We start from the raw sequence: 82,963 nt of genomic DNA on the forward strand, positions 1-82,963 counted from the left end.
TCTGGAGGAAGTTTAGGGTCTCAGGTCACCGCCGGCAGGCGCAACCGGCCTTCTGGTGGATACCAGCACAGTTACGCGGCGGCCGTTAACACAGCCTCAATCCGATCATTAAAATTGTCTGCTTCGGGCCCGATGAGGCGTCTGCCTAACTGCCTTGAAAAGAGCCCAGGATAGGGTCCTGTCACTGCGGCGAGGTGTTGGCGCGTCGTGCGCGGACATCGGCTCGACGTGGCTTGATCAGGCCGGAAGCGGACCGAAACGGATCCGGAAGCGGCGGTTTTCCTTGCCCTTCTTCTCGATCTTGCCGATGTGGATCTCGCCGACCTCGGCGGTTTCGCCGACATGGGTGCCGCCACAGGGCTGGCTGTCGATCGCGGAGTCTTCGCCGATACAGACCAGCCGGATCTGGCCCTGACCGCGCGGCGGGCGGACATTTTTCGATTTGATCAGGCCCGGATTGATCATCAGTTCCTCTTCCGAAATCCACTGATTGAAGATCGGGTGATTGGCCTTTACCAACTGCATCAGCCCGGCCGTGACCTCGGCCTTGTCGATGGTGTCGCTCATGTCGAAATCGACGCGGCTGTCGGTCTCGCTGACGGAAGCGCCGGTGATCGGATAGGGACAGACGACCGACAGAAGATGACAGGCGGTGTGCATCCGCATCAGTTTGTAACGGCGGTCCCAGTCGATGTGCAGCACCAGTTTTTCGCCGATTTCGGGTGCGGCCTGATCCGGCGCGGGAATGTGAATGATCTCCGCCTTGCTGTCGCCGGTGACGGTGCCTGCAATCGCGATTCTGGCGCCATCGCCGCGCTCGAAAAAGCCGGTGTCACCGGGCTGGCCGCCGGACGTGGCATAAAAACAGGTCTGATCGAGCAGAATGCCTCCGTCTTCGCGCAGACCCGCGACATGCGCTTCGACGGTGGAGAGATAGGCGTCTTTTAGAAACAGAGATGTCATTGATACTCTTTTGAAAGTTTAATGAATTCGTTGGCTTCGTCTGCGTTATCAGCATAGCAAATCACGCCGTTTCTCGCAGCCAGCGAACTCTCAGCCACTGGGAGCAACTGAATCGTGCCGTCATTTTTTACAGCTTGAGAGACGCATCCGCTGGCTATCATCGCTTCGGCGGTTGTGAAACCCATTCTTGTGCTGGCCATTAATTTATCAAAGTCAACCTGCCCAGATTCCAAATCCGCGGCCCATTCCCAATTTGGAGATGCCGCAAATGTGTAAAAAAACACATCATTATCTGCTTCGGGAAACGCAATCTTGAACTTATCTGCCCAGGAGTTGAGGCTGGGGCTGCTTTCAACAATTTCATTGAGATCCCGAAAATTTGCTCGCAAAGCAACCGTCATTTCCTTTCCTGTTGAATCTCGAATGACTGGCTCCAGAATGGATGCCTTTTTGATGTCCCCTCGTGTCACATTGAACTGTTGATCAATATTGCTCTTTATGGAATCGAGACGATCCTTCAAGTTTATCTCTGACAATTCAATTCTGTTCAGTAAATTTGCTTCCAGGCTGCTTATTCGTTGATTGGTAACTTGAATTGAAGACTCCAGTCCGCGCAACGACAAATCCACGACAAACCAGACCCCACCGATCGCTAGCAGCGCGGAGATCAATGAACCTGTTAAAAACTTTCCGAAGTGCATACCGATATCCACCGCTGAAGCTCCACAACAAGAGGTAGCAAAGATAGTCTATTCAAATGGTATGGCAATATTTGGATCGCTTGTAAGCCATTCAGGCACCGGCAAATCCTTTGAGGCGAGGAAGTCGGCGTTGAACAATTTCGACTGGTAGCGATTTCCATAGTCACACAGCACGGTGACGATGGTGTGGCCCGGGCCCATCTCGCGGGCCATGCGGATGGCGCCGGCGACATTGATACCGGATGAGCCGCCCAGGCAGAAGCCTTCCTGTTCGAGCAGGTCGAACACCAGCGGAATGGCTTCCGAATCGGGGATGTTGAACGACATGTCGGGGCGAAACCCCTCCAGATTGGCGGTGATCCGGCCCTGGCCGATGCCTTCGGTGATCGAGCCGCCCGAGGATTGCAACTCGCCGGTGGTGTAATAACTGTGCAGCGCCGCGCCATCGGGATCGGCAAGGCCGATCTTGACCGTGTTGGAGTAGCCGCGAAGTCCTTCGGCCACGCCGGCCAGGGTTCCGCCGGAGCCCACGGCGCAGATGAAACCGTCGACCTTGCCATCCGTGTCGCGCCAGATTTCCGGCGCGGTGGTTTTCAGATGCGCCTGACGGTTGGCGACATTGTCAAACTGGTTGGCCCAGACCGCGCCATTGGGATCGGATTTCGCGATCTGCTCCGCCAACCGCCCAGACAGCCGGACATAATTGTTCGGATTGCGGTAGGGTACGGCGGGCACCTCGACCAGTTCGGCACCAAGCAGGCGCAACGCATCCTTCTTTTCCTGGGACTGGGTTTCGGGAATGACGATGACGGTCTTGTAGCCCAGCGCCTTGGCGACCATCGCCAGTCCGATGCCGGTGTTGCCCGCGGTTCCCTCGACAATCGTGCCACCGGGACGCAGCAGACCTCTGGCCTCGGCGTCGCGGATGATTTCCAGCGCTGCGCGGTCCTTGACCGACTGGCCGGGATTGAGAAACTCCGCCTTGCCCAGAATGGTGCAGCCGGTGGCTTCCGAAGCCGCCTTGAGGCGAATGAGCGGCGTGTTGCCGATTGCGTCGAGAATGGAGTTGAGGGCTGGCATGGCATTTCCTGATTCTTGCTGTGGTCGCACAGGCCACTGGAGAGTAGGCAGCCAGTTCTGGCTTCTCAAGGGGTATGTTGCAAGAAAACAACTCCCCGCCAGGACCTGTTGTCAGGGAAAATTTGCCTTGAACCGGCAAAAATGGGAAATCGGAGGTTCGGGTGATCCGGATTGCGCTGGCGGTCGTAAAAAGCGACAACCGAACCTATTGATCTCGGTATCGTGCCAGCGGCACAATGCAGAGCCTGGATGATGGAAAGCTGGATACGCATGGTGCGTGAACATATCGATACGATCGACTCGCTGCTTGCGCGCTATGTTGCGGGAACTCTGCCTACCCCGGCGCGGGTGCTGGTCGAAGCGCATTTGGAACTCAAGCCCAAAAACCTGATCAGGGTTCGCAATCTGGAAGCAATGGCCGGGTTGGAGCTGATGGATATCGATCCGGCGCCGCTCACCGACCGGGACGCAATGCTGGCTGCGGTGTTTGACTCCAGCGCGCCCGAGAGCGTGGCCAAGAGCGTGGCCGCCGCGCCGGATGATCACGGCAGGGTGTTTCCCAAGGCGCTTTACGATTTTGTCGGCTTTGACGCGGCCGACGTGCCGTGGCGCACACGGATGCCGGGTTTCAAGGAATATGAGCTTGGCGATATCGAGGGCTGTCACGTCAATCTTTTCTGGATCAAGCCGGGCCGCACGGTTCCGGCACACACGCATGAGGGCAGTGAGCTGTCGCTGGTGCTTGACGGCGCGTTCAGCGATTCGCGCGGTCACTACGGCCGGGGCGACATTTCTGTGGCCGATGATTCGGTCGATCACCGGCCTGTGGCCGACAAGGGGCAGCCCTGCATCGGTTTTGCGGTGATGGATGCGCCGCTGAAGCTGACCGGCTCCTTGCGCCAACTGATTGGCGATATCATCGGCTGAGTGCTGAGTGCTGACTGCTGACTGCCTGCGCGGCCTACTGAACCGGAAGGCCGTCCGGACCGTAAGAGGTTCCGGACGGCTTTTTTTGATGGGAAACGCACATGATGAGCTACACTGCCACGCCTTCAGACGGATCGGCCTGGGTGACCGGAGCTTCGAGCGGAATCGGCAGGGCGCTGGCGCTGGACCTGGCGCGCGCGGGTTTTGCGGTTTATGCCACGGCCCGCAGCAAGGATGCGCTGGCCGACCTTGAAGGTCTTTCGGATGGTCTTGAAGGCCGGATCATTGCTGCTCCTGGCGATGTCACCGAGACAGAATCGATGGCGGAGATTGCCGCGCACATCGATGCCGAGGGGGGTGGGCTGGCGCTTGCGGTGTTCAACGCCGGAGTCTATCTGCCGGTGCATGGCGAGACGCTGAAGGTCGCCGATTTTGATGCGAGATTTGCAGTCAATCTGTCGGGTGTGGTCAACGGGCTTGTTCCGACAATCGACAGGATGAAGGCGCGCGGCCGCGGGCAGATTGCCATTGTATCCTCGGTCACCGGCTATGGCGGCATGCCGACAAGTGCGGCCTATGGCGCGACCAAGGCAGCCCTGATCAACATGGCCGAAAGCCTGAAATTCGATCTCGACAAGATCGGGATCCGCATCCAGGTGATCAATCCGGGCTTCGTCGACACGCCGGCCACCCAAGACAATGCTTTTGCAATGCCGGCCTTGCTGCAACCCGAAGACGCGTCCAGACGCATTGCCAAGGGGCTGAAGTCCGCATCTTTCGAAGTCACCTTTCCGCGCCGTTTCACCTATGTGCTCAAGCTGTTGCAGTGTCTGCCTTACCCGGCCTATTTCGCGCTGATGAATGCGGCGACGGGGTGGAAGCGCCGACCTCTGGAGACCGGTGGTGATCAGCCGGAATGAGCGGCTTCGATGCGGGCTCTGAGCGATCTCTGGGCGGTTTCGTCGAGCGGGAAATTCCACATGATCGCGATGCTCGCAAGTTTGGCCGCGATCGGAACCCAGGCATAGGCCACCGCCAGGGCGGTCAGTCCGGCGCCTGAGGCTGGGCTTGTGACCGGATCGAAGCCAAAAGCTGCCAGAGAAGGGAAAACCAGGCCGACGCCGCTGGCAAGTGAGAGCTTGGTGGCCAGACTCCAGGCGGCGAAGTAGGTTCCCGAGCGTTGCTCCCCCGAGGCTTCTGTATCGACATCGATGACATCGGCCTGAATCGCTGGCGGCAGCGCCAGATCGAAGCCAAGCAGCAGGCCGGTGGCGGCGCAAATCAGGCCGAAGCCGATCAGGCTGCCTTGCGGCAGAAGTGGCGCCGGGGCGAAGGCCGCGCAGGCCGCAAACATGCCATAGCACCAGGCCCGGTGCTTGCCGACACGCCGTGCAGCCCAGGTTGCCAGCGGCACGCCGGTGATGGCGCAGAGAAAATAGAGAAACAGCAAGGGCCCGCGGGCGTCGGGCAGGCCGAGCCGGGCGGAGACAAAATACAGAAACAACGTTGCCGGGATGCCGTTGGCCAGACCATTGAGAAAAATGCCGCGATCAACCGGACAAAGGGCCGGTTGCGGACCAGATGCGCAAGGCCTGATTTGAGATCGAGCCGATTGCGGGAATGTTCGACCGGTTCCGGGGTGAAGAGGATTGTCACGGCACCAAACAGGGGCAGCGCAACCAGCACCACCACGCCCAGCACCGCCAGACCATGAATGTTGCCGCCTGGACGCTCGAAGCCGATGGCGAAGGGCAGGGCGATGGCAATCAGCGTTCCGATCAGTGTCAGCGCTTCGCGCCAGCCGGTGATGCGGGACCGGCCGTGGTAATCGCCCGCCAGTTCCGCGCCCCAGGCCGAGAACGGGATCAGGGCGCAGGTGTAGCCGAGCGACAGCAGCAGCCCCCAGATGGTCAGCCACGATGTTGTCGCATCCGGTGGCGGCCAGAACAGCATGAAGGCGGAGAGGGCCGTCAGCGGCAGGCTGATGGCAAACAATGTGCGTCTGCGCCCGAACGCCGGCCGGAACCGGTCTGCCGCCCAGCCGATCAACGGATCGTTGAGGGCGTCGAACAACCGCACCAGCAGCAGAGCCAGCCCCACCGAGGCGAGCGAAAGCCCCAGCGTCTCGGTGTAAAAGGTCGGAACCAGAACGTAAAGTGGCAGGGTCAGCGCGGCGAGCGGGATGGCGGGAAGCGCATAGGCCAGGATGCGGGGCAGCGCCAGAGGCACCTCCGGATCAGTCCGGCGGGCAGCAGTGTCGGAAGTGGCGGCCAAAGCGATGTCCAATGGATTGGGCCGGTCGTTGTGACGGACCGGTGCCGGATCAGGTGTGGCCGTGTTTACGTGCCAGACAGCGATCCGGTTCACCGCCACCCTAATCTTGCTGTAGCCGCGGTGATCCGATGGCCGGTTCGGTCAGCTGTAAACCACCTGCCGGACATTGATATGGCCGGAGCGGAAGCCGGCTTCGCAGTAATACATGTAGAATTCCCACAGCCGCTTGAAGCGCAGATCAAACCCCATCGGCTGGACCTCGTGCCAGACATTCCGGAACCGCTGCCGCCACTCGGCCAGGGTGCGGCCATAATCAGGGCCGAAAGCACGGTGGCCGACAAGCTCAAGACCCGCGGCTTCCCCCAGTGATTTCAAGTGGTTCTCGGTGGGCAGCATGCCGCCTGGAAACACATAACGCTGAATGAAATCCGGATTGGCCCGATAGGCCTCATAGGCTTCGGGCTTGATGGTGATGATCTGCAAGCCGGCGCGGCCACCGGGCTTGAGACACTGCCGCACCTTGGAGAAATAGGCCGGCCAGTATTTCTCCCCGACCGCCTCGAACATCTCGATCGAGACAACGCCGTCATACCGGCCGGTTTCATCGCGGTAATCCTGAAAACGCAAATCGACCTTGTCGGAGAGCCCGGCTGCTTCGATGCGGCGCCGGGCAAATGCCAGTTGCTCGTTGGAGATGGTCAGCCCGGTGACGCGGCAGCCGATTTCGCCTGCGGCAAATTCGGCAAAACCACCCCAGCCGCAACCGATTTCGAGCACATGGTCACCCCGCTTCAGACCCGCGGCCTGCGCCAGCGCCCGGTACTTGGCAGTTTGCGCCCCTGCGAGATCATTGGCGCCGTCGCTGTAAAGTGCTGACGAGTAGGTCATCGTCTCGTCGAGCCACTTCGAATAGAACGCGTTGCCGAGGTCGTAATGGGCGGAGATGTTCTTTTTCGCCTGGGTGCGCGAGTTTGACCGCAACCAGTGGCGGATCTGCTCGATGAGACGTGCAACACCGCGGGCGCCGCCGGCCAGCGTGTTGCCGACTTCGACATTGACCAGAAACAATTCAAGAAAAGCGGTGACGTCGGGGCTTTCCCAGTCGCCGTCCATGTAGGATTCGGCGACACCGATGGTCCCGGCGGTCAGCGCCTGATGGGTAAGATTCCAGTTGTGCAGGATCAGCACAGCATCCGGGCCTTCGGACCGGCCTTCGATCAGCACCGTGCGTCCGTCCGGCATACGGATCGACAAGCGTCCGTGTGCCATATGCAACAGCCCGCGCAGCGCCATCTTGGCCTTGGCCGGCAGTCCGCGCAGATAGCCCGACAAATTGTCAGTCGACAGCTTTTCCGGCCGTTGATGTCCCGTCCAGGTGGCTTCGGTCTTCACGAGAGCAGCCTCCCTTGTCTCGCCAATGGTCGAAGCGTCACGGCTTTTCCACCTGACGGGCGAGCTTTCCCTGATCGCGAAAGCTCGCACTGGGAGGCGGTGCCGGACGCGGCACATAACGCACTCCCTTGAGCCACAATTTGAGCGCCTCGTAGTGAATGCCACCGACGATTTTCCACGGCAAGAACGGAATCTGCAAGAGGCACGCCGAAATTGATTTGCTTGAGAGGGGTTTGCGAGCGCCGTTATAAGTTGCCGCAAGCAGCGGACCCGACGCATCGGTTTGCAGAATCCGCCATTTGATCTGCTTGCCGGGAACGCTCATGCGAAACCTGTAACGGGTTTCCATTTCGACAAAGGGAGAGACGTAAAACAGCTTGGAACGGCTCTGCCTGATGCCAGCCGGGCTGATGTCGCCGGGCTCGACCTTGCAGACATAGGTGTGGTGCTCACCGAATGTGTTGCGCACGGCATAGACCAGCGCCACGAGGTGTCCGCTCGCCGCATAGGCGTAGAAGACCGACAGCGGATTGAAGACCTGGCCGAAGATCCGCGGATAGCAGGCGAGCGCGATGCGGGCGGCAGGCTGTTCAAGGCCGCCGTCACGCAGCAATGTGTCAATGTGGCGCCGCAACGAGGTTTCAGCCGTACCGCGCAAATGGTCGGCTTCGTAAAACGACATCAGATTCGCGCCGTTGACGGAAAACAGGGGCGAGAGGCGGTCGGCATCGTCGAGTCGGTCGAGATCGATCAGCAGCGAATAGACCTTGTAGCGGAACCTGTGACCGACCGGCTTCATACGCTGGTGCATGACATCGCCGACATAAAGACATGCGGACGCTTGCGCGGGCGTGCTTGCTTCGAGCCAGGGTCTTGCAGCCTGGTCCATCATCAGACCGCCGTTGCTGCCGGATGAGCGGCCATGCTGCGCCAGGGCAGGACCGCGCCGAGTGCTTCGGCGGCCTCGATACCGGACCGCAGCCCGTCTTCGTGAAAGCCGTAGCCGGTCCAGGCACCGGCAAAATAGGTGTTGTTGTCACCCTGGATCTGCTTGAGCCGGGCCTGGACCTGCATGGCATCGGTGCCGAACTGGGGGTGATCGTAACTGTACTCGCCAAACACCAGCTCCGGCCGCGGTTCGCGATCGGGATTCAGCGTCACGAACAAGGGCTTTTCCGAATCAATGCCTTGCAGCCGGTTCATCCAGTAGGACACGGCAACGTTTGCATCGTTCTTCTGGTCGGAAGAGCGCAGATAGTTCCAGGAAGCCCAGACCTTCCTGCGTGTCGGCATCAGATTCGCGTCGCGGTGCAGGACAACCCGGTTGGGGCTGTAGGGGATGGCGGTGAGGATCTGGTGTTCCTGCGGTGTCGGCCGGTCGAGACTGCGCAACGCCTGATCCGTATGGCAGGCGAGGATGACCCGGTCATAAAACCGGGTGCGGCCCAATGTGTCGAGGATGTCGACACCGTGGCTGCTGCGGCGCACAGAGACGACGCCTGCGCCGAGATTGACGCGCTCGCCGAGCGGTGCCAGCAGCTTGTCGAGATAGGTGCGGCTGCCGCCGGTGACCGTGCGCCAGACCGGCCGCTCGATATTGATCAGGCGGTGATTTTCGAAGAAATTGACGAAATGCGTCGCAGGAAACTTCAGCATCTGCTTGGCCGGGGTTGACCAGATCGCGGCGGCCATTGGCACCAGATAATTGTTCATGAACCCCGGCGAAAAGCCGCGCCAGTTGAGGTAATCGCCAATCGAGCGGGCCGCCAGATGCCCGGCAGCCCGGTCCTGCAGGCAGATCCGGTTGAACCGCAGGATTTCGCGCAGCATCATCAGGAACGACGGCCGCAGCAGATTGCGTTTCTGAGCAAACAGGGTCCACAGGCTGTCGCCGCCCCATTCCAGCTTGCCGTGATCCAGCGACAAGGCAAAGCTCATGTCGCTCTCGTGGGTGTTGACGCCCAGATGGGCGAACAAGGCCGTCAGATTGGGGTAATTGAGCTCGTTGTAGACGATGAAGCCGGTGTCGACGGAGATCGGCGTGCCATCGTAGTCGATGTCGACCGTGGCGGTGTGGCCGCCGGGGCGTTTTTCTGCCTCATAAAGGGTGACGTCATGCAGATCCCTGAGCGCCCAGGCAGCCGACGCACCGGAAATGCCGGAACCGACAATGGCAACTTTCAAACGTCGGGGGGTGGTGGAGACGGTATAGGGCTTGAGATGAACGTTCATGCGGCATCCTTGATCTGCCTGTAGGCAGCCAGCGCGCGGTCACGCGCCAGTTTGTGATCGACAATCGGGTGGGGGTAGGTTTCGCCCAGGCGAACGCCAGCAGAGATCAGCACGCTGTCGGGTGCGCGCCACGGCTTGTGGATGAATTTCGTCGGCATTTCGGCCAGTTCGGGCACATAGCTGCGGACATAGTCGCCGTCCGGATCGAATTTCTCGCCCTGCAGCACCGGATTGAAGATCCGGAAAAAGGGCGCGGCATCGGCGCCCGAGCCGGCCACCCATTGCCAGCTTGCGGCATTGGAAGCCGGGTCCGCGTCGACCAGCGTGTCCCAGAACCAGGCCTCGCCCTGGCGCCAATCGATCATCAGATGCTTGGTCAGGAACGAGGCCACGATCATGCGCACGCGGTTGTGCATCCAGCCGGTCTGCCAGAGCTGGCGCATGCCTGCATCGACAAGGGGGTAACCGGTCTGGCCGTTTTGCCAGGCCGTCAACGATCCTTGGTTGTCTAGCCAGGCAAAGTCATCGAATTTCCGATTGTGATTGGCTTGGGGCAGGGCAGGGTTGTTGGCCAGCAGATGCCAGGCAAATTCGCGCCAGCCGAGTTCCTTGCGGAATTTGCCGCGATCGTCCGGCGCGGCATCATTGTCGGTGGTCTTCAACGCTTCGACAATCTGAGCCGGGGTGATTTCACCGGCGGCAAGATGCGGAGACAGGCCGGAGGTGGCGGCAATGCCGGGCATGTCACGACGCTCTGCGTAGCCACGCATGCGGTTTTCCAGGAAATCCGACAACCGCGCCAGGGCGCCGTCTTCGCCGGGCGTCCAGGTTTTGGCCAGTCCCGCTGACCAGTCAGGGCCGGTGGGCAGCAGGCCCCAGCTGTCAAGCGTTTGCGCGGGCAGCTCAGACAGGCCGGCAACGGGTGTCAGCGCGGTGGGCGCGGCAATGATAGCGGACGGCCGGTCTTCGACATCGCTTTCCAGCGCGCGCCAGAACGGGCTGTAGACTTTGTAAGAGCCGCCGGAGCCGGTGCGACAACGCGAGGGCTCATGCAGCAAGTGTCCCGCGAAACTTTCGGCCGTGTAACCATCCGACAGCAGGACAGTTTTCAAAGCCGAATCAGCGGCTTGAAAAGCCGGATCGTAGCGCCTGTTCCAGTAGATCGCAGACGCGCCGGTTTGCCTCAGCAGCTCGGGGATCAGCTCGGCCGGATCGCCGCTGAGCAGAATCAGCGGGGCGCCGAGATGCGCGAGCCTCTCCGACAGGCGCGACAAGGACTGATGCAGCCACCAGCTGCGCGCCGCCCCCAGCGGCCGGGCAGGGCTGGCGGTCTCCCGGATATAAACAGGAATCAGTGCGCAATGCCGGCTCGCCGCATCCAGCGCGGCATTGTTGCCGATCCGCAAGTCATTGCGGAACCAGACAATCGCGCTGCCTTTTGACGTTGGGATGGCGTTGATCATTCGACGCAAAGATTCCGTTTGGGCGAAAGTCGCCGGGCCTTTTGCTGTCTCATACGGCGCTACGGAAAAGTCGGATCAGAATTTTCTTGGGAAAATATGCTGGTTTTCCACCAAGTTGCGGCAGTGGCTGGGCAAAATAAAAAAAGACCGCACCCTGATCGGGGGTGCAGTCTTTTGGAATTTGGCTCCCCGGGCCGGATTCGAACCAGCGACCGATCGATTAACAGTCGATTGCTCTACCACTGAGCTACCGGGGATCACTGCCTTAGCAGCGAGGGGGCTATACCAAATGCCTCTCCGATTTGCCAAGCTGTTTTTAAAGAAATGTGTTGATCTTGCCAAGACAGGTGGAAAAGCCCATCTGTTTGCAGTGAAATCGGGGTTTCCGCGGCCCGGAACTACCGCAGACCGCAAGACCGGATACAATGTCACGCAAACGTTTTTTCGATTTTCACGCTGGCCTTGGCGAAATCCGGCTCGGTTCCAGGCGTTTCCGGATGCCCCAGAGTGCACCGGTGCGAATCGCCCTGGGCTCAGGCCTGGTTGTCGGCGGAATTCTGGGGTTCTTGCCAATTCTCGGATTCTGGATGTTTCCGCTTGGCTTGCTGGTGCTGTCGCAGGATGTGCCTGTCGTGCGCCGGTGGCGGCGGATTTTTGTGGTCAGGATGCGGCGCAGGGCCGGGACGAAGCCGGGCGCCGGCCCGCGCACCGGCGCGAAGCAGAGCCAATGCCCACCAGCGGCTGACACAACAGACGAGTGAGACAAACAAACTGGTGCGGGGAATGGAGGCCTCGCCCGGAATCGAACCGGGGTGCAAGGATTTGCAGTCCTCTGCGTAACCACTCCGCCACGAGGCCTCATGCCGGACACTGACCGGATGGCTGGCAAATAGCCGGAGAATCACCCCTGCGCAAGGGGCATGTTGGGAAGTAAGGCTGCTTTCTCCGTCAGATGTCCGGTTGAAAACCGTGAAATTGACCGGATCGTCGGTGGCTTGGCTTGAAACTCGGGGTTCACCGCTTTAATGAAGCGCAAGACCAGTTGCATCGGAGAGACCGGATGGGCACCGACTATCAAGAAGCGCGCCAGAAAATGGTGGACCACCAGATCCGCACCACGGACGTCACATCACATTCGGTGTTGAAGGCGTTCCTGACGGTGGCGCGGGAGGATTTTGTTCCCACGCCGCTCAAGCCGCTGGCCTATATCGACAGCGACATTCAAATCTCCGCTGGCGGCGAGAACGGCATCGGCCGCTACATCATGGAACCTTCGCCGCTGGCGAAGCTCTTGGAGCTGGCCGAGGTCAACCGCAATCAGGTGGTGCTGGAAATCGGCTGCGGGTCTGGCTATTCCGCCGCGCTGCTGTCGTTGCTGGCCGGATCGGTTGTCGCCGTTGAAAGCGATGCCGCCCTAGCCGAAGCGGCGAGCGAACGGCTCAGGGAGACCGGCTATGATAACGTGGCCGTGGTGACCGGCGATCTGGAAAAGGGTTACCCGGCAGAAGGCCCTTACGATCTGATTTTCTTCAATGGTTCGGTGGACGAAGTGCCTGGCGCATTGTTCGATCAGTTGCACGATGGCGGCAGGCTGGTCGTGGTGATCGGACAAGGACTGGCGGCAAAGGCACATTTGTACGTCAAGGAAGGCGGCGTTGTCTCCGGCCGGCCGGCGTTCAACCTGTCGGTCAAGCCCTTGCCGGGTTTCCGCTTGGCTGCGGAATTCGTGTTTTAGTCCCTGCAATAGCAGCCGAACACGGGGTGCTGCCGATTGTCGCGCTGTTGCGCGTTGGCAACTTGATGGGGATTAGTGGCCGAGCCATTGGCTTGTTTGATTGCGTCTGGCGGCACAAACCATCATATGTTGATGCAACACCATGATAGTGTCCTGCGCTTGCCCGGGGCGCCCCGAAGTTTGCGCTTGCTGGAGTATGTACTCGTGTCGTTTGTCAAGAATTTCCTCGCTTGCGTCGCCTTGGTCCCGGTGTTGGCGCTCACGCCTCAATCGGTTTCGGCGGAGACGTTGTATCAGGCGATGGCGAAGGCGTATGAGAACAACCCCGATCTCAATGCGGCCCGTGCGGGTCTGCGGGCGACCGATGAAGGGGTGGCTCTGGCAAAATCTGGATACCGCCCGTTCATTGGAGCGGAAGCGGTCGCCACCTCCACCAACACCGAAGGCCGCGTGACCAATTCCGCCAGTATCGGCGTGTCGATCACCCAGACCCTGTTTGACGGATTTCAGACCCGCAACAATGTCCGTGCTGCCGAGGCCCAGGTCTTTGCCGGACGCGAAAATTTGCGCGGCACCGAAATCGATATACTGCTCGCCACGGTTCAGGCCTATGCCAATGTCAACCGTGACAACCAGATTGTCGTCTACCGCAAGCAGAACATTGCCTTCCTGCAGGAGCAGTTTTCTGCGGCGCGGGCACGCTTTGATGTGGGCGAAAGCACGCGCACAGATGTGAGCCTGGCTGAAGCCGAGCTGGCGGGGGCCAAGGCCAGCCTGACGGCGGCCGTTGCCCAGGCCAAGTCCAGCGCGGCGGTCTATGCACAGATCGTCGGCTCGGTGCCCAAGTCACTCAAGGCGGTGGCACTGCCGCGCAAGCTGCTTCCGCGCAGTCTTGATATCGCGGTTGCCCAGGGCACGACCGATCATCCGGTGGTTCTGGCCGCCTTGCATGGTGTCGATGCCGCCGGTTTTGCCGTTAAATCCGAGGAGGGAACGTTTCTTCCAGGGGTCAAGGTCGTCGGCTCGGTTGCCGAGGCCGATGGCGGCATCACCACAGGTCAGGTTCAGGCCAAGGTGACCATCCCGCTCTACCAAGGCGGTGCAGCGTCAGCGAGTGTCCGCCAGGCCAAGGAAAAGCTGGGTCAACAGCGGATTCTGGTTGATTCGGCGCGCCGCTCTATCGAGCAGTCGGTGGTGTCGTCCTGGACGCAAATGGAGGCCGCAATCGCGACCATTGAAGCCAACAAGGCTCAGCTGTCAGCCGCCAATCTTGCCTTGAACGGTGTGGTCGAGGAGCGCCGTGTCGGTCAACGTACTACGCTGGATGTGCTCAATGCCCAGCAAACCGTGCTCACAGCCAAGGAAGCGATTTCCCAGTCGGAGCGCAATGCGATCGTTGCAAGTTTCTCGGTGCTTGCATCCACCGGCAAACTGACCATCGACCGGCTCGGCTTGCACGTCGCCAACTATCAGCCGGAAGTGCATTACGAGGCCACCAAGGACCGCTGGTATGGTCTTCGCACGGTTGACGGCCGCTGACCGACCCTGACTGACCCTGACTGACCCTGATTGACCCAAGCGTCGGGCCCGTAAGCGGCGGTCGTGTGCGAGGCATCCGCGTGAATTCCTGTGCATGAACCCGCAAGCGGTGAAAGCTGCGATTCTCAAGTCGGGGTCAATGCCCTAAACTGGGGAAGTGATTCGCCGGTTTGTCCGAACCTGGCGACGGGAGTAACGGAGCGTAATTATGGGACAGGCCGGCGCACAGCGCGAACCTTCAATGGAAGAAATTCTGGCTTCCATTCGCAGGATCATCGAGAACAACGAGCCTGGACAGGATGGCAATCCGGCTGAGTCCGAGAGCCACGCCAGCTACAGCGGCGCGGAGGATGACACTGCGGCCGAAGTCGTGGCGGATCAGGAAGCCGGCGTCAACGGATCAGTTTCCGCTTATCGTGAAACTGCTGCACAGCCGGTTTCTCTGGCTGACGTGGCCGCGCGGGCCCGCGCAACGCCTCAACCGTTTTCGGCCGAAGTGCACTCGCTGGAAGTCAGCCTCGATATTCCGGCTCCGGGCGATGAACCTGCGCTGGTTTCCGACACCGATGTCGGGTCGGAAGCCGATGACGCCGCCGCCGACGAACTGCGCGAAGCGTTGCTGTCGGACGAACCAGTCGTAGCGGCTGTCGACGATATTTCGGCCGCAGCCGAGCCGGTTGCCGACACCGGTGCGGGCTCTCAGGCCCAGTCCGAGAGCGAGAGCGAGAGCGAAGCCGAAGCCGCACCTGCAGAGACGCCGGAGGATGCTGCAACGGTGCCGCAACAGGGCGGCAGTCAGTTGATTTCGTTGCAGACCGGAGAAAAGGTTGCCGCTGCCTTCGGCGAGCTTGATGCGGCCATACTGCAAGGCCAGAGGCGCTCATTTGACGAGATTGCCGAAGAAATGCTGCGTCCGATGCTGACGCAGTGGCTTGATGACAATTTGCCGACCCTGGTGGAACGGCTTGTCCGGGAAGAAATCGAACGGGTGGCTCGCGGCAATCGCCGCTGACTTCTCGACCTCCATTGCTGCTCAACGGGTCTGTCCCACGGCAAGGCCGCTTGTCCGGCCGGTCGGGGCAGGGGGCGGGATCCCAGGTCCGAAGCGGCAGGGCTTGCCTTGGTGTCGCACCGGGTGCCGCGCCGGCATGCGCTCGAGACTGCGCCCTGACCGGCGTGAGGGGTTTGCTGCTTGAATGGAACTGCTGCTATGAGCACGCATAGTTGATCTGAAACGATGATATGGTGTCGACCTGGTCCAGCATGTGACACGCGGTCAATGCGCTGTTCTGCGCCGGCAGGCTGATCGGCTTGCGCCGGGGTCGTGTTGACTCCACCATGTCGTTCCGGTTTATGCCCATCCTGTCCCTTTAGATGCGAATGGTCCCGATAATGCTCGAAAAATCCTATGACGCCGCGGCCGTAGAGCCGAAAATTGCGACCCGCTGGGCTGAGGCGAACGCGTTCGCCGCCGGCGCCGGCGCCGAGCCTGGCGCGGACCCGTATTGCATCGTCATTCCGCCGCCAAACGTGACCGGGTCGCTGCATATGGGGCATGCGCTCAACAACACCTTGCAGGACATTCTTGTGCGGTTTCAGCGCATGCGCGGCCGCGATGTGCTGTGGCAGCCGGGCATGGACCATGCCGGCATCGCAACCCAGATGGTGGTCGAGCGCCAGCTTGCCGAGCGCAAGGAGCCGTCGCGCCATGACATGGGCCGCGACCAGTTCGTCGAGCGGATCTGGAACTGGAAGGACGAATCGGGCGGCATCATCTTCAACCAGCTCAAGCGGCTGGGCGCATCCTGTGACTGGTCGCGTGAACGCTTCACCATGGACGAGGGCCTGTCGCAGGCGGTTCTGGAAGTGTTTGTCAGCCTCTACAAGGACGGCTTGATCTACAAGGACAAGCGGCTGGTCAACTGGGATCCCAAACTGTTGACTGCGATTTCCGACCTCGAGGTCGAGACGGTCGAGATCAAGGGGAGCCTCTGGCATTTCCGCTATCCGCTGGCCGACGGCGTGACCTACGAACACCCGGTGTCCTTCAATGAAGACACCGAGAGCTACAGCTACGAAACCCGCGACTACATCATTGTCGCCACCACCCGGCCCGAGACCATGCTCGGTGACACCGCGATTGCGGTCAATCCGGAAGATGAGCGGTACAAGGACCTGATCGGCAAATCGGTGATTTTGCCGCTGGTCGGGCGGCGTATCAAAATCGTTGGCGATGACTATGCCGACGAGACGGCGGGCTCGGGTGCGGTGAAGATTACACCTGCCCATGATTTCAACGACTTCGAGGTCGGCAAGCGGCATCATCTTCGGGCGATCAATATCCTGACCGCCGATGCCCGGGTGACGTTGAAAGACAATGAGGACTTTCTCGAAGGCCTCAAGGTCGAAGGCAAGCTGATCGAGGTGATGGAAGAACTCGACGGCATGGACCGTTTTGCCGCCCGCGCCGAGATCGTGGCCAAGATGGAGGAGGTTGGTCTTCTCGATCAGGTCGAGGCGCACACCCATATGGTGCCGCATGGCGACCGCGGCGGCGTGCCGATCGAACCGTTTCTCACCGATCAATGGTATGTGAATGCCGCAGAAATGGCCAAACCCGCAATCGCGAGCGTGCGCGAGGGCCGCACCAATTTTGTGCCGAAGAACTGGGAAAAGACCTATTTCGACTGGATGGAGAACATCCAGCCCTGGTGCATTTCCCGGCAATTGTGGTGGGGGCATCAGATCCCGGCCTGGTACGGACCGGACGGCCAGGTCTTCGTCGAAAAGGACGAGGAAACTGCGCTCGATGCAGCGATCCAGCATTACATCGCCCATGAAGGGCCGTGGAAAGCCTGGGTCGAGGAAAAGCTGGAGAATTTCGAGCCGGGCGCGATCCTGACCCGTGACGAGGATGTGCTCGACACCTGGTTTTCGTCAGCCCTGTGGCCGTTCTCGACGCTGGGATGGCCCGACAAGACGCCTGAGCTTTCGCGCTACTATCAGACCGATGTTCTGGTGACCGGTTTCGACATCATTTTCTTCTGGGTTGCGCGGATGATGATGATGGGGCTGCACTTCATGAAGGAAGAGCCGTTTCACACCGTCTATGTCCATGCTCTGGTCCGTGACAAGTCCGGCGCCAAGATGTCCAAATCCAAGGGCAATGTCATCGACCCGCTGGATCTGATTGATGAATATGGCGCCGATGCGCTGCGGTTCACGCTGGCGATCATGGCGGCACAGGGCCGCGACGTGAAACTCGATCCCTCGCGCATTGCCGGATACCGCAATTTCGGCACCAAACTGTGGAACGCGGTGCGGTTTGCCGACATGAACGGCGCTGTGCTCGATCCGGCGTTTGACCCCGCAGCCGCGAAGCTGACGATCAACCGCTGGATCCTGACCGAACTGACGCGGACCTCAAATGAGGTGAAGGCGGCGATCGAGACCTACAAGTTCAACGAGGCCTCAAGTGCTTTGTACCGGTTCATCTGGAACCAGGTGTGCGACTGGTATCTGGAATTGCTCAAGCCGGTGTTCAACGGCGAAGATGAATCAGCCAAAACCGAAGCGCGCGCCTGTGCCGCGCATGTGCTGGCCGAATCGGTCAAGTTGTTGCATCCGTTCATGCCGTTTATGACCGAGGAGCTGTGGGAGCACCTGGCTGGAAGCGGTGCCGGGCTCGCCTGCCATGCGAGCTGGCCCGAGCCTTCTTTTGAAGACGCAGACGCCGCCTCGGAGATCAACTGGCTGGTTGATCTGGTCTCAGGCCTGCGCTCGGTCCGGGCCGAGATGAATGTGCCGCCTTCCGCCAAAGCGGCCCTGGTCATGGTCGGAACCAATGCCAAGACTGCCGAAAGACTGGATCGCCATGATCCGGCGATCAAGCAACTGGCGCGGGTGACTGAAATCGTGCTCGAGACTGCGGCGCCAGCCGGCTCGGCGCAGATCGTGGTCGGCGAGGCGACGGCGTGTCTTCCGCTCGGCGAGCTGATTGATCTGGTCGCCGAAAAGGCGCGGCTGGAAAAGGCCTTGTCGAAGGTTCAAGGCGATATCGACAAAATCGAGAGCAAGCTTGGCAACGAGAAATTCGTTGCCAATGCAAAGCCGGAAATTGTCGCAGCCGAACGGGAAAAGCTTGTGGATCTGCAGGGGCAGAAAGACAAGCTGGCCGAGGCGATTACCCGGATAAGCCAGGCCGGCTGACCCAGACCCGGAAACACGTGTGCTACGCAGGCGGCCCGGCGATCCCGGCCGTCTGCCCGGATTCGGCTGGTCTGATGCGGAAGCAGGCATCAATCTGGACGGTTCCAGCAAAATCGTTCTAAATGTGACCGAATTGCAACAAAAGCGTGCCTGCGCTCTCAATTGCTTGGATTTTGGGCCTATTTCCATCTCGTTGCGGCCCGTCTTGCAGCTTTTTGTGCAAAAAGCCGCGCCGCGCTGCGCTTTTGAGAGTGCTGATGCTGGAACCGGCCTCCTGCCATTGTTTTGCCCTGTTTACAAACCGCTCAATTAGATTACCTAATTGGGGCAATCGTAAGCTTTTTAGTCCTGGAGGGGATTCATGATTCACGGTAATTTGAAATCGCTCGTTGCTGTGATGGCCACCAGCGTGGCACTCGCTTCGGCGGCTCATGCAGGCGGATACAGTCGCGGCTCAGCTAATCTTGATCCGTTGATGGAAGACGGCACACAGGTCTCGTCATCCTTCACCGTCATTGCGCCAAACCGCGGCATGTCTACGGTTCAGCCCGCAGGCGCACCAGCTGCCATTCCTGCCAGCGCTATAACACCGACTCCGGCCCTTGCGGCTGCTGGCGCAACCGGCAACGCAGGAGCGAAGTTTACGGAAGCCTACACTGTGTTTGGAGCAACGGCGGCAATGGATGTGGTGGGGCCGACCCGTTGTGCCGGAACCTTTTCGCAGCCTTATGGCGCAAATGTTGACTACGGCTGGACACGGATAATGTCGGGCGTGAGCACGACGACATCCTCAGAAATGAGCTCAATGGAATTCGGCCTAACCTGTTCGTACAGAGCAGAGGTCGGCAAAGGCAACATGTACGTTATTGGCGGTGTTTTCCACCAAACGATTGATTACACTGAAGCCCGTGGTTTTGGTTTCGGTTCGGTCCTCGGCGGTGGTGATATCGCTATGGATGACGGAAGTGTCGGCTACCGTGTGGGCCTTGGCTACACCATCCCGGAAATCGCCCTAAAGGCATCCTTGATATACCGTTCTGCGGTTGATGTCGGACTGAAGGGTGTTGTTCGCAATCCTGCATTCCCTGGCGGCAGTGTCACGGCGTTTGCCAACGCGACAACGCCGCAAAGCGTCAAACTGGCCGTCCAATCAGGTGTTGCTCCGGGCTGGCTGGTGTTCGGCTCGGTGGAATGGACTGACTGGAGCGTCTTGCAACAGGTCCAGGTCTTCGCCGATCCGGGTCAGCTTGCCGTGGGTGCCGCTCCGATTGCAGGTGTGACCGTGGACGCTTTCTTCCGTGATGGCTGGACGGTATCTGGCGGTGTAGCCCATAAGTTCAATGACAAGTTTTCCGGACTGGCGAGCCTGACATGGGACCGCGGAACATCCACCGGCCGTTCAAGCTACAGTGATACACTGACGGTTTCTACAGGCGGCTCTTACACGGTCAATGAGAATGTCTCGATCCGCGGCGGCTTGGCTTACTCGTTCCTGGACTCGCTCACTGAAGTCAACACCGCCGGCCACACCATCGGATACGACAAAGACTATTCGATCGGTGGCGGTCTGTCGCTGAACATCAAGTTCTGATCTGAACCAAACCGACGTCGAATCGAACCCCGCCCTGGTGGCGGGGTTTTTCGTTGCGGGCACCTCGTTGCAGGCAAATTGTCCGACACCCATTGATTTTTCATCAAATTTAAGTGTCTCTGTGGCGGAGATCACGGAATGTGACGATTCCGCAACACACTTTTGCGAAAGCATCTGCTATCAATCGCCTGGGCGCGATGTGCCCATTTCCCGCCACAAACGGGGCGCAGGTCAGGTCATCAACTTACCCCCTGCGCTCGGTCGAAGAGACAAGACGCGCCTGAGGACCACATGACCGCCACACCAATTGACAAGTCCAGGCTTCCAAGCCGCCATACGACCGTCGGTCCGACGCGAGCGCCGCACCGGTCGTATCTCTACGCCATGGGGCTTTCGGCTGAAGAGATCGCGCAGCCCCTGGTCGGCGTCGCCTCGTGCTGGAACGAAGCCGCGCCGTGCAATATTTCGCTGATGCGCCAGGCGCAGGTTGTCAAAAAGGGTGTTGCTGCGGCAAAGGGCACGCCGCGCGAATTCTGCACGATCACGGTGACGGACGGGATCGCCATGGGCCATCAGGGCATGAAGTCGTCGCTCGCCAGCCGCGACCTGATCGCTGATTCGGTTGAGCTGACGATGCGTGGCCATTGCTATGACGCCATTGTCGGGCTTGCCGGCTGCGACAAATCCCTGCCGGGCATGATGATGTCGATGGTTCGCCTCAACGTGCCTTCAATCTTCATCTATGGCGGATCGATCCTTCCCGGCAGTTTCCGTGGACGCCAGATTACCGTGCAGGATGTGTTCGAGGCGGTCGGCCAGCATTCGGTCGGCGACCTGTCGGATGAGGACTTGCTCGAAATCGAGCAGGCGGCTTGCCCGTCAGCGGGTTCCTGCGGGGCCCAGTTTACGGCCAACACCATGGCAACCGTCGCCGAGGCAATCGGCTTGGCTTTGCCTTATTCCTGCGGCGCGCCCGCGCCTTACGAGATGCGCGACAAGTTCTGCTATGCGGCCGGCGAGAAGGTGATGGAACTGATCGCCAAGCAGATTCGCCCGCGCGACATCGTCACCCGCAAGGCATTGGAGAATGCGGCCGCTGTGGTGTCAGCCACCGGCGGGTCGACCAACGCGGCCCTGCATCTGCCGGCGCTTGCACATGAATGCGGCATAGAGTTTGATCTGTTTGATGTTGCCGAGATTTTCGAACGCACCCCCTACATCGCCAATCTGAAGCCGGGCGGCAAATACGTCGCCAAGGACATGTTCGAGGCTGGCGGAATCCCGCTGCTGATGAAGACCATGCTGGAACACGGCTATCTTCATGGTGATTGCATGACCGTGACCGGCCGCACTTTGGCCGAAAACATGGAGCATGTTTCCTGGAACGATCAGCAGGATGTCGTGCATCCGGCCAACAAGCCGATCACTGCCAGCGGCGGTGTGGTTGGCCTGAAGGGCAATCTGGCTTCCGATGGCGCGATCGTGAAGGTGGCAGGCATGTCGCAGTTGAAGTTCACCGGCCCGGCCCGGTGTTTCGATTCGGAAGAAGAATGTTTCGAAGCTGTTTCAAAGCGCGGCTACAAGGAAGGTGAGGTTCTTGTGATCCGCTATGAGGGACCCAAGGGCGGCCCCGGCATGCGCGAGATGTTGTCGACCACTGCGGCGCTTTACGGCCAGGGCATGGGCGACAAGGTGGCTTTGATCACCGATGGCCGGTTCTCCGGCGCAACCCGCGGTTTCTGCATTGGCCATGTGGGCCCGGAAGCTGCGGAAGGCGGGCCGATCGGCCTGCTGCAGGATGGCGACATCATCGAGATCGATGCGGTCGCAGGAACTTTGAATGTGCAGCTTTCCGATGCGGACCTGGCTGCGCGCAGGGAAAAATGGACAGCGCGGGACACCGATTACACATCGGGCGCGCTGTGGAAATACGCCCAGACGGTGGGGTCGGCGCGCTATGGCGCAGTCACCCATCCGGGCGGAGCGAAAGAAAAGCAGTGCTATGCTGACATTTAGTCATACCCGGACCGGTCTTTGTTGTGCTGTGCTTGCTGCCGCGATCGGCTTTGGCTCTCCGGCGCAGGCGCTTGATCCCAATGCGGGGGTAACCCGCGAGTCCGGTCCTTTCGATCTGTTCCGGTTCGGCTTCTCGGCCTACAAGAAAGGCCGCAAGGACGAAGCCGTCGAGGCTTACAAATATGCCGCTGAAAAAGGCCATCCGGGCGCGCGATGGGCGCTTGCCAACATGTATGCCTATGGCGACGGTGTGGTTGAGAACGACTATGAGGCCTTCAAGTTTTACGACGATATCGCCCGCCAGGGCGTCGAGCCGGGATCGCAGGACACCGGCTATTTCGTCAATGCGCTGGTTTCGCTGGCCAATTACTACCAGATTGGCATTCCCGGAAGCCCGGTGAAAGCCAATCTCGGGGCCGCGCGGCAGCTCTATTTCCAGGCGGCCTCGGCGTTCGGCGTGCCTGAAGCACAATACCGGCTCGGCCGCATGATCCTTGAAGGCCAGGGCGGCGCTAACGACATCCAGCAGGCCAAGAAATGGCTCAACCGGGCTCGGGCTAGCGGTCACCCCGCAGCGTCTGCGATTCTGGGCAATGTGGTGTTTGAGGAAGGCCAGACCGTGCGCGGGCTTGCCTTCATGACCACCGCACTGGAGCGCTCATCGGCATCCGACAAGGCCTGGATCCAGGCCTTGCAAGAACGGGCGTTTTCGCTGGCCGATGAAGCGGACCGCCGCACAGCGGTGGCGCTGGCTCAGGATATGCTGGCCAAGGGCCTCAACTGACAGGCGTCTGTGCTATAGGCAATGTCCAGGCTCAGACTGAGGGCAGCGGCGCGGTCCGCGGAGAAATGTCCGCCACCGGGCAGCCATCGGAGAGCTTCTTCCAGCTGGTGTTGTTGAGATTGCGTTCGCATCGCGCCAGATAGCGGGTGGATGAGCCGATCTGAAGACAGATCACACTGCCTTCCTTGATCCTCTTGCCATTTCCCAGACACTCGCAATCCTGTCCCGCGCTTGCCGGGTAGGCGGACATGCCGACCCCCGCCATAACACCGATGGCCAAGGCAGATTGCCATGATCGTGTGTGTTCCATTGCGCCATGATGCGCCTGAAACTTTGCTGAGGCAAGCATGGCATTGCCACACCGGCGTGTCCGGGTTGGCGTTATGGCTCGATATGAAGCGAAATCGCCACAGGAACATGGTCGGAGGGACGTTCCCAGCCGCGGACATGTTTTTCCACCGTTGCTGACTTGAGCAGGCCTGCGGCTTCCGGCGAGAGCATCAAATGGTCAATGCGGATGCCGTTGTTCTTCGGCCAGGCTCCAGCCTGATAATCCCAGAAGGTGTAGGTTTCCGGCGCATCATTGACGGCGCGCAAGGCATCGGTGAAGCCCAAATTTTCAAGCCGCCTGAAAGCGGTGCGGGATTCCGGCCTGAACAGCGCGTCGCCTTCCCAGACCTTCGGATCGTGGCAATCCACCGGTTCGGGAATGACGTTGTAATCGCCGGCCAGCACCAACGGCTCTTCAAGCGCCAGACGGCTTGCGGCAAAGGTTTCGAGCCGCGCCATCCACGAGAGTTTATAGGGGAACTTGGGGGTGTCGACCGGGTTGCCGTTGGGAAGGTACAATGAGACGACACGCAACACGCCGCCGGCCACAGAAAAGACCGCTTCGATGAACCGCGCCTGCTCGTCTGCGTCGTCACCAGGAAGCCCGCGGGTGACCTCATCGGGGCTCATCTTCGACAGGATGGCGACCCCGTTGAATCCCTTTTGGCCATGAGTTTCAACATGGTAGCCGAGATTCTCTATTTCCAGGCGGGGAAAGTTCTCGTCAACGGACTTGATCTCCTGCAGGCAGGCGATGTCGGGGTCGCTCTCCTTCAACCAGGTCAGAAGATTGTCAATCCGCGCCTTGATGCCGTTGATGTTCCAGGTGACAATTTTCAAGGTGTTTTCCTTAGACAGGCATCGCGCGTCAGACACGTGATCAGGGGGTGGTGTGGCTAGACGGAGAAGCTGGTGCCGCAGCCGCAGGAGGCCACCGCATTGGGATTCTTGATCTGGAATGCCTGCCCCATCAGATTGTCGACAAAATCGATCTCGGACCCGGCCATGTAGATCAGCGACACCTGATCGATCAGCACACGGGCATCGTTCCGCTCGAGCACCACGTCATCATCGTCGGGTTGGTCGGCGAGGTCAAATTTGTAGGAGAACCCGGAGCAGCCGCCACCTTCGACGGACACGCGAAGCGCTGACTTGCCGGTCTCGGCGGAAACGATTTCCTTGATTCTGCGCGCAGCCGATTCCGACAGCGTCACTGAAATGGGTTGTGTCATGCTACCTCCTTGCCGGGTCAAGAACCGGAAGAGACGTGTTTCAAATCACTTGACCTATAGGTATGAAGGCGCAGGCTCCGCGTCAATGCTTGGGCGGGTTGAGTCGAGGCCGATGCCTGTCACGATCGGGTGTTCTTCCCTCGGTGAATGTGACATGCATCACATTAAATGGACACCTAGGGCATGGTGCCGGGATTGGCGCGGGGCACTGATCAGTGCCGCCTGTTGACGGGATAGCATGGAATTTGACATCAAACAGCTTGGATTCGGGACAGACGCGCGCGCGCCCTGGGCCGCTGATCCCTGGAGCAGCCGGGGCCGGCTCGTCGCCGAGCCGGCCAGTCCGACGCGATCGGAGTTCCAGCGTGATCGCGACCGGATCATTCACACGACAGCGTTCCGGCGGCTCAAGCACAAGACGCAGGTGTTCGTTGCCCATGAGGGCGATCATTACCGCACCCGCCTGACCCACACCATCGAAGTGGCGCAAATTGCCCGGGCGCTGGCGCGGGCGCTCAAGCTGGATGAGGATCTGGCCGAAGGCGTGGCGCTGGTGCATGATTTCGGCCATACCCCGTTCGGCCATACCGGCGAAGACGCCTTGGCCGACCTGATGGCCGATGCCGGCGGATTCGATCATAACGCCCAGTCCTTGCGTATTGTCACCAAGCTGGAGCAACGCTACGCCGAGTTTGATGGGCTCAACCTGAGCTGGGAAACGCTTGAGGGGCTGGTCAAGCACAACGGGCCGCTGATAGTGGAGGGCGGCAAGCCGGTCCCCGAACCGATCACCCACTACAACAGATGCCATGATTTGTGGCTCGAGAGCCATTCCAGCCTGGAGGCCCAGGTCGCAGCGATCGCCGATGACATTGCCTACAACACCCATGACATCGATGACGGCTTGCGCTCGGGGCTGATCACGCTTGACATGCTTGAGGAGTTGCCGTTGATCTCACGGTTGATGTCGCAGGTGCGGCAGCGGTATCCCAAGCTTGAAGAGCCGCGCTTGATCCACGAGATCATGCGCCGCCAGATTACCGAGATGGTCGAGGATGTCATCGGCGTCGCGCAGGCCAACATTCTTGCAATCAAGCCCGCCTCTGCAGACGAGGTGCGCCACGCCGGCCGGACCATGGCGCATTTTTCCGACGAATTCGTCGCGGCCGACCGTCACATCAAGACGTTCCTGTACACGCACCTGTACCGGCACCCTGACGTGATGCGGGTCAGGGCCGCAGCCACCCGGATCGTGCAGGACCTGTTTGCAGCGTTCATGGCCGAGCCGTCGGCCATGGGCGAAAAGCACCGCCATGTCGGCATAGAAGATCTGCCGGAAACCATGCGGGCGCGGAAGGTGAGGGACTATCTTGCCGGAATGACCGACACCTATGCGATCGCCGCGCACCGGCGTTTGTTTGACCATACACCTGAATTGCGATAGGCAGCGATCACCCGTGCGTGTGCCTGTTTCGCGCTGTTTTCCCGCCATATCCGGACTTAAGCCATGAATGTGTTCAAGGACTTCGAAATCAGAATCAAGCAGGCCGTGGAAACGCTTGATGTTGTGAAGGAAAACGGTGGCGACGTCAGCTTTGAGCGATTGACGGTCGAGCCGCCGCGTGATCCGGCGCACGGGGATATTTCGACCAATGCGGCGATGGTGCTGGCTAAGCCGCTGGGAATGAACCCGCGCGCGCTGGCCGAATTGATCGCGCTGCAGTTTGCCGGCGATACCGATGTCGCCGAAACCAGCGTGGCGGGACCGGGATTTCTCAATTTCCGGCTGACGGCGGCGTTCTGGGGCCGGTTGCTCACAACCATCATCGCCGAGGGCGTCGAATATGGCCGCTCGACCGCTGGCGGAAATCGCAAGGTCAATGTCGAGTATGTGTCGGCAAATCCGACCGGACCGATGCATGTCGGCCACTGCCGCGGCGCCGTGGTTGGCGATACCCTGGCCAATCTGATGGAGTTTGCCGGCTTTGACGTGACCAAGGAGTATTACGTCAACGATGCCGGGTCGCAGATCGATGTGCTGTCGAAGTCCGCCTATCTGAGATACCGTGAAGCCCTGGGCGAGGAGATCGGCGACATTCCTGCCGGGCTGTATCCCGGGGACTATCTGGTGCCGGTCGGGCAAGCGCTCGCCGATGAATTCGGCTCCTCGCTGAGGCGGATGGCGGAAGATGAGCGAATGGCGCTGATCAAGGACCGCACCATCGCGGCGATGATGGCGATGATCCGAGAAGATTTGAAGGCGCTCAATGTCCAGCATGACGTGTTCTTCTCCGAGCGCAGCCTGCATGCGGACGGCGCCAAGGCGATACGCCAGGCCATCAATGATCTGACCTTCAAGGGGCATGTCTACAAGGGCAAGCTGCCGCCGCCGAAGGGCCAGCCCCCGGAAGACTGGGAAGACCGCGAGCAGACGTTGTTCCGCTCCACCGAGGTCGGCGACGATATCGACCGTCCGCTGATCAAGTCCGATGGCGGCTACACCTATTTTGCCGCGGACGTGGCCTATTTTCGTGACAAGTTCGAACGCGGATATTCCGAGATGATCTACGTTCTGGGCGCTGATCATGGCGGCTACATCAAGCGGCTTGAGGCCGTGGCCAAGGCCATTTCCGCCGGGGATGCCAAGTTGACCGTGCTGCTGACCCAGCTGGTCAAGATCTTCCGCAATGGCGAACCTGTGCGGATGTCCAAACGCTCAGGCGATTTTGTCACGCTGCGCGATGTGGTGGACGAGGTCGGTCGGGATTCGGTCCGCTTCATGATGCTGTTCCGCAAGAGTTCGGAAACGCTCGACTTCGATTTTGCCAAGGTGACGGAGCAATCCAAGGACAATCCGGTCTTCTATGTTCAGTATGCCCACGCCCGCTGCGCCTCGGTGCTGCGGCAGGCTCTGGAAACGTTTCCGGATCTCGATCTGACGCCACAGGCGCTGGCTTCGGCGGACATGTCCGCTCTGTCTCATGAGAGCGAGTTGGCGCTTGTTGCCAAGCTCGGCGAGTATCCCCGGATGATCGAGGCTGCCGCCTCGGGACAAGAGCCGCACAAAGTCGCGTTTTACCTGTATGATCTTGCCAGTTTGTTGCATGCGCACTGGAACAAGGGCCGTGATGAACCGGGTTTGCGGTTTATTAACGATAAAAACAGACAATCGACAATTGCCAGGATGGGTTTGGTGTACGCAGTAGCATCCGTGTTGAAGTCAGGTCTCACCATTACGGGGACCGAAGCACCGGAAGAAATGCGCTAGACGTCACCTTTTACCCACATTGCTCTGGCAGTAGAATGTGCAAGGGTATGTGAGTGATGCATGGTTGATCAACTTCAAATGAACACCCGGTCCCCGGACCCGGACGACGAGATTGATGATCCCTTGGCGGAACTTGCCCGGATCATTGGCTATGAGCGCCCGGCGGAATCGGCGCGCACATCCATTGAGACTCCGGATGCCAGTGAATTCGATCTGGAAGCCGAATTGATGCGCGAACTTGATGTTCCGCTGGCGCCGTCTGTCGACGAGCTGGACCGGATTGAGGCTGACGAAGCCCTTGACCAGGCGCTAACTGACGGCGATCTCGAAACCGAACCCGCCGAGATCAGGCCACAGCAACGCGGGGAGCCGCTTGTCCGGCAGATGCGCGACGCGCCAGTGACTGACGCGCCGATGGCTGAGGCGCCGGTGTCTGGCGACCCTGTCGATGATGACCGGCCTGATGTGGAGCCGGAAGACGAAGGTCTGGACGAGGCGCGGTCTTCCGGTGCACTGTTGCGGGCTATCGAAAACGAATTTCCCGTTGAAGATCGCGATGATCAGGAGTCAGACGAACCGGCAAGCGGTCAAGACGACTTTGCACTTGCCTGGAACGAAGACGATCTTGCACCTGACTGGCTGGCGGACAAGCCCGCAGATGACGCGGACGATGACCAGACCGATCACGCGGACGATGACCAGACCGATTACGCGGAACCTGATCAGGATGCCGGGCAATCCACCACAGCGAAGTGGGGAGGGGTGCAGACTGCCGCTGTGCCCGATCATGCTGGCGACGATGTTCTTGAAGACATGGTTCGCTTTGAACTGCCGCAGCGAGGCGGCGGCGGCTTAAACATCCAGCCGGGCCCGACAGGCAGACAGGATGGTCGCTCTGGCGCGGATGCCGGTACCGGCCAGGCCGGTGCTTCGGCTGAGCTGGCTTGGCCGGACGACGCATCGGCAACAGATGGCGATAGCGATGGCGCGACGTCAGGCCCGTCGATGGACTTCGAAGAGTATCTGTCGACCGAGCTGGATGTCTTTGGCCACGAGGTGGCTCTTGAGGCTGATGGCGATCACAGGAAAGCTGCAAGCCAGTTTGGCGGCAATGCTCAGGATGAAGTCGGAGAGATCGAAGCGGCGCTTGATCTGTTGAGCGATGACGCGCTTGACGCCGATCCTGCTGTTTTCGATGCTGCTGCCGAAGAATTGCTGGCCAGCCTGAGCGCCCCTGATGCAGGTTCCGGACCCGACGCAGGACCCGCGCTGGCGGAAGGCGCAGAGTCGCAGGACTGGTCACTGGACTCGATCGAAGAATCGTCAGCCGAGAAACATGACGGCGAGCTTGGCGATATGTTCGGCTTGCCTGATCGCGTGGTTGATCCCTCGGTGTCCAGAACGGAAGATGATCTCGAACTCGATCTGGGACAGGTTCTGGCCGACAGCTTTAACGATATTGATGATGATGAGCCGGCAGCCGCACCTGCAAGCCAGGGAGAACTTGAGCCTGAGCCGGGGCGGACAGAGGCCGGGCCGGCTGACCGTGATGATCTGACGGAAGCCTTTGCCGCTCTGATACCGAGCGCGATTGGCACTGCGCAAGAGACTGGGTTTACCCCCAGCGCGCTGACGGACGCAGCAGGCCACACTGCGGTTGAGCAGCAGCCGGATCAGCATGACTGGCTTGCCGGTTTTGACGAGGTTGACGGGTCCGGCACAGGTTCCGCACCGGGGACCGATTCTGACGATTACTATTTCGATGCGGAGCTTATCGCGGATGCCGATGAGGCAGTTGAGCCGGTCGGCATCATCGATGTGCCGGAACTCGTTCACGACGATCCGCAGCCCCTCGATCCGGATTATGACCCTGAGTTGGAAGGGGAATTTGCCGATTTTGCCGATCGCCACGAACCGCAGTCTGAAGACGTCTCCGACGAGGTCATGGGCACCGGGATCGGTGTCGCCGAGGAATGGAGCCGTTCAGACGGATCGCAGCGCGGCTCTGAAGTGTCTGATGATTATATTGCTCTGGAACGGGAGCTTGGTGCGGGGCATGAGCACCCGGTCGATCCCTATCCGGTCAGATTTTCCGATGACGATCCGTTCGCGGGGGGTGCGGATGCGCGCAATGACGCGGCAAGATCCGGCTCGCGTGGGCCGGTGGTGGCAATTGCCGTTCTGGGCATAGCCGTGGTGGCGGTGGCCGGTGCGTTTGGCTGGAGCATGTTGTCCGGTGACGACACCACAGCGGATGGCGGACCGCGGATCATCAGGGCCGAGACCGAACCGGTCAAGGTGCTTCCCGAAAACCCTGGCGGCGTGACCGTCCCCAATCAGGACAAGGCGGTTTATGACCGTGTCGCAGGCGTGGATTCGGGTCCGCCGGGACAGCCCGCGCTGGTCAATTCCGCCGAAGAGCCGGTGGATGTCGTGCAGCGCACGCTCGATCCGGAAATTCTGCCGCTGGAAGGCCGCGGTGACACTGCGGTCAAATCCGAGGACCGGCTGATTGCCGGTGGCAGCAATGCCGAGGCCGAGACCGATGGCGCGGCTGCGCCGGTGGTTTCACCGCGCAAGGTGCGGACAATGATTGTCAAGCCGGACGGGTCCATCGTGGCTCGGGAAGAGCCTGACCCCGTTGCCGAGGCGGAGGACACGCAACAGCTTGTCGCCTCAGCCGGGACCGTGCTCGATGCACCAGCCGAGACACCCCAAACCCCTGAACCAACGGAGACGGCTGGGGCGGATGCACCCCTGACAACCCCGGCCGAAACTGCCGATACGGCTGAGACGGCTGAAACCGATCCTGGTTCGATCGCGCCCGTGCGGGTGGTCAAGACCCAGCAAATCCGGCCCGTGGCCAATGCGCCGGTGCCGGCCGGCCGGCCGGCAGATCAGCCGATCAATGTTGTCGGTACAGTGTCGCAAGGCGGTAACGTCTCGGCGGCGCCTTCCGCGGCTGCTCAACCGGCAACCCCGGCGGCTGAGCCGGTTGAGGTTGCGTCCGCACCGGTCGCGGCCGCCCCTGCCGCCAATCCGGGAGGGTATTACGTGCAGATTGCTTCCCAGCCGACGGTTGAGGGCGCGCAGCAATCCTGGCGGACCCTGTCCAGCCGGTACAGTTCGGTTCTCGGCGGACAGAGCGTCGATATTCAACGGGCTGATATACCGGGCAAGGGCGTGTTTCACCGCGTCAGGGTTCCCGCCGGGAGCAAGGACCAGGCCAACGCGCTATGCAGCCGCTACAAATCGGCCGGCGGAAGCTGCTTCGTCTCCCGCTGACCGCAGATGCCATCGCCAAGCTGTAAGGCCGCGTTCAGCGCGGCCTTTTCAGTTTCAATGCTGGCGGCGCGGCGATTTGTGTCAAACCGGGGCGGATCGACTAAGATTGGCGCATGAGCGAATCAAAAGCCGTCATATTCGGGTGCATGGGTTTGGAGCTAAGCTCCGACGAAGCTGCCTTTTTCGCCGAAACCAAGCCGTGGGGATTCATCCTTTTCGGCCGGAACATCGACAGCCTCGATCAGGTGGCGGATCTGACGGCGGCCTTGCGTGAGAGCATCGGCCGGTCCGACGTGCCGATATTGATCGACCAGGAAGGTGGCCGGGTGCAGCGGCTCAAACCGCCGCTCGTGGCGCACTACCCATCCGGCGCCGATCTCGGGGCGCTGTACCTGTCAAACCCCGAGGCCGGATTGCGGGCCACGTGGATCATGTCACGGCTGCATGCTTTTGATCTGGTTCGGCTGGGCATAAATGTCGACTGTCTGCCGGTGCTTGACGTGCCTTCGCCGGGGGCACATGAGGTGATCGGCAGCCGGGCCTACGGGATAACACCGGACGTGGTGGCGCGCCTGGGCGCCGCAGCAGCGCAAGGCCTGAAAGCCGGCGGAATGCTGCCGGTCATCAAGCACATTCCCGGTCACGGGCGGGCAGGCGCAGACACCCATCATGAGCTGCCGCATGTCGACGCGCCACGCGCCGACTTGTCTGCGCGCGATTTCCAGCCGTTCCGGGCCTTGCGCCATGAGGCAATGGCGATGTCGGCGCATGTGGTGTTTACCGAGATAGACCCGGACCATCCGGCGACGACCTCGTCGAGGGTGGTGGCGGAGGTGATTCGGTCGGAAATCGGCTTTGACGGGCTTTTGATGTCCGATGATGTGTCGATGAATGCGCTTTCTGGGGATTTTGCCACAAGAACGGGTGCAATTTTCGCCGCAGGATGCGATGTCGTCTTGCACTGCAATGGGGTGCGGGCGGAAATGCAGGCGGTGGCCTCCCGGACGCCCGAACTCGCTGGCGACAGCTTGCGACGGGCGAAGGCGGTCATGGCCGCGTTTGGTGCGCCTGATGACAGTCATGAGGCGGCATTGCGGGAAGAATTCGCAGGGTTGATGGCAAGCTCCTAACCGGGCGATGGGAAAGGCAGCAGGTGTGAGCAACGCAAATCGGCACAGCGCTGGCAGTACGAGCAGGACATCGATGGGCAAGACGCCCATGGATGTCGTGTGGGACGATGCCAAGGCGGACCGGCTGACAGGCGATCCGGCACTGGTGATCGACGTCGAGGGATTTGAAGGCCCGCTCGACCTGTTGTTGCATCTGGCGCGCACCCAGCGGGTGGATCTGGCGCGTATTTCGGTGCTGGCATTGGCCGAACAGTATCTTCTGTTTGTCGAAAAAGCGCGTCAGCTGCGGCTGGAACTGGCTGCCGATTATCTGGTGATGGCGGCCTGGCTTGCCTATCTCAAATCGCGTCTGCTGATTCCGCAAGGGCCGAAAGGCGATGAGCCGAGCGGCGAGGAGATGGCGGCGCAACTGGCGTTCAGGCTCAAGCGGCTTGAAGCCATGCGCGAGGCGGCGACGCGGCTGGTCAATCGCAACCGGCTGGGACGCGATGTGTTTGCCCGCGGCGCGCCGGAACCGATGGTGATCGACAAGACTTCATACTTTGACGCAACGCTTTATGATTTGCTGACGGCCTATGCAGCCCAGAAACAACGCCAGACCATCACCCAGGTGACAATCTCGCGACGGCGGGTCTGGTCGCTCAGCGATGCGCGCGTCATCCTCATGCGTCTGATTGGTGAGATGAAGGACTGGACGGCGCTGGACCAGTATTTGCTGCGCTACCTCGCCGATCCCGAAGAGCGGGCGACAGCGATTGCCAGCTCGTTTGCCGCCAGTCTTGAAATGGTGCGGGAAGGCCGGATTGAAATCCGTCAGGACGGTGCATTTCAACCTATTTTCATGCGACGGTCGCAGCAGCCCGTTGCCACAGCAGGAAGCAAGCCATGACAATGGACCCGGGACACGGAACCGCTTTCGCCCTGGAACCCGGAGCAGGTGACATGGACAACCACGAGATCGGGTCGGATGGCCTTGACGCTCTGCGTGAGCGCGCCTTGCACGAAGCCGAACGCATTGCCGAGGCGTTGGTCTTTGCCTCAAGCGAGCCGGTGGCCGGGAAGCTGATCGCCGGCAAGCTGCCGGAAGGCGTGTCCCTGGATGGTGTGATGGCCCGATTGGCTGACCGGTATGCGCCGCGCGGTATCAATCTGGTGCGGGTCGGCGATGCCTGGGCATTCCGCACCGCGGCTGATCTCGGTTTCCTGATCCGGCGCGACGAGAGTGAAGTCAAGAAGCTGTCGCGCGCCGGGCTCGAAGTTCTGTCAACGATTGCCTATCACCAGCCGGTGACGCGCGCGGAGATCGAAGACGTTCGTGGCGTGGCGACTTCAAAAGGCACGCTTGATGTGCTGCTGGAATCAGGCTGGGTGCGGATGCGCGGCCGCCGCCGCTCTCCGGGCCGTCCGGTCACCTATGGCACGACGGTGGCGTTTCTCGATCACTTTGGGCTGGAGGACCTGCGGGATCTTCCGGGGATGGATGAGCTCAAGGGTGCGGGTCTGCTGTCAGGCCGGGTGCCCTCGAATTTCCAGCCGCCAGTGACACCGGGCAATGACGACCTTTCCGACGACGAAGATCCGATCACCCAGATGGACCTGGAGGAGCTCGGCCTCTTGACACCGATGGGTGAAGCGGACGACTAAACCTCCATCCGGTCAAGTTCCGGACACAGCGTTGCAGAAACAAGGGTCCCGGCCATCGTGAAACAGCAGACAAGAGCGGTCAACGCACGCAGGACTGCCGGCGTCACCTTTGCCGCCCGGCTGGCGTTCGAAGATGTCCACCATGCCTATGGAGAGCAACAGACGTTGCGGGGTGTAACGCTGGCTGCGGAGCCGGGTGAAGTGTTGTGCCTGCTCGGGCCCTCTGGTTCCGGCAAGACCACCTTGTTGCGCATTGCTGCCGGGATCGAGCCATTGGGCAGCGGGCGGTTGTTGCTCAACGACCGGGAAGTCGCCGGACCGAAGTCAAACCTGCCGCCCGAGCGGCGCGGCATCGGCCTGATGTTTCAGGATTTCGCCCTGTTCCCGCACCTCACCATCCTCGACAATGTCCGCTTTGGGCTCACGGCGCTTTCTTCCGCCGACGCCAAGCGTGAGGCGCTGGCGGCGCTCGATCGTGTCGGCATGGTGCATCACGCCGACGATTATCCGCATGCGCTTTCGGGCGGTGAGCAACAGCGTGTGGCGCTGGCCCGGGCGCTGGCGCCGCGTCCGGCCGTGCTGTTGATGGACGAGCCGTTCTCCGGGCTTGATTCGCGGCTCAAGGACAGCGTGCGGGCCGAAACCCTGGCCATTTTGCGCGAGGCCCGGGCCACGGCGATCGTGGTGACCCATGATGCCGAGGAAGCCATGCGAATGGGCGACCGGATTGCGCTGTTGCGGGACGGCGCCCTCGAGCAGGTGGGAACCGCCGAGGATCTGTATCATCGTCCGACCAACCTGTTTGCCGCCGGGTTCTTCTCCGAGATCAATGTGTTTGAAGGCTCGGTTTTTCAGGAAAAGGCACAAACGCCGGTTGGGCCCGTCACCGCAAAAGGTTTTAGAGATGGTGCAAACGTCTCGATTGCAATAAGGCTTCCCGGTGTTGAAGTTACGGAGACGCCTTGCGGTGTTCCAGCACGGATTGTGGCGCGCAGGTTCCTTGGGGTTGAGGAGCTGGTGACATTGGTGGTAGCGGGAGGCGAAAACCCGATCGATGCCCGCATTCGCGCCGGCCAATTGCGGAGCGGCGCCCGCGATGTTTCAGTCACCGTCAACGAGCGTGACATATTGGTGTTTGAAAGAAACGGATAAACACCCTAAATCAGGGTAGGAACAGGAGAGTATCATGGGTTCATTCAGTATCTGGCATTGGCTAATCGTTCTGGTCGTCGTTCTGCTTCTTTTCGGGCGCGGCAAGATTCCGGAACTGATGGGTGATGTCGCCAAGGGAATCAAGAGCTTCAAAAAGGGGATGGGCGAGGACGAAGCCACGCCAGAAACCACCAAGACAGTCGAAAGCAAGGCTGAAGAAGCTGAAGCCAAGGATCGCGGCTGATACGCCAATCCCGTTGCCCTGACGGGTGAGGAGACGCCTGAATGTTCGACATCGGTTGGCCAGAGCTTCTGGTCGTCGCCATTGTGCTGATCATCGTGGTTGGTCCCAAGGACCTGCCGCCCATGCTGCGTGCCTTCGGGCGAACAACCAAGAAACTCAGGGCCATGGCCGGCGAGTTTCGGGGGCAGTTCGATGACGCGCTGCGGGAAGCCGAGCTTGATGACGTCAAGAAAACCTTTGACGAGGCGCGCAAGCTCAATCCGATGCAGACCATTCGTGACGCCGTCAATCCGCTCAAGGAAACCGCCAGGGATTTGAAGTCGGACCTGGACACGTCGATGAAAACACCTTCGGCGGCCAAGGACGCGCCGCCGAAGACGGAGCTTCCCGATTCGAAGATGAAACTGGGCGACGGGCCGCCGGACTTCAAAGCCTCCGAACCGGTCGTGGCCGATTCGAAGGCCAAACCTGCATCAAAACCTGCTGCTGCGTCGAAATCCGCCGCCACGGCCAAGAAGGCACCGGCCAAGGCTGCAAAACCCGCAGCCAAGACCAAAGCTGCGGCAAAGTCAGCCCCGGCTAAAAGTGCGCCCCGCGCCAGCAAACCCAAAGGCGAGGGCCAGGCGTGAGCAAGAATCCAGGCGTGACCGACGACATTGAAGACAAGCCGCAGCCTCTGATGGCGCACCTGATGGAGCTGCGCAATCGCCTGATGTGGGCGATTGGCGCCTTCTTCATCGCTTTCTTGCTGTGCTTTGCCTTTGCCAAACCGCTGTTTAACCTCCTGGTTCAGCCGTTTACCTGGGCTGTCGACTGGGCCGGAATGACGGATCGAAAGATCGAACTGATCTATACCGCTCCCCAGGAGTTCTTTTTCACCCAGATCAAGATCGGCATGTTCGGCGGGCTCGTGATCGCCTTTCCGGTCATCGCCGCGCAGGTCTACAAGTTCGTGGCGCCCGGCCTTTACAAAAATGAACGGGGCGCGTTTCTGCCGTTTCTCGTCGCTTCGCCCTTGTTGTTTCTGCTGGGCGCGGCGCTGGTCTACTTCTTCTTTACCCCGATGGTGATGTGGTTCTTCCTGTCCATGGAACAGAGCGGGGGAGGCGGTGAGGCCTCGATCATGCTGCTGCCCAAGGTGTCGGAGTATCTCGGGCTGATCATGACGCTGATTTTTGCCTTCGGTCTGGTGTTCCAGCTGCCGGTGGTGACAACACTTCTGGCGCGGGTCGGGCTGGTCAGCAGCCAGGGGCTGAAAGACAAGCGAAAATATGCCATTGTGGCCGCGTTCATTGCTGCTGCGATCCTGACGCCGCCGGATCCGGTGTCCCAGATCGGGCTTGCGCTGCCAACCATCCTTCTTTACGAGATTGCCATCTATTGCGCCCGACTCGTGGAGCGTCAGCGCGCGGCAAATGCGGCCCTGGCGGAAGCTGACGAACCAGCATCACAGGCCGGATCTGATCCCGAAGGGGACGCCTGAGCTCCGGATTTATGTGCACCGTGCCAATGCCGGCACGGTTGCGGGTTTGGCGCTGCCACTTGAGTACCGGAACCTGCCATGCTTGACATTAAATGGATACGAGACAACCCCGCAGACCTTGATGTTGCGCTGGCCAAGCGCGGTGCTGATGCCCAGGCCCAGCAATTGATCGCGCTGGACGAGACCCGGCGCAGTCATGTCGGCTCGCTGCAGGCATTGCAGGAGCGCCGCAATGCAGCCTCCAAGGAAATCGGCAAGGCGATGGCGGCTAAGGATCAGTCTGCGGCTGACCGCCTCAAGGCCGAAGTCGCCAAGCTCAAGGACGAGTTGCAGGCCGGTGAAGCCAGGGAGCGCGAGCTCGACGAGGCGCTCAAACACGCCTTGTCGGTGCTGCCCAATATTCCTCTCGATGACGTGCCTGTGGGTACGGACGAAAGCGACAATGTCGAGATTCGGGTGTCCGGATCAAAGCCTGATTTAGGCTTCGAGCCGAAGGAGCATTTTGAACTTGGCGAAGCTCTGAGCATGATGGACTTCGAGCGGGCGGCGAAGATGTCCGGCTCGCGGTTTACCATCCTGACGGGGGGGCTGGCGCGGCTCGAACGGGCTCTGGGCCAGTACATGCTCGACCTTCACACCAGCGAGCACGGCTACACCGAAGTCAATCCGCCGCTGATGGTCAATGATGCGGCCGCTTATGGCACGGACAAGCTGCCCAAATTCGGCGATGATCTGTTCCGCACCACCGATGGCCGTTGGCTGATTCCGACGGCGGAAGTTCCGCTGACCTACATGGCGGCCGGGGAAATCATCGCCGAGGAAGATCTGCCGCGGCGTTACACGGCTCAGACGGCCTGTTTCCGTTCGGAAGCAGGCTCGGCCGGGCGTGATACCCGTGGCATGTTGCGCCAGCATCAATTCACCAAGGTGGAACTGGTTTCGGTGACCACGCCGGAAACCGCGCTGGAGGAGCACGAGCGGATGACGGCGAGCGCCGAAGCGGTGCTTACGGGTCTGGGATTGCATTTCCGGACCATGGTTTTGTGCACCGGTGACATGGGCTTTGGTGCGCGCAAGACTTATGATATCGAGGTCTGGCTGCCGGGGCAGAAGGCCTACCGCGAAATTTCGTCCTGTTCGGTCTGCGGCGATTTTCAGGCGCGGCGGATGAATGCACGCTGCCGCAAGACGGGCGACAAGGCGACCCGCTTCGTCCACACCTTGAACGGCTCGGGCGTGGCCGTCGGCCGGGCCCTGATTGCAGTCATGGAAAACTATCAAAATGCCGATGGGTCGATTACCGTCCCGGACGTGTTGCTGCCTTATATGGGCGGGCGCACGCGGATCGAAAAGGCGGCATAAATCAGATATTTCAGGAGAGTATCCGGTGCGTATCCTTATCACCAATGACGACGGCATTCACGCCGAGGGGCTTGAAGTTCTCGAGCGCATCGCCCGGCAGCTTTCCGATGACATCTGGATCGTCGCTCCCGAAACCGATCAGAGCGGATTGGCGCATTCGCTGTCCTTGTCCGAGCCGTTGAGGCTGCGCCAGATCAAGGAAAAGACTTTCGCGCTGCGCGGTACGCCGACCGATTGTGTCATCATGGCAATCAAGAGCCTGATGGACCAAGCGCCGGATCTGGTGCTGTCGGGCGTCAATTCGGGGCAGAATGTTGCCGATGATGTGACCTATTCGGGAACCGTGGCAGGCGCAATGGAAGGTACCTTGCTGGGGGTCAGGTCAATCGCGATCAGTCAGGCCTACACGTCTGCGGGCGGCAGGGTCGTGCCGTGGGATGTGGTCGAGACGCTGGCGCCTGCTCTGCTCAGGAAGCTTGTCGCGATCGATTTGCCTTCGGACACGTTGCTCAACCTCAATTTTCCCAATTGCGCGGTGGATGAGGTCAAGGGCGTCGTTGTGTCCGATCAGGGGCAGATGTCGCACCGGCTTTCGGTTGAAGAACGGCATGACGGTCGCGGCTTTCCGTATTTCTGGCTCAAATTCGGACGCCGTGAGTTTGCGCCTGACTCCAACAGCGACATCAAGGCAATTTCCAACGGCTACATTTCGGTCACGCCCTTGAAAATGGATCTGACCAACCATGCAGTCCAGGGGCTGGTTGCCGCTGCGCTGGAAGAATGACCGATGAATATGCGGCTGATGGAAAAAGAAGGGTTCGCGGGGCTGTTTCTGCGGCTCCGGGCCGAAGGCGTTGCCGGCAAGGACTTGCTGACGGCGCTTGAGCAGACGCCTCGGACCTTGTTTCTGCCGGCAGCCTATGCCGACGCAGCCTATCAGGACCGAATCGTGCCGATCGATTGTGGCGGGTTTGCAGAAAGTCCCGATCTGGTTGCCAGACTGATATCCTCGCTTGCGCTTGAGCCCACTCACCGGGTTCTCGATCTCGGCACCGGCAGCGGGTTCCTGGCAGCCGTTGCCGCGCGTCTGGCCGAACGGGTGATAACGATCGATCGCTACAAGACCCTGATTCAACTCGCTCAGCAGCGCTTTACCCATTTGGGAATCGGCAACATCATTGCGCGCCAGGCCGACGGGTTGAAAGGGGTGAGCGGGGAGGGCAATTTCGATCGGATTATTGCAACATGTGCTTTTGAAAGCATGCCGCGCCAGTTTGTCGATCAGCTCGCTTCGGGCGGCGTCATGCTTGCGCCGATCGTTGAGGAAAGCGGCCCGCCCAAGATGGCACGGCTGACCAAAATCGGCAGCCGGTTCGAGCGCGAAGATCTGTTTTCTGTTCCGTATCGCCCCTTCTTACCGGGCGTGGCCGCAGCGCTTTAGCGCCGAATCCGGCACAAAAACGCGCCGAATCCAACGACCTTAACTGATGAGTAACACTAACGCGCTTTAATCATCAGCATTGGTTTTGCGTTGATTGGGTAGTGTTATGCGTCTCAGACAGACAGTCGTTCCCGGTGCCTCGGTGACCCGTTTGCTCGGTGTTGCGCTCTTGGCAGGTTCCGCCGCCGCATGCAGTTCGGATTCGAGCCGCTTTGCGTATCGCGACACGGATCAGTTGCTGACGGCGTCGGTGCCGCAGCCGTCTTCGACGACGCTGGCGCCGATGGCAAGTGTCGGCGGTGCTTCGGGCGCGCAAGGCGCCTATCCGCAAGCCAATTCCTACCCGCAGACTGGTCAGTCAAGCTTTCCGCAGGCACCATCAGCGGTCTCCCAGGCATTCCCGGGCGATTATCGGTCGCCGGTGCAACCCGGCTATGATCCAACCTCAACAGGGTCTATTCCCGGCTCGGCGGCACGCTCGGCAGCCTCTTCGGATCTGATCACAGGTGGCGTGCAGCGCAGTTCTGTTGTAACGCGCCAGCTTGCGCCGGCTGAACCGTCGGTGCCGACACCAGCCAAATTGGCGAGCAGCGCCACGCAAGAGACCTTTGCTGCCCCTCAAGCCCAGGCTTTCCCGGACCGGCCGCAGCAGCTTTCATCAAGCGTCCCGGTGAGCCCTCGTTATGAAGGCAGCAAGGATACGATCCTGGCGCCGGACCCGATCGTCACCGGTACCGCATCACAGGATGCGGGCTGGACAACGACGGGTGGAACTCGCATTGCGCTGGGTGAGGGCGAGACCATCTACAACCTGTCCAAGCGCTATGGCGTGCCGGCCAGTGAAATCATGAAGGCCAACGGCATTACGGATGCTTCGCGTGTGAATGCAGGACGGCAATTGCTGATCCCGGTTTATGTCTATTCGCGTCAGGCGCCTGTTTCTGCACCGGACAGCAATCCGAACACCCGGGCTGCCAACGCCGGAACAGGTTTGCGCGGCGAAGCCAGGCAGACTGATCTTCCCGTGCCTGCGCCGGCGCCTGACCGCGATGTGGCCGTGCTGCCAAACCCGCCATCGTTGCGCAATCCGGGAAGTGATGCTGCAACAACCGTGACCGAGAGTGCGGCAAGGTCAGACAGCAACGCCAATGCGGACGGCGTTTACGTGGTCAAGGGCGGCGACACATTGAGCCGAATCGCCCAGACTCATGGCGTCAGCGTTGACGCGCTGAAGTCCGCCAATCAGCTGTCGGGGGCCACTATCCGGATCGGTCAGACGCTTTCAATCCCCGCTCCGAAAGCGTCTCGGATCGACAAGACGACAACAACCGCGTCAGTGCAGCCTTCGGACAGGCCCAAGAGCTACACGCCTCCGGTCTCCGCTGCCGGTGACAGCGTCGGGGCAAAGACCAAGGGTGACATGGCAGCGATTGCGCCTGCGGCCACCGGCATCGACAAATTCCGCTGGCCGGCCCGCGGTCAGGTGATCACCGGATTTGCCAAGTCCGAGAACGGCAAGCGCAATGACGGCATTGACATTTCCATGCCGACAGGAACGCCGATCAAGGCCGCGGAGAATGGTGTGGTGATCTATTCCGGTGACGGGCTGAAGGAATACGGCAAGACCGTTCTGATCCGGCACGATGATGGGCTGGTGACAGTTTATGCCCATGCCGACAAGCTCAACGTCAACCGTGGCGACAAGGTGGTGCGTGGTCAGGTGATCGCCAATTCCGGCATGACCGGAGGGGCCAGGACCCCGCGACTGCATTTCGAGGTGCGGAAGAATGCGTCGCCGGTCGATCCTGTACAATATCTCGAGTAAACGCCCCTCCAGGTGAAAAGCGAAAAAGGTCGGCACTGATGTGGCCGACCTTTTTTGGTCCTGATGGCAGGGCTCACAAGGTTCCTAAAGCGATTTGCCGCTGCGCCCTGCCAGGTCCTGTATGAATTGCCAGGCCACGCGTCCGGACCGGGCTCCGCGGGTGGTGGCCCATTCAAGCGCCTCCGCGCGCAATGTGTCAGGATCAATGCCGAGGGCGAAATGCTCGGCATATCCGGAAACCATCTCGAGATATTCATCCTGACTGCATTTGTGGAACCCCAACCACAAGCCGAAGCGGTCGGAGAGGGAAACCTTTTCTTCCACCGTTTCGCCGGGATTGATCGCGGTCGAGCGCTCATTCTCGATCATGTCGCGTGGCAGCAGATGCCTGCGGTTTGAGGTGGCATAGAGCAGAACATTCTCAGGCCGGCCTTCAATGCCGCCATCAAGGGCGGCCTTGAGGGACTTGTAAGCGGTGTCGCCATGGTCGAATGACAGATCATCGCAAAACAGGATGAAACGGGCAGGGACCGGGCGCAGCAGAGCCATCAGCTCGGGCAGGGTGTTGATATCCTCGCGATGAATTTCGATCAGCTTTAGCGGAACCTGGATATCCGGTTCGGCAGCCAGCGTTGCATGCGCGGATTTGACCAGGGATGACTTGCCCATCCCGCGCGCGCCCCACAACAGCACATTGTTGGCCGGCAGGCCGAGCGCAAAACGCCGGGTGTTGTCGACCAGGATGTCGCGAACATGGTCGACGCCCTTGATCAGGCCGATGTCAATCCGGTTGGGTCTGGCAACCGGGGCCAGATGGTGTGCCTCCGGATTCCAGACGAAGCACTCGGCCGCATCAAAATCGTTTTCCGTGCGAGGTGCGGGGGCCAGTGATTCCACGGCGCGGGAGAGGCGGGCGAGTTCACTGAGGATCTGGTGGCTGGTTTCATCTTGCATGCGATTGTCCGGGGTCTGTTGGGGTGGCAATGGTGGATGGGGAGCGGGTAGCATGGCACCAAGGTGCCGAAAAGCTGTTTTGAACCGGTATTCGCGGCATCAGGCGCCATGTTTGCGTTGCAATCGCCTGTCTTGCCACTATATTCCGCTCGACTGCTGGGGCCCCATAGAGGGGCTCCACGCTTTTTCTTCAAGGAGTTTTTCATGTTTGTTACCCCGGCCTATGCCCAGTCTGCACTCGGCGGCGGCGGCAGCGAGATCCTGATGTCGATCCTGCCGTTCCTTCTCATCTTCGTGATCATGTATTTTCTCATCATCCGTCCGCAGCGGCTTCAGATGAAGAAACGCACGGAAATGCTCAACAATGTCCGTCGGGGTGACCAGGTCGTGACCGGCGGTGGCATGATTGCCAAGGTCACCAAGGTGATAGATGATGCCGAGCTGGAAGTCGAGATTGCCGATGGCGTCAAGGTTCGTCTGGTCCGCAGTCTGATCGCCGATGTCCGGGTCAAGGGCGAGCCGGTCAAGGAATAGCCGCAAATCGTGGACAGGAAACTGACCCTGTTCACGTTGTCATGCCGGTCGATTTGTCTCACCCTATGTCATCCCAGAGGATGAACCGAGAGCACCATGCTTTATTTCTCCCGTTGGAAAACAACCCTGATCTGGCTTGCCGTGCTGGCCAGTGTGGTGTTCGCCTTCCCCAATCTCCTGAGCCAGCAGCAGGCTGAGAGTCTGCCCGACTGGGCGCCGTCGAAGAAGCTCACGCTCGGGCTGGATTTGCAGGGCGGTTCCTACATGCTGCTGCAGGTGGAACGTCAGGACATTATCAAGGACAGGTTGACCACAACCGTCGACGATGTGCGGCGGATTTTGCGCGAGGCGGGGATCGGTTACACGGGACTTTCGGGCACCGGGCAGATGGTTCAGGTCCGAATCCGGGATGATGCCCGCATCGAGGAAGCCAAGCAGGTGCTTGCGGAGTTGTCCGAACCGGTCAATTCCGGGCTGTTTGGCGGCGGAATCGTGTCCGAGGCGACAATCGAGGAGACCCAGCCGGGTCAATTGCGGATTTTGCTGACCGACGACGGCATAACCTACCGGATATCGTCGGCGGTGACGCAGTCGATTGAAGTGGTGCGCAAGCGGATCGATGAGCTGGGGACAACCGAGCCTGTGATTCAGCGTCAGGGCGCAGACCGGATCCTGGTACAGGTTCCCGGACTTGAAGACCCGGAACGGCTGAAAAGCCTGCTCAACCAGACCGCCAAGCTGGCGTTCCGGATGGTGGACAGCTCGATGCCGGTTCAGGAAGCAATTCAGGGGCGTCCGCCGGCCAATTCCGAAGTTCTCTATTCGACCGATGATCCGCCCGTGCCCTATCTTATTGCGCGTTCGGTTCTGGTGTCGGGTGAAAATCTCGTGGATGCCCAGGCAGGCTATGACCAGCGCACCAATGAACCGATTGTCAGCTTCCGGTTTGATTCCAAGGGCGGACAGCGGTTTGGCCAGGCCACCACACAGAATGTCGGCCTGCCGTTTGCGATCGTGCTCGATGAGCAGGTGATTTCCGCACCGGTGATCCGCGAGCCGATTCTGGGCGGCACGGGTCAGATCTCCGGCAATTTCGACGTTCAGAGCGCCAATGATCTGGCGATTTTGCTGCGCGCCGGTGCTCTGCCTGCCACGCTGACGGTGATTGAAGAACGTACCGTCGGCCCGGGTCTGGGTGCGGACTCCGTCGCCGCCGGCGAGATTGCCGGCATCATTGGCGCGGTCCTGGTGCTGGCCTTCATGTTCGTTGCCTACGGCATGCTGGGTTTCATCGCCAATCTGGCGCTGATTGCCAACGTCACCATGATCATCGCGATCCTGACTCTGTTGGGGGCGACGCTGACCTTGCCGGGGATTGCCGGTATCGTGCTGACAGTCGGCATGGCGGTTGATTCGAACGTGCTGATCTATGAGCGTATCCGCGAGGAACACAGGGCCGGGCGATCGCTGATACAGGCAATCGACGCCGGCTTCAGCAAAGCCTTCGCCACAATCCTTGACGCCAACGTCACCACGCTGATTGCCGCGATCATCCTGTTCTATCTCGGGACCGGACCCGTGCGCGGTTTTGCCGTGACGCTCGCTGTGGGTATTGTCACGACGGTGTTCACCGCCTTCACCCTGACGCGCTGGCTGGTGGCCGAGTGGGTGCGCCGCAGGCGGCCCAAGCTCATGCCGAAGGGTGCGCTTGATGCAATCGTGCGGGACTTCAGCTTCCGTTTCATGAAGATCCGCCGCTTCACCTTCGTCCTCTCTGCGGTTGTGTCGGTGGCAGCGATGGTTTTGTTTGCCACGGTCAACATGAATTACGGCATCGATTTCAAAGGCGGATCGATGATCGAGGTCCAGGCCAAGGACGGCAATGCGGATGTCGGCGACATCCGGGCACGGCTTTCCGAGCTCAATCTTGGTGACATCCAGGCGCAGGAATTCGGATCGCCGCGAGAGGTGCTGATTCGGGTGCAGGCGCAGGGCGGCGGGGAAAACGCCGAACAAACCGTCATCACCCTGGTGCGGAGCGAACTGGAGACCGATTACGACATCCGCCGGGTCGAGGTTGTCGGTCCGACAGTTTCGGGTGAGCTGGCACAGGCCGGTACCATTGCCGTGATCGCATCATTGCTGGCGATCCTGGTCTACATCTGGTTCCGCTTCGAGTGGCAATTCGCACTGGGTGCGATTATCGCAACGGTGCACGATGTGGTGCTGACCATCGGGATTTTCGTTGTTTCCGGCATCGAGTTCAACCTGTCGAGTATCGCCGCGGTGCTGACAATTGTCGGGTATTCGCTCAACGATACGGTGGTGGTCTATGACCGGGTCCGCGAAAATCTCAGACGCTACAAGAAGATGCCGCTGACCGCTCTGCTGGATCAATCGATCAACCAGATGCTGCCGCGCACCATTCTGACATCGGTGACGACGCTGCTGGCGCTTCTTGCCCTGTTCATCTTTGGTGGCGAGGTCATCCAGTCCTTCACCTTCGCGATGATCTTCGGGGTGGTGGTCGGCACCTATTCGTCGATCTTCATTGCGGCGCCGGTGCTGATCCTGTTCAAGCTCCGGGCGGACACGTTCCGCGTCGGGCTCGACAACAAGGTCGAGGCGGACATGGAAGCGGAAGCCGCGGACAAGAGCACGGCCTGAGCCATGGCGAAGGGCATCGAAATTCGAGCGGCGCATTTTCCCGGACGTGCGCCGATCGACGCTTACGGCAATGGCGGCTTCCGCTTTGCCGACATGTCGCATCGCGGGTCCATCCTGTGTCTGCCTTCGGGCATTCACGGCTGGGACGTGCAAGGTGATCAGCCGCTGACGCTGGATTTGTTCGCAAAGGTTCTGGCCGAGGCGGAGGACATCGAGGTTCTGCTGGTCGGCACCGGCCTGTCAATCCGGCCGCTGCCGGCGGAACTCAAGGCCGCGTTGCGGGCGGCTGGCATTTCCTCCGATCCGATGAGTTCGGGTGCAGCGGTCCGGACCTATAATGTGATGCTTGCTGAATCGCGTGCGGTTGCTGCCGCGATGATCGCCGTGTGAACGGGATGGCAGAGGAAGCCACCGGGGACGCGCTGAGGCCGGATGAGCGCAAAGACTTGCTCGCACGCTTGCGCGAGACCGACATCGACCGCTACCTGGCGCTGTTGCTGATGCCTGACGCGGTCCGCGATGATCTTCTGGTGCTGATGCTGTTTAACGCCGAGATCGCGGCCATCCGCGACCGGATCCGTGACCCGTTGCCGGGCGAGATCAGGCTTCAATGGTGGCGCGATGTACTCGCCGGCGAGCGGGGCAGTGAGGCGCAGGCCCACCCGGTGGCGGCACACTTGCTTGCCATGGCTGCACGCCGGTCCATGCCTGTGGCGCCGTTGATTGCCATGTGCGAGGCGCGGATCTTCGATCTCTATGATGACCCGATGCCCGATCGGTCAAGCTACGAGGGCTATGCCGGCGAAACCGCATCGGCGATTCTGCAGATGTCGAGCTTCCTGATTGATCCTGTGGCGTCAACCGATACCGCCACCGCGAGCGGCCATGCCGGTGTGGCGCAGGCGGTTGCAGGGCATTTGCTGATGCTGCCGATGTCACGGGCAAGAGGCCAGGTGTTCGTTCCCGGCGATCTGCTCGCAGCAACCGGGCTTGACCGGGAGGCATTTCTCGCTGGCGACAACAAGGCCGCTGTCACGAACGCCGTCCGGGCCTTTGCCGGGTTCGGGCGGGATCATTTGCACAAGGCGCGTCTGGCTCTGTCGAAGATGCCCGGGACTGCGTTTCCGGCCTTTTTGCCCGTATCCCTGGTTGCACCGGTGCTTCGTCGAGCGGAGAAAATCGGGGCGGGCTGTCTGGAATCACCGATTCGCCTGCCTCAATGGCGACGGCAGTTGCTTTTGTGGTGGGCAGCGCAGCGCGGCCGGATCTGAGACGACCCTTTCATCTGAATATATGCTGCCGGTAGGCGGGAAAGAGGGCCGCGCCACCTGGTGGCTTGCACACCGAGAGATTGCGGGACATAGTCTGCGCATATTGACGCGGTCTGGCGCTCAGTCTGTCGGAGGGATGCATGAGCCTTGGAGCCTTGATAGTTGTTGTCGCCTGTGGCGTCCTGCTGGTCATCAGCGCGGTTCACTATTTTGGCGGTTCGAGAATCGCGGCCACGCGCGACCATGGCGAGGTCATTCTTGAATTCGCGCGGGCCTATCCGGGCGAAGCGATCCGCTCGGTGACGATGACCGAAGACAGGCAGGCGAGCTTTCTCAGACTGGCCGATGGCAAGACCGGTTTTCTGCAGACAATGGGCCGCCACCATGTCGCGCGATTGATCCTGCCTGGCGAGGTGACGGTGCTGCCGCTCGAGGGGCAGCCGGGCTTTCATGTCAAATTCCACGATTCGACGCTGAAAGGCGGCAATTACATATTTGCGTCCACCGAGGATGCTGCCGAGGTGTCGCTGTGGCTGTGCGGCAATTTTGCCTTTGCTGCTCCGAAGATGGCTAGTTCAGGAGGCAATGAAGATGCCTGATCTCAAGGATTTTCCCGATGTCACGCAGATGGCGATTCCGTTTTTCGTGGCGGCCATCCTGCTGGAACTGTTTGTCATTCGCTATTTGAAACGGCGTGGTGATTACGAAACACGCGACACTGCGACCTCGTTGGTGATGGGGGTCGGAAACGTGGTATCCGGCCTGCTGCTCGGCTTTGTGGCGTTCGGTGTGCTGATGTGGGCCTGGCAGTACCGGCTTGTCGATCTTGGTACATCCTGGGCCGTGATCGTGCTTTGTTTCATTCTCGATGATTTGCGCTACTACTGGTACCACCGCATTGCGCATCGCTGCCGCTGGGTGTGGGCCGAACATGTCATTCACCATTCGTCGCAGCACTACAATCTGTCGACGGCGCTGCGCCAGAGCTGGACCGGCACATTCACCGGCATGTTCATCTTGAGGATACCCTTGGCGCTGATCGGGTTTCATCCGGTGCTGCTGCTGTTCGTGGGCGGTCTCAACCTCGTCTACCAGTTCTGGATTCACACCGAGGCGATCGGCAGAATGTGGCGGCCGATTGAATGGATCTTCAACACCCCCTCGCATCACCGGGTGCACCACGGCACCAATCCGCGGTATCTTGATGCCAATTATGCCGGGACCCTGATCATCTGGGACCGGATGTTCAACAGCTTTGTTCCCGAGCTTGATGAGGATTTGCCGCGCTACGGCATCGTCAGGAACATAGGCAGCTTCAATCCGATCAGGGTGGGGTTTCACGAATGGATCGACATGGGCCGTGATGCGATACAGCCCGGCCTGAGCATCAGGCAGAGGCTGGCTTATCTGTTCGCACCGCCTGGCTGGAGCCATGACGGGTCACGCAAAGGCTCAGCCGCGCTGAAGGCCGATTATGTGGCGCAGAACCCGGAGGCGGCCGGCATGCCCGGATTGCCGAACGCCGAGACAGGTGTCGAAAGCCCCGCGATCGCTGCTGAGTAACGGTCTGGTCGCCGAGTGAGCGCACCGTCGCGCTTGCGCCCCGACAGCGAGGCTACTCCGCCGCTTGCCGGACCTGCGAGGCTTCAAGCCAATGGGCGAAATCGGCAAGAGCCCGGCGGGCCATGGCCTGCTTCTTGGCTTTGGCCTTGTCCTTGCCGCGGAAGCGGCCGCCACCCTCGGGACGCACGATCGCGCCCGGCTCGAGCGGCGGAAACAGGCCGAAGTTGACATTCATGGGTTGGAACGAGCGCTTGCCGGGTTCATCATCATTGAGCAGATGGCCGCCGGTGATGTGGTTGAGCAGTGCCCCGAAGGCCGAGGTCAGCGGCGGCGGCGGCAGGGCTTCGCCCAGTCGCTCGGCGGCGGCGAACCGGCCGGCCAGCAACCCCATGGCGGCGCTTTCGACATAGCCTTCGCAGCCGGTGATCTGGCCGGCAAAGCGCAAGCCCGGACGGCTCTTGAGCTGCAGGGTGCCATCCAGAAAGCGCGGGGAATTGAGATAGGTGTTGCGGTGCAGACCGCCAAGCCGGGCAAATTCGGCATTCTGGAGCCCCGGAATCATGCGGATGATCTCAGCCTGGGCGCCGTATTTCAGTTTGGTCTGAAATCCGACCATGTTGTAGAGCGTGCCCAGTGCGTTGTCCTGGCGCAGTTGGACGACGGCGTAGGCCTTGATGTCGGGCTGATGCGCGTTGGTCAGGCCCATGGGCTTCAGTGGACCATAGCGCAAGGTTTCGCGGCCGCGTTCGGCCATGATCTCGATCGGCAGGCAGCCATCAAAATAGGGCGTGCCTTCCCATTCCTTGAAACCGGTGGTGTCGCCGGCGATCAGAGCATCGATGAAGGCGTCGTATTGCGGCTTGTCCATCGGGCAATTGATGTAGTCGCGGCCGGTGCCGCCCGGACCGACCTTGTCGTAACGGGACTGGAACCAGCAGATCGACATGTCGATCGACTCGGTGTGGATGATGGGTGCAATGGCATCGAAAAATGCCAGCGCATCCTGGCCGGTTTCAGCCGCGATTGCCTCGGCCAGACCGGGTGCGGTCAGCGGACCGGTGGCAATGATGGTCTGGTCCCATTGCGCCGGGGGAAGGCCGGTGACCTCCTCACGGGCGACAGAAATCAGCGGTTCGGCTTCAATCGCATCGGTGACGGCCTGGGCAAAACCCTCACGATCAACCGCCAGCGCACCGCCGGCCGGAATTTGGGTCCTGTCGGCGCAGTCCATGATCAGGGAGTTTGCCAATCGCATTTCCGCGTGAATGACGCCGACCGCGTTGTTTTCGGCATCATCGGACCGAAACGAGTTCGAGCAGACGAGCTCAGCCAGACTGTCGGTCTGGTGGGCCTCCGTGCCGCGCACAGGCCGCATTTCATGCAGAATTACCGGCAGGCCGCGCCGGGAGATCTGCCAGGCCGCCTCCGAGCCGGCAAGCCCGCCGCCGATGACGTGAATGGGAGCATGGGGAGAATGTGTCTTGGTCATGCGTTGGCTTACCACGGGCGGGTTGCGGTCTCAAAGATGTTTGTATCCGCCCTGCAAACGGAAACGGCGCCCCAGGGGGACGCCGTCGCAAACGGTCATTTGGAATGCGATCAGCGGGCCATGCGTCCGCGAGCTGCATTGTGGATATCGAAACGGGTCAGGCCGATGTCGGCCAGGGTTTCGTTGGAGAGATTGGCAAGCTGCTGAGCGGTCTGGCGGCTTTTCATCCAGCTGCGTGCTCTGGTGAGAATATTCATGGTCGTTTCCTCCGGTGTGCCCGGTCCGGGCGTGATCTGGGTTTCATCAATTTGATGCCCATAATATAGGCGATTGCTGCCTGATTGTGCAGCGCAATAACTGCAAGACTGATATGCGCGCCTGGTATGGCTTGATTCGCCTATATCGACATCTGCTGCAGGTGTGTTGCGCCGTGCGGGCTGGTGCCCCGAGGTCGGTGCGATGGGAGAGCCGCAGTTTGCATTGACGGTGGGCTCAAACAATAACAGCGCCCTGTTGCCGGGGCGCCGTTTTGATGTCCGGTCAGAAAACCGGGCAGGCATTGTTCAGATTAATTGCTGGGGCGGCGGGAAACAAACGGAATATCGCCGCGGGAAATGCCCAGGTCGTTGAGTTCGCGTTCTGACATGCGGGACAGCTCATTGACGGTGTTGCGATAGTCGCGCCAGTCTCTGTAAGCCTTGCGGAAGTTCATCATGGTGTTTTCCTTTCACTGTGGCGTCCGGCGTGATGGCCGGCTGCCGTGTTCCATTGCCCTCAATATAGGTCCGGCCGATCCAATTGTGCAGTGCGGAAGAACGCAATGGAGCCATGCATCCGATGCATTGCGGGTTAACGGCATGCCGCTTGTCGGTCACGCCCGCCAAACCCAACTGACGAGTGAAGGACCGGGTCAGGCCGCAGGGCACTGTCGGGCGGTCTGGCGACGGGTAGACGTTCACCCGCCTTGCCCGCACAATCGGTCACCGTTCAGGCGGCAGCAGAGGTCTTGCCATGGCCTTTTCTGGCGGCGCCGGGAGAGGTGGAACCTGAAGATGCTTGAGGATTAAAACATTTGCAATTCAGGTAATGTATGCATACACATATTAAATATGGCCATGTTTCCTCGGGATACCGGGCCATTTCGGTTTGTTTACATTCGAGCGCATATTTCTGGGAGGAAGTCATGTATTTACGTTCAATGGCAGCGGCTGCTGCAATTCTCGTCGCGTTTCCGGTCGCTGCCGAAGAGGTGGTGCTGCGCGGCGTTTCCGCATTCGGGCTCCAAACCAATTTTTCCCGTGATTTCGTCGCTTTCACCGAGTGGGTGAACGAGAACGGCAAGGGTGAGATTCAGATCGATCTGCTGGGTGGTCCTGAAGCTGTGCCGACGTTTGAACTTGGAAATGCGGTCCAGACCGGGGTCGTGGATATCGCCAACAACACCAGTGCATTTTATGGCAATCTGGTTCCGGCCGGTGACGCCTTGCATTTGGCGCAGAACACCATTCAGGATCAGCGCGCCAATGGCTGTTACGAGGCCATTGACCGCATTCACCAGGAGCAAATGAACGTCAAGTTCCTCGCCCGGACGGGTGATTACACGCCGTATCATCTGTACCTGACCAAGCCGATCGACACCCCGGACCTTACAGGGCTGACCTTGCGGACAACACCGGTGTATCGCGCCATGTTCGAGAAGCTGGGCGCCACCCTGGTGCAGACCGCTCCAGGAGAGGTCTACACGGCGCTGGAACGCGGCTCCATTGATGGCTACGGCTGGCCAAGCCAGGGCATTCTGGACCTGGGCTGGCATGAGAAGACAGCCTATCGTGTCGATCCGGGTTTTTATCAGGTCGACGTCAACTTCCTGGTCAATCTTGACACCTGGGGGACCCTCACCGACGCGCAAAAGGCGGTGCTGGAGCAGGGTGCAGCCTGGATAGAGGCGCGAAACCAGCTCAACATCGAGCGCAATGTGTCCGAGTTCAAGGCCCAGGCCGATGCGGGTATCGAAACCATCACCTTTGAGGGTGACGACGCAGCCAAATGGATCGATACCGCTCAAACCGAGGGCTGGGCGAAAGTGACCGAGATCGACGCTGCGCTTTCCGCTGAACTGCGTTCGTGCATGAGCAAGTAAGCCGAACGGGGGGCGGCGTTGCCGCTCCCCGCCACGATAGGTGCGGTGATGAAAAAACTTGATGCTTTTTTTGATGCGCTTCTGCTTTTCCTTGCGCGTCTTGCGGCGATCATTCTGGCTTCCATCGCTGTGGTTATCCCGGTGAACATGGCGCTCAAGAAACTGGGACTGCCGATGATCTATGGCGCGCTCGACGCCATCGAGTACGGACTTCTGGCCGCGACCTTTCTGGCCGCCCCGTGGGTCCTGTCGATCAATGGGCACGTTCAGGTAGACCTGGTCACCGAAGCGCTTTCCGCCCGCGCCCGGCGTGTCCTATCCATAGGGGCGTGGCTGGTGGCGGGAATCGTGTCCGCGGCTCTTGCCTGGTACGCGTTTGAGGCGCTGCAAGCCTCCTATCTCCGTGGCGCGACGATCCGAAAAGCCTTCGCAATCCCGGAATGGTGGACGCTGGTCATGCTGCCGGTTTGCCTGATCCTTTGCGCGATCGAGTTTGCGCGCAAAATTCTGCGTCCGTCACTGCCACCGGTTTCTAAAGCAGGGCTATAGGAAACAATCATGGATTGGGTGCTTACTCTCACACTTATGCTCGGTGGGCTGATGCTGCTTCTGCTGGCAGGCCTGCCGGTCGCATTTGCCTTCATCACAGTCACGATGGTGGGCGCGTTTGAAGTGTTGGGTGGCGAACGCGGTTTTGTGCAATTGGCCCGAAACGCAACCCAGACAGTGTCAAATTTCCAACTCGCGCCCATTCCCCTGTTCATTCTCATGGGGGAAATCCTTTTCCACTCCGGGGTCGCGCACCGCGCCATTGATGCGATCGAGCGGGTTGTCACCAGAGTTCCGGGCCGATTGTCGGTGGTGACCATTTTCGGGGGAACGGTGTTTGCAGCGCTTTCGGGTTCCACAATAGCCAACACTGCCATGCTGGGGTCGACCCTGCTGCCCGGCATGCTCAGGAAGGGCTACCATCCATCGCTCGCCATGGGGCCGATCATGGCCTCCGGCGCGATCGCGATGCTTATTCCCCCCTCGGCCCTTGCGGTGCTGGTCGGAAGCCTGGCCGGCATATCGATTTCCGGGCTGTTGATTGCCGGGGTCTTGCCTGCATTGGCTCTGGCAGTGCTCTTCGTTGTTTATGTCGTCATTCGCTGCATCGTGAATCCGGGGCTTGCGCCGACGGAAGATCTGCCGGACATCAGTCTGGCCGAGCGCTGGCGGCCGTTCTTCATCTATGTGCTGCCGCTGTCACTGATGTTTTTCGTTGTCATCGGATCGCTTCTCGCGGGAGTGGCCACGCCCACCGAATCGGCAGCCCTTGGCTGCATCGCGGCTGTGGTGCTGAGTTTGTGTTACCGCGCCTTAAGCTTCGAAAACATTCATCGCGCGCTCATGGAAACCGTCAAGCTTTCAGTGATGATCCTGTTCATCATTGCCGCCAGCCAGACATTTGCGCAGGTCTTGTCTTTCAGCGGTGCAACCGGCGGCTTCATCAAGATGGTGAATCTGATCGAACCGACGCCGACGATGGTCTTGATTGGTATGGTCCTCATCCTGTTGTTTTTGGGATGTTTCATTGATCAGGTCTCGATGCTGATGATTACCGTCCCGATCTTCGTTCCTCTCGCAGCAAATGCGCAGATCAATGAGTTGGTGCTTGGCGTCACCTATCTTCTCACCATGGAGATTGGTTTGCTGACGCCACCGTTCGGGCTGCTGCTTTTTGTCATGCGCGGGGTTGCGCCCGACACCATCAGCATGCGCAATATCTATGCCGCGGTAACCCCGTTTGTGTTCATCAAGCTGGCGGTATTGGCGCTCATCGTATGGCAACCGGCCTTCAGCACCTGGCTGCCCGATCAAATTTTCGATTAGACCGTGCCGCGAAGCGTAAGACGCAGTCTGCCGCAAGGAGTTTGTGGGCGGAGAAGGATTGTCGCAGGGCATGGTTTTGCGCGCCGGTGAAGACGATACCGTCATCCGGCCCTGGTCGGCAGCACATTTGAGCCATCAGAATCCGAATCCGTCCTGGTCGGCGCACGATGCTCTGTGTCCGGCTTCTCAAAAGGGCTGGCTCTTCTGCCTTGGCCGTCCGACACGTGCAGATCGCGGTCAAAGGCCCGCAGGGGGGAATGCAAGTGGACCGGGTCAACATCTTGCACGGAGATGGATGGGGCGCGTTGCCAGTTGGTTGGCTCAAACAAATAACGCCCACCGGGGGAGGAGGATCCGGTGGGCGTCATTTTAAATGACTGACGCTCGGGAGGAGGGTGAACGTCAGTCGCATCGAAGTGGCCATTGGGAGGAGGAGGTGGCCACTCCGAATTCCTTAAACTCTAGGAGGCGCGCCGCGCGACGAATGGAATGTCGCTGCGTGTCATGCCTATGTCGTTCAACTCGCGTTCGCTAAGCCTGTTAAGCTCGACGCAGGTCTCACGATATTTACGCCAGCTGGCGTAGGAGCGGATCAAATTCATGGATACTCTCCCTCTGTCCTGCTGTTTTCTGGTTCGCCACCGTGGCGTTCCGATGTTTTGAACATAGGGGGCTTTGCTCGATTTGTGCAGTGCAATATTCTCATGGAAGCTATTCGGCAATTGCATAGCTCAAGCCAAACTGCCTGAACTGAGTGCATGCAAAGGCAAAGCCGATGATTTCTGTCTCCTCATTTGGCGCAGGGTATGGGATAGAGAATGGTTCGGACCTCGTTGATGCCATTTTTTCGAAAGAATCACCTCATGTTCCGCAGATATTTGTGCCGCGAGATCGATCAATGGACCCAGGCCGGATTGTTGCAGCCAGGGCAGGGCGCCGAGTTGCTGGCGGATCACGACCGGCGGCACACCGGTTTCAAGCTCTCGAGTGTTCTCGCCATCCTCGCGGCTGTGCTGTTCGGGGCTGCGGTGATTGCCCTTGTTGCGGCCAATTGGGACGCGATAGCCCGCCCGCTCCGGGTCGGAATGATTTTCCTCTTCATCCTTTCGGGACTTTTCACCGCGGCTGTGGCCTTGCGCAGAGGCGCGGGATGGCTATCGGAGGCGGCTCTGGTGTTTGCGCTGCTGTGCCATGGTGCAGGCATCGCGCTCACGGGTCAGATGTACCATCTGAGCGGGGATGAAGCGGCGTTCATGTTGGTGTGGACGTCTGCTGCGCTGGTTGTATCGTTTTGCTTCCGTTCGCCAATGGCGGCGGTTGGAGCCGGACTCCTGGCATTCGGTTACCTGCTGGCGCAATCGGCAGCGTTCGGATCACGCGCGGCAGACGTGAGCGATGTAGCCGGGTATCTCACGGTTGTGGTCCTGGCCCTTGTTGTCGGTCTGGCGAGCTGGCGATCGCGCTCGACAGTGGCGGCTCACCTCTGCGCGTTGATCCTGATCGGCTGGGTCGTGTGGGTCGTGGATGACACAACGGATCTGGATCTTGGCTATGTGCTGGCTGCAATCGGCGCGGTAGCGTTTGGCATCGGCTCCCTGGGCGCTTCCCGGCTCGGGGGCGGGGTGGTGCGCCATGGAACCGTGTCAGCCTATGGGGCGGTTCTGTTTCTATCCGGGCTGATTGCGATTCAGGTAGAGCTTGCCGATCCCGGACTGGTCAGCGAAATTGTGCTTGCTGCGTTGGTCATGCTGGCCAGTGTCGCCATTGTTGCCGTCGCCGGTGGCGACAACCGCTTCATCCGCCGGTTTGCCTATTTCACCTTCGCCGGCGAAACCATTTATGTGGTTGGGGAAACCTTGGGCTCGCTGCTGGGAAGCGCCGGTTTTCTGTTTCTGGGCGGGCTGGTGCTGGCCGTTATCGCCTTTGCGGTGATGAAGATTGAAAAAAGGTTCAAGGCCGGGGAGGGCCGGTCATGACAGCCATCAGCCAGATGTTACGCCGAGACATCAACCCGTTCATCGCCGCAATGATCTGCGCGATTGTGCTGATCGGCATGCTCGGGGTGATGATTGGTGGCCGCGTCGCCATCCTGCGCAATGGCTTCGAGGTGGTGCTCAAGGCCGCGCCGGTTGATCCCAGGGATCTGATGCGGGGCGACTATGTCGAGCTGCGCTACGAAGACATCTCGATGGTCAATGGCGCGCTGCTGGCAGCGGATTGGCCAAAAGAGGACACCTATGCACAGCTCTGGCTGACGCTGGAGCGCAGCGGTGAAGATCGGCTGGGAAAACCTTCTGCACTCTCGCTGCGGCAACCAGACTATCGGCTTCCCGGTGCCGTCTATTTGAAAAGCAAGCCGGTGATGGTGTATGCGGATGACCGGGAGCGCGCCGGGGAGGTGATGTTCCCGCTCCGCTTCGGCATCGAGCGTTATTATGTGCCCGAAGGCGAAGGGCTGGAGATCGAGTCAGCCCGCAATGATGGCAGGACAACGGTTGCGGTGCGGATATCGCAGTCGGGCAAAGCACAAATCGCGCGTCTGATGATTGATGGGGAGACGCTCTATAGCGAGCCGCTGTACTGAAAAGAGCTCGCATTTTGCTCCGTCAGCGCGTTCTGGGCAAAAAGCCTCGGATGTGCGGTCATTTTTCCTTTGATCGTGACCGAACGGGTGATATAGAGCGACCGCGTTCAGGGTCGCCTCGCGCAAGCGTGGTTTTGCGGCCCTAAGAAGCGGGTATGGTGAAATGGTAGACACGCCAGATTTAGGTTCTGGTGCCGAGAGGCGTGGGAGTTCGAGTCTCTCTACCCGCACCAGTTTATAGTCCGGTCTGGCTGGCGCCGAGCGCACAGGACGACGGGGCGAGTACGAGAAGGCACCGAACCGGCTGTTCCGGTCTGGTGCCTTATATGAAGAATGCCGAAGCGACGCCGGAAAACCGGCCCAGTCGCGGGGCCAACCCGAACGGTCGCAGTCGCGAGGAAATGAAGGTTTGAACATGCAGGTTACCGAAACGCTTGCCGAAGGGCTGAAGCGCGAATTGAAGGTTGTCGTTCCCGCTGCGGACATGGCATCGCAGCTCAACGAGAAACTTGCCGAAGCCAAAAGCAAGATGCAGATCAAGGGCTTTCGCCCGGGCAAGGTGCCGATTTCGCATCTCAAGAAGGTCTATGGCAAATCGATGATGGCGCAGCTGGTCAATGAGATGATCCAGGAAAAGCCGACCTCGATCCTTTCCGAGCGTGGAGAAAAGGCTGCAACCCAGCCGGAGATTTCCATGACCGAGGACGAGAAGGAAGCTGATCAGATCCTCAACGGAGCAGCCGATTTCGAATTCACCATCGCTTATGAGGTGATCCCAGCCTTTGACGTGGCGGACATGTCGAGCATCAAGGTCGTCCGTGAAGTCGTCGATGTGCCGGCGGAAGAAGTCGAGGAGCAGGTGCTTCGGGTGGCGGAAAACAGCCGCACCTACGAGCCCAAGACCGGCAAGGCTGCCGACGGCGACAAGGTGACGATCGATTACCTGGGCAAGCTTGACGGCGAACCGTTCGAAGGTGGCGCGGATCAGGACGCTGAACTTGTCATCGGCTCGAACCGCTTCATCCCTGGCTTTGAAGAACAGCTCGTCGGCCTCAAGGAAGGCGACGAGAAGGTGATCAAGGTCACATTCCCGGAAGATTATCAGGCTGCCCATCTTGCCGGCAAGGAAGTGACTTTCGACATCACGGTCAAGGCCATTGCCGCGCCCGGTGAGCTTGAAATCAATGACGAACTGGCCAAGACACTGGGGCTTGATTCCGCCGACAAGCTGCGCGAAGTCGTCCAGTCGCAGATCGAAAGCCAGTATGGCCAGATCACCCGCCAGAAGCTCAAGCGGCAGATTCTCGATCAGCTGGATGAGGCGCACAAGTTCGAATCGCCTTCCAAACTGGTCGATGCGGAATTTGAAAGCATCTGGCGCCAGATCAACCAGGAACTGACCGACAACAACAAGACCTTCGAAGACGAAGACACAACCGAAGAGGCTGCGCGCGAAGAGTACCGCACGCTGGCCGAGCGCCGTGTCCGTCTCGGTCTCGTCCTGTCGAAGATCGGTGAAGAAGCCGGTATTCAGGTCAGCGACGAAGAACTGCAGCGTTCGCTGTTCGAGCAGGTTCGCAAGTTTCCGGGTCAGGAAAAGGAAATCTACGAGTATTTCCAGAAGACCCCAGGCGCCGTGGCCTCGTTGCGGGCTCCGATCTTTGAGGAAAAGACCGTTGACCACATGCTCACCATCATTGATGTGACGGACAAGCCGGTGAGCAAGGAAGAGCTGATGGCGGATGACGAGGCCGAGGCTTCCGACAAGCCCGAGCCGAAGAAGAAGAAGGCGCCAGTCAAGAAGAAAGCTGCAAAGAAGGACGATGCGGCTGCCGAATAAGGCATGCGCGCTTGATGAGATAACGCCGGGGCACTGCTCCGGCGTTTTTGATTCTGGAAGATGCGCTGGCCATGCGCCGCCGCAGTGCCGGCCTGGCTGATGCCCGGCCATCTCGCAAACCGTCAGATCAGCTTCAGGCCCTTGAGACTGGCATGGCCGTCCTTGCCGATTATGATGTGGTCATGCACGGTGATGCCCAGCGGCCGGGCGGTGTCGATGATCAGCTTGGTCATTTCAATGTCGGCGCGCGACGGGGTTGGGTCGCCCGATGGGTGATTATGTACCAGGATGATCGCCGTGGCGGAGAGTTCCAGAGCGCGCTTGACCACCTCGCGTGGATAGACAGGCGTGTGGTCCACGGTGCCGGTTTGCTGCACCTCATCGGCAATCAAGGCGTTCTTCTTGTCGAGAAACAGCACCCGGAACTGCTCCCGCGCCTCGAACGCCATGGCTGCACGGCAGTACTCGATCACCGAGGACCAGGACGCGAGAACCTGGCGAGCCTTGAGATCACTCTTGAGCATTCGCTGGGCGACCACGCCAATCAGTTTGAGATCGGTCGCGACGCTGCTGCCAACACCCTTGATCTCGGTCAACAAATGGGTGGGCGCACCAAGGGTTTCGGGAAGCGATCCGAATCTGGCGAGCAGAGCCTTGGCGATCGGTTTGGTGTCGCGCCGCGGGATCAGTCTGAACAACAGCAGTTCCAGTACTTCATAGTCTGCGAGCGCGCTGCCGCCGCTGTCGCGGAAGCGCTGGCGTAACCGGTCGCGGTGACCATGGTAGTGTTCGTCTGGACCGAGCGAGACATCGCGGGGTTCCGTTTCTAGCGCATGGCCCGAAGTTTTGGTCTGGCGGTTTTCCGCAAAGTAGCTGCGCTCATCCGGAGCCGCCGGATCCGGATCTTTCGGGGCGTTGCCTTCGTCATGCGCGCCATCGCCGGTCAGGCCTTGTTGTGTCTGACCTGGGCGATGGCGTGGTGTCATGCGGGTAAGCCAGGACGATCAAGGCCGGCAGGGGACAGGGTAAAGATCTCGCAGCCGGTTTCGGTGACGCCGACGGTGTGTTCGTATTGTGCGGTCAGCGAGCGGTCTCGCGTCACGGCCGTCCAGCCATCGGACAGTACCTTGACGTGCGGCCGGCCCAGATTGATCATTGGCTCGATGGTGAAGATCATGCCGGGGCGCATTTCCGGCCCCTCTTCGGCGCGGCCGTAATGCAGGATGTTGGGCGCATCATGAAACAGCTTGCCGACGCCGTGCCCGCAAAAGTCGCGGACCACCGAGCAGCGTTCGGATTCGGCATATTTCTGAATGGCTTCGCCAATGGCGCCGGTGCGCGCGCCGGGCTTGACAGCAGCGATGCCGAGCATCAGCGAGTTCTGGGTGATTTCGAGCAGCCGCTCGGCGGCACGTTTGATGTCTCCGACCGGATACATGCGGCTCGAATCGCCATGCCAGCCGTCCACCACGTAGGTCACGTCGATATTGATGATTTCGCCTTCACGCAGCGGCTTGTCGTTGGGAATGCCATGACAGACAACATGGTTGATCGAGGTGCAGCAGGATTTGGTGTAGCCGCGATAATTCAAAGTCGCGGGCAGAGCATTGTGGTCCATGCCGAATTCGAACACAAACTTGTCGATCTCGTTCGTGGTCACGCCGGGCGCTATGCGCGTGACCAGTTCGTCGAGGCACCGGGCGGTGAGCTGGCATGCCTTGCGCATGCCTTCAAAGCCGTCCGGGCCATAGAGCCGGATCTGACCGGTGTTTTTCATCGGGGCCGAACTGGCGTCAATGTAGGTAACCATGGCAGGCTCGCTTTGTCTTGCTCCGGCAGCTTACCACCGGCGCGTCATTACACTAGGCTGTTTAGACCGGATTCCTCAATGGTCACCGTCAATTCAGGGCTGATTTGCTCAGGCGTGATCTTGCACCGTATGGCGCAGGCTTCAACCCCGCGGCTCATTGCCCGATCGAAAGCGGCTGCATAGGCCGGGTCCCGATCGCGGCACAGGCTGAGCCGGTCGACATCATCCCGCTGGATCAGATAGACCATTATAGCCCGGTGTCCAGCCGCGACCATGTCACCGAGCTCCTCCAGGTGCTTGGCGCCGCGTGCGGTGACGCTGTCAGGAAACTCGGCAAGTCCGGGGCTGCGGCAAAAATGCACATTCTTGACTTCAACATAGGCGGTGCCCCTTTCGCGATCCTCAAGCAGGATATCAATGCGGGAGTTGACGCCATATTTCTGCTCGCGGCTGCGTTTTGCGTAAGCGCCGAGCGAGCCAAGCAAGCCCTGATCGATGGCTTCCTCCACCAGCCGGTTGGGGCGGCCGGTGTTGATGCCGACGAGTGTGCCGTCGGCCTCGACCAGCTCCAGGGCATGTGCATATTTGCGCGTGGCGGAGACATGGCTGGTCAGATAGCATTTCGAGCCAGGCGTGGTGAGGCCCCGCATCGAGCCGGTGTTGGGGCACGATCCGGTGATCAGCTCTCCGGATTCAAGCTCTGCATCAAACAGGAAGCGCTTGTAGCGGCGCAGCAGCGTTGCGGGGATCAGGGGCGGGTCGAATCTCATCAAGCGGGCGATAACAGGCTTTCCACTCCCTCGCAAACCCGCAGCGGCCGGTTAGCGTCGGCAAGGAGAGGCTGGCGGTGCCGGTCAGACCTTCACCCGGACATAAGACCCCGGCGCATCTTCGATCGGTTTGAGTTTTCTGCCACCCGGCTTGCGTGCCGGCACCTCTTCGTCGGAATGGGCGCGAATCCATTGATGCCAGTGCGGCCACCAGGACCCCGGCGTCTCCGTTGCGCCAGCCACCCAGTCTTCGAACTCCGCATTGAGCGGGCCGTCGGACCAGAACTGGTACTTGCCGGCCGCCGGCGGATTGACGACGCCGGCAATGTGGCCCGATCCGGCCATCACGTAAGTCACGTCACCGCCAAACAGCTTGCCGCCGATATAGGCCGAACGGGCAGGGGCGATATGATCTTCCCGGGCGGCGAGATTGTAGACCGGAACCTTGATGTCGCCGAGATTCAGGGTCTTGCCGGCGAGTTCCATCTTGCCCTGGGACAGATTGTTCTCGAGGTAGCAATTGCGCAGATAGTAGGAATGGTTGGCGGCCGGCATTCGGGTCGCATCCGAGTTCCAGTAGAGCAGGTCAAACGGCATCGGATCCTTGCCCTTGAGGTAGTTGTTGACGACATAGGGCCAGATCAGATCCGAGGCGCGCAGCATGTTGAAGGCCGTCGCCATTTTCGATCCGTCGAGATAGCCGTTCTTTTTCATGGCCGCTTCGATCGCGGCAATCTGCGCTTCATCGACAAACACCTTGAGGTCGCCGGCATAGGTGAAGTCAGTCTGGGTGGTGAAGAATGTGGCGGTGGCGATGCGGGCATCCTTCTCCTGGGCCTGCAGCGCCAGTGTCGCCGCCAGCAACGTACCGCCGACGCAGTAGCCGATGACGTTGACCTGACGCTCGTCTGTCGCCTTCTCGATGGTGTCGAGAGCAAACGAAATGCCCTCGCGCGAGTAGGCCTCCCAGCCCTTTTCGGCGTGCCGCTGATCCGGGTTGACCCAGGAGATGATGAACACCGTGTGGCCTTGCTCGACAGCCCATCTGATGAAGGATTTCTTCGGATTCAGATCAAGAACGTAGAACTTGTTGATCCAGGGCGGCACGATCAGCAGTGGCCGTTTGAGCACCGACTCGGTTGCGGGGGCATACTGGATGATCTGACAGATCTCGTTCTGGGCGACGACCTTGCCTGGCGAGACGGCGATGTTTTCGCCGACCTTGAATTTCGAGGCATCGGATTGCCGCAGTTTGAGTTCACCTTTGCCGGCTGCGATATCCTCGGCCAGCATATGCATGCCCTTGACGAGGTTTTCGCCGTTGGTGGCAACCATCTCCTTGTACAGTTCGGGATTGGTGGCAATGAAATTGGCCGGTGAAAGCGCACTGGTAATCTGGCGGACGTAAAAGGCTGCCTTGTGACGGGTATGGTCATCGAGGCCTTCACTCTCGTCGACGAGCTTGCTGGCCCAGTCCGACGTGATCAGATAGGCGTTTTTCAGGAACTCGAAAAACGGATTGTCGTCCCAATCGGGATCTGAAAACCGCTTGTCGCTGGTCTTGATCCTGGGGCTGTCGTCCTCACCGGACATGCGCTTGACCGATTCGCTCCACATGTCGAAATAGCCGGTCAGCAGACTTGTCTGGGCTTCGATGGCGCGCTTGGGATCGGAGAGCCAGTATTCGCCGACCTTGGAAAAGGTCTTGACCATGTCGGCCATTGGTTCGGAAACTGTGTCGGCGATTTCGCCTTTTTCGCGCGGTTCAATCCATGCCGAGGCGGCCTTGCCCAGCTCTTCGAGCATGCGCGCAACATTGCGGGCAAAAGCTTCGGGATTTTTGACAACATAGGCTTCGGCAGGTGAAGCATCGCCCTCGGAGTTCTTTTTCCCGGCCGTGCTCGTGCCTTTGTCTGCCATGTTGACGCCTCCTTGTACGTTCCCGAGCTTGCCACCAGCCCTTTTTCTGCCTTAAAACGGCTTTGTTACAGTGCTTGATGAGCCCTCCAAGCATGCATGCTTTCTTGATACGGACATTTGGTGTCCATGTCATGACCACCAGATGGTGGAGACCCGAATATAGGTAATCATGACAGATTTTGTTCGCTTGGCATATGTGACACTTGCCGCACTTTGGGTGGGGGGATGTCAAACCGCGTCGCTCGAGGATGCCGCGCCGCAGCCGGTTGCGGCACGTGCTGATGTTGCTGCTGACGATTCAAAAATTGTCCGGCGCAATCCGGGCGTTACGTCTCTCATTCCGATCGAGAAAACCGAACCGGTCGAGGCCAGGACATTTGTCGTGACAGGCGCCCAGAGATCCGGCGAATACCCGAAACTTGGGCGGCAGCCGCAAGCCGCCAACGCACAGCTTTCCAATGCCCAGATCCTTGCAGCCGAGATGGAAATGACGACATTGCTGAAAAGCCGGGCGTCGACACCCGATGCCAGGGCACAGTATGAACGCCGGCTTCGCGAATTGCGGGAATTGGCGGCAAGCCATGCCAGTGATACACAGCGGCAAATCGAGAACTAACTCTTGCCTTCGGGCCGGATTGGATGCAAACCCGTGATATCAGGGCGACACCGAGAAGCCCGTAGTTGTAGTGGATTCCATGGAAGAATTTCATAAAGTTCGCCGTCTTCCGCCCTATGTGTTCGAGCAGGTGAACCGTTTAAAAGCCTCGGCACGGGCGGGTGGCGCCGACATTATCGATTTGGGAATGGGCAACCCGGATCTGCCGACGCCCACAGCGATCGTCGACAAATTGTGCGAAGCTGTGAGAGACCCGCGCACCCACCGCTATTCGACGTCGCGAGGCATTCCCGGGCTGCGGCGGGCTCAGGCATTTTATTACCAGCGGCGGTTTGGGGTAAAACTCAATCCCGAGACCCAGGTTATTGCCACGCTTGGCTCGAAGGAAGGCTTTGCCAATATGGCCCAGGCGATCACAGCGCCCGGCGATGTGATCTTGTGCCCCAATCCGACCTACCCGATCCACGCCTTCGGTTTCATCATGTCGGGCGGCGTGATCCGCTCGCTTGACGTGGTGCCGGACGACAGTTTCTTTGCCGCACTTGAGCGGTCTGTGCGGCATTCGATCCCCAAGCCGCTGGCGCTGATACTCAACTACCCGTCCAACCCGACAAGCTATGTCGCCACGCTGGATTTCTACAAGGACGTCGTCGCCTTTGCCAGGAAGCACGACATTATCGTGTTGTCCGATCTGGCCTATTCGGAAATCTATTTTGACGATGTGCCGCCGCCGTCGGTGCTGCAGGTTGAAGGCGCCATGGATCTTTGCGTCGAGTTTACCTCGATGTCGAAGACATACTCGATGCCCGGCTGGCGGATGGGATTTGCCGTCGGCAATGAACGGTTGATTTCCGCGTTGACACGGGTCAAGTCCTACCTCGATTACGGCGCATTTACGCCGATTCAGGTTGCGGCGACCGCGGCTCTGAACAGTGATGGCGCCGAGATTGCCGAGGTGCGCTCAACCTACAAACGCCGCCGCGATGTGCTTGTCGACAGTTTCGGCAAGGCCGGCTGGGATGTGCCGCCGCCGGCGGCGACGATGTTTGCCTGGGCGCCGATTCCTCCGCAATTCAAGCACATGGGATCGTTGGAGTTTTCCAAGCTGTTGGTCGAACAGGCGGATGTTGCGGTTGCGCCCGGAATCGGATTCGGCGAGCATGGCGATGCCCATGTGCGTATTGCGCTGGTCGAAAACGAGCACCGGATTCGCCAGGCTGCGCGCAATATCAAGCGCTTCTTTGCCAATGCTGCCAATGATGGCGGCGACAAAGTGGTGTCTTTGCCCGTCCGGCGTTGACCGTCCGCTGTCCCGTCGGTAAACCCGCCCAGAGTTTCCCAAGTCCGTGCAGCGCTGCGGACGATCCGATACAGGTGGATATTTGATATGACTGATGCCCTGAAAATAGGCATTGCAGGCCTCGGGACCGTTGGCGCGGCGTTGTTTCGCGTAGTCACCGCACGGCACAATCTGCTTTCCGATATTTGCGGGCGTGAAATCGTGATTACGGCGGTCAGTGCACGCGAGCGGAACCGTGATCGCGGGCTTAACCTCGAGACGGTGACCTGGTACGATGATCCGGTGGTGATGGCGCGTGAGGCCGACATCGATGTTCTGATCGAGTTGATCGGCGGCGAGGGCGATCCGGCCTATGCTGCGGCGACAGCAGCATTGACGGCCGGGCGGCACGTGGTGACCGCCAACAAGGCGATGCTCGCCCGGCACGGTGTCGAACTGGCGCGCCTGGCAGAATCCAACGGCGTGCTTTTGAACTTCGAAGCCGCAGTGGCCGGCGGGATTCCGGTCATCAAGGCGATGCGGGAATCGCTGACCGGCAATTCTGTTACGCGGATTTACGGCATCCTCAACGGCACCTGCAATTACATTCTGACCCGGATGCAGCGGGACAATATCGGGTTTGCCGAATGCCTGGCCGATGCCCAGCGCCTTGGCTATGCCGAGGCCGATCCGGCATTTGACATCGAGGGCGATGACACCGCGCACAAGCTGTCGATTCTGACCAGTCTGGCCTTCGGCACCGAGATTGCCGCCGACGAGGTCTACATCGAGGGCATCACCAATATTTCGATCGACGATATCCATGCCGCCGATGAGCTGGGTTACCGCATCAAGCTGCTTGGGGTTTCGCAACGCACTGCAACGGGCATCGAGCAACGTGTCCATCCGACCATGGTGCCGAAGGGCTCGATGATCGCTCAGGTCGAAGGCGTGACCAATGCCGTCACCATCGAAGCCGATATTCTTGGCGAGTTGATGCTGTCCGGGCCCGGTGCCGGCGGTGACGCCACCGCCTCGGCGGTTCTGGGCGACATTGCCGATATTGCCAAGAGCAGGCCGGGCCATCAGCACGCACCGGCATTGGGTCGACCGGCCAGCAAACTCGAACCTTACAAGCGGGCTCAGATCCAGAGCCATGAGGGTGGTTATTTCATCTCGCTCAAGGTCGACGACAAAGCCGGCGTTTTTGCCTCGATCGCGACCATGATGGCCAAGAACGACATCTCGCTGGAATCGATCGTTCAGCGCGCCCGCCCATCCGGTGCTGAAGCCGGTCCGCAAACGGTTATCCTCGTCACCTATGCCACGACGGAGTCGCGGGTGCGCGCGGCGGTTGATGGCATAAGGAATGAGGGCTATCTGTCCGGTGAACCGCAGGTGATCCGGATCGAGCGCACCCGCGAGAACTGATGCTTCCTGGTATGCGGCGCGGTGATCCGTCCGGGTGCTGGTCTTCAGGCGCCGGCTTTAATCGATTTAGTTTTGCATCCGGCCAAAATCCTGAATAACAACGCCTTTTTAAGCGGGATTGACATTGCTTTGCTGGCTTTTGACGCTGTATGAGCGGCAAGCGAATTACCTCAGGGGAGCTTAGTCCATGTCAGGTACACCGATAGAAACCAGCAGTCTTGACCGTATTCTCACGTTGGAGATCGCCCGGGTCACCGAGCGTGCAGCGGTTGCCGCAGCCCGGCTTCGGGGCCGGGGCGACGAGATGGCCGCAGATCAGGTCGCCGTGGATGCCATGCGTCAGGAACTCAACCGGCTGGCTATCGACGGGACGGTGGTGATCGGTGAAGGCGAACGCGATGAAGCGCCGATGCTCTACATCGGCGAGGAAGTGGGCACCCGCGCCGGCGCCAAGCTCGATATCGCCCTCGATCCGCTGGAAGGCACCACGATCTGCGCCAAGAACCTGCCCAATTCCCTGGCGGTGATCGCGTTCGCGGAAAAAGGCAGCCTGCTTTACGCACCCGATGTCTACATGGAAAAGATCGCCATCGGACCCGGTTATCCGGCCAATACGGTGTCGCTGGATGCATCCGCATCAGAAAATATCCACGCCGTGGCAGCGGCCAAGGGCGTCTCCGTGAACCAGGTCACCGCCTGTATCCTCGACAGACCGCGCCACGCGCGGATGATCGAAGAGGTTCGCGCCACCGGGGCTGCCATCCGGCTGATCGGCGACGGTGATGTGGCCGGTGTGATCCACACCACTGACCCGGATGAAACCGGGATTGATATCTATCTCGGTATTGGCGGCGCGCCTGAAGGGGTGCTCGCCGCCGCAGCGCTGCGGTGCATCGGCGGACAGATGCAGGGCCGGCTGCAACTCAACACCGAGGAAAAGGTGGCGCGGGCTGCGAAGATGGGTATTTCCGATCCCAACCGCGTCTACACCATGGAAGAGATGGCGCGTGGCGATGTGTTGTTTGCCGCCACCGGCGTGACCGACGGCAATCTCCTGCAAGGCGTGCGGTTCACGCGCAACGCCATCACCACCCACACCATCGTGATGCGCTCATCATCGCGCACAGTCCGCGAAATCAAGGCGCGGCATCAGGATCTCACCAAGTTCGATTGATCTGCCCGCGCAGCGCGCCCGTTGTGAACCAAGGGCCATGCCGTTGCCGGTGTGGCCCTTTTTTCGTGTCGTTTCCGCCGGCGCTGCAGCGCGTCGCATCAAACCGGTTCCGGGTGCCGCGCCTTAGGCTCTTTCTTGATGCATGTCGTTGTCGCAAAACCGCTGCACAGTTTTGCGCGACAGGCATTAGTATATCTGTGCTTTGCCGCCCCCGTCGGGATGCGGTATGAGCGTGTCTCCGGCGCAGCCACACCGGCATGGCGCCTTAGGACGGGTTGATGGGCCAAAATGGCAAACAGCGGTGCATCCGAACGGGCGTTCCTGGGCGTTGAGAAATCCCTGTCGGGGCAGAAATGGATCGCGCGGCTCGACATGGCTGGCGAGAACAAGGCCATTACTATTGCCCAGAGCACCGGCTTGCCGGATGTGGTCGCCCGGGTGCTGGCCGGGCGCGACGTGGTCATGGGCGACGCGGCAGCCTTTCTTGATCCCACCATCAAATCCCTCATGCCTGATCCATCCCGGCTGACCGATTGCGACAAGGCGGCGGAGCGGATCGTTGCCGCGATCACGCGCGGCGAGCGTGTGGCCATCTTCGGGGACTATGATGTCGACGGGGCAACGTCCTCTGCTCTGATGCAGCGATTCCTGCGCCATTTCGGCGTCGAGAGCGAAATCTACATTCCCGACCGGATCTTTGAAGGATACGGACCCAATCCGACCGCCATTGGCGATCTGATCGACCGTGGCGCCGGACTGATCATCACGGTTGATTGCGGCTCCACCAGCCATGAGTCGCTGGCAGAGGCCGCGCGGCGAGGAACCGACGTTGTGGTGATCGATCATCACCAGGTGGCGCAGGAGCTGCCTTTGGCCCAGGCGCTGGTCAATCCCAACCGTGAGGATGACCTGTCGGGTCTGGGGCATCTGTGTGCCTGTGGCGTGGTGTTCATGGTGCTCGCCGGCACGTTGCGGATGTTGCGCCAAAGGGGCGACGCGCGGGCGGGTGGTTTCGACCTGCTCGGATGTCTGGATCTGGTTGCACTGGCTACGGTTTGCGATGTGGTGCCGCTGAAGGGTCTCAATCGCGCCTTTGTGGTCAAGGGATTGCTGGTCACGCGGAGCATGGGCAATGTGGGCCTGACCGCGCTGGCCCAGCGTGCAGGGCTGAACGGGCCGATGACGCCCTACCATCTTGGTTTTTTAATCGGGCCGCGGATCAATGCAGGTGGACGCATTGGCGATGCCGCGCTCGGCAGTCGCCTGCTGACGCTCGAAGACCGTGCCGAGGCGGACGCAATTGCGGAGCGGCTGGAGGAGTTGAACCGGGAGCGGCAGGCCATCGAGGCGGCGATGCTGGAGGAAGCCGATGCGGAAGCCGCAGTCGAAATGGCAAGCGGCGAGGGGCCTGCGGTGATCATCACCGAACGCCGCGGCTGGCATCCGGGCGTGGTCGGGCTTCTGGCCTCGAGACTGAAGGACCGCTACCGGCGGCCGGCGTTTGCCATCGCCTTTGACGGCAATGGCAAGGGGACCGGGTCGGGGCGTTCGGTGCCCGGCGTGGACATTGGCCGACTGGTGCGCAAGGCCGTCGACAGCGGCCTGCTGCTTAAAGGCGGCGGGCATGCGATGGCAGCCGGCTTGACGGTGGAGCAAGGCCGGCTGGGGGATCTGCGGGCGTTTTTCGAAGACCATGTCGCCGAGGCGGTTGCGGGCCTGTCACAACGCCACCGGCTCAAGATCGATGGGGCGCTGTCGGCTTCCGGTGCGACGCTGGATCTGGTCGACATGATCGAACGCGCCGGGCCTTTTGGCGCCGGACATCCGCAGCCGGTCTTTGCGGTTCCGGCACACATCGTCAGGGATGCCCGCGTGGTTGGCCAGAATCACATCAAGCTGTCTTTCGCCGGTCCTGATGGCGGGCGGCTCGATGGCATTGCCTTCCGCGCTGCGGACACGGAAATGGGCAAAGCGTTGCTGAATGGGCGCGGCCTGGCGTTTCATGTCGCAGGCACGCTGTCAGCGGACCACTGGCAGGGGGTCAGGCGGGTTCAGATCCGAATCATCGATGCCGCGGTTGCTGACTGAGCGATCTCCGCAGATTGCTCCTCCGGAGCCGTTCGCGCCCGCCTCTCGCCAATGCAAGACAACAATTCGGATACCGAGCCCAGGCGCGTCCCGAGGACGGGCAGAGCCGGTGCCGTTGCAGGCCCGAGGCACAATTCAGGATTTATATCTTGGATGAGGAAGCCAAGCGAAGTGCTTGAAAAACATGGTACGCCCTAGGGGAATCGAACCCCTCTTTCCAGAATGAAAATCTGGCGTCCTAACCGATAGACGAAGGGCGCATACAATGTGGCCGTCTTATAGTCAGCCCGTTTTAAGACCGCAAGTGGATAATTGGTGGTTCCGCTAAAAAAATGCCTTCGGGATGAAGATTGTTTTCCGATTGGCCCCGGATGGGCCCGCGACTGGCACAAATTGCCAGCCAAAACTGGCTGTTGCCTACTTGCGACGACGGCAGCGCCAGTTCCAGTCGCGCGGATTGCCGATGTCGATGTGAACTGATTCTGTATGGCAGTAGGTGCCGACGCCACCGCGCCCTGGCATGGAGCGCAGATATTTCGCCAGTTGCCACTTGGAGACGCCCTCGATCTGGACGTCAGCGGCCTCACAGGATGTGTGCCGTGAGCCCGACGCACCGCCAATCCGGCGATTGTGCCTGGGGCTGCGATAGCCGGATGTCACCACCACCGGTCGGCCGTAATGGCGTTCGATGGATTTGAGAACCCGAACCAGTTCCGGCTTGAAACAATCGACGTCGACATTTTCGGTTTGCCGATGCAACCCGTTGGGAGCAAGCCGCGCCAGGCCGGCGGCCGAAGCCAGCTCGATCTGTCCGGCACTGGATCTGCCCGTTGATGTATCGGCGTCAACGCCAAACAAGGCCGCCAGCCGGACTCCGGGGAGGGTGTCGCCGCCGCTGGATGCCGCAGCCTGATTGACCTGAGTTCGCATGGACGAGACCACGCGTTTCTTGGTCCCGGCGGGCGCTTTCCTGGATGAGTTCTGCTGTGGCGCAAACATGCGCGCGAAAATCGATTTCTTCTTTGGCGGCGCGATCACGGCCAGTTCCTGGACTGGCGGCGGGGCTGCGGCTTCCTCAGACTCTGGCTCCATCTCGGCAGGCGCAGATTGCGCCTGGTCCGCCGGTTCGGCCGGCTGCGGCTCGATCACTTCAGGGGCAGGCGGCGCGGCATAGAGATTGGCGGGCGCACTTGCCAGCTGGTTTTGGGTGATGCCGCGATTCAGGGCGTCAATGGACGTGTCTGCCATGACCGGCGGCTGTGCGATGTCGGTTTCGACCGGGTCGGCAACAGCTTGCCTTGACGCCCCGTCAGCCGAAGCCGGTGATGGGACTGGAAGTGGAATGTTCGAGTCAGCGGCGGCCGTGGAACCGGCTGCAAGAAACATCGCGTCAGACTCACTGACCATCATGGTGCTGTCAGACAGGCTCGACGCACCCGGGGCAAAGCCCTGGCTTGCAAACGTTGCAGGGTCGCCGGCTGACACGCATCCGCTCAGCAGCGCCACGGCACCGGTCAACATCAAGGTGCGCGCGCCTACACGGCAATTGCCTGCCCTATTCCCGCCTGTCTGCAATATCTCGAGCCCCCGGTATCTTGCACTGGCAGACCCGAAGGTCCTTGAAGGATGCCTACCCATTTGCACCGTATGTGTATACGAGCAAATCCGACGTCCGGACAGGGTCAAATGGCGTTCATGTCAGAAACCATGCGATGCGGCGCAAATACGGCGAAAGCATGACTCCGGCTTTAGCTTGACCGACCTCCGTTGCGCGAAGCTTGCCATTCATGCAATCCGGCTCGCCAGGGGCCGGATTGCACACTTGACCGGCCTTGCCATCCCGGCGCTACCACTCTCCGGTGTTTTTCATCGACAGCCATGGCTCGACCGGCTGTAGCGGCTCGCCCTTCTGCAATAGCTCGATCGATATTCCGTCCGGAGATCTTACAAATGCCATCCGACCGTCACGCGGCGGGCGGTTTATCGTCACGCCCTGGTCGAGAAGTGACTGGCAGGTCTCGTGGATATTGTCGACGACATAGGCGAGATGACCGAAATTGCGGCCGCCGCTATAATCTTCCGGGTCCCAATTGTAAGTCAATTCGAGCAACGGCGCCTGATCCGTCAGTGCCCGCTCCCGGTCGCCCGGTGCGGCGAGAAAAATAAGTGTGAACCGGCCCGATTCGCTTTCACTGCGGCGGATTTCCACAAGCCCCATCTTGGTGCAGTAAAAATCGAGTGATGCCTCGATGTCGGTGACGCGGACCATCGTGTGCAGATAACGCATTGGCTTTACCTCGTGATTCTTGATTGCAAGAACATGAGGCGGATTGGCGCGTCAGGCAATGCCGGTGCAATAGAAGGGGATGGATCAACAAGTTTTCCGGCGGGGCTTGCACAGCCTGCGCAATACAATGTTAATGTTTGGAACGAGAATCACTTCATTTGTATGTGGCGCGTATTGGAGAGGCATCCGGAATGGGGGAAAGGTCCTCAGAAAAGAACGAGGCGCATGCCGACGCGCATGCCGACGCCGTCGATCTGATCGAGATTACGGGAGTGATCAAATGGTTCGACGTGGCCAAGGGGTTTGGTTTTATCGTTCCTGACAACGGTATGGAAGATGTGCTGCTGCATGTGACGTGCCTGCGGCGCGACGGTTACCAGACGGTGCTGGAGGGAACGCGCATCGTGTGCGAGATCCAGAAGCGGGAACGCGGCTATCAGGCGTTCAGAATCATTTCCATGGATACATCGACCGCGGTGCACCCGTCGCAATTGCCACCGGTGCGCACCCATGTGCAGGTCAAACCGTCCAGCGGGCTTGAGCGCGCCATCGTCAAGTGGTTCAACCGCACCAAGGGATTCGGGTTCCTGACCCGCGGCGAGGGGACGGAAGACATATTTATTCATATGGAAACGCTCAGACGCTATGGACTGGCCGAATTGCGGCCCGGACAGGTCGTGCTGGTGCGTTTTGGCGACGGCGACAAAGGCCTGATGGCGGCCGAGATCCATCCGGATATCGACGCGCCAATCCCCAACTCCCACTGAGTTTTTCCCATGCGCAAGTTGATGGCTGCCGCCGCACTCGTTCTCGCCGGCTTGGCGACGGGGTTTACCGCTCAGGCCGCAGCCACACCCTTGCCGGTTGATTCCGAACGGCTTGTGATCCAGACCGCGGCTGGGCCCGTTCGCATTGCCGTGGAACTGGCGCTGACACCTGAGACGCGCGCGCGTGGCTTGATGAATCGCGAGAGCATGGCGCCCGATCACGGTATGCTGTTCAAGTTCGATCAGACCCGGCCGGTGATGATGTGGATGAAAAACACGCCCTTGCCCCTGGATATGCTTTTTCTTGATGAGGGCGGAACGATTGTCGGGATCGTCAAGGATACCATTCCCTATTCCGAGACCATCATTTCGTCTCCTTCGCCAGTCCGCTATGTGCTTGAACTCAATGCAGGTACGGCCGACAGACGGGGGATCGCGCCCGGCGATAAAGCGCATCACCGGGTGATCGGGCAGTGAAGTGTCAATTAGATCCATTTCGCGACGATTAGCGGTTGCGGGGCACAGCATTCCGGTGTATCCGGATCACGCCTTAGTCGGCATCGGAGCGTAGCGCAGCCTGGTAGCGCATCTGGTTTGGGACCAGAGGGTCGCAGGTTCGAATCCTGCCGCTCCGACCAATCTCCCCTTGAAACATGAACTTTCCCCTCAGGGGGTGCGGTAACCGTGAATTGCGACCTTCAGCGCCGCTTGCGATACCCGCAAAGACCGCGACAACGTTGAACGGCTGGCAGTGACCGTTGCCGTTCCGGGCGGTGAGTCTCAAATCAGAATTGCAGTGATTCGTTGCTTTTCAAAAAGCGGACGCGACTTGACCTGCTCATTGAGTCTTGTCTCCGTGGCGTCATCGCAGTCTTTGCCGCCGGTTTTTCCCGATCTCGCTGCATTGGATCTGAATTCGTTCGACAGCCAGGAAGCTCAGGAACAATGCGGACAACCTGATCGTGCAGCTGATTGAAGCCATGGTTCCGGCGCATTCACAGCTACACAAACGCGGGGGCTCGCTCAGCAGATTGTCGACAGGTTGAGAGAGGCTCAGCCTGTGCCTGGCAATGGCTATGGACCTCCATCACCGAACCGCTCAATATGGCCTTGACCGATTTACTGTCACGCAGCCACCGAAGACAACCGCCTCAATGCCGCAGCCGCCCCCAACAAGAACGTGGGAATGCCGTAAAATTGATGAATATCGAACTTGCCAGGACCTTCATTGCCATCGTTTCAACAGGTAGCTTCATCCGGGCTTCCGAACATCTGAATGTCGCGCAGACAACCGTTAGCGCGCGCATACGCAATCTGGAGCAATTGCTGGGCAGGGATCTGTTCATCCGGCACAAGGGTGGGGCGACACTCACCCCGGCCGGCCAGCAATTCCTCCGTCACGCGCCGATGTTCATCCAGTTGTGGCAGCGCACGCTTCATCAGGTTGCCGTTCCACCCGGTCGCCGGGCCGTTCTCACCGTCGGCAGTGAAGTCAGCCTGGCTCAACCGCTGCTGCTGGACTGGGTTCGATGGATTCGCGACTCGCTGCCAGACATTGCTCTTCGGGTGCATGTCGATGTGCCGAAGGATCTGACCAAGCAGGTCGCGTCGGGGGAGGTCGATCTGGCGATCATGTATGCGCCGCAACATCTGCCGGGCCTCAAAATCGACCTTCTCATGGAAGAAGAGCTGGTGTTTGTCACGACAGATCCGAAGACACGGTCTCCCGATGGATCGGACTATATTTATATGGACTGGGGACGGGAATTCACGCTTCAGCACGAGATGAACTTTCCCGATGTCGCGCCGGATATTCAGATGGATCTGGGGCCTCTGGCGCTCAACTACATCCTTTCAACCGGCGGATGCGGCTATTTCAGATTGAGCTCGGTCCAGCCTTATGTCGCAACCGGCGAGCTGCATCTCGTGCGGGAACTGCCGATGTTTTCCCACCCCGTCTATGCGGTGCAATCCGCCATTGCAGACAGGAGCGTGTCTGACGCCGCTCTGGCAGGGCTCCATGCCATGGCGGGCGCCAAAACCACGGCTTCCGAGTCTCCGGCCGAGATGTCCTGACACGATTCTCTCAGACTGATAGTAGCCGGCGGCGTGATGGCGAAGGCTGCTCGCAACGCCTCGCCTGCGGGAGAGGTGGCTGGGGCTGCCGTTTTCCCGGTGACTTCCCCCGTTGGCTTCCATTGCTCATTCGGTTTCCGTTGCAACCAAGATCCAGGTCTTGTTGAGGGCGTTATTCCGTCGCTGGAATGTCCAGATATCGATCGCTGCCAACGGCTCCTGGGTATCCAGGGCGGCGCGGGTCGAATCCCCATGCCGGGTGGTGATCAGGAGGTCGGCTTCAAACCGAACGGTCAGTTCGGACACGGTGTCGCCGATGTCCCTTGCGACAATCCTGGCGCTGGTCAGGGAAATCAGGTCGATGGCCAGTGTTTCGCCGTTTGCCTCCCTGCCTTCGATGGACTTGGAAAATTCATCAAACACATCGGGCGCCAAAAACCCGACGAGCTCGATCCTGTTTCCGGCGGCATAATTGGCCAGGATGAACTCGTACATCTTGACCGCACCCGCCAGAAAACTGTCCTCATCGAGATCGTTGAACTTGTCGATCAGGCCTGTGAGCCAGTCGGAGGTGAGGTTGTGCTTGGCGCCCGTCCCATGAGAAGAGGGGCCGAAATCGAAGAATGTCTTCAGTCCATTCCGCTTGCGCTGTTCATAGGTGACAACCAGATAGGCCCAGTAGATTGTGAAGGCTATGATGGGCCAAAGACTCGATCCATTTTCAGCAGCTTCGTTCATTTGGGTTCTCCTATCCAGCGCCTGCGAGCGCCGAGCGTGCCGGTGTCATTCGATCCGGGGCAGTGATTGAAATTGATGGAATGGCGGCGGCGACGACAGTGTCCATTCCAGGGTGGTTGCGCCTTCACCCCACGGGTTGTCGCCGGCGGGCCGCTTCCTCAGAAAAGCTTCGGCCACGGTGATGAGAAACACGATCAAGCCGAGCGCGGAAATGTAGGAGCCGATCGAGGACACCAAGTTCCAGCCTGCATAGGCGTCGGGGTAGTCGACATAGCGGCGTGGCATGCCGGCAAGACCGAGAAAGTGCTGTGGGAAAAAGACGATGTTCACGCCGATGAAGGTGAGCCAGAAATGGGTTTTGGCGAGGACGGAATTGTAGCGATAGCCCGACATCTTCGGGAACCAGTAGTACCAGCCGGCAAAGATCGCGAAGGCCGAACCGAGCGAGAGCACGTAGTGGAAATGCGCCACCACGTAATAGGTGTCGTGCAACGGCCGGTCGAGCCCGGCGCTGGCGACCTGCACGCCCGTGACGCCGCCGACGGTGAAAAGGAAAACGAACCCGATCGCCCACAACATGGGGGTGCGAAAGGATATCGAGCCGCCCCACATTGTCGCCAGCCAGGAAAACACCTTCACACCGGTCGGCACCGCGATGACCATGGAGGCGAACATGAAATAGCGCTGGGAACTGACCGACAGGCCGACGGTGAACATGTGATGCGCCCACACGACAAAACCAATGCCACCAATGGCGATCATCGCGTAAACCATGCCGAGATAGCCGAAGATCGGCTTGCGCGAAAAGGTCGAGACCACGTGGCTGATAATGCCAAAAGCCGGCAGGATCATGATGTAGACTTCCGGATGCCCGAAGAACCAAAACAGATGCTGATAGAGGATCGGATCGCCGCCGCCTTCGGGTGCGAAGAAGGTGGTGCCGAAGTTGCGGTCGGTCAAAAGCATGGTCACCGCACCGGCAAGAACCGGCAAGGAAATCAGGAGCATGAAGGCGGTGACCAGCATGGCCCAGGCAAACAGCGGCATTTTATGCATGGTCATGCCCGGTGCGCGCATATTGAAAATGGTGGTGATGAAGTTGATCGCGCCGAGGATGGAAGAGGCGCCAGAGAGATGGATGGACAGGATGACAAGGTCAACGGCCGGGCCGGGCTGTCCGGACGTGGAGTAGGGCGGATACAGCGTCCACCCGCCGCTGTGACCCAACGATCCGGGTGCGCCTTCCACGAACATCGAAGCAATGAAGAGCAGGAACGCGACAACCAGAAGCCACAAGGACAAATTGTTGAGCCGTGGAAATGCCATGTCCGGCGCGCCAATCAGGATCGGCACGAACCAGTTGCCAAAGCCGCCGATCAAGGCAGGCATCAGGACGAAGAAGATCATCACCAGCCCATGCGCGCTGACCGCCACGTTGTAAGTGTTGGAATCGCCAAATATTTGCATGCCGGGGTGCTGAAGCTCCATCCGCATCAGGACGGAAAGCCCGGTTCCCAACAGCCCCGCAAGGATCGAAAAAAGCAGGTAAAGCGTTCCGATGTCCTTGTGGTTGGTCGAGAACGCCCAACGCCTGAAAAACGGCGGCACGTGATCAGCCGGAGGCGTGGTGATCTCTTCGGTTTGGTTGGGAGAGTTGGTCTGGCCGGACATCGCGGTCTTCCTCATGCGGCTGCAATCCGGCACGGGGCGCGCCGGTGGTCTGATGCAAAAGCTGGGCTCTGCAAAAGCATAAGGCAAACGGAAAGAATTGTGATTTGAGTGCAATTATATTGCTGGGACGTTGCCCTCCCGAACATCCGGACAGATCGCCGGGCTTGCTGCTGGCGACGCGTGGTGCTTGAGCGTGGAGCAATTGCGGTGGCCTGCGGCAGCGCATCCGACAGGAGCCGCAAGGGACAGGCCAGCTCTTTGATTTTACGAATGAAAGCTTTCTGGCCCAACCTGCTTCATGCTTGTTCCGCAGGATAGATCACTTTCCCATCGGCGATACCACGGGCGCCAGGGGTCAGCCGGGCGGGTTCGATCCGGCCCGCTCCCATGAGGTGCTCGACATCGTGTCCGTTTGCGATCAGATAGTCGGTTATGATGCGCCGATGGCACCGCCACCAGACGGCTTCGGAGCACATCAGCGCCAGGCGGCTGAACCGGCCAAGATCGAGCAGGTCTCGGAAGGCGGCATCGAACTCTGTGCTTAGCGCGTAGTCGGCGTAATTGTGAAAACTTTGGACCCGCCACCTGGCATTCAAATGCTCCTCCACGCCGGGTTGCTTTGACCGGCGGCCGCCAAGACCGGGACTGTGCCGGTAGCCGATTTGCAGGCGCGCCAGTGCGTCAGGCAGCGTGTCGATATTGAACACCGGATTGGCACGGGAGCGGGGAAAGGACCGCACATCCACAACCAGCTCCACCTGACCCGCGCGCAGAATGGCGAGAAAGTCGTCGAGGTTTCGGTTTGAGTGTCCGATGGTTGTGAAATGCGCGGCCATCATTCAATTTTCGTCAGGGCAGATTCCTTGTGTGCGGCGATGTGATCGGTCTTGTCACTTTCGATTTCGTATTGCGGCTCGTCCTTCGAGGCGCGACGCGGGTGACCCTTGTAGTCAAAATCCCGTTCGTGGATCTTGATGATCGTGCCGCTGACCCGGCCTGCTTCGGAATTCCAGCTTACATGATCGCCTTTTGAGAATTTCGCCATGACAGTCTCCTTTCCCGATAAAGTCCGAACAACCGCAAAGGTTCCCTCAAACCAGTGACAACACGTCAGCCCCGCGGGGGGCTGATGGCGCTGCTTGTTGATGTTCCGGCAAGCAGAAGAAGGGTCGCTCCGATGATCGCAGACATCAACGAGCCCAGCAGAACCGCTAGCTTGACAGCTCCCAGTTGTGTCCCCTCAAACGCTGCATTTGCGATGAAGATCGACATGGTGAAGCCGACGCCGGCGAGACAGCCGGCACCGACAAACTGGGACCAGCTGATCTCCGATGACAGGTTTGCCCATCCCGCCCGCACGGCGATCCAGCAGGCGGCAACAATGCCGAGCGGCTTGCCGATGATGAGACCCAGCATCACGCCCAGGGTTTCCGGGGCAAAAGGTGAAAAGGTCGACCCGGTCAAGAGGACGCCTGTGTTGAAGAAGGCAAACAGAGGCAGGATCAGGAAGTTGGTCCAGTTTTCCAGCGCGTGTTGCAGATGATAGCCAGGTTCGCGCAGGCGCGTGATCGCGTGCTCCATCGCCTTGACCGCATGGTCTGCAATGGTGTCGTGCACGGGATCGCTGTCCGGTCCAATCGTATCCGCAAGCACCGTGGCTTGTGCTGCGACTTCCTGGACCTTGGCTGGCCGGCGCGCCGGAATCAGCATCGCCGTGAGCACTCCCGCCAGTGTGGCGTGCAGGCCTGAAGCGTGGACAAAGACCCACAGGACAAGACCCAGGCCAAGATAGGGTGCCAGCGCGTAGATCCGCGCTCGTCCCAGCAGAGCCATGGCAACGATGCAGCCGAGTGCGCCCAACATCGGCATGAAATGCAGGCCGTGCCCGTAAAACAGCGCGATCACGACGATTGCTCCAAGGTCGTCGGCAATGGCTAGGGCCGCGACAAAAATTTTCAGGGAGTTCGGCACGCGGCGCCCCAGCAGCGCCATCAGACCCAGCGTGAACGCGATATCGGTGGCCATCGGGATGCCCCAGCCATGAGCGGCCGGCCCGCCCAGGTTGAATGCGATGTAGATCAGGGCAGGCATCACCATGCCACCCAAGGCGCCAAAGATCGGCAGCAGGGCGCTCGACAAGTCCGACAGCTCGCCGGACACCATTTCCCGCTTGATCTCGATCCCGACAATCAGAAAGAAGATCGTCATCAATCCGTCATTGATCCACGCCTCCAATGACAAGGCAAAACGTGCCTCACCAAATTCGAAGGCAAACATAGTCGTGCGAAGCGTCTCGTACACCTCGTGCAGGCCGGTATTTGCCACGGCAAGGGCAGCCAGTGTGGCCAGAACCAGCAACAGGCCACCAGACGCAGCCCAGCCAAAGAACCGTTGGCTGGCGCGCTCCACCCGGAAGCCAAGCGGTTGCTCCACCGCATCCATGATCGACAGCTCGTCCCACGCACCGAGATAGGGTTCTCCGGCGATGAAGAGGGTAGGTGTGCGGGTGACGCCGGCCAGTCTTGCAAGCTCGCGGTCCTCGGTCAGATGGGCTTCGACAGAGCCCGATGAAAGCGCGGCGTCGAATGTGGCGATGTCGAGACCGATCTCTTCGGCAAGAGCGCCGATGTTGTCCGCGCTAAAACTTTCGCCCCGGCGGAACAGCACCTGGTGCATCTCCCAGAACTTGCCTTGCTCGCCTGCGGCAATGGCTGCCCGCGCTGCCCGGTCCGCATCGGAATTTTCCGGTTGCGGGTATTGGCGGTAGATATAGACGATCCTGCCTTCCTGACGGTCGGCTATCCGGCGCAGGATATCGCGCAGCCGCCTGCAGGCATCCGATGTGTAATCGCCGTAAAGGAAAACCGCCCGCTGACAGTCAGGTTCACCGAGATAGAAATCGCGGTCGATGTGGAAGCCTGCTTCGTTACCGTGGATCATGGTGCTGCTCCAACGTGCTGTGGGGTGCTTCTCTCAAGACTATGCCGACGCGGCAACAAAGCAAGGATCGACCATCGGACGCCGCTGCGGGGCAATGGGCCTTCAGGAGAGAGGCGAGGCGGGGCGGTCGGGGCAGACACGCGCGGGGGCGCGGATAGCGGCCGGACACAGCGGGGAAAAAATTCGCCGCGTCATTGGGTGCTGAAAATATTTTCACTTTGGCGCGAACCTTTTCGGCTGTGCCGCATCCAATGATCAGGGTGCCTCAAGTCGCACCCGACGATCACCCGGAAAGGAAACCACATGAAAACTCTTCTCCCGCTCTTGACGATGGTGGCCGCATTGGCCGTGACGCCCGCGCTCGCCCATGACGAGGAGGCGTTGAAAAACTCTCCTCCGGGAGACCCTTACGTGCAGGTCAGCACTGTTTTGCCGTTGCCGGAATTCCTGCCGGGCCTGGGGACACTTTTTGTCAGCCCAGACACGCTGCCGGCCGGGCCATTCCTGGCCTATGATCACGACGGCAAATTGTCGGCCACGGTCTATATGACGCCTCTCAAGGCGCTTCAGGATGGCACGGCCTATGACGATCTCGGTGTCGGATCCCATACGGTCAGCAGCGTTGATGTCTACTACAATGCCGGCCATCCCGGTGTCGAAGAGCCCCATGCTCATGTGGTGCTCTATCACGATGCGGACGCAAAATCGCGGTTGGCAGAATGATGCTGTCGCGCAGGAAAACTCTTGTCCTGGGGGGCGGCGCGTTTGCCGCCCTCGTGCAACCGCGCCTTTCGTCGGCAGCGGCGAGAGAGGTGATTGAGATGCGCGGGACAGCGCGTGGCGAACACATCTGGTTCTCCCCCCAGGGCCTTGCTGTCGCCGTCGGGACTACGCTGCGTTTCGTCAATCGCGATCCCGGCAACAGCCACACCGCCACGGCCTACCACGAATCCCTGTATGGCCGGGCTCGACGGATTCCAGCGGCGGCGACGCCGTGGGACAGCGACTTCTTGTTGCCGGACGAAATGTTCGAGACGACGCTGAACGTACCGGGAGTCTATGACTATTATTGCATTCCGCACGAGATGGGCGGGATGCTCGGCCGGATTGTCGTGGGTCAGCCGGGCGACCCAGGATGGGAGGGGCCCGCAGCGGACACCGGCGACCTGACCCCGGAGGCGTTGGCGAGCCTGCCTTCAGTGGAAGACATTCTTGCCAGCGGACGTGTCGAAAGGGAGTCGGCAAGGTGAAGCCGAACCTCAATCAAGCGCCTGACCGATCGCCTCGGCCTCACATGGCCGAGGCAGGCCTGATCACTGCGGCCCGCATGAAGGATGAGGCGGCCATCCGGGAGCTGGTCCGGCGGCTTAACCCGCGCCTGTTTCGCATCGCGCGTGGGATCGTTGCCAGCGATGCCGAGGCGGAGGAGGTCGTCCAGGAGACGTATCTTTCTGCCTTTGCCGGGCTGGAGCGTTTCGACGGCCGAGCGCAATTTTCAACCTGGATCACCCGTATTGCCATCAACGCCGCATTGATGCGTACAAGACGTGCGCGACCGGAAGAGGAATACGACACAGTGGCTGAAGAGAACAACAGCAATATCCTCAAATTTGTCGGCGTCAGCGAGACCCCTGAAACCAATTACGGCAGGATGCAGGTCAGTGCGATCCTTGAGGTGGCAGTAGCCGACCTGTCGCCCGCGTTGCGGCTGCCGTTCGTCCTGCATGAGATGGAAGGCATGAACATTCGCGACATCGCCCGCGATTTGTCGCTCAATCCGATTACCGTGAAAACCCGCCTGTTCCGCGCCCGCCGGCAACTGCGCGCGGTGCTGGAGCAGAAACTGAAGGGCGGATTTGGCAGTGTCTTTCCGTTTGACGGAGCGCGCTGCGCGCACATGGCTGACACGGTGATCGCCGCCCTCCGTGCAAACGGCAAGCTCTAATCCGGCTGTACATCCCTGCCTTGCACCCTCCTGAGATCCACGGCGATCATCAAATTGATCGGCGTGCGCGTGAGGTGTGGACGCCGCCGGCTGCCTTCCCCGTCGCCGGCGAGATTGCCGGCATCAACGGCGCTTTCCGAGCGTGAACAAAGCGGCTTGACTTTAAGTGTGCATCCGGGCATTCAGCGGCTGTCCCGTTTTTGAATGGTCGCCAGGAATATGGCGGAATTCGACGGGTCGAGCAGGCACAAGAAGTTGGCAGCGGGCAGTAACAAGACCGCACGCGCCGACGGCGCCAGTGGCTTGGGACCAGAGTGTGCCGCTGGTCTCGATTCTGCCGCTCCGGCGGCTTGGTTCATATAGCGCCGAGCGGGTCTAGCGTTTACAGCAGGGCACCGTGATCCGCCTTTCGAGGCCGCGGGCGCGATAAAAAGGGATCTGGGACATGACTGCGAAAATTTATCGTCCCGCCAGGAATGCCATGCAGGCCGGAAAGGCCAACAGCCATATCTGGGTGCTCGAGTTTGATCAGGAAAAGCCGCGTAGCATCGACCCGATCATGGGCTACACCTCGTCTGCGGATATGAAGAGCCAGATTCAAATCAGGTTTAAGACCAGAGAAGAGGCTGTGGCCTATGCCAGCCGCAACGGAATTTCCTTTCGGGTTATCGAGCCGAAGGAAAGCAGACGCCGCCAGATGGCCTATGCCGACAATTTCCGGTTCGACCGTCGTGTGCCCTGGACTCATTGAGGCGGCTGATCAAAACTCTTGCCCGCCGGTTTGCCGGCAGGGTGAAGACGGCCCCTTAGCTCAGCTGGATAGAGCACCGGCCTTCTAAGCCGACGGTCGCAGGTTCGAATCCTGCAGGGGTCGCCACTACCTTTTCAAGCTTCTGATTTTATTGATTAATCACTGGTGATTTCGCGGGTTTGGTTTGTCCCTACGTTGACTGGTCGGGTTATTTCGCGGTGTTTGAAGTGGGCATTTTTGATTTTGCGGGGTTGGTTTATCCCAGCGCGGCCTGGTGTGGGCGCTTCGCCCGCTTGAATCGTCTCTGAGTTTTGTGTTCCTACTGGTGGTTATTTTGTCCGAGCTACTCCAAGCCTAACTGGAAGGTCGAGTCGAGCTTGTCATTCACGAAGGTGACGGTCAGTGATGAGAATTCGGAGTGACCTGAGCCCCTTAACTTCCTCCAAAATTTGGTAGAGTCCGTCACGACAAGGAGACGGAC

General features: G+C 60.1%; 75 protein-coding genes, 6 tRNA genes and 2 pseudogenes. 52 read left to right on the forward strand and 31 right to left on the reverse strand.

The genetic code is table 11. The annotated features are described in order from the left end of the window. Positions 1-237 precede the first annotated feature (237 nt). Genes PZ897_RS16865 through PZ897_RS16875 form a run of 3 tightly spaced genes read right to left on the reverse strand, consistent with a single transcriptional unit; the run spans position 238 to position 2,744 of the window. Positions 238-963, reverse strand: a complete 726-nt coding sequence (locus PZ897_RS16865) for an alanyl-tRNA editing protein (protein ID WP_275753699.1) — start codon at positions 961-963, stop codon at positions 238-240. After that, the gene (locus PZ897_RS16870; RefSeq protein ID WP_275753700.1) at positions 960-1,676 is read right to left on the reverse strand and encodes a hypothetical protein; all 717 of its coding nucleotides are present in this window, start codon (positions 1,674-1,676) and stop codon (positions 960-962) included. Before PZ897_RS16870 ends, PZ897_RS16865 begins: the two co-directional genes overlap by 4 nt. 36 nt (positions 1,677-1,712) lie before the next feature. Further along, on the reverse strand, positions 1,713-2,744 hold the full coding sequence (locus tag PZ897_RS16875) for a cysteine synthase A (RefSeq protein WP_275753701.1): 1,032 nt from the start codon (positions 2,742-2,744) through the stop codon (positions 1,713-1,715). A 270-nt stretch (positions 2,745-3,014) separates the two neighbouring features. Here PZ897_RS16875 and PZ897_RS16880 point away from each other — a divergent pair, with 270 nt between their 5' ends. After that, entirely contained in the window at positions 3,015-3,671 is a 657-nt protein-coding gene (locus tag PZ897_RS16880; protein WP_275753788.1) for a ChrR family anti-sigma-E factor, read from the forward strand. A 101-nt stretch (positions 3,672-3,772) separates the two neighbouring features. After that, a complete protein-coding gene (locus PZ897_RS16885; RefSeq protein ID WP_275753702.1) occupies positions 3,773-4,591 on the forward strand; it encodes an SDR family NAD(P)-dependent oxidoreductase in 819 nt (272 codons plus the stop codon). On the opposite strand, the gene PZ897_RS20305 is transcribed toward PZ897_RS16885, so the two are convergent. From PZ897_RS20305 to PZ897_RS16915, 7 genes and pseudogenes are all read right to left on the reverse strand, one after another. Continuing rightward, positions 4,579-5,175, reverse strand: a complete 597-nt coding sequence (locus tag PZ897_RS20305; RefSeq protein WP_343217467.1) for an MFS transporter — start codon at positions 5,173-5,175, stop codon at positions 4,579-4,581. The two genes, PZ897_RS16885 and PZ897_RS20305, sit on opposite strands and share 13 nt — an antisense overlap. An 83-nt stretch (positions 5,176-5,258) precedes the next feature. Further along, positions 5,259-6,044 (reverse strand): annotated as a pseudogene (locus PZ897_RS20310) (MFS transporter); the annotation flags it as partial. Positions 6,045-6,086: 42 nt separating this feature from the next. Then, positions 6,087-7,337 carry a cyclopropane-fatty-acyl-phospholipid synthase family protein gene (locus PZ897_RS16895; protein ID WP_275753703.1) on the reverse strand — a complete coding sequence of 417 codons (1,251 nt, stop codon included), beginning with the start codon at positions 7,335-7,337 and terminating at the stop codon, positions 6,087-6,089. Positions 7,338-7,374: 37 nt separating this feature from the next. Further along, positions 7,375-8,229 carry a DUF1365 domain-containing protein gene (locus PZ897_RS16900; protein ID WP_343217468.1) on the reverse strand — a complete coding sequence of 285 codons (855 nt, stop codon included), beginning with the start codon at positions 8,227-8,229 and terminating at the stop codon, positions 7,375-7,377. Continuing rightward, on the reverse strand, positions 8,229-9,569 hold the full coding sequence (locus PZ897_RS16905; protein WP_275753704.1) for an FAD-dependent oxidoreductase: 1,341 nt from the start codon (positions 9,567-9,569) through the stop codon (positions 8,229-8,231). Before PZ897_RS16905 ends, PZ897_RS16900 begins: the two co-directional genes overlap by 1 nt. Then, positions 9,566-11,032: a deoxyribodipyrimidine photo-lyase gene (locus tag PZ897_RS16910; protein WP_275753705.1), complete on the reverse strand. Its 1,467-nt coding sequence runs from the start codon at positions 11,030-11,032 to the stop codon at positions 9,566-9,568. The genes PZ897_RS16905 and PZ897_RS16910 overlap by 4 nt, the downstream gene beginning before the upstream one ends. A 182-nt stretch (positions 11,033-11,214) precedes the next feature. Beyond that, positions 11,215-11,289 (reverse strand) — tRNA-Asn (locus PZ897_RS16915). A gap of 168 nt (positions 11,290-11,457) precedes the next feature. On the opposite strand from PZ897_RS16915, the gene PZ897_RS16920 reads away from it, so the two are divergent. Beyond that, the gene (locus PZ897_RS16920; RefSeq protein WP_275753706.1) at positions 11,458-11,793 is read left to right on the forward strand and encodes a hypothetical protein; all 336 of its coding nucleotides are present in this window, start codon (positions 11,458-11,460) and stop codon (positions 11,791-11,793) included. 23 nt (positions 11,794-11,816) lie between these two features. On the opposite strand, the gene PZ897_RS16925 is transcribed toward PZ897_RS16920, so the two are convergent. After that, positions 11,817-11,890: transfer RNA gene (locus tag PZ897_RS16925), tRNA-Cys, on the reverse strand. Positions 11,891-12,092: 202 nt separating this feature from the next. Between PZ897_RS16925 and PZ897_RS16930 the strand changes: the two genes are divergently transcribed. The 8 genes from PZ897_RS16930 to PZ897_RS16965 all read left to right on the forward strand — a co-directional run bounded on the left by PZ897_RS16930 (position 12,093) and on the right by PZ897_RS16965 (position 22,906). Next, a complete protein-coding gene (locus tag PZ897_RS16930) occupies positions 12,093-12,767 on the forward strand; it encodes a protein-L-isoaspartate O-methyltransferase (protein WP_275753707.1) in 675 nt (224 codons plus the stop codon). 204 nt (positions 12,768-12,971) lie between these two features. Then, on the forward strand, positions 12,972-14,306 hold the full coding sequence (locus PZ897_RS16935) for a TolC family outer membrane protein (RefSeq protein WP_275753708.1): 1,335 nt from the start codon (positions 12,972-12,974) through the stop codon (positions 14,304-14,306). A gap of 208 nt (positions 14,307-14,514) precedes the next feature. Continuing rightward, positions 14,515-15,318 (forward strand): PopZ family protein, encoded by an 804-nt coding sequence (locus tag PZ897_RS16940; protein WP_275753709.1) that lies wholly within the window; start codon positions 14,515-14,517, stop codon positions 15,316-15,318. 380 nt (positions 15,319-15,698) lie between these two features. Then, complete coding sequence (locus PZ897_RS16945; RefSeq protein WP_275753710.1) at positions 15,699-18,515, forward strand: valine--tRNA ligase; 2,817 nt, start codon at positions 15,699-15,701, stop codon at positions 18,513-18,515. A 19-nt stretch (positions 18,516-18,534) separates the two neighbouring features. Beyond that, entirely contained in the window at positions 18,535-18,828 is a 294-nt protein-coding gene (locus tag PZ897_RS16950) for a hypothetical protein (RefSeq protein ID WP_275753711.1), read from the forward strand. Positions 18,829-18,876: 48 nt separating this feature from the next. Beyond that, positions 18,877-20,106 carry an outer membrane protein transport protein gene (locus PZ897_RS16955; protein ID WP_275753712.1) on the forward strand — a complete coding sequence of 410 codons (1,230 nt, stop codon included), beginning with the start codon at positions 18,877-18,879 and terminating at the stop codon, positions 20,104-20,106. A 291-nt stretch (positions 20,107-20,397) separates the two neighbouring features. After that, the gene (ilvD, locus tag PZ897_RS16960) at positions 20,398-22,122 is read left to right on the forward strand and encodes a dihydroxy-acid dehydratase (protein ID WP_275753713.1); all 1,725 of its coding nucleotides are present in this window, start codon (positions 20,398-20,400) and stop codon (positions 22,120-22,122) included. Continuing rightward, a complete protein-coding gene (locus PZ897_RS16965) occupies positions 22,109-22,906 on the forward strand; it encodes a tetratricopeptide repeat protein (protein WP_275753714.1) in 798 nt (265 codons plus the stop codon). Before ilvD ends, PZ897_RS16965 begins: the two co-directional genes overlap by 14 nt. Before the next feature lie 31 nt (positions 22,907-22,937). On the opposite strand, the gene PZ897_RS16970 is transcribed toward PZ897_RS16965, so the two are convergent. From PZ897_RS16970 to erpA, 3 genes are all read right to left on the reverse strand, one after another. Further along, positions 22,938-23,186 (reverse strand): hypothetical protein, encoded by a 249-nt coding sequence (locus tag PZ897_RS16970; protein WP_275753715.1) that lies wholly within the window; start codon positions 23,184-23,186, stop codon positions 22,938-22,940. 101 nt (positions 23,187-23,287) lie between these two features. After that, positions 23,288-24,076, reverse strand: a complete 789-nt coding sequence (gene xth, locus PZ897_RS16975) for an exodeoxyribonuclease III (RefSeq protein ID WP_275753716.1) — start codon at positions 24,074-24,076, stop codon at positions 23,288-23,290. 56 nt (positions 24,077-24,132) lie between these two features. After that, on the reverse strand, positions 24,133-24,468 hold the full coding sequence (erpA, locus tag PZ897_RS16980) for an iron-sulfur cluster insertion protein ErpA (RefSeq protein WP_275753717.1): 336 nt from the start codon (positions 24,466-24,468) through the stop codon (positions 24,133-24,135). A gap of 238 nt (positions 24,469-24,706) precedes the next feature. On the opposite strand from erpA, the gene PZ897_RS16985 reads away from it, so the two are divergent. The 14 genes from PZ897_RS16985 (at position 24,707) to PZ897_RS17050 (ending at position 41,302) form a co-directional block, all read left to right on the forward strand. After that, entirely contained in the window at positions 24,707-25,912 is a 1,206-nt protein-coding gene (locus PZ897_RS16985) for a deoxyguanosinetriphosphate triphosphohydrolase (protein WP_275753718.1), read from the forward strand. Between the two features lie 63 nt (positions 25,913-25,975). Further along, positions 25,976-27,736, forward strand: coding sequence for an arginine--tRNA ligase (gene argS / locus PZ897_RS16990; RefSeq protein ID WP_275753719.1), 1,761 nt, complete (start codon positions 25,976-25,978; stop codon positions 27,734-27,736). A gap of 60 nt (positions 27,737-27,796) precedes the next feature. Further along, positions 27,797-31,021 (forward strand): SPOR domain-containing protein, encoded by a 3,225-nt coding sequence (locus PZ897_RS16995; RefSeq protein ID WP_275753720.1) that lies wholly within the window; start codon positions 27,797-27,799, stop codon positions 31,019-31,021. A gap of 113 nt (positions 31,022-31,134) precedes the next feature. Then, positions 31,135-32,151: a beta-N-acetylhexosaminidase gene (gene nagZ / locus PZ897_RS17000; protein ID WP_275753721.1), complete on the forward strand. Its 1,017-nt coding sequence runs from the start codon at positions 31,135-31,137 to the stop codon at positions 32,149-32,151. A gap of 73 nt (positions 32,152-32,224) precedes the next feature. Next, positions 32,225-33,040 carry a ScpA family protein gene (locus tag PZ897_RS17005; protein WP_275753722.1) on the forward strand — a complete coding sequence of 272 codons (816 nt, stop codon included), beginning with the start codon at positions 32,225-32,227 and terminating at the stop codon, positions 33,038-33,040. A gap of 53 nt (positions 33,041-33,093) precedes the next feature. Continuing rightward, on the forward strand, positions 33,094-33,795 hold the full coding sequence (gene scpB, locus PZ897_RS17010) for an SMC-Scp complex subunit ScpB (protein ID WP_275753791.1): 702 nt from the start codon (positions 33,094-33,096) through the stop codon (positions 33,793-33,795). A gap of 54 nt (positions 33,796-33,849) precedes the next feature. Beyond that, positions 33,850-34,947 (forward strand): ABC transporter ATP-binding protein, encoded by a 1,098-nt coding sequence (locus PZ897_RS17015; protein ID WP_275753793.1) that lies wholly within the window; start codon positions 33,850-33,852, stop codon positions 34,945-34,947. Positions 34,948-34,981: 34 nt separating this feature from the next. Continuing rightward, positions 34,982-35,191 carry a twin-arginine translocase TatA/TatE family subunit gene (locus PZ897_RS17020; protein ID WP_275753723.1) on the forward strand — a complete coding sequence of 70 codons (210 nt, stop codon included), beginning with the start codon at positions 34,982-34,984 and terminating at the stop codon, positions 35,189-35,191. A 41-nt stretch (positions 35,192-35,232) separates the two neighbouring features. Continuing rightward, the gene (gene tatB / locus PZ897_RS17025) at positions 35,233-35,820 is read left to right on the forward strand and encodes a Sec-independent protein translocase protein TatB (protein ID WP_275753724.1); all 588 of its coding nucleotides are present in this window, start codon (positions 35,233-35,235) and stop codon (positions 35,818-35,820) included. Then, a complete protein-coding gene (gene tatC / locus PZ897_RS17030) occupies positions 35,817-36,674 on the forward strand; it encodes a twin-arginine translocase subunit TatC (RefSeq protein WP_275753725.1) in 858 nt (285 codons plus the stop codon). Before tatB ends, tatC begins: the two co-directional genes overlap by 4 nt. 78 nt (positions 36,675-36,752) lie before the next feature. Beyond that, positions 36,753-38,036 (forward strand): serine--tRNA ligase, encoded by a 1,284-nt coding sequence (gene serS / locus PZ897_RS17035; protein WP_275753726.1) that lies wholly within the window; start codon positions 36,753-36,755, stop codon positions 38,034-38,036. Positions 38,037-38,061: 25 nt separating this feature from the next. Beyond that, a complete protein-coding gene (gene surE / locus PZ897_RS17040) occupies positions 38,062-38,820 on the forward strand; it encodes a 5'/3'-nucleotidase SurE (protein WP_275753727.1) in 759 nt (252 codons plus the stop codon). Between the two features lie 3 nt (positions 38,821-38,823). Beyond that, complete coding sequence (locus PZ897_RS17045) at positions 38,824-39,477, forward strand: protein-L-isoaspartate(D-aspartate) O-methyltransferase (RefSeq protein WP_275753728.1); 654 nt, start codon at positions 38,824-38,826, stop codon at positions 39,475-39,477. A 106-nt stretch (positions 39,478-39,583) separates the two neighbouring features. Beyond that, positions 39,584-41,302: a peptidoglycan DD-metalloendopeptidase family protein gene (locus PZ897_RS17050; protein WP_275753730.1), complete on the forward strand. Its 1,719-nt coding sequence runs from the start codon at positions 39,584-39,586 to the stop codon at positions 41,300-41,302. Between the two features lie 84 nt (positions 41,303-41,386). Here the strand turns inward: PZ897_RS17050 and PZ897_RS17055 are convergent, their stop codons facing one another. Next, entirely contained in the window at positions 41,387-42,256 is an 870-nt protein-coding gene (locus tag PZ897_RS17055) for an ATP-binding protein (RefSeq protein WP_275753732.1), read from the reverse strand. Between the two features lie 204 nt (positions 42,257-42,460). Here PZ897_RS17055 and yajC point away from each other — a divergent pair, with 204 nt between their 5' ends. The 6 genes from yajC (at position 42,461) to PZ897_RS17085 (ending at position 48,291) form a co-directional block, all read left to right on the forward strand. Further along, entirely contained in the window at positions 42,461-42,790 is a 330-nt protein-coding gene (gene yajC, locus PZ897_RS17060) for a preprotein translocase subunit YajC (RefSeq protein ID WP_275753733.1), read from the forward strand. A 96-nt stretch (positions 42,791-42,886) separates the two neighbouring features. After that, entirely contained in the window at positions 42,887-45,457 is a 2,571-nt protein-coding gene (gene secDF, locus PZ897_RS17065) for a protein translocase subunit SecDF (RefSeq protein ID WP_275753735.1), read from the forward strand. 3 nt (positions 45,458-45,460) lie between these two features. Further along, the gene (locus tag PZ897_RS17070) at positions 45,461-45,847 is read left to right on the forward strand and encodes an Mth938-like domain-containing protein (RefSeq protein WP_275753737.1); all 387 of its coding nucleotides are present in this window, start codon (positions 45,461-45,463) and stop codon (positions 45,845-45,847) included. 5 nt (positions 45,848-45,852) lie between these two features. Next, the gene (locus PZ897_RS17075; RefSeq protein ID WP_275753794.1) at positions 45,853-46,728 is read left to right on the forward strand and encodes a phytoene/squalene synthase family protein; all 876 of its coding nucleotides are present in this window, start codon (positions 45,853-45,855) and stop codon (positions 46,726-46,728) included. 140 nt (positions 46,729-46,868) lie between these two features. Then, positions 46,869-47,327, forward strand: a complete 459-nt coding sequence (locus tag PZ897_RS17080; protein WP_275753739.1) for a hypothetical protein — start codon at positions 46,869-46,871, stop codon at positions 47,325-47,327. Next, a complete protein-coding gene (locus tag PZ897_RS17085) occupies positions 47,320-48,291 on the forward strand; it encodes a sterol desaturase family protein (protein WP_275753740.1) in 972 nt (323 codons plus the stop codon). The genes PZ897_RS17080 and PZ897_RS17085 overlap by 8 nt, the downstream gene beginning before the upstream one ends. A 52-nt stretch (positions 48,292-48,343) precedes the next feature. Here PZ897_RS17085 and trmFO read toward each other — a convergent pair whose 3' ends face one another. From trmFO to PZ897_RS17100, 3 genes are all read right to left on the reverse strand, one after another. After that, positions 48,344-49,780 (reverse strand): methylenetetrahydrofolate--tRNA-(uracil(54)-C(5))-methyltransferase (FADH(2)-oxidizing) TrmFO, encoded by a 1,437-nt coding sequence (gene trmFO, locus PZ897_RS17090; RefSeq protein ID WP_275753742.1) that lies wholly within the window; start codon positions 49,778-49,780, stop codon positions 48,344-48,346. A 110-nt stretch (positions 49,781-49,890) separates the two neighbouring features. Beyond that, positions 49,891-50,037 (reverse strand): DUF1127 domain-containing protein, encoded by a 147-nt coding sequence (locus tag PZ897_RS17095; protein WP_275753744.1) that lies wholly within the window; start codon positions 50,035-50,037, stop codon positions 49,891-49,893. 311 nt (positions 50,038-50,348) lie between these two features. Beyond that, positions 50,349-50,492, reverse strand: coding sequence for a DUF1127 domain-containing protein (locus tag PZ897_RS17100; RefSeq protein ID WP_275753796.1), 144 nt, complete (start codon positions 50,490-50,492; stop codon positions 50,349-50,351). Positions 50,493-50,963: 471 nt separating this feature from the next. On the opposite strand from PZ897_RS17100, the gene dctP reads away from it, so the two are divergent. The 3 genes from dctP to PZ897_RS17115 are packed head-to-tail and all read left to right on the forward strand — an operon-like array spanning position 50,964 to position 53,795. Continuing rightward, entirely contained in the window at positions 50,964-51,920 is a 957-nt protein-coding gene (gene dctP / locus PZ897_RS17105; RefSeq protein ID WP_275753745.1) for a TRAP transporter substrate-binding protein DctP, read from the forward strand. A gap of 48 nt (positions 51,921-51,968) precedes the next feature. Next, complete coding sequence (locus PZ897_RS17110; protein WP_275753747.1) at positions 51,969-52,469, forward strand: TRAP transporter small permease; 501 nt, start codon at positions 51,969-51,971, stop codon at positions 52,467-52,469. A gap of 9 nt (positions 52,470-52,478) precedes the next feature. Further along, entirely contained in the window at positions 52,479-53,795 is a 1,317-nt protein-coding gene (locus PZ897_RS17115; RefSeq protein ID WP_275753749.1) for a TRAP transporter large permease, read from the forward strand. Positions 53,796-54,256: 461 nt separating this feature from the next. Here PZ897_RS17115 and PZ897_RS17120 read toward each other — a convergent pair whose 3' ends face one another. Further along, positions 54,257-54,397: a DUF1127 domain-containing protein gene (locus tag PZ897_RS17120; protein ID WP_275753751.1), complete on the reverse strand. Its 141-nt coding sequence runs from the start codon at positions 54,395-54,397 to the stop codon at positions 54,257-54,259. 261 nt (positions 54,398-54,658) lie between these two features. On the opposite strand from PZ897_RS17120, the gene PZ897_RS17125 reads away from it, so the two are divergent. The 4 genes from PZ897_RS17125 to tig all read left to right on the forward strand — a co-directional run bounded on the left by PZ897_RS17125 (position 54,659) and on the right by tig (position 58,219). After that, positions 54,659-55,771, forward strand: a complete 1,113-nt coding sequence (locus tag PZ897_RS17125) for a DUF2157 domain-containing protein (protein ID WP_275753752.1) — start codon at positions 54,659-54,661, stop codon at positions 55,769-55,771. Next, on the forward strand, positions 55,768-56,379 hold the full coding sequence (locus PZ897_RS17130; RefSeq protein ID WP_275753754.1) for a GDYXXLXY domain-containing protein: 612 nt from the start codon (positions 55,768-55,770) through the stop codon (positions 56,377-56,379). Before PZ897_RS17125 ends, PZ897_RS17130 begins: the two co-directional genes overlap by 4 nt. Before the next feature lie 149 nt (positions 56,380-56,528). Then, positions 56,529-56,612 (forward strand) — tRNA-Leu (locus PZ897_RS17135). Between the two features lie 182 nt (positions 56,613-56,794). Continuing rightward, positions 56,795-58,219, forward strand: coding sequence for a trigger factor (tig, locus tag PZ897_RS17140; protein ID WP_275753798.1), 1,425 nt, complete (start codon positions 56,795-56,797; stop codon positions 58,217-58,219). 122 nt (positions 58,220-58,341) lie between these two features. On the opposite strand, the pseudogene radC reads toward tig, so the two are convergent. From radC to phaC, 4 genes and pseudogenes are all read right to left on the reverse strand, one after another. Next, positions 58,342-59,007 (reverse strand): annotated as a pseudogene (radC, locus tag PZ897_RS17145) (DNA repair protein RadC); the annotation flags it as partial. A 194-nt stretch (positions 59,008-59,201) separates the two neighbouring features. Continuing rightward, entirely contained in the window at positions 59,202-60,029 is an 828-nt protein-coding gene (gene map, locus PZ897_RS17150) for a type I methionyl aminopeptidase (protein ID WP_275753758.1), read from the reverse strand. 47 nt (positions 60,030-60,076) lie between these two features. Next, positions 60,077-60,799: a DNA/RNA nuclease SfsA gene (sfsA, locus tag PZ897_RS17155; protein WP_275753800.1), complete on the reverse strand. Its 723-nt coding sequence runs from the start codon at positions 60,797-60,799 to the stop codon at positions 60,077-60,079. A gap of 84 nt (positions 60,800-60,883) precedes the next feature. Continuing rightward, positions 60,884-62,719, reverse strand: coding sequence for a class I poly(R)-hydroxyalkanoic acid synthase (gene phaC, locus PZ897_RS17160; protein WP_275753759.1), 1,836 nt, complete (start codon positions 62,717-62,719; stop codon positions 60,884-60,886). 169 nt (positions 62,720-62,888) lie between these two features. On the opposite strand from phaC, the gene PZ897_RS17165 reads away from it, so the two are divergent. The 5 genes from PZ897_RS17165 to recJ all read left to right on the forward strand — a co-directional run bounded on the left by PZ897_RS17165 (position 62,889) and on the right by recJ (position 69,307). After that, on the forward strand, positions 62,889-63,335 hold the full coding sequence (locus tag PZ897_RS17165) for a hypothetical protein (protein ID WP_275753761.1): 447 nt from the start codon (positions 62,889-62,891) through the stop codon (positions 63,333-63,335). A 79-nt stretch (positions 63,336-63,414) separates the two neighbouring features. Continuing rightward, the gene (locus PZ897_RS17170; protein WP_275753763.1) at positions 63,415-64,635 is read left to right on the forward strand and encodes an LL-diaminopimelate aminotransferase; all 1,221 of its coding nucleotides are present in this window, start codon (positions 63,415-63,417) and stop codon (positions 64,633-64,635) included. Between the two features lie 87 nt (positions 64,636-64,722). Continuing rightward, positions 64,723-66,045 carry a homoserine dehydrogenase gene (locus PZ897_RS17175; protein ID WP_275753765.1) on the forward strand — a complete coding sequence of 441 codons (1,323 nt, stop codon included), beginning with the start codon at positions 64,723-64,725 and terminating at the stop codon, positions 66,043-66,045. Positions 66,046-66,232: 187 nt separating this feature from the next. Next, a complete protein-coding gene (gene glpX / locus PZ897_RS17180; RefSeq protein ID WP_275753766.1) occupies positions 66,233-67,219 on the forward strand; it encodes a class II fructose-bisphosphatase in 987 nt (328 codons plus the stop codon). 288 nt (positions 67,220-67,507) lie between these two features. Then, positions 67,508-69,307 carry a single-stranded-DNA-specific exonuclease RecJ gene (gene recJ / locus PZ897_RS17185; RefSeq protein WP_275753768.1) on the forward strand — a complete coding sequence of 600 codons (1,800 nt, stop codon included), beginning with the start codon at positions 67,508-67,510 and terminating at the stop codon, positions 69,305-69,307. A 185-nt stretch (positions 69,308-69,492) separates the two neighbouring features. Here the strand turns inward: recJ and PZ897_RS17190 are convergent. The 3 genes from PZ897_RS17190 to PZ897_RS17200 all read right to left on the reverse strand — a co-directional run bounded on the left by PZ897_RS17190 (position 69,493) and on the right by PZ897_RS17200 (position 71,594). Then, a tRNA-Glu gene (locus tag PZ897_RS17190) sits at positions 69,493-69,567 on the reverse strand. 157 nt (positions 69,568-69,724) lie between these two features. After that, on the reverse strand, positions 69,725-70,828 hold the full coding sequence (locus PZ897_RS17195; protein ID WP_275753769.1) for a D-Ala-D-Ala carboxypeptidase family metallohydrolase: 1,104 nt from the start codon (positions 70,826-70,828) through the stop codon (positions 69,725-69,727). A gap of 325 nt (positions 70,829-71,153) precedes the next feature. Next, entirely contained in the window at positions 71,154-71,594 is a 441-nt protein-coding gene (locus PZ897_RS17200; protein ID WP_275753771.1) for a VOC family protein, read from the reverse strand. A 191-nt stretch (positions 71,595-71,785) separates the two neighbouring features. On the opposite strand from PZ897_RS17200, the gene PZ897_RS17205 reads away from it, so the two are divergent. The 4 genes from PZ897_RS17205 to PZ897_RS17220 all read left to right on the forward strand — a co-directional run bounded on the left by PZ897_RS17205 (position 71,786) and on the right by PZ897_RS17220 (position 74,437). Continuing rightward, positions 71,786-72,361 (forward strand): cold-shock protein, encoded by a 576-nt coding sequence (locus PZ897_RS17205; protein ID WP_275753772.1) that lies wholly within the window; start codon positions 71,786-71,788, stop codon positions 72,359-72,361. A gap of 9 nt (positions 72,362-72,370) precedes the next feature. Further along, complete coding sequence (locus PZ897_RS17210) at positions 72,371-72,838, forward strand: DUF192 domain-containing protein (RefSeq protein ID WP_275753774.1); 468 nt, start codon at positions 72,371-72,373, stop codon at positions 72,836-72,838. Positions 72,839-72,922: 84 nt separating this feature from the next. Then, positions 72,923-72,999, forward strand: a tRNA-Pro gene (locus PZ897_RS17215). A 562-nt stretch (positions 73,000-73,561) separates the two neighbouring features. Next, the gene (locus PZ897_RS17220; RefSeq protein WP_275753802.1) at positions 73,562-74,437 is read left to right on the forward strand and encodes a LysR family transcriptional regulator; all 876 of its coding nucleotides are present in this window, start codon (positions 73,562-73,564) and stop codon (positions 74,435-74,437) included. 126 nt (positions 74,438-74,563) lie between these two features. Here the strand turns inward: PZ897_RS17220 and PZ897_RS17225 are convergent, their stop codons facing one another. The 5 genes from PZ897_RS17225 to nhaA all read right to left on the reverse strand — a co-directional run bounded on the left by PZ897_RS17225 (position 74,564) and on the right by nhaA (position 79,786). Further along, positions 74,564-75,175: a Tim44/TimA family putative adaptor protein gene (locus PZ897_RS17225; RefSeq protein ID WP_275753775.1), complete on the reverse strand. Its 612-nt coding sequence runs from the start codon at positions 75,173-75,175 to the stop codon at positions 74,564-74,566. A 45-nt stretch (positions 75,176-75,220) separates the two neighbouring features. After that, on the reverse strand, positions 75,221-76,846 hold the full coding sequence (gene ctaD / locus PZ897_RS17230; protein WP_275753803.1) for a cytochrome c oxidase subunit I: 1,626 nt from the start codon (positions 76,844-76,846) through the stop codon (positions 75,221-75,223). A 296-nt stretch (positions 76,847-77,142) separates the two neighbouring features. Continuing rightward, positions 77,143-77,685, reverse strand: coding sequence for a DUF488 domain-containing protein (locus tag PZ897_RS17235; RefSeq protein ID WP_343217469.1), 543 nt, complete (start codon positions 77,683-77,685; stop codon positions 77,143-77,145). Beyond that, positions 77,682-77,891, reverse strand: a complete 210-nt coding sequence (locus tag PZ897_RS17240) for a DUF2945 domain-containing protein (RefSeq protein ID WP_275753777.1) — start codon at positions 77,889-77,891, stop codon at positions 77,682-77,684. Before PZ897_RS17240 ends, PZ897_RS17235 begins: the two co-directional genes overlap by 4 nt. Before the next feature lie 65 nt (positions 77,892-77,956). Then, entirely contained in the window at positions 77,957-79,786 is a 1,830-nt protein-coding gene (nhaA, locus tag PZ897_RS17245) for a Na+/H+ antiporter NhaA (RefSeq protein ID WP_275753779.1), read from the reverse strand. 303 nt (positions 79,787-80,089) lie between these two features. Between nhaA and PZ897_RS17250 the strand changes: the two genes are divergently transcribed. From PZ897_RS17250 to PZ897_RS17270, 5 genes are all read left to right on the forward strand, one after another. Continuing rightward, the gene (locus tag PZ897_RS17250; RefSeq protein WP_275753781.1) at positions 80,090-80,509 is read left to right on the forward strand and encodes a hypothetical protein; all 420 of its coding nucleotides are present in this window, start codon (positions 80,090-80,092) and stop codon (positions 80,507-80,509) included. After that, positions 80,506-81,036, forward strand: coding sequence for a plastocyanin/azurin family copper-binding protein (locus PZ897_RS17255; RefSeq protein WP_275753783.1), 531 nt, complete (start codon positions 80,506-80,508; stop codon positions 81,034-81,036). Before PZ897_RS17250 ends, PZ897_RS17255 begins: the two co-directional genes overlap by 4 nt. Continuing rightward, on the forward strand, positions 80,922-81,731 hold the full coding sequence (locus PZ897_RS17260; RefSeq protein WP_275753784.1) for an RNA polymerase sigma factor: 810 nt from the start codon (positions 80,922-80,924) through the stop codon (positions 81,729-81,731). Before PZ897_RS17255 ends, PZ897_RS17260 begins: the two co-directional genes overlap by 115 nt. 445 nt (positions 81,732-82,176) lie before the next feature. Next, positions 82,177-82,482, forward strand: coding sequence for an ETC complex I subunit (locus PZ897_RS17265; RefSeq protein WP_275753786.1), 306 nt, complete (start codon positions 82,177-82,179; stop codon positions 82,480-82,482). 49 nt (positions 82,483-82,531) lie between these two features. Beyond that, positions 82,532-82,608: transfer RNA gene (locus PZ897_RS17270), tRNA-Arg, on the forward strand. Positions 82,609-82,963 lie beyond the last annotated feature (355 nt).

It is taken from the genome of Hoeflea sp. YIM 152468 (genome assembly GCF_029210485.1).
Classification (GTDB): domain Bacteria; phylum Pseudomonadota; class Alphaproteobacteria; order Rhizobiales; family Rhizobiaceae; genus Hoeflea.

Bases quoted from the DNA above. Each gene is read 5' to 3' on its own strand.
- PZ897_RS16865 (WP_275753699.1), bottom strand. From the start codon at position 963: ATGACATCTCTGTTTCTAAAAGACGCCTATCTCTCCACCGTCGAAGCG.
- PZ897_RS16875 (WP_275753701.1), bottom strand. From the start codon at position 2,744: ATGCCAGCCCTCAACTCCATTCTCGACGCAATCGGCAACACGCCGCTC.
- PZ897_RS16880 (WP_275753788.1), top strand. From the start codon at position 3,015: ATGGTGCGTGAACATATCGATACGATCGACTCGCTGCTTGCGCGCTAT.
- PZ897_RS16885 (WP_275753702.1), top strand. From the start codon at position 3,773: ATGATGAGCTACACTGCCACGCCTTCAGACGGATCGGCCTGGGTGACC.
- PZ897_RS16900 (WP_343217468.1), bottom strand. From the start codon at position 8,229: ATGATGGACCAGGCTGCAAGACCCTGGCTCGAAGCAAGCACGCCCGCG.
- PZ897_RS16905 (WP_275753704.1), bottom strand. From the start codon at position 9,569: ATGAACGTTCATCTCAAGCCCTATACCGTCTCCACCACCCCCCGACGT.
- PZ897_RS16910 (WP_275753705.1), bottom strand. From the start codon at position 11,032: ATGATCAACGCCATCCCAACGTCAAAAGGCAGCGCGATTGTCTGGTTC.
- PZ897_RS16920 (WP_275753706.1), top strand. From the start codon at position 11,458: ATGTCACGCAAACGTTTTTTCGATTTTCACGCTGGCCTTGGCGAAATC.
- PZ897_RS16930 (WP_275753707.1), top strand. From the start codon at position 12,093: ATGGGCACCGACTATCAAGAAGCGCGCCAGAAAATGGTGGACCACCAG.
- PZ897_RS16940 (WP_275753709.1), top strand. From the start codon at position 14,515: ATGGGACAGGCCGGCGCACAGCGCGAACCTTCAATGGAAGAAATTCTG.
- PZ897_RS16945 (WP_275753710.1), top strand. From the start codon at position 15,699: ATGCTCGAAAAATCCTATGACGCCGCGGCCGTAGAGCCGAAAATTGCG.
- PZ897_RS16955 (WP_275753712.1), top strand. From the start codon at position 18,877: ATGATTCACGGTAATTTGAAATCGCTCGTTGCTGTGATGGCCACCAGC.
- ilvD (WP_275753713.1), top strand. From the start codon at position 20,398: ATGACCGCCACACCAATTGACAAGTCCAGGCTTCCAAGCCGCCATACG.
- PZ897_RS16965 (WP_275753714.1), top strand. From the start codon at position 22,109: ATGCTGACATTTAGTCATACCCGGACCGGTCTTTGTTGTGCTGTGCTT.
- erpA (WP_275753717.1), bottom strand. From the start codon at position 24,468: ATGACACAACCCATTTCAGTGACGCTGTCGGAATCGGCTGCGCGCAGA.
- PZ897_RS16985 (WP_275753718.1), top strand. From the start codon at position 24,707: ATGGAATTTGACATCAAACAGCTTGGATTCGGGACAGACGCGCGCGCG.
- argS (WP_275753719.1), top strand. From the start codon at position 25,976: ATGAATGTGTTCAAGGACTTCGAAATCAGAATCAAGCAGGCCGTGGAA.
- PZ897_RS16995 (WP_275753720.1), top strand. From the start codon at position 27,797: ATGGTTGATCAACTTCAAATGAACACCCGGTCCCCGGACCCGGACGAC.
- nagZ (WP_275753721.1), top strand. From the start codon at position 31,135: ATGAGCGAATCAAAAGCCGTCATATTCGGGTGCATGGGTTTGGAGCTA.
- PZ897_RS17005 (WP_275753722.1), top strand. From the start codon at position 32,225: ATGGGCAAGACGCCCATGGATGTCGTGTGGGACGATGCCAAGGCGGAC.
- scpB (WP_275753791.1), top strand. From the start codon at position 33,094: ATGGACAACCACGAGATCGGGTCGGATGGCCTTGACGCTCTGCGTGAG.
- PZ897_RS17020 (WP_275753723.1), top strand. From the start codon at position 34,982: ATGGGTTCATTCAGTATCTGGCATTGGCTAATCGTTCTGGTCGTCGTT.
- tatB (WP_275753724.1), top strand. From the start codon at position 35,233: ATGTTCGACATCGGTTGGCCAGAGCTTCTGGTCGTCGCCATTGTGCTG.
- serS (WP_275753726.1), top strand. From the start codon at position 36,753: ATGCTTGACATTAAATGGATACGAGACAACCCCGCAGACCTTGATGTT.
- PZ897_RS17045 (WP_275753728.1), top strand. From the start codon at position 38,824: ATGAATATGCGGCTGATGGAAAAAGAAGGGTTCGCGGGGCTGTTTCTG.
- PZ897_RS17050 (WP_275753730.1), top strand. From the start codon at position 39,584: ATGCGTCTCAGACAGACAGTCGTTCCCGGTGCCTCGGTGACCCGTTTG.
- PZ897_RS17055 (WP_275753732.1), bottom strand. From the start codon at position 42,256: ATGCAAGATGAAACCAGCCACCAGATCCTCAGTGAACTCGCCCGCCTC.
- yajC (WP_275753733.1), top strand. From the start codon at position 42,461: ATGTTTGTTACCCCGGCCTATGCCCAGTCTGCACTCGGCGGCGGCGGC.
- secDF (WP_275753735.1), top strand. From the start codon at position 42,887: ATGCTTTATTTCTCCCGTTGGAAAACAACCCTGATCTGGCTTGCCGTG.
- PZ897_RS17070 (WP_275753737.1), top strand. From the start codon at position 45,461: ATGGCGAAGGGCATCGAAATTCGAGCGGCGCATTTTCCCGGACGTGCG.
- PZ897_RS17075 (WP_275753794.1), top strand. From the start codon at position 45,853: ATGGCAGAGGAAGCCACCGGGGACGCGCTGAGGCCGGATGAGCGCAAA.
- PZ897_RS17080 (WP_275753739.1), top strand. From the start codon at position 46,869: ATGAGCCTTGGAGCCTTGATAGTTGTTGTCGCCTGTGGCGTCCTGCTG.
- PZ897_RS17085 (WP_275753740.1), top strand. From the start codon at position 47,320: ATGCCTGATCTCAAGGATTTTCCCGATGTCACGCAGATGGCGATTCCG.
- trmFO (WP_275753742.1), bottom strand. From the start codon at position 49,780: ATGACCAAGACACATTCTCCCCATGCTCCCATTCACGTCATCGGCGGC.
- PZ897_RS17095 (WP_275753744.1), bottom strand. From the start codon at position 50,037: ATGAATATTCTCACCAGAGCACGCAGCTGGATGAAAAGCCGCCAGACC.
- PZ897_RS17100 (WP_275753796.1), bottom strand. From the start codon at position 50,492: ATGAACTTCCGCAAGGCTTACAGAGACTGGCGCGACTATCGCAACACC.
- dctP (WP_275753745.1), top strand. From the start codon at position 50,964: ATGTATTTACGTTCAATGGCAGCGGCTGCTGCAATTCTCGTCGCGTTT.
- PZ897_RS17110 (WP_275753747.1), top strand. From the start codon at position 51,969: ATGAAAAAACTTGATGCTTTTTTTGATGCGCTTCTGCTTTTCCTTGCG.
- PZ897_RS17115 (WP_275753749.1), top strand. From the start codon at position 52,479: ATGGATTGGGTGCTTACTCTCACACTTATGCTCGGTGGGCTGATGCTG.
- PZ897_RS17120 (WP_275753751.1), bottom strand. From the start codon at position 54,397: ATGAATTTGATCCGCTCCTACGCCAGCTGGCGTAAATATCGTGAGACC.
- PZ897_RS17125 (WP_275753752.1), top strand. From the start codon at position 54,659: ATGTTCCGCAGATATTTGTGCCGCGAGATCGATCAATGGACCCAGGCC.
- PZ897_RS17130 (WP_275753754.1), top strand. From the start codon at position 55,768: ATGACAGCCATCAGCCAGATGTTACGCCGAGACATCAACCCGTTCATC.
- tig (WP_275753798.1), top strand. From the start codon at position 56,795: ATGCAGGTTACCGAAACGCTTGCCGAAGGGCTGAAGCGCGAATTGAAG.
- map (WP_275753758.1), bottom strand. From the start codon at position 60,029: ATGGTTACCTACATTGACGCCAGTTCGGCCCCGATGAAAAACACCGGT.
- sfsA (WP_275753800.1), bottom strand. From the start codon at position 60,799: ATGAGATTCGACCCGCCCCTGATCCCCGCAACGCTGCTGCGCCGCTAC.
- phaC (WP_275753759.1), bottom strand. From the start codon at position 62,719: ATGGCAGACAAAGGCACGAGCACGGCCGGGAAAAAGAACTCCGAGGGC.
- PZ897_RS17165 (WP_275753761.1), top strand. From the start codon at position 62,889: ATGACAGATTTTGTTCGCTTGGCATATGTGACACTTGCCGCACTTTGG.
- PZ897_RS17170 (WP_275753763.1), top strand. From the start codon at position 63,415: ATGGAAGAATTTCATAAAGTTCGCCGTCTTCCGCCCTATGTGTTCGAG.
- PZ897_RS17175 (WP_275753765.1), top strand. From the start codon at position 64,723: ATGACTGATGCCCTGAAAATAGGCATTGCAGGCCTCGGGACCGTTGGC.
- glpX (WP_275753766.1), top strand. From the start codon at position 66,233: ATGTCAGGTACACCGATAGAAACCAGCAGTCTTGACCGTATTCTCACG.
- recJ (WP_275753768.1), top strand. From the start codon at position 67,508: ATGGCAAACAGCGGTGCATCCGAACGGGCGTTCCTGGGCGTTGAGAAA.
- PZ897_RS17195 (WP_275753769.1), bottom strand. From the start codon at position 70,828: ATGTTGACCGGTGCCGTGGCGCTGCTGAGCGGATGCGTGTCAGCCGGC.
- PZ897_RS17200 (WP_275753771.1), bottom strand. From the start codon at position 71,594: ATGCGTTATCTGCACACGATGGTCCGCGTCACCGACATCGAGGCATCA.
- PZ897_RS17205 (WP_275753772.1), top strand. From the start codon at position 71,786: ATGGGGGAAAGGTCCTCAGAAAAGAACGAGGCGCATGCCGACGCGCAT.
- PZ897_RS17210 (WP_275753774.1), top strand. From the start codon at position 72,371: ATGCGCAAGTTGATGGCTGCCGCCGCACTCGTTCTCGCCGGCTTGGCG.
- PZ897_RS17220 (WP_275753802.1), top strand. From the start codon at position 73,562: ATGAATATCGAACTTGCCAGGACCTTCATTGCCATCGTTTCAACAGGT.
- PZ897_RS17225 (WP_275753775.1), bottom strand. From the start codon at position 75,175: ATGAACGAAGCTGCTGAAAATGGATCGAGTCTTTGGCCCATCATAGCC.
- ctaD (WP_275753803.1), bottom strand. From the start codon at position 76,846: ATGTCCGGCCAGACCAACTCTCCCAACCAAACCGAAGAGATCACCACG.
- PZ897_RS17235 (WP_343217469.1), bottom strand. From the start codon at position 77,685: ATGATGGCCGCGCATTTCACAACCATCGGACACTCAAACCGAAACCTC.
- PZ897_RS17240 (WP_275753777.1), bottom strand. From the start codon at position 77,891: ATGGCGAAATTCTCAAAAGGCGATCATGTAAGCTGGAATTCCGAAGCA.
- nhaA (WP_275753779.1), bottom strand. From the start codon at position 79,786: ATGATCCACGGTAACGAAGCAGGCTTCCACATCGACCGCGATTTCTAT.
- PZ897_RS17250 (WP_275753781.1), top strand. From the start codon at position 80,090: ATGAAAACTCTTCTCCCGCTCTTGACGATGGTGGCCGCATTGGCCGTG.
- PZ897_RS17255 (WP_275753783.1), top strand. From the start codon at position 80,506: ATGATGCTGTCGCGCAGGAAAACTCTTGTCCTGGGGGGCGGCGCGTTT.
- PZ897_RS17260 (WP_275753784.1), top strand. From the start codon at position 80,922: ATGGGAGGGGCCCGCAGCGGACACCGGCGACCTGACCCCGGAGGCGTT.
- PZ897_RS17265 (WP_275753786.1), top strand. From the start codon at position 82,177: ATGACTGCGAAAATTTATCGTCCCGCCAGGAATGCCATGCAGGCCGGA.